The following is a 115343-nucleotide window of genomic DNA, read 5'->3' on the forward strand; positions in this document are numbered from 1 at the left end:
GTACTTATCGTTCGCCTGTGCTAATTCTTCTTTAAATTTATCTTCGGCCGAAGGTGCCTCCTCGGTGGTTTCTGTTTGAGGATCTATTTCCTGCTCGTCAGTTTGTCCGCTATCGTTTGCCATTTCCACTGTATTTTCAGGTGTTTCTGAATTTTCCTTCTTTTTTTTCTTCAACATGTCGTTAAAATTCATGAATAGTGCTAATCAAGTATCCTGCCATCAGCGTAAAACCGACAAGCTGACAGGGTTAGTAATTTGGGTTGTAAATAATGACAGATAGTAAGTGGCAGTTTTGCGTAGCAATGGCAGTAGCTGCTTAGAGTAGCAGCGAAAATTTAGAATAGCAACGACAGCGGCAGCAGTGGCAACAGTTTGGAGCAACTTCATGCAACTATTCACTGGCAAAGCAACTTCTTTCTGCTAATGCAACTTTAACCTATCTGTACATCCTCCAGCACCTTGCCATTTTCGCACTTAATGATGCGCGAAGGGAAAGTACGGATGATATGATAATCGTGCGTAGCAATGACCACAGCAGTGCCCATCTGGCTGATCTGTTTCAGCAGGAGCACAATCTCTTCAGATGTGTCCGGGTCGAGGTTACCTGTGGGCTCATCTGCCAGGATGATCTCCGGGTTATTTAATAGCGCACGTGCAATAACTACCCGCTGCTGCTCGCCGCCTGATAGTTCATGCGGCATTTTTTTAAGCTTAGACCGAAGTCCCACTTTCTCCAAAACATCCAAAATGCGATCTGATATGAGTTTTTTGTCTGTCCAGCCGGTAGCTTTTAAAACAAAAAGCAAGTTTTGCTCTACAGATCTGTCGGTTAATAACTGGAAATCCTGAAATACGATCCCCAGCTTGCGCCGAAGAAACGGGATATCCTTGGTAGCAAGTTTACTTAGTTCGTACCCGCAGGCGTGGCCTGTCCCGCTGGCAAGATTAAGATCGCCATAAATAACTTTTAGCAAACTGCTCTTTCCGGATCCTGTTTGGCCAATGAGCCAAACAAAGTCGCCCTTGTCTATATGTAAATTAACGTTTGATAGTACCAGATGTTTCTGCTGGAAAATATCGATGTTATTTAATTTTATAATAGAGTTGCCTATCATTTTTTATACCTCTAATTTTAATATTTTACCAAAAGGCAAATCCTTAACTATGCCCATAATGTAATCGTGCTTATCGCCAAGGCCAATCTTATCCAGTGATTTCTCGGGCCTGTCTACCCTGAAATAAGCCAGCAAGGTAAACTTATCGTCGCGCAGCTGCACATAATCCGGTATTTTGGCAACGCCCTTTACTTTTATAATGTACATTTTGTTAGCGTGAAGCTGAAAGACCAAAGCTTAAAGCTTTCTTTGGCAAATTTATCTTTTTTACCCGACATTGCCCTTATAAGCTTTCAGCTTTCTGCTTTTCGCTTTCAGTTCAACTTAACAAGGAATTTCATCGTATCAATACCATCCGCGTAATCCCACAATTGCGGATACTGGCTTTGGCCAAAAGGTACTACCTGGTTTTTGGTTTGCAGCGGGGCAGTGGTAACTATACATTGCAGGTTATCACTGGTTTCTTCCAGCTGTTTTTGTACCGAGGGCAGGTCTGTATAGGTTTCGTAAAACAATACGGCCAGGGGAGAAGTAAGGCGTTCGTCCTGCTTTAGCAGCAAAAAGCCGTTATCTAAATGCTCGTCACGGTTTACCAGGTAAATAGATTTATTGTAATCGTAATTGTTGTTGTATTTGTGATGGTTGATGATGGGGCTAAAATCCTCTATCGATTCAAAAAACTTATTGAAAATATACCCCTCCGGAACAAAAACCTTAGCTACGTTGCGGCAACCCAAGCCATAATAATCAAATATATCGTTCCCAAGGGCGTGGAGTTCTTCGGCGCTTTCATCGCCGGTTAGTAAAGCTATGCTATTACGATTCTTGCGAATGATATTGGGCACTTTACCAAAGTAATATTCAAAATAACGTGAAGTATTGTTGCTGCCTGTTGCGATGATCGCATCAAAATCTGCGAGGCGGTCTACAAAGCTGAATTTGCCTGCATAGGCACCGTCAATCTCTACCAATAATTTTAATACATATTTTATCAGCCGTGCGTCCTGTGAGGATGCTTTGATCAGCGCATGATTACCGGTAACTAAAACGCATAAAACATCATGAAAGCCTACCAACGGAAGGTTGCCCGCCAATACCAGGCCCACTTTTTTATCGTCGCTTCCGGTAATGGTATAATTGGCAAGCCAGGTGCTAAGATCCTGCCGGTTAAGCATTTTACCATTGGCTTTTACCGCTGCTAACACACTCTCCGGTGTAAACCACGCGTTGTACTGGCGCTCGGTTTCAATAACATCCATGAAAGCCTCATCGGGTGCCGAAAGGCGTTTTCCTAGTTCAGCAAATGCATTTATGGTTGTACTAATATCTAATTTTGACATATATATGTTAAGGTGCGAAACCCTTAAAGTGTTTTTTTGTTATATTTGCGTGTCTGTAAAACACGGGCAAAGTTAATTGAGAATATAAGATTATTTTAAAAATATGGCGATTATAATCACCGATGAATGCATAAACTGCGGGGCCTGCGAACCAGAGTGCCCAAATAATGCTATTTATGACGCTGGCGCTTCCTGGCGCTTTTCCGACGGTACTGCTTTAAAAGGAGTAATTGATTTTGGCGATGGCAATACTTTAAATGCCGAAGAAGCACAGGCTGCTTTATCTGATGATATCTATTACATTGTGCCCGATAAGTGTACCGAATGTGTTGGTTTTCATGATGAGCCACAATGCGCTGCGGTTTGCCCGGTTGATTGCTGCGTAGACGATGAGGATGTGCGCGAAACTGAAGATGAACTTCATGCAAAAAAGGACTGGCTGCACATGAGCTAATATTTACTAAAAGTTAAAATTATGGAAGGGGTGGCAGAACAAGCTTCCCCTTTTTTTGTTATCTTGAAACCATTTATCAAACTGTTTTATCTTTAACCCCTTCTAAATAATTTATGGAATACGGCATCTGTAATCTTGCTGTTGTGCCTATGCGCAGCGAACCCAGCGACCGAAGTGAAATGGTAACGCAGTTACTGTTTGGTGAGGCCTTTGAGATTATAGAGTGGAATAACAAATGGGCTAAAATAGTAACCAGTTTGGACGTTTACACCGGTTGGATAGACCGGCTTCAGTTTGTAATGCTGGGCCACATGGCGTACCAAAGCTTGCAGCATAAACCGGCTCAATTAACGCTCAGGCCGGTTACTCAAGCCTGGAAAATTGCCGATAACTCTATTATATACCTGTCGGCAGGCAGTTCGTTGGCTTTCATGTCTGGCACCACTTGCCAAATTGGTAACGAAAAGTTTGAGGTAATTGGTGAGATAGGCGAAACTGATAATTTAGCTAATATTGCCCGTTCTTATGTAAACGCGCCTTATCTATGGGGCGGCAGAACCCATTTTGGTATCGACTGCTCGGGCTTTACCCAGGTTGTTTTCCGCTTATGCGGGATAAATCTAAAGCGAGATGCATCCATGCAGGCCGAACAAGGAATATCAGTAGAAACACTTGCGGAGACGAAATTGGGAGACCTTGCCTTCTTTAAAAACGCCGAGGGTAAAATAACTCACGTTGGCATTATTTTAAACAAAGGGCAAATAATTCATGCATCAGGCAAAGTAAAGATTGACAGTTTGGATAATGAAGGGATTTATTCTGAGCAACTTAAGCGTTATACGCATAAACTACATAGCATCAGGAGGTACTCCAAGTCTTAGTTTAGTAGCTGTCGGAATCTTTATTTACCTGGATCATTGCAACGTTTGCAAACAATAGCCCGCAAATGATCAGGGTAGATAGCCAGGCAGTGAGTGGGGTTTGGGGCCCGGCTTTACTTCTGTAGCCGGCTATGCCATGCGGCGTATTGATTTTTCGGGCTTTGACTGTATTTGACGGGCTCAGCAATAACAGCAGCAGAAAAATATACAACTTCCCGAAATATTTAAATTGTAGTATTCCCTTCATCTTCTTATCGTAACACTTTTACAATTTACGAAGAATGCAGATGAATGTTACCGGTAACTCGATATTGAATAGATTGAATAGAAAGCTGCTAAATGAATGGCGTAAAAGCCACAGTCCAGCGCATGATGTTTTTGTCATCGCTTACCGATAGCAGATCATCGCCATTCCAGGCTAGTTTATTGATGGATAGCGCATGGCAGGGGTATCCCTTTTCCCGGCTGATAATCTTGCGCAACTTAAAATTTGCTGCGTCCCAAATTTTAATGCTTTTATCCATGCTGGCGGTAGCAAAATAGGCCCGGGTAGGATGAAAGGCGATATGATTCACTGCAAACAAATGTGCAGGAATGTTTTGGATAAGCGTATACGTTTTGTGGTCCCAAATTTTTACCTGGGCATCGCGCGCGCCGGATACCAGGTACTCACCATTGGGGGAGTATTGCAACGAGAACACCGCCATGGTATGGCCAACAAGGGCTTTTATCGCGCTGTAATCTTCGGTATCGTAAATCACCACACGATTATCGCGGCATCCAAAAGCAACACGGCTTTGGTCCGGATTCACAGCAATACACCGGATGGTATCATGGGATACCTTAATAATATGCAGCAATTCCATCGTATTCAAACTCCAAACAGATACGGTTCCGTCTTCTGAAGCTATTAGCAATTCGTCTTTTTTGGAGATGGATTTAATGTCGAATACTGCTTTAACATGATGCCTTAACCGATGGGTGATCTTTTGCTCGATAAAATTAAAAACCAGTACCTCGCCGCTGCGCAAACCGGCCAGCATAATCGGGTAGCCTTCCGGGCAGTGGATTGCATAAATAGTTGTGGGTACCGGGAACATCACTTTGATAAAAGTATCGTCGGCCAGGTTCCATTCCACCAGGCCTTTATCGTTGCCGCCGGTGAATAAGATACCCGGCTTTTGCGATAGCTCCAATGTGAAGATAGGGTTGCTATGGCCGGTTAAATCTGCTGTTTTTTGTACAGTAATCATAAGTTGCAGTTGCGGTAGCAGTTGCAGTTCCCTTTTGTAGTGTGCTCACCTGCCACTGCAACGCAGAACTGCCGCTTATTTGTGTCGTTCCTCTAAATTTTTTGCAATGCGTTCGAGGTTCAGGTTTTTTTCGCGAAGCAGTACCAACAGGTGAAATACCAGGTCGGACGCTTCGTTGATCAGGTCTGTTTCCGTTTCTGCCAAGGCGGCTATAACCGTCTCTACACCTTCTTCTCCAACTTTCTGGGCTATCTTGTTCAAACCTTTATTGCGAAGTTTGTTTACGTAGGAGCCTTCCTGCGGATTAGCGTACCTGTCGGCAATAATGCCTTCCAGTTGCATAATAAAGTTCTGGTTATACTCCGTTTGGAAGCAGCTACGCGATCCGGTGTGGCAGGTAGGGCCATCGGCGGTTACCTTTATCAGTAGGGTGTCGTTATCGCAATCTATGTGCATAGCTTTTACATGCAGGTAATTCTTGCTGGTTTCGCCCTTGGTCCACAAACGGTTTTTGGAGCGGGAGAAAAAGGTCACAATGTTTTCGGCAACCGTTTTATCATATGCCTCCTGGTTCATATAACCCAGCATCAAAACCTCAAGAGTGTGTTCGTCCTGTATAATTACCGGTACAAGCCCGTCTGTTTTATTAAAATCGATATTCATTGTTTTATCAGTTACATCCGCAATGCCGAATTTGTTTCGGCATTTATGCGGACAGTTGGCCTGCAAGTACTAAAAATGCAGGTAAGTTGCCGAAGCAAGTTTGGCAGAACGTGTAAATAGCTTATAACCTCACCTCAATATCATTCCTTTTCAACACTTCCTTTAAATCGGGGATCAGGATCTCTCCGTAGTGAAATACGGAAGCAGCTAAAGCCGCATCAACATTGGTTTGCTGAAACACATCCACAAAATGCTGCAGCGAACCTGCGCCACCTGAAGCAATTACAGGGATATTTACAGCATTGTTCACCTGTTTTAGTAAACCGTTATCAAAGCCGGCTTTTGTGCCATCATGATCCATGGAGGTAAGCAGGATCTCGCCTGCGCCGCGGCTTTCTGCCTCCAGGATCCAATTTAACGTTTGTTTATCGGTTGGTAGTCTGCCGCCGTTCAGGTGTACAATGTTTTGGCCGTTCATAACCCTTGTATCTACAGCTACGATAACAAACTGTACGCCGAATGCTTTGGCCAGTTCATCTATCAGCCCCGGATTACGTACCGCGGCAGAGTTAATGGAGATCTTATCTGCACCGGCACTTAACAGGGCATCTGCATCGGCTATTTCCATTATTCCGCCGCCTATAGTAAAAGGGATATTAATTTGCCTGGCGACTGACTTAACCAGTTCCACCAGTGTTTTGCGTTTTTCTACAGTAGCGGTAATATCCAAAAATACCAGTTCATCGGCACCCTGCTGCGAATAGTTCCAGGCCAGTTCTACCGGGTCGCCCGCATCGCGCAGGTCTACAAAGTTAACGCCTTTCACGGTGCGGCCGTCTTTAACGTCTAAACAAGGTATTATTCTTTTAGTGAGCATGGGTTTTTAAACATATTAGAGCGTCATTGCGAGAAACTCAGCAATCTCCCGATTAGCAATGCAGTTAAACAAAATCTAAAGATCGCGCCTGTTCCTCGCAATGAAGGGCTGAACAAAGCGCTTCGCGCTTTTGGGATTAAATCGACATCAAACTTTCCAAATTCCAGTTTTTAACATCCTCAATGCTGATGCGGTTTTCGTAAATGGCTTTGCCCACAACGCAGGATTCAACTTTGATCTTGCTTAATTGTTCTATATCAGCCATAGAGCTTACCCCGCCAGACGCTATCAGTTTGATAAAAGGAGAATGATCCAACAGTTTTTCATAAAGATCAACCCCGGCGCCACCCAGTTTACCGTCTTTATCGATATCGGTGCACAAGAAACGGAAAAAGCCTAATGACAGGCACTTATCCACATAGTCCATTAATTTAATCGGTGAACTTTCCATCCATCCGGAGTATTTGATCACTTCGTCTAAAACGTCGATAGCAATTACTACCTGATCGCTGCATTTATCCCGGCCGCAAATGGCTTTACTTAATTCATCTAAAAAGCTAGGATTGGTGATGGCCTGGGTACCAACTATCACGCGATGTACACCGGAGTCAATCAGTTCTTTCACTTTATCTATACTGCGGATCCCGCCGCCGTACTGTACCTGCATATCCGTCTTGCGGATCACATCAAAAAGATACTGCTGGTTGCTAAAATCATTTTTAGCGCCATTAAGGTCAATAATATGGATAAAGTTGGTACCGTTGCTTTGGTACCGCTCTATCATTTCTTCCAGGGTGACATCGTATTGGGTTACCTGCTGGTAATCACCTTCACGTAAACGCACTACCTTTTTGTCTAAAATGTCAATTGCGGGGATAATGTACATTGTGCTGATTAAATGTTTGAGAAGTTTCTTAATAGCGTTTCGCCATGTGTGCCGGATTTTTCAGGGTGAAATTGTACCCCGTAGAAATTGTCCCGCCAAATTGATGCCGAAAATTGAGTTATGTAAGCTGTTGATGATAAAGTATATAATGGGTTGTACTCAATAAAGTATGAATGTACAAAGTAAAAGTGTGATCCCGCCGGAATATTTTCAAAAAGTGGATTTTCCTTTTCGGCAAATACCTGGTTCCATCCGGTATGGGGTACTTTAAAACCATCAGTAGCCGGGAATTTCAGCGTTTTTACTGGGAAAAGGTTCAACAGGCTACTATCGCCTTCTTCGCTGTAAGCTGTAAGCAATTGCATCCCAACACAAATACCCAGGGTAGGTTTATTTAGTGCCTTTATGGCAGGCACCAGCCCGGTGCTTTCCAGCTTTTGCATAGCAGCGCCTGCATGGCCTACACCAGGAATAATATACCGATCGTATTTTTCAAAATCAGCCTCGGTATTGATCATACCATAGGGAATGCCCAGCCGCTCCAGTGTAGCAGTCAGCGAAAATATGTTTCCGGCGCCGTATCTAATTATACCTAGCCCCGAGCCCCCCCCGCCCCCTGAAGGGGGAGCTTTAGTTACCCCAACCCCCTCAAGGGGGGGGCTTTGACAAAATCTTTATTACTTGTGTTATCCATTTCTTATATTTTACTCCCCCTTTAGGGGACTGGGGGGCTAATTATGCTCCCCCTTCAGGGGGCTGGGGGGCTCTATAACAGACCCTTCGTACTTGGTAAAACCATTTTATTTACATCCCTTTTCACCGCCATTTTAATGGCTTTGGCAAAAGCTTTAAATATAGCTTCTATTTTGTGATGTTCGTTTTGCCCCTCTGCTTTTATATTGAGGTTGCATTTGGCAGCATCGCTAAATGATTTAAAGAAATGGTAAAACATCTCTGTTGGCATCTCACCAATTTTTTCGCGTTTGAAATCCGCCTCCCAAACAATCCAGTTGCGGCCGCCGAAATCAATAGCTGCCTGCGCCAGGCAGTCATCCATCGGCAGGCAAAAACCGTAACGTTCTATGCCCATTTTATTACCCAATGCGGCAGCAAATACCTCGCCTAAGGCAATGCCGGTATCTTCAATAGTATGATGCTCATCAATGTGCAAATCGCCCTGAGTAATTATCTCCAGGTCGATACCACCGTGGCGGGCAATCTGATCCAGCATGTGGTCAAAGAAATGCACCCCGGTAGATACTTTGGCTTCGCCGGTTCCGTCAAGATTAAGCTTAATGTATACGTCGGTTTCTTTGGTAGCGCGGCGGTGCACAATGGTGCGCTCGCCTAACTTTAAAAACTCATAGATCTCCTGCCAGCTGGTGGTTTGCAGGGCTATGATCCCGGCAAGATCTGTCTCTGTAGTAAATTCGTGATCACCCAGGCCGGATTTATTATTGATAAAAATCCCTTTGGCACCCAGGTTTTTGGCCAGCAGCACATCGTTCTTCCGGTCGCCAATGGTGAATGAGTTTTTCAGATCGTACTTTTCCGTGTCTAAATATTGCGTTAACAAACCCGTAGCCGGCTTGCGGGTAGGAGCATTAGCTGCCGGGAAAGTACGGTCGATAGCCTGGTAGGTAAAATGCACGCCCTCGTTCTCAAAGGTTTTGATAATGAAGTTATGCACCGGGTGAAAAGTATCTTCCGGGTAAACCGAAGTGCCCAATCCATCCTGGTTGGTCACCATCACCAGCTCGTAATCCAGTTCGGCAGCAATCTTTGGCAGGTACTGCAAAGCGCCGGGGTAAAAGGTGAGCTTCTCAAACGAATCGATCTGCTCATCCGGCGTCTCGTTGATCAGTGTGCCGTCGCGGTCTATAAAAAGTATTTTTTGCAGTTTGCTCATAGTTTAACTTGCTCTAATGCCGCTATCAGTGTTTTATTTTCTTCGGGTGTACCAATGGTGATGCGCAGGCAACCTTCACATAATTCTACATTGGTACGGTTACGCACAATGATGCCTTTATCTACCAGGTATTTGTAAATTCCCGTAGCATCAGTGGTTTTAACCAGTACAAAATTGGCGTCTGATGGATAAATATCTAGTACAAAATCAAGATCTTTAAGTATCAGTACCAATTTATCGCGCTGTATCAGGGTTTCTTTAATCCAGTCGTTTACTTGTTGCACGTTTTGCAACGCTTCCAGCGCCAGTTGCTGAGAGGATTCGTTTACATTGTATGGCGGTTTTACGCGGTTCATCACCTCAATGATTTCTTCGCTGGCATAAGCCATTCCTACACGCAGGCCTGCCAGGCCCCACGCTTTCGATAGCGTTTGCATCACCACCAGGTTAGCATACTCCGTTAGCTCCTGTATAAAGCTTTTCTGGCGACTAAAATTAATATACGCCTCATCTACCACCACAATTCCGCTGAAATTAGCCAGCAGGGTTTCAATATCCTCGCGGTTGATGGAGTTGCCGGTAGGGTTATTGGGTGAGCAGATGAAAATAAGTTTGGTATGCTGGTCTATCGCTTCGGCAATGCCTTCCAGGTTAAGCTGATACTCATCGGTAAGCAATACCTTTTTAGTTTCCACATCATTAATATTGGCAGATACCTGGTACATGCCGTAAGTAGGGGGTACGATGATGACGTTATCCACACCCGGGTTGCAGAAACTGCGGAACAGGATATCTATAGCCTCATCGCTGCCGTTACCCACAAAGATATTGCGGGCCGGTACGCCTTTGATCTCACTTAGCCGCATTTTTACGGCGTACTGCATCGGATCGGGGTAGCGGTTATATTGTTTTGCTAAAGGCGAACCGAAGGCATTTTCGTTCGCATCCAAAAACGCGCTGGCCTCTCCCTGGAACTCATCCCGTGCGGAAGAGTAGGGAGTGAGGTTTTTAATGTTTTGGCGTAGTATGTTATTTATATCAAACATGGTAATATTATTCTTTTTTACACCCGTTACTGCGAGGTATCCCACAATAACGCTTTGTTATATGCTACTCCCCCTTCAGAGCGCCGTGGGTTTTGTTGCCCTTATACTCACCGCATTCCTGTGCGCATGCAGGCCTTCCATATCCGCCAAAGTCTCTACGGCCGGACCTATATTTTTAATCCCCTCGTCCGTCAAAAACTGGAAGGTGATCTTCTTGACAAATGAATCTACTGATACGCCTGAATAAGCCCTTGAATAACTGCTGGTTGGAAGGGTGTGATTGGTGCCCGAGGCATAGTCGCCTACACTCTCCGGGGTTAAGTTGCCAAGAAATACAGAACCGGCATTAATTATCTTAGGCGTTATAGCCGGCCAGCTTTCTGTAGCCAGGATCAAATGCTCGGGGGCATATTCGTTGCTGAAATCCATCGCCTGATCAAGTGTATCAACAATGATGATGTACGAATTAGCTATCGCCTGCCTCGCAATTTCGGCACGGGGCAAAACAGCCAATTGTTTTTCTACTTCTGCACTAGTTTGCTCTGCGATACTTTGCGAGGTGCAAACCAGGATCGACTGGCTATCGATTCCGTGTTCGGCCTGTGCCAGCAGGTCGGCAGCCACATAGGCAGGTTTGGCTGTTTCATCTGCAATCACCAACACTTCAGACGGGCCCGCGGGCATATCAATGGCAGTGGTGGTGGTAGATTGAATTATGGTTTTGGCCTTGGTAACAAACTGGTTGCCTGGTCCGAAGATCTTATCCACTTTGGTTATCGTGTCCGTACCATAAGCCATAGCGGCAACTGCCTGTGAACCACCTGCCAGGTAAACCTTATCAATACCCAGCATTAAAGCTACGTAAGCGATGAAGGCGTTAACTTTGCCATTTTTTTGCGGGGGAGTGCACACCACAATTTCGCTGCATCCTGCTATCCTTGCCGGAATGCCCAGCATCAGGAAGGTAGAAGGCAAAACAGCAGTACCGCCGGGAATATAAAGCCCCACTTTTTCAATGGCCCTTAACTCCCGCCAACAGGTAACTCCGGGCATGGTTTCCACCTTGTCCTCGGTTTTAAGCTGCCCTTTGTGGAACTTGTAGATATTGGCATAAGCCATTTGCAAAGCTTCTTGCTGATCTGGTGCAACGGCAGCAGCAATATCTTCCAGCTCGGCTTTATCCAGGTAAAGCTTAGTTAGCTCAACCTTGTCGAATTTATGCGCATAATCCAGCAGGGCACGGTCGCCGTGTAGTTTCACGTTCTCAATTACCTCTTCTACCAACGCGCGGATCTCATTTGCCGGGTCAACATTGCGTTGAACAAGTCGGGAAATATCCGCAGCAGTTAAATCTGAATAACGAAACGTAGCGCTCCCCCCGCCCAGAGCCCCCCCCGCCCCCTGAAGGGGGAGCTTTTGAAGGTTATTTTTGTTGTCTTGTCTTTCCATTTTTCAAACTTCTGTTCCCCCTTCAGGGGGTTAGGGGGCTCGTGGCCTCGCTGCTTACAATATTATCTTTTCAATGGGCATTACAACAATGCCTTGTGCTCCTGCTTGTTTAAGCTGGCTGATGCGGTCCCAGAAATCACGCTCCGGGATAACGGTGTGTACCGCCACCCAGTCTGCCTCGGCCAAAGGCACAACAGATGGGCTTTTTACGCCGGGTAAAAGCGCAATCACTGCATCCAGATTGTCGCGTTTTACATTAAGTACCACGTATTTTGTTTCTTTGGCACGCAATACCGACTGGATCCGTTGGATCAGCTCCTGGATCAAGTCATTATTTTCACTGCCTTTGCTGCTGATCAGGATGGCTTCGCTGCTCATCACATCGGCAAATGGCTTTAAGCCATTGCTTTTTAAAGTGCCGCCGGTGGATACAAGATCGCAGATAGCGTCACTGAGACCAAGGCCCGGGGAGATCTCTACCGAACCGGAAATAGTGCGGATATCAGATGTGATGCCTTGCTCTTTTAAATATTTACCCAGTATAACCGGGTAAGTAGTAGCGATGGCTTTACCATTCAAATCGGCCAGGCTGGCGATGCTGTCGTTATTCGGCACGGCAATTTTGAGCGAACATTTGCCGAAACCAAGGCGTTGCAGGTAAGCAACTTCCACTTCAGTTTCCTCAATTACATTTTCGCCTACAATGCCCAGGTCGGCAATACCATCCTGAACGTATTCAGGGATATCGTCATCTCGCAAAAAGAGAATTTCAAGAGGGAAATTAGATACGGGGGAGATCAGCGAGCTTTTGTAATTTTCAAAATTTAAGCCGCAATTCTTCAATAATTCAACGGACTTTTCGTTGAGGCGACCCGATTTCTGGATCGCTATTTTTAGTGTTTTCACAAGATGAGTTTAAGGTACTATAATAAAAAGCTGGGGCTGTTATTTCACGTAGAAACATACATTATCTATTCATCACCGGGTGGTGATGGTGCAATTGCAGATGATGTTGTTTGTACAAGCCCATTCTTTATATAGTAAAACTATAGATTAGTGCTGCAAATATAGGGAGTAGAATTGGAAATCAAAATAAAAAGTTTGTCTGAATCAGAATTGAAAGAATTTGAGAATGGCCAGAGTTTAGTCTCCAACCCAAAGTATTCTGTTAATCCATTAATTCTGTAAATTCTGATTCAGACTATTATACTCGTAGATAGCCCCGGCCTCAAACTTTTTAATCAGTTTTAATTCATGTACCTTTTGAATATCTTGCAAGTTAACCAATTCTTTATTCTCCAAGTTATCGAACCAGATCAGATAATAGCGTTTGGTAGCGTAGAAACGCTTCATATCGTTTTTGAAAAACTTGTGCGGCACCAGATAGCTGGATAGGCCCGAAAAGAAATATACCGCCTCATGCGCATCGGTGTAGATCATTACATTCGGGTCAAATATTTTTTTATCGATGGTGCGCAGGTAATTTGCAAATTCTGATTCCTGCCAGCTGCTATCGGTATAACCGGGGGCACCATAATCATCGGCTACCTGGTCTTTATACCGTTTATAGTCTATATCTAATTCCTTGCCAATAAAACCCAGCATCAACACGGTTAAAACCCCGCCCAGGATCATTCTTGTCCGTTTGGCCTCAATGCTTTTCAGCCATAACAATACCCAGCTGGTATAGCCCCATAAAGCAGTTATATACAAAGGAGAGAGCAGACGGCTGTTAATGCGCTCGTATCGTGAAAATGTAGAGGACAAAATGATGAATAAACCGTAAACCAGCGAAAAGGTAATTGCCAGGTTTTCATAACTGTTGAGGTGCCTGCGCAAAAAATTATAGGCCAGCGCAATGATAAAGCCCAGTAAGATCACCGAGGCAATTGGTATTGCCAGGAAATATTGGGCCGGGGAAAAGCCCATCCAGTCGCACACTACGGTGCCGAAGTAGTAAAGGTTTTTAAGGAAAGGCGTAATAGATGGTTCCCGCGGGCCGGTAACGGTACCTGTTACGGTGGCATTAAAAACCAGGTTGGCTACCAGTAACGAGATGCAGATCAACCCGTATATTAATATATGTATGATCTTCTTTTTAATGGGTGGTGTGCGGTCAAGCAGTAAGATCAATCCGCCGGTGCCCACAATGGTAACAGCGGCATACCGTGTTACACAACTAATGGCCGCGATAATGGCTGCTATAATCAGCCATTTAATAGCATAGGTGTTTAAATACTGCCTGAAGGCAATGATGAAAAAGAGGACCTCCAGTATAAATAACGTTTCAGACCATAAATAGGAATAGATCTGCAGCAGACCCGGACTGAGCAAAATGGCTACCAGCAGTAGCCATTTGTATAATTGTGATGAAGGCACAAAGCGGTTCATGATCCAACCGCTGGTGTATAACAAAGAGGCAAAAAGCAGGCTGTTTAATGTAGCGCCAAAAATGGTAGGGTCTATCCGGGTGATGGCCGTAATGGTTCCCAAAAACAAGGGATAGAACATCGGGAAATCAACGATAGGAATATGGTTAAAGGTTTTGAGTGTACCTTCAGTAGCAAAGCTGCGCGCCGCACTGGTGTACATGATGGAATCTGGCGAAATGCCAATACCACTGTAACTGGTAAAAAGCGTTATGAGGAAATACGCAACAGCACAGGCAATTAAGGTGTCATAATCTTTTATGGATCTGGATAGGGTCATAATCGTCTAAAAGGTTAAAACGGGTGAATTGTTTTTGTTAGCTGTTTTTTGAACCGCAAAGTCCGCAGAGATTCCGCGGAGAGGCACTCAGATAATCATTTATATCATCACTGCACAATCTCAAAGAATCCAAATTTAACTTCAATAAATTATAAACAACGTTAAAGCTCAATAAATAAGCGGGAAGCTCTGTGTAACGCTGTGCCCTCTCTGCGCAATCTGTGTTAAAAAATTTAAGCTATCAACCCTAAAATGGTACTTATGGGCTGGTTGCTATCTATTAAAATGCCTGTTACACCAGCTGCTGTACCAGCTTCCACATCGCGCTCTCTATCGCCGATGAAGTAAGACTTGGAGGGGTCGATATTGTATTTTTCAATTCCCTGGAACAAAAGCCCTGGTTTTGGTTTGCGGCAATCACAATCGCCGGTAAAGTCGGGGTGATGCGGGCAGTAAAAAAAGTCGGTGATCGCTACACCTCTTTCCTCATATACCTGCTTTAAGTGGTTGTGCATTTTAGTGAGTTCGGGCACATCGTACCAGCCTTTCGCCAATCCGCCCTGGTTGGTGGCAACCAGCAGCATATATCCCCGATCCTGCAGTTCTTTTAGTGCATCAAAATTATCCAGCACATGAAAATCTTCCAGGCGGCATACGTAATCGCCCATCTCTCTGTTCAGTACTCCGTCTCTGTCTAAAAAAACTGCTTTAATCATATCAGTCATAAATATCCGGTATAATAGGTGTCCGGCAAAATTACTTTAATAAGCCAATTTACTATGTGTGCATATTAAACAATAAAGTAAAATTAAAATTTTCGTATATAAAGTATAAAATTTTTATAGACTTAATAATATTTTAACGTTAAGGGCACACTGTTTTGATAAAAATGAAAAAATCAGGAGGTTGTTTATATCAATATGATAATTCGTTAACTTCGTTATTACCCGAATTCAAAAAAATCGGGTGAAACTATGGATCAAACCGATGGCAACCAGCAAGGCCTTTACAGGCCGGAATTTGAACACGATTCTTGCGGAACTGGGTTTATAACCAATATAAACGGACATAAATCATACCATATTATTGATGATGCTTTAACCATGTTAGAGAACATGGAGCATCGCGGTGCTTGCGGGTGCGACCCGGAAACCGGCGATGGAGCAGGCATTTTAATTCAGCTCCCCCACGAATTATTCATGGAAGAATGTGCTAACCTCGAGATCAACCTGCCCGAGCCGGGCGAGTATGGTGTGGGGATGATATTCTTACCAAAAGAGCCTGCTTTGAAGAAAGCATGCCGTACCATTATTACCAACGCGATTGAGAAGCTTGGCTTGCATAAACTGGGTTACCGTAAACTAACGGTGGACTCCAGCGCTATTGGCGAAACTGCGCGCCAGGCCGAGCCGGATGCGGAACAGCTTTTTGTGGCCAGGCCGCACCATATTACCAATGCTGATGATTTTGAGCGCAAACTTTACATTCTGCGCCGGTACATCAACAAAACGGTAAGTGAAACTGTACCAGCTGCGAGCGAGTATTTTTACTTCACTTCGCTATCCTGCAAAACCATTGTTTACAAAGGGCAGGTAACCACTTATCAACTGCGTAAGTATTTTTCAGATCTGAACGATCCACGGATTGCATCGGGCTTTGCCATGATCCACTCTCGTTTCTCTACCAATACTTTCCCTTCATGGAAGCTGGCTCAGCCATTCCGCTTAATTGCGCATAACGGCGAGATCAACACCCTTACCGGAAACTTAAACTGGTTTTATGCCGGTTTAAAATCTTACATGTCTACCGCCTTCACTACCGAAGAAATGGAGATGTTGTTGCCGGTGATCGATAACAACCAATCGGATTCTGCCTGTTTGGATAATATTATTGAGATCCTGCTGCACAGCGGGCGTTCATTACCCCACGTAATGATGATGCTGGTGCCTGAAGCATGGGACGGTAATGAACAAATGGACCCCGTTAAAAAGGCTTTCTACGAGTATCATGCTACCCTGATGGAGCCATGGGACGGCCCTGCTGCCATCACCTTTACGGATGGTAAGCTGGTAGGTGCCCTGCTTGACAGGAATGGCCTGCGCCCTTTGCGTTACGTTATTACCAATGATGGCCGCGTTATTGCCGCATCAGAAGCCGGTACCTTAACAATAGATGAAAGTACTGTATTGCGTAAGGGCCGTTTACAGCCCGGCAAAATGCTGCTGATTGATACCGAAAAGGGTAAGATCATTACCGATGATGAAATAAAGAAACAGGTAAGCTCTCAGCAGCCATATGGCCGCTGGCTGGATAATTATAAAATTCGCCTGGGAGAACTGTCTGAGCCGCGTTTGGCTTTCGCCAGTTTATCGCCCGATTCTGTTTACCGTTACCAGCAGGTGTTTGGTTACAGCCGCGAGGATATCGATACCATCATTAAGCCAATGGCACTGGATGGTAAAGAGCCGATCGGATCTATGGGTACAGATGTGCCTTTGGCTATCCTGTCTGATAAGCCACAGCATTTATCAAGCTATTTCAAACAATTTTTTGCTCAGGTAACCAATCCGCCGATAGATCCTATCCGCGAGCGGTTGGTCATGAGTTTGGCTACCTTTATCGGTAACAACGGCAACCTGTTGGATGAAGATAAAATGCATTGCCATTGCGTGGTGCTTGATCACCCGATACTGAAAAACCACCAGCTGGAAAAGTTACGCAGTATAGATACCGGCTTGTTCCATGCCAAAACGCTGCAAACCTATTTTAATGCCGATGGCATGCCGGGCTCACTCGAAAAAGGTATTGCAAGGCTTTGCCGCTATGCGGAAGATGCCGTAGATGATGGCTTTGAAGTATTGATTCTGTCAGATCGTGCGGTGGATTCAGAACACGCACCTATCCCAATGCTGCTGGCCGTTTCTGCTGTGCATCATCACCTCATTAAAAAAGGACGCCGTGGCGCGGTAGGTTTGGTTGTAGAGACCGGAGACGTTTGGGAAGTACACCATTTTGCTACTTTGCTGGCATTCGGCGCTACTGCTATCAACCCGTACCTGGCACTTTCTACTATCGAAACGCTGAAAGAAAATGGTAGCCTGGAGACTGATTTAGATCTAAAGACACTTTATAAAAATTATGTTAAATCGGTAAATGATGGCTTGCTGAAGATCTTCTCTAAAATGGGAATTTCTACGCTGCAATCTTACCATGGTTCGCAGGTATTTGAAATCCTGGGCATCAACAAAGCCGTGGTAGACAAATATTTCTCTGGTGGGGTTACCCGTATCGGCGGTTTAGGTTTGGATGAGATAGCCCGCGAGGCGCTTTGCAAACACAAAATTGGTTTCGGCAGTTCTAAAACAGAGGGCCGTTTATTACCCGAGGGTGGTATTTACCAGTGGAAACGCAGGGGAGAAGCCCACTTGTTTAACCCGGATACCGTTCATTTACTACAACACGCAACCCGAAGCAACAGCTATTCGGTATATAAAAACTATGCTGCTAAAATAAACGAGCAAACTGAAAAGCATTACACCATCCGTGGTCTATTGGATTTTGCCCATCACCGCGAAGCCATCAGCATTGATGAGGTAGAGGCTGCAGAAAGCATCATGACGCGTTTTGCTACCGGTGCCATGTCCTTCGGTTCTATTTCGCACGAGGCGCACAGCACCATGGCTATCGCTATGAACCGCATTGGCGGTAAGAGCAACACCGGCGAAGGTGGCGAAGATGAGATGCGCTATGAGAAAATGCCAAACGGCGATTCTATGCGCTCTGCTATCAAGCAAGTGGCTTCGGCCCGTTTTGGGGTGACCTCCAATTATTTGACCAATGCCGATGAGCTGCAGATCAAAATGGCGCAGGGTGCAAAACCGGGCGAAGGCGGGCAGCTGCCGGGCCACAAGGTGGACGAATGGATCGCTAAAACGCGCCACTCTACACCTGGGGTAGGTTTGATCTCGCCGCCGCCTCACCATGATATTTACTCTATCGAGGATCTGGCGCAATTGATATTTGATTTAAAGAACGCAAACCGCGCCGCCCGTATCAACGTTAAGCTGGTATCTAAAGCAGGTGTTGGTACAATAGCTGCCGGGGTTGCAAAAGCACATGCAGACGTGATCCTGATTGCCGGTTATGATGGCGGTACCGGTGCATCACCAATCAGTTCGGTAAAACACGCCGGCCTGCCCTGGGAACTTGGCCTTTCCGAAGCACACCAGACACTGGTACGCAATAAACTGCGCAGCCGCGTGGTACTGCAAACCGATGGTCAGTTAAAAACCGGCCGGGATTTGGCCATCGCTGCGCTGTTAGGTGCAGAAGAGTGGGGAGTGGCTACCGCAGCTTTAGTTGCAGGCGGCTGTATCATGATGCGTAAATGCCATTTAAACACCTGCCCTGTAGGTGTTGCTACACAGGATCCCGAGTTAAGGAAGCTGTTTAGCGGCAAGGCAGATCACGTAGTGAACCTTTTCCGCTTTATGGCGGAGGAACTGCGCGAGATCATGGCTGAGCTGGGCTTCCGTACCATTAATGAAATGGTGGGCCGTGTACAGTTCCTTAAGGTTAGAGATAACATCCAGAGCTGGAAAGCTAAAAAGGTTGACCTGAGCGGCATATTGCACCCAACAACTAATACCAAAGGGATGACGCTGTACAACAGCGAAAAGCAGGATCATGGCATGGATGCCATCATCGACTGGAGATTGCTGGAGCAGGCGAAAGCTGCGTTGGAAGATAAAACGCCGGTTTTTGCAAATTTCGATCTGAAAAATGTTGACCGTACCGTGGGTACCCTGCTATCAAACGAGATCTCTAAGATCTACGGTTCTGCAGGGTTGCCGGATAATACCATCAATTACAAATTCAAAGGTTCGGCAGGGCAAAGCTTTGGTGCATTTACTACCAAAGGCATCTCTTTTGAGCTGGAGGGCGAGGCGAACGATTACGTAGGCAAGGGCTTGTCCGGTGCGCAACTGGCTATTTACCCGGCTTCCAACGCTACATTTACGCCAGAAAATAATATCATCATAGGCAACGTGGCCCTTTATGGCGCTACCAGCGGTGAGCTGTTTATCAGGGGCATGGCCGGCGAACGTTTCGCTGTGCGTAACTCTGGTGCCACCACTGTTGTAGAAGGTATTGGCGACCATGGTTGCGAGTACATGACCGGAGGCCGAGCGTTGATCCTGGGTGAAACAGGCAGAAACTTTGCAGCAGGTATGAGTGGTGGCTTAGCCTGGATATATAATCCTAACGGCACCTTTGCTGATAACTGCAATAAAGAGATGGTAGATCTGGATCCGCTTTCTGTGAAAGATGAGGAACAAATACTGGCCTTGCTTAAGAAGCATATCAACTTAACGGGCAGCAAACTGGCTCAGAACATACTCAAAAACTGGAGTACAGTTTCGGGTCAATTTGTGAAGGTGTATCCAAAAGAATTCAAACGAGTAATAGAGCAAAAAGAACTTCAAACGATCAGCTAAATAATGGGAAAAGCTACAGGATTTCAGGAATTTAACAGGGAACTTCCACAAAAAACGCCGGTTGCCGAAAGGTTAAAAAACTATAACGAATTTGTGGGTTTATACCCGGAAGAAAAATTAAACCAGCAAAGCGCACGCTGCATGAACTGCGGCATCCCGTTTTGCCATAACGGTTGCCCTTTGGGTAACGTGATACCGGAATTTAATGATGCCGTTTACCGCAAAAACTGGGGTGAGGCATACCAGATTTTATCGTCAACCAATAACTTCCCGGAGTTTACCGGCCGCATTTGCCCCGCACCGTGCGAATCTGCCTGTGTGCTGGGGATTAACAAACCGCCGGTTGCTATAGAAGAAATAGAAAAGCATATTATAGAGGTTGCCTACTCTAAAAACATGGTTAAACCGGTTGCCCCACTTATTAAAACGGGCAAAAAGGTGGCTGTAGTAGGTTCCGGGCCGGCTGGTTTGGCTGCTGCCGCGCAGTTAAGCAAAGCAGGGCACAAAGTCACCGTGTTTGAGCGCGATGATCACCCGGGTGGTTTGCTGCGTTACGGCATTCCTGATTTTAAGCTGGAAAAATGGGTGATAGACCGCCGTATCCAGATCATGGAAGAGGATGGTATAGAATTTAAATGCAATACCGAAATAGGTAAAGATCTGGCCGCCGATGAAATAGTGCGCACACATGATGCGGTAGTACTGGCCGGCGGATCAACTATTCCGCGTAATTTACCTATCCCCGGCAGGGAATTTAAAGGGGTTCATTTTGCAATGGATTTCCTGAAACAGCAGAACAAACGCGTAAGCAATACTGCTTTCGAAATGGAAGAGATATTGGCTACCGGTAAGGATGTTGTTGTAATTGGTGGTGGTGATACCGGCAGCGACTGCGTAGGTACATCCAACCGCCAGGGTGCCAAATCTGTGAAGCAATTTGAAGTAATGGTGCAGCCGCCAGAACAGCGAACCGCGCATATGCCCTGGCCAACTTATCCAATGGTGCTGAAAACGACCAGCTCTCACGAAGAAGGCGTTGAACGTTTCTGGGGTATCAATACAAAAGAATTTTTGGGTGATGAGAACGGCGAACTGAGAGCCATAAAGGTGAGCGATGTAAGCTGGGAGATCGATGTGATGGGCCGCCCTATCAAATTCAGCGAAGTAGAAGGTTCTGAACGCGAAATTGTGTGCCAAAGGGTATTTCTTGCCATGGGCTTTGTAAACCCGCAGTTTGAAGGTGCCTTGCAACAGCTCAACGTAGCACTTGACGAACGCAAGAACGTAAAAGCTAAAGAAGGCGCTTACCGTACCAATGTGAGCAAAGTATTTGCTGCGGGCGATATGCGCCGCGGACAGTCATTAGTCGTGTGGGCCATATCCGAGGGCCGCGAGGCTGCCCGAAAGGTTGATGAATTTTTAATGGGCCACAGTAACCTGGAAAGTAAAGATGGTGTAAACCAGTTTGAACAAGTATTTTATTAAGGTATTAAGCATATAACCCGGCCGTCCTCCGGCCGGGTATAAGTACTAACCAGCTATAAGCCTGAACTATTGAGATAAACGCTTTGAAACCGTTTATTTTAAATGTTATGGCAAAATATGTAATCACTTTAGGTTTTATACTGGTAATTACCGGTGCCCTAAAAGCACAAACTGTTGTGAGTACCGCTTACAGAAACAACCCCTTTATGGGGATGGTATTTGGCACCACTTATAAAGATACCGTAACTGTGAATGCCACCTATCTGGGTGAGGCAGGCAAGGCAAGTTCCGATAATCTCGTCACGCTATCTCAAATTGGAAAGTTACATGGTTTAAATATCAGCAAGCTGCAAAGATCAATAGCATTCCATATCGCTGGTTTCCCACAAAGATTTTATATGCCTTACCGGGCGGAGAATGCCCCGGCAATAGCCGCCGCCAAACCAAACACATTTTTAAAACTTAAATGCATCGTTTACCGGTTTTTTACTATCGATGGCACCACCAATTTCTTTTATATCGATAAAGTAGTTAGGTAGGGAGTGGCCGGGTAATCATCGGGTGGGTTAAAGATCGGCTTGGTTTGTAAGGGTTTGATGAGGAGCTTTATGGCATGCGGGGTTGGCTACGCATTATTATCCAGCCAGCTTTGCAAAGAAATCCCACAAAACAATTCCTGCGGATACTACAATGTTGAACGAGTGCTTTGTTCCAAACTGCGGGATCTCAATGCAGGTATCTATTAGCTCCATCGCTTCATCACTTACGCCGTTTACTTCATTGCCGAAAATGAGCGCGTATTTTTCATCGGGAGATGGGGTGAACTCATTGAGCATAGTGCTGTTTTCGGCTTGCTCGATGGCGATTATTTTGTAGCCGTTGTCGCGAAGTTTGGCTATGGCATCCAAAGTGCTGGCAAAATATTCCCAGTTAACCGATTGGGTGGCACCCAGCGCCGTTTTTTCAATCTCCCGGTGGGGGGGCTGCGCAGTAATTCCACAGAGATAAACTGCGTCGGCTGCAAAGCCATCAGAAGTGCGAAAGATGGAACCAATGTTGTGCATACTACGCACATTATCCAGCACCACCACTACCGGCAATTTATCCTGTTCCTTAAAATCCTCGATAGAGGCACGGTTGAGTTCGTCGAGCTTTAGTTTGCGCATGCAGGTGTATAATTTCTGCAAATATACACCTGCAAACCATTAAAGGGCAAAATTGCTGTATTTTAGGAAACCAGCTCCAATGATGGATCCGTGCTGAAGTTGATATCCCCGGTCAAAACGCCCACGCCATCTCCGATTAAAGAACTGTATACTGCCGGAGCGTATCCTATTTCTTTCGTATAATATTCTGTTACCGCTTCACTAAAATGATCATACTGATCTGCTTTAACCAGTGCTATGGCGCATCCTCCAAAGCCTGCACCGGTCATGCGGGCACCGGCAACGTAAGGCTGGGTTTTGCAAAAATCTACAACAGCATCCAGTTCCTTACCACTTACTTCGTAAAGCGTTCTTAATGATTGATGCGAAGCGTACATCAACTGACCGAATTCGGGGAGGTTATGTGAACTCAATGCTTTCGCAGCGAGTTTCACCCGGTCGTTTTCTTCGATAACATGGGTTGCCCGGTTGCGTACCACTTCATCTGTTATCAGGTGCTTGTAGCTGTTGAAAGTAGCCGAGTCGATATCGCACAGGTAGTTGATATCCAATGCTGTCTGCAAAGCCTTTAGGGCAGCCTGGCATTCGGTCACCCGCTCATTATATTTAGATTCGGCTAGTTTACGGGATTTGTTGGTGTTGATGATAGCCAGTACGTATTCGCCCAGCGAACTATCTACCGCCTGGTAATCCAGTGTATCACAGTTAAGCATCAGGGCTTTGTCCTTTTCGCCGAACGCTACAGCAAACTGATCCATAATACCGCTTTGCAGGCCGATATAAGTATTCTCCACCCACTTAGCCAGCTTTACCATTTCCAGTTTGGAATAGCCCGCGCCAAAAATATCGTTAAATGCGAAAGCTGAAACTACTTCGATAGATGCAGAAGATGATAGGCCCGATGCGATAGGGATATTGCCATAGTACAAAATATCCAAACCTTGCAAGGTTTTGCCATCCATTTTAAAGTGCTCTAATACACCTACCGGATAATTGTACCAAAACTCCTCTATCTTAACATTATTTGTATCAATGTTAATCGCTGCCTCCTCCTTAAAATTGAGGCTTTTAAATCTAAAAATGTTATCATCGTTTGGCGCCGCCAGCATGTAAGTACCCAGGGTTATCGCACATGGCATTACCAGGCCTCCGTTGTAATCGATATGCTCCCCAATAAGATTAACTCTTCCGGGTGCAAAATAAATTTTTGATGGTTCTTTGCTGTACAGCTTCGCAAACTCCTGCTGCAGTTTCTCGTTCATGATAGAATATTTCGCTTATAATTGGTTTTAATGTCAAACATACAGTTATTCTTTGGAAATAACCTTAATGTTGGAATATATTTTGTAAGCACAACATTACAACCGTATACTTGTTGCAAAAGAAACCAATTAGATATGAAACAATACCTGGTAACCGGTTACGATTATACGGACGATGGCGCTTTAGACCGCCGCATGGGCGTAAGGCCGCATCATTTAGACGGGGCAGTAGCTTTAAAGGCAAGCGGCAATTACATTTTAGGCGGAGCCGTATTGAACGATGATGGCAAAATGATAGGATCTGTAATGGTGCTGCAATTTGAAACCGACGAGGAACTGGAAGCCTGGCAAAAAAACGAACCTTACGTTACCCAGAAAATTTGGGAAACGGTGGATGTAAAACCGTTTAAAGTAGCGCAGGTAAGCTAGGCACTAGCTTTGCGAAAGCATTTGCAGCGCAAGGAGCGATTAGGTTGAGCAGGTGCTTAACGCAAAATTTGTAACATCAGCTAGTCAGTGTCCGGGCGGTAACCTGTAAAACTCCAATACCCCTGGACAGATCTTTCGTAGCGGACTGTATATTCCAGCCCATTCGTGCGAATGTTAAAAGAGAGTGAATTTTGGCCGGCATCATTTGGGATAAACTGTTCCAAAATGCTGTCGGCTATAAATTGAATAATTTCCCCTTCTTCCGGCTCCTGAGGAGTGGGGGCGAGTGAGGTGGTGCCGGCTTTATAATCGGCGAAAGTTTCATAGCTGTGCTTTCCCCCTATAATGTCGTCTTCGTAGGCGCGCGCAGCGTTAAATGCCGCTTCTTCGCCTTCCAAACGGTATTCTTCCATAGCTTTTAGCAAACCGTCTGCACTTATTTCGGGCATCCCATCTTCTCCCTGTGAGTAGTAGCTATTAAGTATTTCTTCCCTGGTTTTCATCACTAGCAAAAATACACTGTATATTTACAACCGGGCCATTTAAAAACCAATTATAACGCCTGATGACTTTTGTAAAATGCAGATTACTCCTGGTGGTATGGCTATGCAATTGCATTTGCTTTGTTGCCTATGGTCAAAAGCCTGTTATAATTCCAAAACAAGATCCTGTCCTGCCGCTGAACAGCCAGGGCTTTTATAAAATTGTCCCGCAGGATGTTGCCACCTATCTTAACAATACAGATTCTCCCACAGTTGTAAAAGTTATACCTGAAGCCGTTGATTGCAGCACATTGGGGAAGCAACAACTACAGATAAAGGCACTTACCAATGGTGGCGAAACCGGTCCGCCACCGCAATTTAACGTTGGTTTCCCCGGTGCCATTAGCGGGCTCGCTTACGATTTGAAAGGTAATTTATACGTAATTGAACTACGAAGTTATTCCGTGCGGAAAATAACGCCCGAGGGTGACGTAACGATCTTAGCCGGTGCGGGAGAAAGGGGAGGAAGTGATGGCCCCGGTGATAAAGCCCGGTTTGGAACTTTATTTGGCATTGTTTGCGATGATGCCGGCAATGTGTATGTATCCGATCAGGATAATCATTCTATCAGGAAAATAACACCCGACGGTATGGTATCCACTTTTGCCGGGACTGGCTTCGAGGGGGCGGTTAATGGCACGGGCAATAAGGCTTCATTTGGTTCGCCCTACGGCTTGGATATTGATGCAGCAGGCAATATTTACGTGGCTGATTTTGGTAATAAAATGATCAGGAAAATAACGCCAGCCGCAGTGGTAAGTACAATAGCTGCAACAGCTGTTTACACCTATGATGTAGCGGCAGGCCCAGACGGTTATATTTACTGGGGGTCGCAAAGCGGCTCAACCAGTGATCATTATGTTGCCGGTATTTACAGGATAAAAGAAGGTGGCAGTGTAGAACTATATGCAGGTGCCAGTGAGTATATGCCAATAGACGGGCCACGATTGCAAGCCCGTTTTGTTGGTGTGTTTGGGTTGCATTTTGGTGCAGGAGGTAATTTGTTTGCTACCGATTATAACAGCATCCGGCGGATAAGCCCTGATGGAGTGGTTAGTACATTTGTGCAATCGATTAAGAATCCTGCATTTCTTGCAGTTGACCTCTGCGGAAATTTAGCAGTAGCCAATGAGGAAACAATAACCAGGCTAACCATGGGTGCCCAGACATCCATCATTGCTTCGGGTAATTTCCCAAAACTAACCGGAAAAGTGCAGGCAAGCATCTGCCAGTTTGCAGAAGCTACCATACCGGTAACTGTTCAAAGTAAGCCAGCCCTGCCAGATATGGCTGATAAAAACGTTTCGGGCTGTGCTGCCCTGGCTGATTATACGTTGAATTTGTCGGCAACGGATAATTGCCCGGGAACAAGCATAACCTATCGCCAGTCGCCAGCGGCCGGTACCCCGTTTTCCGGTGCGGCCACGTTAGATGTTACCATTACGGCTACAGATGCCACCGGTGGTACCGATAGTAAAACGTTTAAGGTTACCAATACCGGCTTAGCTTCCGGCAATCCAACGGTATCTGTCGAAGCCGCCAATAATCCGATATGTTCCGGCGAGCCAGCAAACTTCCATGCAACCGTTGCGAATGCTGGTTCCGGACTGGTTTATCAATGGCAGGTAAACGGCATTAATGCAGGGGCTAACAGTCCTGATTTTGCAAGTATTACGCTGGTAGACGGCGATTGGGTTAATTGTTTAGTTACAACGGCTAACGACTGTGGAGTTCCGAACGGGGCGGGGGGGGTTACGGTAACCATTAAGCCAAAACCCGTTGTTACTGTTAGCACCACGGAACAGATCGTGGCCGGGAGCAGCGTGGTGCTTAAACCAACCGTTACCGGTGATGTTATTTCGTACCTATGGGAACCCGCCACCGGGTTAGATGATGCTGCTTCGCAGTTCCCGGTAGCCTCCCCGGCAACCACAACCACCTATAAACTTACCGTATTCTCTGCCGAAGGTTGCAATGAACACGCCGGGGTAACCGTAACTGTTGTAAATGATTTGGTTATCCCCAATACCTTTACACCAAATGCAGATGGCGTTAATGATCTGTGGATAATCCAACATCTTAACGCCCTCTCCAACTGTACGGTACAGGTGTATAATCGTCACGGTAATATCGTTTACAATTCCATAGGTTATGCCCTCGCCTGGAACGGTACGCTTAACGGGAAGGCCTTGCCGGCGGGAGTTTATTATTACCTTATCGATTTGAAAGATGGAAGCGGGCCATTAAGCGGTAGCGTTACGATCATCCGTTAATGCGATTATAAAAAAAGGATGCAGTTTTGGCCGCATCCTTAAATTAGATTCTTAATCGAATTATCCTACCGGTGGTGAAATGCCGTCCAATTCATCGATGTCTTCCGCATCCAACACCACGCTGGCTGTTTTCATATTCTCTTCCAGATGCGCAACACTGGATGTGCCCGGAATTAATAAAATATTAGATGAGTGGTTCAGCAACCAGCTTAAAGCCACCTGGTGAACTGTAGCACTGTGTTTGTCGGCCACCTTTTGCAGTTTTGCCTGGCCGGATACGTTACCCGCACTTAATGGATACCAGGGAATAAATGCAATATGCTGCTCCTGGCAATATTCCAGCACACCTTCCCACTTTCGGTTGTCTACGCTATACATATTCTGTACCGATACCACTTCGAAATAATCCTGCGCTTTTTTGATGTCATCAATACCTACTTCAGATAAGCCAATGTGCCTGATTTTGCCATCCTGCTGTGCCTGCTTCAAAAATTCAAAGGTCTTTTCTGCCGGAACATTCGGGTCTATGCGGTGCAGTTGATAAAGGTCTATCTGGTCGAGCTTTAAGCGTTTGAGGCTGCCGTCCAATGCCTCTTTTAAATGGGCGGGACTAGCATCTACGGGCCATTGATCCGGCCCGGTGCGCAGTAATCCACCTTTTGTGCCAATGATCAGATCTGCCGGGTACGGATACAGAGCTTCGGCTATCAGTTCTTCAGAAATATTAGGGCCATAACTATCAGCCGTATCTATAAAGGTTACGCCCAATTCCACGGCGCGTTTTAAAACCCGGATAGCTTGATCGTGATCTTTTGGTGGTCCCCAGATGCCTTTACCTGTGATGCGCATGGCTCCGTACCCAATGCGGTTAACGATAAGGTCGCCGCCTATGTTAAATGTTTTTGTTGTTTCGTTGCTCATGATATTATATTGTTGATATTCAGTTAGGAGATAACAGCGGGGTGTTGGCATTGTTCGGCAGTAGCGGCGCAAAAACTGTAAGATGACAAGGTGCTGAGGTATGGAGTATTTTATCAACCGATGAGCAGGTGCATAATGCATGGTGTTTTCGCCGTTATTGGTGTTTTCACCAACAACCCGCCATGCTTTCCGCCGTTGTTGGTGTTTTCACCAACAACCCGCCATGCTTGTCAGCGAGCGCTAATCTCCTTCATGATGTTTGAGAAATCCAAAAGCATCAATACCCGTTTCATAAAACCTTGCAGACGAATACTCATAATCCTCCGGAAATTCAGCTAAATGCCATTTTGGTTGCAAAGGGTTTCGATGTATATAATCTAGTTTTTGTATGAAAACCTGTGGTGTCCATAGATCGATGCTTAGCGGATTTCGTTTCCAGAATTGATATTGCCTGTCTCTGGAGTTTACCTCAAATGACGATAGCCGCGGATCCTTTGTCTCTAAGAGTCTGAATTTCATTAGCTGTGCCGTAAATTTCATAAACCTTAGTTGTATAGATTTTTGGGTATGCCCATCCTGCAACTGCCAAATTAAATGAATATGGTTAGGCATGATAACGAAGCCATAAACGACAATAATTTTTTCATCCGATAGAAATTGAAGGCTCTTTATGATTATATCTTTAAATGTGTCTTCCCGCAATAGCGGCATCCAGTCTAATATGGTAGCGGTAAAGAATTGTGGATGATTATCGAAGTTTAGGTGGGTCATCAAGGCTAATATCGGGAGTGTATTTTGAAATTGCAAACTGTTGGTAACCTTGCATGAGGGATTCATGTTGTTGACCGTCCTAAAGGCTGTTGGTGAAAACACCAACAGCGGCGGGAACGGCAGAAAAACACCATCGCGGCGGTAGCCTTGCATGAGGCCGGCATGTTGTTGACCGTCCTAAGGGCTGTTGGTAATAATGCCATCAGCGGCGGGAAATAATGCATGGCGTTTAATAGATCCTTCCTTCGTCAGGATGACAAGGTGCTGAGGTATGAAGCATTTTGCCGTTGTTGGTGTTTTCACTAACAACCCGCCATGCTTGTCGGCGAGCGCCATCTCCGTCACGATTTCTTCAATAGCCGCAGAAAAACACCATCGCGGCGGTAGCCTTGCACGAGGCCTGCATGTTGTTGGCCGTCCTAAGGGCTGTTGGTGAAAACACCAACAGCGGCGCGAAAAAATGCATGGCGTTTAATAGATCCTTCCTTCGTCAGGATGACAAGGTGCTGAGGTATGGAGCATTTCGCCGTTGTTGGTGTTTTCACCAACGACCCGCCATGCTTGTCAGCGAGCGGCATCTCCGTCATGATTTCTTCAACAGCCGCAGAAAAACACCATCGCGGCGGTAGCCTTGCATGAGTCCGGCATGTTGTTGACCGTCCTAAGGGCTGTTGGTAATAATGCCATCAGCGGCGGGAAATAATGCATGGCGTTTAATAGATCCTTCCTTCGTCAGGATGACAAGGTGCTGAGGTATGGAGCATTTCGCCGTTGTTGGTGTTTTCACCAACAACCCGCATGCTTGTCGGCGAGCGCCAATCACCTTCATGATGTGTTCAACAGCCGCAGAAAAACACTATTGCGGCGGTAGCCTTTCATAAGCCTGCATGTTGTTGACCGTCCTAAAGGCTGTTGGTGAAAACACCAACAGCGGCGGCAAAAACACCAACAGCGGCGGAAAATAATGCATGGCGTTTAATAGATCCTTCCTTCGTCAGGATGACAAGGTGCTGAGGTATGGAGCATTTCGCCGTTGTTGGTGTTTTCACCAACAACCCGCCATGCTTGTCAGCGAGCGCCATCTCCGTCATGATTTCTTCAATAGCCGCAGAAAAACACCATCGCGGCGGCAACCTTGCACGAGGCCTGCATGTTGTTGACCGTCCTAAAGGCTGTTGGTGAAAACACCAACAGCGGCGGGAAATAATGCATGGCGTTTAATAGATCCTTCCTTCGTCAGGATGACAAGGTGCTGAGGTATGAAGCATTTCGCCGTTGTTGGTGTTTTCACCAACAACTCGCCATGCTTGTCGGCGAGCGGCATCTCCGTCATGATTTCTTCAATAGCCGCAGAAAAACACCATCGCGGTGGTAGCCTTGCATGACGCCTGCATGTTGTTGACTGTCCTAAAGGCTGTTGGTGAACTAACCAACAGCGGCGGCAAACGTAATGCATGGCGTTTAGTAGATCCTTCCTTCGTCAGGATGACAAAGAGGGTAGGGTGACTAACGTGCCAGCACGCTAACAAGCCCAAATAGTAAGCGACAAACCTAATACTCTTGCTCCCAGCTTGCTCTTTCCAGCAGGAGGGCTTCATCTTGCGGGCTTAGCATTTCATCTTTCATTATTATTTTTTGTAGGGGAAAAGTGCGCGGCCAGTCAATGTTTTGATAGTCCTTGTTGCGTACCTCGCCGAGGCAAACAGCTTTGCCGTTGGGTAGCTTCATGAAGCGGGGAATGGGGTCATAGCGTTCCCGTCTTTTTTGTTCTTGCTCCACTTCCGTTAAGGTACGGTAAAGCGATTCTATCGGTATATCATCAAACTCGGTGCTTTTTCCTTTGGGCCAGGTTTCAGCGGGCCATTGATCAAATGCACCCGGCTCGTTAATTTTCGGGTTAATGCCGCTGAGATGCAAAAGCTTATTTACCGTACTGGGGCTGATGCGCATTTGGAGTGCGATTTGCCGCTGGGTTTGGCCCTGCCTGCTTAAATCTGCAACCTCATTAGCCATGCGGGAACGTTCCTGTTCGCCGGGGCGGCGCAGGTGCTGCCTTTCTGCCTCCTGCCCCTGAAACTCAAATTGCAGGATGCCGCCAATGCGAACGGAGTGCATCAGCACAACGTTTTGATCGTTGTAAATGATGGGCCCGCCGCTGCGTTTGATTTGTTTAAGATAGCGAAAGCCCTCTTTGGTATGGCTTTCGCCGATGGCAAAGGCACTATCAACCAGGTTGAGCAACCCATTATTTCCCTGCAGATCGGCACGGGTAACCGGGTTATAGGTATTGCGGCGTGGTGTTTGTACCAGTACCAGGATACTGATTTTACGGCTGATCTTTAGCAAACGCAGCATGCGCATCAGCGCGAAAGTGCTTGCTGGTTTGTCGGTGCCTAAACACATATTCCCCAGATTATTGATGATGATCACCGTGGCACCGGTAGCATCCAGCGCCAGCTCGATATTGTCAAAGATCTCCTCGTCGTAATGCTCTGACTTGTAAGGGACATCGATACAGGGGTCGAATTCTGCCCGGTGAAGGTGTTCACTAAAGGCATACATTTGTCCCTCTGGAGAGGTATAACGCGCTGCAAACTGTGCGGAATTTAGTTTGCAATCTATATAAAGCACGGTTTGCCCGGATGGGGCAGTAGCAAAATGAGCAATTGGTTCGGCCTTGCTGATGCTATCGGCCAGCTGCACGGCCAGCTGGCTTTTGCCCAGGTTGCAATCGGAAAATAGAACGCATAATTCATGTTGCTGCCAAAACTCACCGAATAGACTATAAGGCATAGGTTTACCAAATTCCTGTTTTACCCAGGAACCGGCGGGCTGAATGGTGAAGAAATTCATTTTTTGAGCTGAAAATTGATTGGTGGTGAAAACTATAAGGCGAAAGGTGGCTGCGGATGCGGCATTCGCCCGGGATACCTACAAATATCGGTGGTTTGTAAGATAATAATGGTGACAGTGTTTTGTCAGTCGAGGCGTCTTTTTAACCCTGTTATAGCGGGCATTATAATGCAGGCCTAACAAATATTTAAGCAGTTGTCATGGTAAGCCTGTCGAACCATCTTCGGGAGTTGCGCGTCATTTAAGTCTTCGCCAAGCTCAAACTAACATGATGATGGATTGTCTTTTGCAAATATCAACTTTTAAATTAAGTTAAAGCGAATTGACAGACAGTAGCGCATGCTGCGTATTGCAGTAGCTGCATGCTTTATGCTCATCAAAAACTCCCCCTTCAGGGGGCTGGGGGGCTCGCCGCGCGGTCTGTTCGGGCATGTTCGGGCCGTTTACGCATGGTTAGCGTTGTTTATTCTCCGGCCCGAACATGATTTGCAGATACGGCAATAGGGATTGAAGTGGATACCGGCCAATAGCGGGCAAGGCCTGCAGGCGTATGAACGTAAAGCCCGGGCCGAAGGCATTGCTATAGTACAGTGACACCAGCCACCCTTATTTTACTGTATACTTATATACATAACGGCCCAGGTTGCCCTCGGCATCCATTCCTTCAATAATTGCCCGGTAGGTGCCGCGGCCGTCAGCATTGTAAAAGTCTACAAAGGTAGCGCCCGTAGTTTTATCAGTAGTTACTTTGGGGCTCCAGTAAATGGTGCTGCGCAAATCGCCGCCTAAAGTGCCGGGCTTAGCTACATCATATTTTGGTGAGTAAAACTCGCGGGCTACCGCATAGCCCTGTGGTACAATGGTTAAAATACTCGGGGGGGGAATAAGTTCCTGCAGTTCGGCCAAACTTACTTTAGTGCCTTTTTCCTTCTTTTTCAAATTGATCTCTACAATGCCCGATGTGCCATAAAGATCATCTATACCGGTAAAGCCCGGTGTTTTAAATACTTCGATAGATTCTACTTCGGTAGGTACAACGCTGTTCAGGTACAGCACATCCACCGGCATGCCGTTTACAAAGATCTGCATTGGTTTTTTGTTGCTGCTGTTATAGCTTTTTACCAGGTAAAGCTTATCTTCTGACAGGGTAGCGCCTAAGATGTAACTTTGCAGGCACAAGAATAAGTTATTACAGCCCTTAAGTGTAGCCCCCGATATCATTTGATCGGCTTGCATGGGTAAGCCTGTAAATACTGAAAAATCGCTGTGGGTGTTTTTGGGTTTGATGAAGGTTGACTTTACTACTACTTCCTTTAAAATATGAAGGTTATCATATTGCTTTTTGCTATTGGTAAGAAAGGTTTTGAAGGTGCTATCAATATTGGTTACCTCGTCATAGGCCTGGTTATTTTTAGACGGATTCTGGTATGTTTCGGGGTTGGCGGTAACCGTTAAATTTTTGCTGTTAACATTACTGCGCGCATTGAGTACCACTTTGGATGAGTCGGGAAAGCTTAGTTTGGAGAACTTGTAGTTACCTACCATATCAGTAACGGTTTCGGCATAAAAGTTCCTGGCCGGAATCTGCAGGCGTACATTACCTTTCGAAATGCTCATACCTGTGTTATTACGCAACACGCCGGAGATCTCCAGTCCGTTCTGCTCCGGGAAAACGGCTATCCGCGGAACTTTATCGGCGATAATGTTTCGGTAAGAAATGCGGCGGTAGCCTTGTGTCAGCATCAAAATATCCAGGTTATCGGCGGCTGTGGCGTCCTTGCTAACGAAATAGTAGTTTGGCTTTTCGATATAACCTTTTAAATCCGATGTGAGCAGCGTATAAGAGAGGATAGTGGTTTCGGAGTTCTCATCAAAAGGCACTTTGGCATCATCCAAAACGGATACCGAAAATGTACCGGCAACCGGCAGTGCTTTATTTTTTGCTGTAATGTTTAGCCGTACCCTGGCCCTGGTAAGATAAGATTTGGCAGCGGAAGTAAGCGTTAAATTAAGGGCATCGTTATGCTGTATAAAAACCACCCGCTCGCTTAAGGCAACACCGCGGTCTGTTAGTAAAGTTAATTGTACAATACCTGTGGGGAATTTGCTTTTAGGAATGCTGGCCGTATAAACCGGGGCTTGCAATGTGGTTTGGCCTGCAAAATATACTGCTCCCCCGCTCTGGGCAATAATGTAATATGACTTACCCTGGTTGGCATCGAAGTAAGTATTGTTGGCGGAGATCTTAACACCCAGGTTTTCGGCTTCGTTATTGAATGCCGCAATGCTGATACCCGATCCGCGCATGCGGGGCAGGTCGTAAGCTGCCGTGGTACCGTCTGCAAAGGTGATGTTGGCTCTGTAGCTTTTACCATCTTCGGGTATTAACGCAAAAACACCCATGCCTAAATGCTGCGAAGCAAGGTTGGCTACCACAGCGCCGGTATTATCGGTGACGGTTCCTTTAACATCTATCCCGAGGCCGTTATTATTGAGGGCCTTAAAAGCTATTTTGGAGCGTACGCCGATGATGAGTTCGCCGCCCTCGGGGAAGAACTGCACATCTTTACCTGTAGATGCGGAGCGTAAAGAAAATGTGCTGGTAACCGATTTACGGTTGCCAACATCTATCACCGTAACGAGGGAGCCTGTTTTGAGCGTAGCCGGGTTGCCGCTGAATTCGATATTTAACCTGCCGCCGGCATCGGTATTGCCTTTGCCCTTGCTTACCTCGTCGCCGTTGACCAGCACGCTCCAGCTTACCTTTTTATTGGCAAGCAACGGACCGGTAGATTCTTTATATGCTACAGATGCACTGAACTTTGTGCCGCCTGCGGCTGTTGAGGTTGAAAAGGATATATTGGTATTAACGGTATTGTCAACCGCATTGCCAATTACCAGGTTCTTATTAAAAAAGTATTCTGTTTCGTAATTGCGCATGTAGGCGGTATAGGCACGCAGGTGGTAGTTACCCTGCCTGAAATCGGCCGGGGTAAGTGCTAGCTGCCCATTAGCCACTCCGTTAACCACGGGCAGTTTGATATACCTTACAATCGAATCCTGCTCATTAGCCACATCAACATACAATATCGAACTCAGGACGGTGGGAGCATGCTGATCAATGGTTACGTAAGCCTTGAACCATGCAGTGTCGCCAGCTGCGTAATAGGGTTTATCCATGTGCAGATAAACCTTTTCGAAGGGGTAGGAGCCGATGAGCTTTGACGTCTTGGCAACAATTGTATTCAAACTAATCGTATCTTTCTGAGCAAAAGCCGAAGCGAATATGGAGAGGAAGAGTATAAACAGAAGAGGTTTTTTATAATTCATTTCGATATAAAAATGTAGCCGGGCTAAGATAAACAATTAGCTTTAAGGCGTGTTGAAACCAGTGGTGTTTTAACATTTTATAACATTATTGTTAGATATATAGTATGGCTGTAGAAATAGAAAGAAAATTTTTGGTGGACATGATCCAATGGGAAGCACTAAACAAACCTGCCGGTACAGTCTTTAAACAAGGATACATTTATAGCGATGAAAAGCGCACGGTACGTATCAGGGTTACCGATAAGGCGGCGTATTTAACGCTCAAAGGCAGCACAACGGGGATAAGCCGCAGCGAATTTGAATACACTATACCTATTGAAGATGGTAACGAAATATTAAGCACACTTACTGTATCCGCAATTGAAAAAGTGCGGTATGAAATTAATTATGCCGGCAAATTATGGGAGGTGGATGTTTTTAGCGGCGATAATCAGGGTTTAATCATTGCCGAAATTGAATTAGAAAGTGAAGAAGAAAATTTCGACAAACCTGAGTGGGTACTGGCCGAAGTAAGTGACGATTCCAGGTATAGTAATGCCAGTCTTTCAGTAACACCTTATCAACACTGGGATAGCGCTGGTCTATAAAACAACAAAACCCGCCGATAGGGCAGGTTTTGTTGTTTTAATATATTGTTTATTCCCAGCCAGTGCCTTTTTTAGCATTACCGGCTTTAATATGCTCTTCTGCGGTAGCTTTACCCATAATAGCTGCCATTTTATTACCATCGGCATCTTTACCGGTAGCTATATAACGGCCAGACTTGATATCGATAACTGGATCGATCATTGGAACGTTTTTAGTTTTGGTTTTTACGGAATAGGCGGTTATGCCTCCTGATTGTGCTGCCATGTTAATTCTTTTAAGTTTTAAGTGTAACTGTAATTAATTGTTTTTGTTTTACTTCCTGCCTGCTAATTAGGTAAATGAAAGGCAATTGGTTTAAGCAGGCAAGTTATGTATTTATACTTAACTAACAAATTTTATGCTAAGTTGTTAGTTATTTCCTGTAATTAAAGAATATTTCGCCGATGGGTGGTTAGCCCTTGAAGAATGATTTACTTTATTAACATAGTATCGCTTAAAAGCATCCACTTAAGAGCGGAGTAACGGAAAGCCTATGTCGGGATATACTTTTGTTGCTACCGAACTGAAGTTACTTTGATTGAATGCTTATTTAGGTGCTTAATCAAATGTATAACGGAATTATCTATTAGGTAAGAATGTGGCAACTTTTAACTTATAATTGTACAACTATTTCAGATCAACAAAAAAGCATGAAATCATACATAATTGTAATAAGCATGATAGTTTTAGCCTCATGTTCAGGGAACGGCAACAAAGGGGTTGATACTTTGGCCACTGATACCGGCAAACCAGGTAACTCAAATGCCAGCAAACTGAATACCCCGGCTCAAAACATGGAGTATTGTTTTGTACATACTGATGGTGACAGTGCACAAGATACTACTGCAATTCATTTGGTAATTAATGGCAATACAGTAAGTGGTGATATGATCTGGTTGCCTATAGATAAAGACAGACGCAAAGGAACGTTAGCCGGAACTTTAAAAGGCAATATAATCAAAGCAGTGTGGAGTTTTATGCAAGAAGGTCAAACAGACACGCTGAGGGTTGAGTTTAAGCTTTCATCGCAGCGGTTGGCGCAAAAGCCATTTGTAATAAATTTGAAAAACGGTCGGCAGCAATCTGATGCGAGGGCTGATTATACTACGGTGTATAATATGGACAACTGCAACAAGCTTAAATCCAGATAGGGTTTCCAAAGCCCTTGTTTATGTCCCGCAACTTCAACCTGGGTAGCTATACCTTTACCTTTGGATTTGCTATTGCCTAAAAGAAGTAAACTTGAAAGGATGATTACAGATGGTTTTATACAAGAAACCTGCACTTCATTGCTCATCTGTTGTTGCACAGCAGGCTAATTAGTCAGCCTGACCGATATCTTTTTTAGTATCCGCTTGTCCGATGTCTTTTTTAGTATCAGCCTGACCGATGTCTTTTTTGGTGGTAGGTTGAGTAGTTGTAGTGTCCTTTTTAGCAGGAAGGATGGTAAATGCTGATAAAGCGCCGGTAGTCAAGATTAAAGCTGCTGCTATGATTGATTTTTTCATGATCGTTATATGTTGATGGGGGTGTATATGTGTAGTATGCGTTGATTGATAAATAGTAGCTAATTAGTCAGCCTGACCGATATCTTTTTTAGTATCCGCTTGTCCGATGTCTTTTTTAGTATCAGCCTGACCGATGTCTTTTTTGGTGGTAGGTTGAGTAGTTATAGTGTCCTTTTTAGCAGGAAGGATGGTAAATGCTGATAAAGCGCCGGTAGTCAAGATTAAAGCTGCTGCTATGATTGATTTTTTCATGATCGTTATATGTTGATGGGGGTGTATATGTGTAGTATGCGTTGATTGATAAATAGTAGCTAATTAGTCAGCCTGACCGATATCTTTTTTAGTATCTGCTTGTCCAATATCTTTTTTGGTATCTGCCTGACCGATATCTTTTTTGGTGGTAGGTTGAGTAGTTGTAGTGTCCTTTTTAGCAGGAAGGATGGTAAATGCTGATAAAGCGCCGGTAGTCAAGATTAAAGCTGCTGCTATGATTGATTTTTTCATGATCGTTATATGTTGATGGGGGTTGTATATGTGTAGTATGCGTTGATTGATAAATAGTAGCTAATTAGTCGGCCTGACCGATATCTTTTTTAGTATCTGCTTGTCCAATATCCTTTTTGGTATCAGCCTGACCGATATCTTTTTTGGTGGTAGGTTGAGTGGTTGTGGTGTCCTTTTTAGCAGGAAGGATGGTGAATGCTGATAAAGCGCCGGTAGTCAAGATTAAAGCTGCTGCTATGATTGATTTTTTCATGATCGTTATATGTTGATGGGGATGTATGTGTGTAGTATGCGTTGATTGATAAATATTAGCTAATTAGTCGGCTTGACCGATATCTTTTTTAGTATCTGCTTGTCCAATATCCTTTTTGGTATCTGCCTGACCGATATCTTTTTTGGTGGTAGGCTGAGTAGTTGTGGTGTCCTTTTTAGCAGGAAGGATGGTAAATGCTGATAAAGCGCCGGTAGTTAAGATTAAAGCTGCTGCTATGATTGATTTTTTCATGATCGTTATATGTTGATGGGGATGTATGTGTGTAGTATGCGTTGATTGATAAATAGAAGCTAATTAGTCAGCCTGACCTATATCTTTTTTAGTATCTGCTTGTCCGATGTCTTTTTTAGTATCAGCCTGACCGATATCTTTTTTGGTGGTAGGTTGAGTGGTTGTGGTGTCCTTTTTAGCAGGAAGGATGGTGAATGCTGATAAAGCGCCGGTAGTCAAGATTAAAGCTGCTGCTATTAATGTTTTTTTCATGTTTGTATGTTAGTGTTTTGTGTTTTTAAAAGTGTATCTGATTATTAAATATTAGTCGGCTGTGCCAATATCTTTTCTAAAGGGAGTGGTACTATGTTCGAAAGTTAAAACAGGCTGTGGCTTTAATTCCTGCGTACATGAGATTAAGATTCCTGTGACTATGATAAGTGTCGCCGCAACAAAGATTTTTTTCATTTTTCTTAATTTCAATGGGTGTGTATTAATCTGCAATGCCAATGTCTTTCCTAATGCCCACCGATGGTTTGAGGATTACGTTTATCGCTGTAATGTTGGTTTTTTTTACACACGATGTTAAAATCCCCGAAAGCAGGATAAGGGCCGCATAGCAAATTTTTTTCATATTATTTTTGTAGCTAATTTTCGTCTGTCAATTACAATTTCTAAATTGAAAATCCTCATTAATCAAAAGCACTATACTGTGTCTGTAAGTAATGGCTTATAATTTAAAAATTGTTAGATTATATATATATTATTGCACAACATTATCGCACGGAAATTCATATAAAACCTTGTATGTCAATTATTTAACAATGCAAATATAGATATGTTTTTTAATTTTCAATAAAAAACATAAAATTTATTTTTTTTATTTTTTTCTAAATTTAATATAATCATTTATACCGCCTATTTATTTTATAACTTTCGCCAAATTTATACGTATAGAGCCCTGATGACCAAATTTTACACGCTGTTATTGCTATTGATAGTTAGTTGTTCTGTTGGTGTTAATTCTGTATTTGCGGACGTTAACCCAAGGGACACTGCTGAAGTGGTAAAGCTAAATAAACAGGCGTATGATAACCGTTATACTAATCCCGAGCAAACGGTAGCGGATGCCGGCAAAGCGCTATCATTAGCAGAAAAATTGAACTATGGCCGCGGAATAGGTGAGGCTTACCGGATTTTGGGAATTGGTAACTATTATCTTAACCAGGCTGGTAAGGCCATCGACAATTATTTAAAAGCACTTGATGTTTTCAAAGGCACACAGGATATCAGAAATCAGGCTAAGGTTCTTAATAATATAGGCAATCTTTATCTTGACAATAATAATGATAAAGCGCTCGATTACCTCAAGGAAGCGCTAAGTATAGCGCAGCGCGTGCCAGACCAAAGCTTAAAGGCCACCCTTTACATGAACATAGGTAATGTTTATTATCGTAAAAAAAGTTATACGCAGGCTCTGTCCTTTTACGATAAAAGTAACGGAATGTTTTCGGCTCTTGGCGATTCGATAAATCTGGTGCAAGTTTTACAGAATAGAGGGGTGATTTATTATAACCTGCACCAGTATGGCATGGCCGAAAAGTTACTGCTAGCAGCCAATAAAGCAGGTAAAGAGCGCGATTTAAACAAACCGGTAGCCAGTACTAATCTTACGTTAGCTGCGCTATATATTGCCGAGGGTAAGTTTGATGCCGCCAGTCAAATTGTTACTGAAGGGCAAGCGTATGCAAAGGTTTTGAAAGATGATAAATTAACTACGGACTACAATTACATTATTTACCAATTGGAGTCCAAACGTAATAATTATAAAGAGGCTTTGTATTATTTGCAACTTATTTTTAAGCAGGATAGCACAATACACATGTCCAATGAGTCTACGCAGATTACAATGTTGCAAGAGCAATTTAAACAGGCTGCCATGCAACGGGATAAAGACCTGATCATTCAACGGCAACAAAGCGACAGGATAAAATTTTGGGCGGTAACAGTAGTTGCAGGCCTTTTACTGGTTGTTATAGCTTTGCTGGTGACTAATGTAAAACGCAAGGCGAATACCAATGCTAAGCTAACTGAACTAAATGGGGAGGTATCTAAACAGAAAGATAACCTGGATAGGGTAAATCATCACCTGGAAGAAATAATAGATGAACGAACTAAGGATCTGCAGATTAAGAATAAAAAACTCTCGGAATACTCGTCTTACCTTTCGCACCAAATCCGGGGACCTATTGCGACCCTGCGAGGATTGATGAATTTGCAAAAAGAAGGTTTGGTAGATGAAAAAGAATGCATCAACATGATGGATAAATGCGTATCGGACATTGACCAAAAGATAATTGAGACGAGCGAAATGCTAAACGACACAGGTAAAACACTGTTTTAAACAGCAATTCTAATTTATAGCGGGCCAGGTGCTATGAATCTGCGCTTCGATCAGCCCCAAATACATACAGTATCGTGATATCATCTGCAAAATCAACAACTGCCGGTGACGCTGATACCCCTCTGTTTCAAACGCCAGTTTATCGTTGCCGGCTGTGACAAAAAATTGTACTTCTCCCTTACGAGGCTTAAAACGGGAACTCAACAAATCAAATGCCTTTATCTTGAGCTTGCTTTTCGGGTCGTGTATTGTTCCGTGTCTTCGGGCTTCAGCGTTGGAGATAGATATCATGTAGTTTGACATATGGCAAGTATTGATCTACTCTCCCAACACAATTATGTAACCAAATATGCTGGTTTTTTAAAATAGCATAGTGTCCAAATTAATACGAAATAAAAAGCCCTGTAATTTCACTTTGTTTAATTATGTTAATTTTTGATTAACGACATTAAACGGAGGGAAACAATAGGGCTGTCTATAAAAAAGCAACTGTTGTTTTTACCGAACAGTATTCTCTTATTGGTTATATCGAGGCTTGGTTCTTACTAAGAAGTTCTTCATAAAGCAAGATTACCTTCCGCTGCAAGTTGGTGATCTCAGTCTCACGATCCAATAATTTTTTCTGAACATTAGTTAAGCTGACATCCTGTACGCTCGGTTCTTCTACATATTCCAGCGATAGCAGATTTACAACGCTCACCTCAAAAATGTTTGCGATCTGCTCCAACCTCGAAAGATTAATGTCGGTGACACCTGTTTCTATTTTCGAAAATGCCGGAATAGAAATACCTAATCGGCTAGCTACATCCTCCTGACTCCAACCGCGTTCGTGGCGAAGTGTACGAATGTTTTTACCTGCCGACTTGTTTGTTTTCTTTTTTATAGTTTCACTCATCATGTACATAATAAATTAATTTTAGGGAAAGGGTATTGTAACTCTTAACCAAACCCAATGCCACTAATTAAAATGTGCCTTCATTGCGTTATATTAACACATAGTTAAGCGGGCGTAAAAATAAGTGTGGAATTCCTTCTACAATAAACGGGATTATTTTAATCTGTCCCATTGATTATACTCAATTTAGCAAATTTCAAAAGCAATTGTTTCTGCCCTATTTCCTTAAAGAAAATGGTTGCCTTGATATCCGGCTTGTTTCCCTCCAGGTTTATCACTTTACCGAAGCCAAAACGTTCGTGCTCAACCTGCATGCCAACTTGCAGGCCCGATGTATCTGATGGCTTAAAACCAGGGCTTGGCACATGCGCTTTTGCCAGTATAGAAGTTGTTTTGACTGGAGGCGGGGTGGTTGCCGGCTTAGGCTTGGAAAACGTATCGCCTTTGTTGGTGTCTTTACGGGTCCAGGCATTGCGTTCATCATCAAAAAAAGAACTTGAAGCTGCTGGTTTCGCAGAAAAGTCCAACTCCAGGTATTTGGCATCTATCTCGTCTAAAAACCGGCTTGGCTCACAACTAATTAGCGTACCAAATTTAAAGCGGGATGTAGCATAGCTAATGGTAAGTTTGCTTTCAGCCCGCGTTACAGCAACGTAAAACAGGCGGCGTTCTTCTTCCAGATCGCTGCGCGCATTAAGCGACATCTGCGATGGGAAAAGATTTTCTTCAAGCCCCACTACATGCACCTGCGGAAACTCCAGGCCCTTTGAGGAGTGGATGGTCATTAGCGAAACGGTGTCGGCATTCTTGTCTTTATCTTTGTCGTCATTCGTTAAAAGAGCAACGTCCTGCATGAAAATTTCAAGACCTTTTTCTTCGATATCCTCACGTTCCGAAAACTCTTTGATACCATTAAGCAGTTCCTGAATATTTTCGTAACGGTTAAGCCCTTCTACAGATTTATCTTCATAGAGGTCTTTTAGTAGACCCGAGTGCTGCGCGATATACAAAGCCGCTTCGTAAGCGCTTTGGTTTTTTGCAAGCACCTGGAAGCTTTGGATCATGGCTGCAAACGCCGCCAAAGAGGCCGGCGCTTTTTCAATATAGCGTGTTGGCTGCAGGATGATATCGAAAGGGGTAAGGTTATTTTTGTCTGCAGCTACGATAACACGGTCAACGGTGGTGTCTCCAATACCGCGCTTAGGATAATTGATAACCCGTTTTAAGGCTTCCTCATCGTTAGGGTTAAAGGTGAGTCTGAAATAGGCAATCAGGTCCTTAATCTCTTTGCGCTGGTAAAAGGATAATCCTCCATATATCTTGTAAGGAATATTAAGCTTGCGTAAAGCCTCCTCCATTGACCTTGACTGGGCGTTTGTGCGGTATAAAATGGCGAAATCGTGCCACTTCATGCCTTTGCTGCTGCGGTTTTCCATAATGGCCTCAGCCACCATTTTACCTTCTTCATTATCGCTGAAGGCGCGCATAACCTTTATTTTGTCGCCGGTTTCTTTTTCCGAGAAGACGTTTTTCTTCAGCTGCTCTTTATTATTGGCAATAATACTGTTAGCAACATTTACAATATTTTGGGTAGAGCGATAGTTCTGCTCCAGTTTAAACACTTTGAGGTCAGGATAATCCTTTTCAAAATTGAGGATATTTTGGATATTGGCCCCGCGAAAGGCGTAGATACTCTGCGCATCATCACCTACCACACAAATATTCTCGTTTACAGCAGCCAGGCGTTTTACAATTAAATATTGCGAAAAGTTGGTATCCTGGTACTCATCTACCATCAGGTATTTAAACTTATGCTGGTATTTATTCAGCACTTCGGGGTGCAGTTTAAGTAGCTCATTGGTTTTAAAAAGCAAATCATCAAAGTCCATAGCGCCTGCGCGATAGCAACGTTGGGCATAGGTTTCATAGATTTTCCCCAGCATTCCGCGTCCGCCGGAATGATCGTCTGCCTGGATCTGATCATTATTTTGATATTCCTGCCATCCCACTAAATTATTCTTAGCAGCCGAAATGCGATTATAAACAAAATTCTGACTGTACAGCTTGTCATCCAGGTTCATTTCCTTCAATATGGCACGGATAACACTTTTACTGTCGTCGGTATCATAAATGGTAAAATTATTTGGATAGCCAATTTTATCGGCCTCAACCCTCAGCAATTTGGCAAACACCGAGTGGAAAGTACCCATCCAGATATTCTTGGCTTCGGGGCCGCAAATGTGGTTAATCCGCTCGCGCATTTCGCGGGCGGCCTTGTTGGTAAACGTTAGTACCAGTATATTAAATGAATCTACCCCGCTGCGGATGAGGTGGGCAACCCGATAAGTAATAACACGTGTTTTGCCGGAACCGGCACCGGCAATAATCATCACCGGGCCCTGTATTTGTAGTACGGCCGCCTTTTGTTCGGGGTTTAACCCTTGTAAATAATCCAAATCCTTGTCCTCTTTTCTTAGAACTGCGAAATTAACGTTTTAGGCTGAAAGGGAAAGATTAAGAAAGGTAAAAAAATGTCGACAGCAGAAAGGTAGTTTCAGCATTTCTTATTTCATGGCAGATTGCCGGGCCAATGGCCTAAATTGCGCAAAAGCTGTTCGCTCAACAAATATAAACAACACCGAGCATGCGTAAACAGCCCGAACAGACCCGAACAAGCATTGCGATGAGCCCCCGACTCCCCTTGAGCGAACTTTTGATCTCCAAATTAAAAGGCAACAAGACGTTTTTACTCCTAATTACGATATACCCTATCTACACTATCATGAATATTTATGGAGCTGCGGATGACGCCATCAACGTGTACTTGTTAGTAGCCACTGTTAGTTAATGTAGTACGTTGCAACCTATTGCTCACCGCCAGATATATTACCCAGCCGAAAGGGTAGAGCCATATGATATCATTAAGTACATTCACCCAGAAGAAATCAGGGTTTAGCTTACCTATCAAAATATAATAAACCGAACCGAAAGGGCCCAGCATTTTGCCAATCCATCCCACTAAAATTAACGGCCAATACAAAACCGGGTTATGCGAAGCAAAGTAGTAGGCAATACCGTAAACACCAACCAGCATCCCAACACAGCGGAGAATAATAAGCAGGAAATCTGTAGGCAGGTTGCCAAACAGCAGGATCTGTGGATAAAGAGATATTAGCCCACCCCAAATAATATTGTATAGTGCGGCCAGCAACATGATCGTTTTGGCCAATTTTAATTTGTGGATAGTTGTCATGGCAGAAAGAGTGATATACGTTCAATCCAAAAATAAATCAAAATATTGAATTTTCAAAAATAAATGAAAGTATATCGACAAGTGTTTATATGTTCAAGCGATGAGGCTGGCTGTAGCAATTTGCAATAATTACAACTATACTTGCCTGTATTTGTACTATAACAAATATCAACACAATGAATCGTCTCGCTAACTCTACGTCCCCATATTTACTTCAACATGCCAATAACCCTGTAAACTGGTACCCATGGGGCCCGGAAGCCTTGCATAAAGCTAAAGAGGAAAATAAATTGATCCTGGTGAGTATAGGTTACTCTGCCTGCCATTGGTGCCATGTAATGGAGCATGAAAGCTTTGAGGATGAAGCTGTGGCTGCGGTGATGAATGAATATTTCGTTTGCATAAAAGTTGACCGGGAGGAACGCCCGGATGTTGACCAAATTTATATGAGCGCAGTGCAACTCATGAGCGGCCGGGGCGGCTGGCCGCTCAACTGTATCTGCCTGCCCGATCAGCGGCCGATCTATGGTGGTACTTACTTTCGCAAAAATGACTGGACAAGCCTGCTGTTTAACCTCGCGGATTTTTTTAAAACCAAACCAGAAGAAGCCGAAGACTATGCTGTGCGCTTAACCGACGGTATTAAGCAATATGAATCTGTAGCCTTTGTTCATGAGCAGCCCGAATACAGTAAAGCAGACCTCGTACCGATCATGAAAACCTGGAAACGTTATTTTGACGAGCAGGAAGGTGGTTTTGGCGGTGCACCTAAGTTCCCTATGCCGGCCAACTGGTTGTTTTTAATGCGCTATGCCCACCTGATGCAGGACGAAAGCGTGGCAGAGGTGCTGAAGCTCACCCTAAATAAAATGGCGTTCGGTGGTATTTATGATCACATTGGCGGGGGCTTTGCCCGGTACGCGGTAGATGGTGTTTGGCATGTGCCGCACTTTGAAAAAATGCTTTATGATAACGGGCAGTTACTGAGTTTGTATGCCGAAGCCTATACCTGGAATCACGATCCGCTTTATAAAACGATTGCAGATGAGATCATTGGCTTTGTGAAGCGGGAACTGACCTCACCCGAAAATGGCTTTTACTCCGCACTCGATGCAGATAGCGAGGGCAAAGAGGGTAAATTTTATATTTTTACTAAACCCGAGATAGAGGAGATCCTGGGCGATGAAGCGCAGCTTTTCTGCATTTACTATCATGTAACCGCTGCCGGTAACTGGGAAGAGGAGCACTCCAATGTGTTTTTCCGTCGGGAAAGTGACGAGGAGATGGCCGCAATCCTTGGCTTGCAGGTTAATGATTTGGTTAGCCGGATCAATGCCGCACGAGACAAGGTTTTTGAAGCCCGTAGCGCACGCGTTCATCCGGGTCTTGATAATAAAATCTTGGCATCATGGAACGGTTTGATGTTGAAAGGCCTTTGCGATGCTTACCGGGCTTTTAACGAGCCTGATTACCTGCAGTTGGCATTAAATAATGCAGATTTCCTTATCAATAACATGGTCTCTGGTGATAAGCTCCTAAGGATTTTTAAAGAACCAGTATTGCTGCCTAACGGCGATCATGAGCCGATTGCTACGTTTTTAGATGATTATGCTAATATTATCGACGCCCTGGTGGCGCTTTACGAGGTTACGTTTGATGAAAGCTGGATAACCCGGGCAAAGGGGATAGCCGATTACGCCATTCTGCATTATTATGATCAGCACATCGGGCTGTTCTACTACACGGCTGATGATGAGCAGCATCTGATAGCCCGCAAATCTGAAATTATGGATGGCGTAATTCCGGCATCCAATTCGGTAATGGCGCGGAATCTGAAAAAGTTGGGTTTGTTTTTTGATCAGGAGGAATATCAAAATATTTCTGCGCAGTTGCTGCGTAATATTGTGCCGCATTTGGCTAAATACAGCACAGCTTACCCTAACTGGACCTCGCTGTTGCTGGATGAGATCTTTGGGGTTTCCGAGGTAGCCATTACCGGCGATAACTGTGAAACGCTGCGTAAGGAGATGGAACAAAGTTACATCCCAAATAAAATAATATTGGGCGGTACAAAAGGAACATTACCTTTGCTGGCAGACAAGTTTGAAAAAAAGACGCTTATTTACATCTGTAAAAACAGAACCTGCAGCCTGCCTGTTGATAATACCTCAGATGCTTTAAAACAAATAAATAACTAAGTACTTTATATAAAATAAGCGAAACCATTGCTCATAAACTAAACAGCAATGAATTTCCGTTAATTAAATTGTTAACGAATAATCATAATAATGAAAATTGAACCCCAACATGTAGTGTCATTAACATACGATCTGTATGTGAAACAAGAAGATGGCAACGAAGGACTGGCAGAAAGTGCAACCCAGGAGCAGCCTTTAACCTTTTTGTTTGGTGCAGGCCAAATGATACCAAAATTTGAAGAACATTTAAGCACGTTATCAACCGGTGATACTTATGATTTCCGTATCGCAGCAGCAGAAGGATACGGCGAATTTGATGAAGAAGCGGTAGCTAACCTGCCTAAGGAAATGTTTAATGGTGCAGAAGTACCACAAATTGGCGAAGTATTGCCGTTACAGGATAATAATGGCAACCGTTTTCAAGGCCAGGTAGTTTCTGTTACCGAAGATTCGGTTATTGTAGATCTTAACCACCCGATGGCAGGGCAGGAGTTACACTTTAAGGGTGAGATTTTGAATGTTCGCCCGGCAAGTCCGGAAGAGCTTTCCCATGGCCACGCTCACGGGCCTGATGGTCATCACGAACACTAATAAAAAAAGATCCGCTGTGATGAACGCAGCGGATCTTTTTTTTAAAAGAAATCCAGATGCCGGTTTGGCGTGATATAAACCCTGATCAGGATCCGAGATGCTATTGCCTCGCCATTTAGCGTAGCGGGAATAAAGGTCTTATCTTCTTCGTCCGGGAAATTAATATTCATCCTGATGATATTATCCTGTACGCCATTATTAATGTGAACTTTTAAATCAGCAAGCCGCCCACCCGGACTAATCAGCATTTCTACACTGGTGGTAACTAAATTATTCATCACCTCTTCGTGCCATGCATATGCATCTGGCAAGGTAAATAGCCTTAAATAATTAAGATATCCATAATATCGTCCCCCAGTTTTTATCGGCTTGGTTACTACATCTGTAGGCTTCAATTCTTTATCAACAAAATACCGCAGATCTGAAGTGGTGTCCTCTGGTGCTTCATAGATCAATTTTTTGGCAGTGTAGTTGTAAATTTGCGTAGCACGACCTTTCGAATCAAAAAAACGCCAAATGCCTGCTTTTACATTCTTTTCGAACATGCCGGTTGCAACCACCATCTTCTTTTGATATAATGCCTGGTAAAGGCCCTCTTTTACATATTTATTGCCTTTTGGTACATGGTAAACCTCGTAAACGGAATCGGTAAGGCGGTTTTTCTTTTGCTCGGTTTCCTGTGCATAGGTAACAGTAAAAGCAAATGTGCCTATGAAAAATAGCAGGTAAGTTTTTAACACGGGTAGCTTTGGTTTATAGGTTACGTTAGTATGAATAGCTTATGGCTGGGTTTATTTTTTTTAGTGCGGCAATAAAATCGGCCTTATGCTTTGGTGAGACAATTATCGTGTCGAATTTGTTGTAAAAAATTTCAAGCCTGTCTAATGATAGTGCCGGTGAACTAATCACCGTACGAGTATCAACGATCTTTTTAATATTGGCAATCTCTATTTTTGTATCGATAAATAAACCGCACTTCACCTGTAGCAAACCATTGTCATTTACAGTGTAATAAGTGTTAAATAAAATCGGAAAATACAGCACCAACATCATTCCCAAACAAATCATCGCACCAACATAGCTACCTTTCCATAGGTATGGGCCAGCAACAGCAAGCAAAATAATCAGGGGGATATAGATTAAAATTCCTTTTTTAGACGGAAAGATTTGCTGCTGGTTTAACATGTTGTAAAAATAAAAAAAATCTTTACTCAGCCGGCCAAACCCCAGTCCGGTAACACTTATTATTGCCACCACCAACGATACTTGGCTTAATTGACGAAACATATGACCTTTGTAGTCAATTTACTTTTTAAACGCTAATGACCCAGCGCGATCAAATAAAGTGCAGCTTATCGGTTGTATAGGCAATTGTGCAAATACATTTATTAGCCATAATAAATAACCAGGATGGATGCAATTCGCGGTTGCAATTGGTAAATAATTGTGGTACAAGTCTTTGGAATTTAGGTTAGTTTAATAATCTACCCCGTGTACTGCAAATGTTGCAATAGATAAGCCGGTTAACTATAAATTTAATTACGCATTAATTTTATTAACCGATTTTTTAGGAAATATGAAAACCGATCCTTATCTTTAGTCCGTCCCCAAACAGTTGATTATAAACTCTGATTAATAAACTAACCTCCCGATACTAATGGCATTTATCCATGATGTGCTTGAACGTCCTTCCTATGGCTGGAAGGATCAAAACGGTGATCTTTCCAAACCAACCCAGGGTCAGATCTTTAAAGAATTCTTTTCCAGATTAAATATTGTTAAAACCAAAAAAAACTGGCTTTCTTTTATGAGTTGGGCTATGGTTGTAACGCTGGCCGGTTTTCTGCTACTATTCGTTTTTGCATATTTTTCTATTCAGGGCCTTGTTATCGCTTTTGTATACAGCATGATTGTTATGGGTACCCACGGTACCATATGGTATCATCGCTATTGCACCCATGGCGCTTACAAATTCAGTAATAACTTCTGGCGTTTCTTTACCCAGAATCTTACCCTAAAAATTATCCCTGAGGAGATCTATGCCATATCGCACCATGTTCACCACGCATTATCAGACCAACCCGGCGATCCTTATAACGCACAGGGCGGCTTCTTATATTGTTTTTTGGCCGATGTTAATCATCAGCCCATCAACCGTAACCTGGATGAGAAAGATTACAACCGTTGCGTTACTTTGATGAAGCATACCGGCGTTACAACCAATACTTATGCGCAATATCAAAAATGGGGTTCGGTAGCCAACCCGTTCCATACCATTTTGGGCGTTATTGCTAATTGGGCATTTTGGTTTACCGTGTTTTTTCTTATTGGCGGTCCGGGTTTAGCTTGTGCTATTTTTGGCGCAGCTGGTTTTTGGGCAGTGGGTGTTCGTACCTTTAATTACGAAGGGCATGGTAAAGGTGAAGACAAGCGCCGCGAAGGGGTTGACCACAACCGTAAGGATATGTCGGTTAATCAGCTTTGGCCAGGCTATGTAGCCGGCGAATGGCATAACAATCACCACTTGTTCCCTAAAAGCGCTCGCTCCGGCTTTAAGCCACACCAGGTTGATACCGCTTTTTATTATATTAAATTTATGAGCATGATAGGTGCTGTAAGCCACTATAAAGATTCCAAAGCGCAGTTTTTAAAAGATTATGTAAAACCGGCGTTGAAGTTAGAACCGGTTTACTGCCCGCTTACGGGTAAGCAGATTTTGGTAACAGAATAAACTGATCAATAAAAGAATAGGTGAAAGGGGCATTATTGCCCCTTTTTTATTTTGCAATTTTTCGGCTGTTAGTCTGATGCGTGAACATATGTTGTATATATCGTGCAATTATTATCCAGGCTGGCTTCAACACCTGCAAAAAATATTAGTCTTTAATTTTGGCGATCAACTTTTTGCAGGGTTGCTCATCTGTTCATATTTCTTTTACGAATTAAAACGAAAGCGATTTAGCTTTCACGGTTGCTCACCTAAAGTTGAAGAATAAGGTATCCATGCCCGTTTTTAATAAAATATGATATTAATTTAGCAACTGCTGGCTAAAGGAACGCTAAAACGTTTCTTTTTTATTCTAAACCAATTTAAGGTTTTCATTTTTCAAATGAATCGTTAACTTAGTGAGCCAATTATCTCCTAACCTATAAGTTTTATGTTTAATAAATTAGCCTGTCTTTACTCCGGGGTGCTTATAGTTATGCTGTTTGCAGGGCAGGGGTATGCCCAGGCGCAAACACTGGGTATTTTTGAAGCGAATACTGATGTAGGTCCGGTTAAGCAAAAGGGCAGCGTGAGCTACGATCCGGAAAAACAACAGTATGAGATCAGCGGATCAGGTACCAATATTTGGGCTACTGCCGATGAGTTTCATTTCGTGTGGAAAAAGGTAAAAGGAGACTTTATTTTGCGTACCAATGCAGCTTTCATAGGGAAGGGTACCGAACTGCACCGCAAATTTGGTTGGATGGTGCGCAAATCATTAGATGGTAACTCAACGCAGGTAAATGCCGTGGTACATGGCGACGGACTTACCTCACTGCAATATCGCAAAACAGCAGGCGCCGCTACCTTGGAGCAGAAATCAACGCTGACATTTGCCAACGTTATCCAGCTGGAACGCAAGGGCAATAGTTTTATGATGTCGGTTGCACGAAAAGGCGATGTTTTTGGTCCGGAAGAAAAGATTGATCTGGATTTAGGAGATGAAGTTTATGTTGGTTTGTTTGTATGCGCTCACAATGCCGATGTTACCGAAAAAGCTACTTTCAATAATGTGCGGATAATTAAGCCTGCACCATTGGATCTGTTACCGTACAAGCAATACCTCGGTAGTGCCATTGAATTACTTGATCTGGGCACACAGCATAGCCGGATTGTTTATCAATCAAAAAAATCCCTGCAGGCACCTAATTGGATGAAGAACGGCAAATCGCTTATCTATAACAGCGATGGAATGCTCTATAAATTCGATCTTGCTACGGCTACTCCCGAAGCGCTGAATACCGGCGCTGCGAAAAATAATAACAATGATCACGTGATCTCTTTTGATGGTAAAATGCTTGCAATTAGCAGCGGCGATGGCGGCCCTTCAATTGGTTATACCGTACCGGTAAATGGAGGCGAAGCTAAAATGGTTACTGCAAAAGGGGTGGGCGCATCCTACATGCATGGCTGGTCACCAGATGGTAGATTTTTAGTTTTTTGTGGTGAACGGGGGCGCGAATATGATGTTTACCGCATCCCTCAAAATGGCGGAAAAGAAGTAAGACTCACCAATAGCAAGGGGTTGGATGATGGGCCCGAATACACGCCGGATGGTAAGTATATTTACTTTAATTCGGTACGCAGCGGCCTGATGCAGGTATGGCGCATGAATGCCGATGGCACCGGCCAAACCCAAATAACCAATGATGATTACAATAACTGGTTTCCGCATATTTCACCCGATGGCAAGTGGATAGTTTACATCACATTTTTGAAAAACGAAGTTGCCCCCGGTGATCATCCGTTTTATAAACATGTTTATATCCGCGTAATGCCTGCAGGTGGTGGCCCCTCTAAAGTGATCGCTTATTTATATGGCGGGCAGGGTACTATCAACACACCTTCTTGGTCGCCAGATAGCAAACAAATTGCTTTTGTAAGTAATTCAGACCTTTTATTTCCTCAATTTCCAATAGCAAACAACTAAATCTCAAATAAACATGAATTCATCCCGCAGAAGTTTCCTTAAAAATAGTGCCATGGCAGTTACTGCTGCGGCGCTATTGCCCGATGCCCTTATGGCGGCAGTCCCCAAGATACAGCGTGTAGGCTTACAACTGTACTCCGTTCGCGATCATATGAAGACTGACCCGGCGGGTACGCTTAAAAAGCTGGCAGATATGGGCTACGTAAATGTAGAGCATGCAAATTATATAGACAGGAAGTTTTATGGCTACACCGCCAAAGATTTTAAAAAGTATCTGGATGATCTGGGCCTTAAAATGCCGAGCGGACACACCGTGATGACCACCGCCGACTGGGATGCCTCCAAAAACGATTTTACCGATAAATGGAAATACACTGTAGATGATGCCGCCACGATGGGTCAAAAATATGTGATCAGTCCGTGGATGGAAACAGAGATCCGCTCTAACCAGGAAGCCTTGAAGAAATTTATGGATCAGTTTAATAAAAGCGGTGAGCTGTGCGCCAAATCGGGCATGAAATTCGGCTACCACACCCATGAGTTTGAATTTGTGACCAAGGTTGGCGACAAAAACCTGTATGAGTATATATTGGATAATACCGATCCTAAACTGGTGATGCAGCAGCTTGATATTGGTAACATGTACAACCAGGGGCCAATAAGTGCGCTGGATTACTTGAAAAAGTATCCGGGCCGATTCGAATCTTTGCACGTTAAGGATGAGATTAAAAGCACAGCTACCGGTGAAGTAGGTACCGGATATGAAAGCACTTATCTTGGTACCGGTTTGGTGCCAGTTAAAGAGATTCTGGCACTATCTAAAAAGCAGGGCATTGGCTCGCTGGTGATCGAACATGAATCTTATCAGGGTGCAGACTCGATAGACTGTGTAAAAAAAGACTTACAAACCATGAAAAAGTGGGGTTATTAAGGGATAAAGCCTATCTTTCGTCATCCATATAAACTTACGGGATATTGCAAAAGCGATAGCCCGTAATATTTAAAAAACTAAATTATCTATAATTTGAACCATCAAATGAACCGGCGTATCGCCATCAGGAACATGGCTTTGATCTTGGGCAGCGTAGCTGTTTTACCTTCATGCTTGAATGATAAAGGCAAGCCTGTGGTGGCTTTAAAGCACCTGAAGCTGGATGCCGACCAGGAGAACGTAGTAAACAATCTCACTGAAACGATACTGCCCAAAACAAGTACCCCCGGTGCAAAGGATCTTGGCATTAATCTGTTTGTCTTTAAAATGATAGATGACTGTTTTGATCAAAAACAGCAGGACGAATTTATGGATGGCCTGAAAGAATTCAGTGCAGCGGTAGATGAAAAATATGGTAAATCTTTTAACGAATTAACGCCGCAGGAACGGGCAGCCTTTGTTACCGGGATGGAAAAACAGGCAAAGGAAAACAGGGTGAAGACCCAGGCAGCAGATTCGGCCAAGAAACCGGCGGAGCCAAACAAGGCCGAAAATTTCTACAATACTGTAAAAGGTCAAACCGTATTTGGTTACACTACATCCCAGTACTTTATGACCAAAGAGGTAGTTTACGAATTAGTGCCGGGCAGGTATAATGCCATGTTCCCGGTAAAAAAGAAGGCAACAGCATAAAATGGCTAATTTAAATATAGATAGTATAAAGGACCGTAAGTTTGATGCCATCGTTATCGGATCGGGTATGAGCGGCGGCTGGGCGGCAAAGGAGTTGGGCGACAAAGGCCTTAAAACTTTAATATTAGAGCGCGGCCGGGATGTAAAGCATCTGAAGGATTATCCTACCACCAATTTATACCCATGGGAGTTTCCGCACCACGGGGAGGTTACCGCAGAAATTCGCGAAGCCAACCCTATCGTAAACCGTTGCTATGCCTTTGGCGAAGATGCTATGCATTTTTTTGTAAAGGATAAGGAACATCCTTATGTACAGGAAAAACCGTTCGACTGGATCCGCGGGTACCAGGTGGGTGGGAAATCGTTGCTATGGGCGCGCCAAACCCAGCGGTGGAGTGATTTTGATTTTGATGGCCCGGCGCGTGATGGTTTTGCGGTTGACTGGCCTATCCGCTATGCAGACATCGCACCGTGGTACAGCTACGTGGAAAAATTTGCCGGCATCTCCGGTAATAAAGATGGACTTGCTGAATTACCTGATGGGGAATTTTTACCAGCTTTTCCGCTTAATGCAGTAGAGACATACTTCAGTAAACACGTAAAATCAAAATATCAAAACAGACATGTGATCAGCGCCCGTTGCGCGCATTTGTCAAAACCCAACCAGATCCATTTAGATCAGGGCAGGGGACAATGCCAGGAGCGTACACTGTGCCATCGGGGCTGCCCGTTTGGCGGGTACTTTAGTGCCAATTCATCAACTATTCCCTGGGCGTTAAAATCAGGGCATGTTACTTTAAGGCCGTTTTCTGTAGTAGAATCCATATTTTATGACGAACAGAAAGGAAAAGCAACAGGCGTGCGCGTTATCGACACCAATACTAAAGAAGCGATAGAATATTATGCAGACGTGATCTTCCTGAACGCAGCTGCTTTAAACAGCAACCTGGTTTTGCTTAATTCAACCTCTCACCGTTTCCCTAATGGTTTGGGTAACGATAGCGGTACCTTAGGCAAATACGTGGCTTTTCATAACTATTCGGCGCATATCAATGCCGAATACGACGGCGCAAAAGAATGGACAACCGATGGCCGTAACCCGGCTGGTGGAGGTTACATCCCGCGTTTCCGTAACGTGTATAAACAGGAAACTAATTTTTTACGCGGATATGCGGCTGGCTTTAGTGCTTACCGTTATAACCAAACAACATCAGAAGGCATTGGCGATGAGCTGAAAAACAACCTGAAAAATGATGACCTGAGCGGCTGGAAAGTAGGATCGCACATGATGGGCGAAACAATTCCAAAGGAAAGTAACTACGTAGCTTTAGATAAATCTCAGAAAGATCCCTGGGGAATCCCAAAATTAAAGATCTCGGTAGATTATGACGATAACGATGCTAAAATGAAAAAAGACTACGTAGAGCAAATGACAGAAATGTTCACTTCGGCAGGCTTTACCAATATCAAAGCATCAGTTGATAGCCGCGCTCCGGGATTGGATATCCACGAAATGGGCGGCGTCCGTATGGGAAAAGATCCGAAAACATCGATGCTTGATAAATGGCACCGATTACACGCCTGCCAAAATGTATATGTAACCGACGGAGCCAGTATGACATCAACCTCTTGCCAGAACCCGTCACTTACCTACATGGCATTTGCAGCGCGGGCGGTAGATCATTGGGTAACAAACAAGGGTAAAGCTTAAGCTCCCTAACCCCCTGAAGGGGGAACCGAGGTTGAAATGCTTCGTGCAATCAAAAAGCTCCCCCTTCAGGGGGCAGGGGGGCACTTAATGTGTATTAAAAACGCATTGAAAAAATATTTGAAAAATAATTATTATGCCTACATTAGGCGAGGTAACCAATACTAAACAAATTTATTTTAACGCAATACTATTATGTCTACAAACACTTATGACGCCATAGTCATTGGTTCGGGAATTTCTGGCGGCTGGGCTGCAAAAGAACTGAGCGAGAAGGGCTTAAAAACCATTATGCTGGAGCGCGGTAAGAATATCGAGCACATCAAAGACTATGTGAACGCGAACAAGGCGCCCTGGGAATTCCCTCACCGTGGTGGCCGTACGCAAAAGATGATTGAGGATTATCCTGTTTTAAAGCGCGACTATCCGCTTAACGAAACAAACCTGGACTATTGGGTTGATGAAAAAGAAAGCCCATATACCGAGATCAAGCGTTTTGATTGGTTTAGAGGTTACCATGTAGGTGGCCGCTCACTCATGTGGGGCCGTCAGTCATACCGTTGGCACGAAACTGATTTTGAGGCGAACGCCAAAGACGGTATCGCTGTTGACTGGCCAATCCGTTATAAAGACCTGGAAAAATGGTATGGCTACGCGGAAAAGTTTGCCGGTATCTCCGGTAACCGCGATGGTGTTCCAATTCTTCCGGATGGTGATTTTATGCCACCCATGGATATGAACGTGGTAGAAAAAGATGTTCAGAAACGATTTAAAGATTTTTACAAGGAGTCGCGCCACTTTATCATTGGCCGTACTGCAAATATCACCGTACCGCATAACAACCGTACTAACTGCCAGTATCGTAATAAATGCTGGTTAGGTTGTCCGTTTGGTGCGTACTTCAGCACACAATCTGCTACTTTGCCTGCTGCTATGGCAACCGGTAACTTAACAGTTCGTCCGTGGTCAATCGTTACCAGGATCCTTTACGATAAAGATACCAAGAAAGCTAAAGGCGTTGAGGTATTGGATGCAGAAACCAACAAAACCTACGAATTCTATGCAAAGATCGTGTTCGTTAACGCGTCAGCATTAAACAGTGCCTGGGTGTTAATGAATTCTGCAACAGATGTTTGGGAAGGCGGCTTAGGCAGCAGCAGCGGTGAACTGGGTCATAACGTAATGGATCACCACTTAGGTGTTGGTGCAGGCGGAAGAATTGAAGGATTTGAAGATAAATACTATTTCGGCCGCAGGGCAAACGGAATTTATATTCCGCGTTACCGCAACTTAGATGGCGAAAAACGCGATTACATCCGCGGCTTTGGCTACCAGGGGGGCGGAAGCCGTTCGGGATGGAGCAGGGATATTGCTGAAATGAATATCGGTGGCGACTTCAAAGATGCACTGGCAGAACCGGGTTCTTGGAGCATGGGTATGGGCGGCTTCGGCGAAACCCTGCCTTACCACGAGAATAAGATCACGCTTGACAAAACCAAGAAGGACAAGTGGGGCTTGCCAATCCTGGCGTTTGACGTTGAAGTGAAAGACAACGAGAAAAAAATGCGCGTTGACATGATGAACGATGCGGTAGAGATGCTGACAAACGCTGGTGTTAAAGATGTAAAAGGCTATACTACCGATGCGGTTTTAGGCCGCGGGATTCACGAAATGGGTACCGCCCGTATGGGTCGCGATCCAAAAACATCGGTATTGAACGAGTGGAACCAGGTTTGGGATGCCAAAAACGTGTTTGTTACGGATGGTGCAGCAATGACTTCGGCAGCTTGCCAAAATCCATCGCTTACTTATATGGCCATGACTGCGCGTGCAGCCGACTATGCTGTATCTGAATTAAAAAAAGGTAACGTTTAAATCTATTTATCCAGAAAAAACACTAATAATATGAGTGAGAAGAAAGAAGAAACTTCTGCAACTGGCACATCCAGGCGGGATTTTATAAAAAGTACTTCCTTAGCGGCGGCAGGATTTATGATCGTTCCGCGCTTTGTTTTAGGCGGTAAAGGCTACACGGCACCAAGCGATATGCTGAACGTTGCAGGTGTAGGAGCCGGCGGTAAAGGCGAAAGCGATATCGCAAATTTTGCAAAAAGTGGTAAAGCCAATATTGCTTATCTATGCGATGTAGACGACCGCCAGGCGGCAAATTCTGTAAAGCGTTTCCCAAAAGCCAAATATTATAAGGATTGGCGCGAGATGCTGGAAAAAGAAGGCAAGCACATCGATGCGGTTTCTGTTTCTACACCAGATCATACCCACGCTATTGTAGCCTTGGCTGCGATGGAGCTAGGTAAACACGTATATGTACAAAAACCTTTAACCCACGATATTTGGGAAGCACGTGAATTGACAAATGCTGCCAAAAAATATAAGGTGGTAACCCAAATGGGTAACCAGGGTGCGTCAAATGATGGTACCCGCCAAATGGCGGAATGGTTTGATGCAGGCCTTATTGGCGATGTACACACCGTTTACTGCTGGACAAACCGCCCGGTATGGCCGCAGGGAATCCAATGGCCAACTACCAAAGCCGAAATTCCAAAAGAATTAGACTGGAACCTTTGGTTAGGTACTGCCCCCCACAAAGATTATGTAGATAAATTGGTGCCCTTTAACTGGCGCGGATGGTGGGATTACGGAACCGGAGCATTAGGCGATATGGGCTGCCACCTGGTGGAAGCACCTTTCCGTGCCCTTGGGTTACAATATGTAAAAGATGTACAGGCAAGCGTAGGTACCGTTTATGTAGATTCGTTTAAACGTGGTAGTTTCCCTGAAAGCTGTCCTCCATCAAGCCATATTACCCTTACATTCCCTAAGACTAACAAAACTAAAGGTGATGTAACACTTCACTGGATGGACGGCGGAATTCAGCCGGAAAGACCTGAAGAATTAGGTGCAGACGAAAAATGGGGTGGTGAAGAAGGTAACGGAACGTTATTCATAGGCACCAAAGGTAAAATGTATGCCAGCACTTATTCTGATGCAGCTACTTTACTGCCAAGAGGACGTAACCAGGGTGCTAATGTACCGAAGAAATATGCCCGTGTACCTGATGGTGCAAATGGCCATTACAAACAATGGGTTGAGGCTTGTTTAGCTGGCTATGGTAAAATGGAAGTAAGCTCTCCTTTTGAAATAGCTGGCCCGCTTACCGAAGCGCTGCTGATGGCTAACCTTGCGGTTCGTGGTCATGATATCGTGCCTAAGGGACGCCCTGAAGGTGTTAAGTTACTTTGGGATAACAACGCGATGAAAGTAACCAACTTTGACGAAGTTAACCGCTTTGTTAAACGTGATTACGCTAAGTTTTAATTCAGTAGTTCATTAATTCAATAATTAATAAAATGAATAGAAGAGACGCATTAGGCAGGGTTGGTTTAATCCTGGGCGGAACCATAATCGGTGCCGAATTTTTTCTATCGGGCTGTAAACCCGGCAGTTCCATCAATACAGATGACCTTTCCACGCCGGAAACCACTGCATTTTTAGATGAGGTGGGGGAAACCATCTTACCGGAAACTAAAACACCGGGTGCTAAAGCTGCCAAAATAGGCGCCTTTATGGCCTTGATGGTTAAAGATTGCTACGCAGCCGATGACCAGAAGGTGTTTAAAGAAGGTATATCTAAATTAGATGAAGCCAGCAGTAAAAAATTCAGTAAGAAATTTATGGAGGCTACGCCTGCGCAGCGCACCGAACTTTTAACTGAGTTAGACAAAGAAGCTAAGGAGTACGCAACCAAAAAAGGCAAGGACGCAGAGGAAGATAAGGCTAAGCATAAAGACGATAAGGACTACAAAGCTCCAAATGTGCCAAATCACTACTTTACCATGTTGAAACAATTAACCATTTTGGGTTATTTTACGTCAGAAGTTGGTGCGACTAAAGCGCTGCGTTATGTGCCGGTACCAGGCAAGTACGTGGGTGATTTCCCGTACAAAAAAGGCGACCACGCCTGGGCTTTGTCATAAAGAACAGCCAGTTTAAAAGCCTCTTCGCCAACCAGCGAAAAGGCTTTTAATTTTTAATTTAACACTATATTTTAAGTAACCGGCTTTAAAGGCGGTTGCTTAATCTTGTAATATCCAGCATAAAATAATGAGTAAGAGAAAATTGCGCATGGGCATGATCGGCGGCGGTAGAGATGCCTTTATTGGCGCTATTCACCGCATTGCCGCTAACATGGATGGCCAGATAGAACTGGTTTGTGGTGCACTGAGTGTAAATCCGGAAGTTGCCAAAGAGAGTGGCCGGATGCTTTTCCTGGAAGAAGACCGTATCTATACCTCTTTTGATGCACTTTTTAAGGCCGAGGCACAAATGCCTGAAGATAAACGGATGGATTTTGTAACCATCGTAACGCCAAATTTTGCCCACTTTGCCCCGGCAATGCAAGCTTTGGAAAACGGCTTTAACGTAGTGGTTGAAAAACCAGTAACCTTTACGCTGGAAGAAGCACAGCAGTTGAAAGCCAAGGTGGAGGAAACCGGCCTGATGCTTTTATTGACCCATACCTACGCGGGCTACCCGATGGTAAAAGAAGCCAAAGCAATTGTGAATAGCGGCAAGCTGGGTAAAGTGCGTAAAATTTATGTTGAATATATCCAGGGCTGGCTGAGCCGCTTATCCGAGCGTGAAGGCAATGCACAGGCCTCATGGCGTACCGACCCTTCAAAATCAGGTAAAAGTGGTTGCATGGGCGATATTGGTACCCATGCGGCGCACCTGGCAGAATATATTTCCGGGTTGAAGATCACCCAACTCAATGCGTCTTTAAACATCGTTGTTGAAGGCCGCATGCTGGATGACGATGGTGCTGTTCTGCTTCGTTTTGAAGAAGGTGCTACCGGTGTTCTAACCGCATCACAGGTTGCTGCCGGTGAAGAAAACGCATTGAAGATTCGTGTTTATGGCGAAAATGGCAGCCTGGAATGGGCCCAGATGGAACCTAATACGCTAACCGTTAAATGGTTGGATAAGCCGGCTGAGACTTTGCGCGCAGGCAGCGGGTATACCGACAGATTATCACCTTATGCTACGCATAATTGCCGCACACCAGGAGGCCACCCTGAGGGTTACCTGGAAGCATTTGCAAATTTGTACCGCAACTTTGCTTTAACGCTGAGCGCTAAAATTGAAGGAGTAGAACCGAAGGCAGAATGGCTTGATTTCCCGGGAATAGAAGAAGGGATCCGTGGCATGGCCTTTATCAACAATGTTGTCGCTTCCAACGCGAGCGATCAAAAGTGGACCGATTACGTTATCTAATAAATATGAATACCATAAAAGGACCGGCAATATTTTTAGCACAATTTATAGGCAACGACGCGCCGTTTAATGATCTCAGCTCCATATGCAAATGGGCTGCAGGCTTAGGTTACAAAGGCGTACAGCTTCCTACAAACGATGCCCGATTTATTGATCTGCAGAAAGCTGCCGAAAGTAAAACCTATGCCGACGAAATAAAAGGGATAGTAAATGAAGCAGGGTTAGAGATAACCGAATTATCTACGCATTTACAGGGGCAGTTGGTCGCTGTAAACCCGGCTTACGATTCTTTGTTCGACGCATTTGCGCCGGATGCATATAAGAATAACCCGGCTGAAAGGCAAAAGTGGGCGGTACAGCAATTGAAATATGCTGCACAAGCCTCACAAAATTTAGGATTGAACGCACACGTAACCTTTAGCGGTGCACTGATCTGGCAAACGGTTTATCCATGGCCACAGCGCCCCGCCGGTTTGGTGGATACTGCTTTTACTGAACTGGCTAAACGCTGGGAACCGATTTTAAATGTTTTCGATGAGAACGGTGTCGATCTGTGCTATGAGATCCACCCGGGTGAGGATCTGCATGATGGCATCACGTATGAAATGTTTCTTGAAAAAGTGAATAATCATAAGCGTGCCTGCTTGCTTTATGATCCATCGCACTTTGTATTGCAGGCACTTGATTACCTGGAATACATTGATATTTACCACGAGCGTATAAAAATGTTCCACGTTAAAGATGCCGAATTTAACCCAACCGGCAGGCAGGGTGTTTACGGCGGTTACCAGGATTGGATCAACCGCGCGGGCCGTTTCCGTTCTTTGGGCGATGGGCAGGTTGATTTTAAAAGTATCTTTAGTAAATTAACACAATACGATTACAAAGGCTGGGCAGTATTGGAATGGGAATGTGCATTAAAACATCCGGAAGACGGCGCAAGAGAAGGTGCGCAGTTCATCAAGGATCACATCATCCGCGTTACCGACCGTACCTTTGATGATTTTGCCGCTTCGGGCGCAGATGATGCCTGGAACCGCAAGCTCCTCGGTATTGATTAATTAGCAATGCAACCAAACAACCTAATTATAAAATGCAAACTATTAATCGTACGCAACTATTCCGGGCAAGCTGCCTGGCATTATTAGTAACTTCCCTGTCATTTGGTATCCGTGCGGGTATCCTAAACGATCTGGGTGTTCAGTTTCAGCTGGATAAGGCACAGTTAGCTACTATTACCGCCACCGCTTTTTACGGTTTTCCTATTGCCGTGGTAATTGGCGGTTTCATAGTGGATGTTATCGGCCTGAAACGGTTGCTGGTAATTGCTTTTCTCTTCCACCTGGCTGGCATTCTGCTTACTATTTTTGCCTCCGGTTACTGGACTTTGTTTATCTCCACCTTCCTAATCGGCATTGCCAACGGTACAGTAGAAGCGGCTTGCAATCCGTTAGTAACTTCGCTTTACACCGAAGAAAAAACAACCAAGCTGAGTCACTTTCACCTGTGGTTCCCTGGCGGGATAGTAATTGGTACTTTATTAGTTACATTTTTAAAAGAGGTTGGCCTGGGCTGGCAAATCCAGGTAGGGCTCATGCTTATTCCTACCTTAATATACGGCTATCTGTTCTCCAAGCTTGATTTTCCGGTAACGGAGCGTGTGGCATCAGGTGTAAGTACGGCAGGCATGTACAAAGCGCTTTTAAATCCGCTGTTCATCTTTATGATGATTTGCATGCTGGGTACCGGTATTACAGAGTTGTTCACCGGTCAGTGGATAGATGTGCTGTTGAAAAACGTTAGCAGCAACGCCCTGTTATTGCTCACACTGGAAACCGGGGTGATGGTAGTAGGCCGGGCATTTGCCAAGCCAATTTTAAAGCAGTTCTCGCCGCAGGCGGTGTTGCTGATGTCTACCATTTTGGCGGCTACAGGTTTATATTTGTTGAGCACAGCTACCGGCAATGTAATATTCTTTGCGGCAATTATTTTTGGCATGGGGGTTTGCTTCTTTTGGCCAATGATGCTGGGTTTTGTGAATACAAATCTACCAAAAACCGGGGCATTGGGTTTGAATCTGATGGGTGGTGCCGGCATGTTCGCTGTATCCATATTCACCATATTTATGGGCTCGTACTACGATAATATCGTGAAAGAAGCTGGCGGCAATAATACGCTTGCCGGCGTTAAAGTACTGCAGGCCACGCTTGTTATACCAATAGTTTTGATCGTTGCCTTTACCGGACTTGTTATCTACATGAGATCCAGACATAAAACCCAAAATGCTGCACAGATAGCAGTTTAAATTAAAACACTTGTTATACGCTTAAAAATTGTATTTTTCGGAAGTTTAATTCCATAATAATATCACCAATGAAAAAAGTATTTATCGTTTTAGGTATCAGTTTAGTTATTGCAGCATGCGGCGGCCCAAAACCGGGCGAAAGTGAAGGAGGTGCAGACAGTGTAAGCGCTAACAACAAAGCTGCTGTAGCTACAAATTCAAATGCAGCACAAGATACCGCAGTTAATAAAATAGGCACTGATGCGCCTGCTACAGGTGCAAGCACCAAAGGCAAAGAATTGATGGCTTCCCTGGATTGTATGACCTGCCACAATGAAAAAACAAAAATTATAGGCCCTGCATTTGCAGATATAGCTAAAAAATACACCGAATCGGATGTAGAAACATTGGCTAAAAAAGTAATATCAGGCGGTAGCGGCAACTGGGGATCAGTTCCAATGACGGCTCACCCTGATTTGAAATTAGATGACGCTAAGGAAATGGTAGAGTATATCCTTACCGTGAAGTAAAAATCGGCCAACCACCGTAAACCAATTCTTGAACCAAACTAAATTATGAACTTAACTACACGCGTTAAGTTATCAATCATGATGTTTCTCCAGTTTTTTATCTGGGGCTCATGGTTTGTAACGCTCGGCCCGTTTTTGGGCACTACCTTGCACGCAACCGGCGCGCAAACGGGAGAGGTATTTTCCACACAGTCATGGGGTGCTATCATTGCGCCTTTTATTATCGGGTTAATTGCCGACAGATATTTTAATGCGGAGCGCATCCTGGGTATTTTGCACATTATAGGTGCTATACTAATGTACCAGATGTACAAAGCGGCAGATATATCTGTTTTTTACCCGTACGTATTAGGTTATATGGTTATCTACATGCCTACCTTAGCGCTTGTAAATTCAGTTTCATTTAACCAGATGAACGACCCTGAAAAGGAATTTTCATCTATCCGTATTTTTGGTACAATTGGTTGGATCATTGCAGGGTTAGCCATCAGCTACCTGTTCCATTGGGATTCTCCGGAAGGTATTACAGCCGGCCTGCTCCAAAAAACATTTTTCATGGCAGGTGTAGCATCATTGCTTTTAGGCTTGTTTAGCTTTACACTGCCCGCCACGCCGCCTAAGGCAAGCAGCGGGAAAGTGAGTATAGCCAGCATGCTTGGTCTTGATGCATTAAAACTGCTGAAGGACAAAAATTTCCTGGTGTTTTTCGTATCATCTATTCTGATCTGTATTCCATTGGCGTTTTATTACCAAAACGCGAGTGCATTTTTAACAGATATCAAGGTTGATAACCCTACCGGTAAAATGACTATCGGGCAAATATCTGAAGTTTTATTCCTTTTGGCATTGCCTGTTTTCTTCAAGAAGTTTGGCTTTAAGTGGACGATACTGGTAGGTATGGCTGCATGGGCAATCCGTTATGCGCTATTTGCTTACGGCAACGCAGGCGATCTGAGCTTTATGCTGATCATCGGTATTGCATTACATGGTGTTTGCTACGATTTCTTCTTTGTATCCGGGCAGATCTATACCGACTCGAAAGCCGGTGAGCAATACAAAAGCGCCGCACAGGGTATGATCACCCTGGCTACTTATGGCATTGGTATGCTGATAGGCTTCTTTGTTGCAGGTAAAATTTCGGATAGCTACAACTCTCCAGCCGGCCATGATTGGAAAATGATCTGGCTGATACCAGCAGGTATTGCTGCCGTTGTATTTTTACTGTTCATCGTATTTTTTAATGAAAAAAGCAGAGTGCAGGTAACTGCTGCTGAACCTAAAGGCCGCTTAGAAGTATAATTATGGCAAATCACAATCGCAGAACCGCTATCAAAGGGATGCTTGCCGGTACCGCAGCTATTGGCGCGGGTGGCGTATTATCCTCTTTTACATCCGAAGGAAAACAAGAACCTATGGCTGAAAAATTAAAAGGAAACATTAACCATGCCGTATGCCGCTGGTGCTATGGCGATATTAGCGTAGAGAACCTGTGTGCTGCAGCTAAGGATATTGGTATAAAAGGTATCGATTTGGTTGGACCTGCAGACTGGCCTACTTTAAAGAAGTATGGCTTATTCTCTTCCATGTGCAACGGCGCTGAAATAAACCTGACCGATGGCTTTGGCGATAAACAATTCCATGCTGAATTGTACAAACGTTATAGTGAGATGATCCCTGTTGTTGCCGCTGCCGGGTATAAAAACCTGATCTGCTTTAGCGGCAGCCGGAGGGGTAAGGACAACGAAACCGGTTGGAACAACTGTGTGGAAGGCCTGAAGCCGCTGATGCCTTTAGCTGAGAAACATGGTGTGGTATTAGTGATGGAATTGCTGAATAGCAAGATTGATCACAAAGATTACCAGGCCGACAGGGTAGAATGGGGTGCTGAACTTTGCAAACGCCTGGGATCAGAAAATTTTAAGCTGTTATTTGATATCTATCACATGCAGATTGACGAGGGTGACGTGATTCGTAACATCCGCCAATATCACCAGTATATTAACCATTACCATACGGGCGGTGTACCGGGCCGTAACGAGATTGACGAAACACAGGAACTGTTTTATCCGGCTATTATGAAGGCCATTGTTGAAGTGGGCCATAAAGGATTTGTAGCACAGGAATTTATACCGAAACAAAAAGACAAACTGGCCTCCCTTAAGAAGGCCGTGCAGATCTGCGACGTTTAAACCTTTACGGATACATAACGTCCTAGTTCGAATTATAAACTATCTATCTATGACAACCAGAAGAAAATTTCTAACACAGGCGGGTCTTATGTCCGCAGGGATAATGCTTGCGCCGCAGCTATTATCGGCAAAAAGCAAAAATGGCGTCGGGCTGCAATTGTATAGCCTGCGCGATCAGTTACCTAAAGATGTAAAGGGCACCATTGCTCAGATAGCAAAAGCAGGATACAGCGAAGTAGAAGTTTTTGGCTATTCCAGTCAAGGCGGTTTCTGGGGCTTAAATGCCAAAGAATTCAGCGCGTTATTAAAAGCTAACGGATTGACCACGCCAAGCGGTCACTATGGTCTGGACGAATACTTCGGTACCGGAAAAACAGATCAGCTTAATAGCTATATCGAAGCTGCACATGCTACCGGCCAAACGTATATTATTATTCCGGGTATCAATCACGAATTTATAAAAACAGCTGCCGACTTTAAAGGGGTTGCTGCCAAGATGAACAAGATTGCTGAGATCCTGAAGCCGGAGGGTTTGAAGTTAGGCTATCACAACCACAATTTCGAATGGGCGCCTGTAGAAGGTACAACCTTTTACGACACTATTTTAAACGATACCGATCCTAAACTGGTAAATATGGAAATGGATTTATATTGGGTAGTTCGCGCAGGTTATGATCCTATCGAATTATTCAAAAAACATCCCGGCCGTTTTACATTTGTGCATGTTAAGGATATGGACAAAAACGATAAAGGCTTGAATACCGAGATCGGTAACGGCAGTATCGATTTTAAAACCATATTGGGGGAAGCTAAATTAGCCGGCATTCAACATTATATTGTTGAGCAGGAAAACTTTACCAATATTGATCCTTTCAAGAGTATTGCTCAAAGTGCCAGTTATCTGAAAAATACCCTGCACGTATAATTAAATCTACAAGTTATGAAAAAACAATTGATAATTACTGCATTGCTATCGGGCTGCTTTATTGCCGCCAATGCACAAACCGGCGCAAAACCGGAAGATACCGAAAAATGGGAACCAGTGCCAAAAGTGGTTACTGCCGGTAAAACTTTAGGCGAGGCACCATCAGATGCGATCATTCTTTTTGATGGCAAAAATGGCCTTGATCAGTGGGTGGATGTAGCCAGTGGCGATGCTGCCAAATGGAACGTAGCCGGTGATGTTTTAACGGTGAACAAAGCTAGTGGTAATATTGAAACCAAAAAGAAATTTGGTAACTACCAATTGCATATTGAATGGAAGGTACCCGCTAATATTTCCGGAACCGGCCAGGCCCGTGGTAATAGCGGTATTTTCTTAGCCTCCATAGGCAAAGGTGATGACGGTTACGAATTACAGGTGCTGGATTCCTACAATAACAAAACTTATGTAAACGGCATGGCCGGAAGTATCTACAAACAATTTATCCCTTTGGCTAACCCTACCAAGCCACCGGGTGTTTGGAATACTTACGATGTAATCTGGACTGCCCCAACTTTTGATGGCGATAAATTAAAAACGCCTGCCCGTGTAACCGTTTTATTTAACGGGGTACTGGTAGAAAACAACATTGAATTGATGGGCCCAACCCAGTACATTGGCGCACCAGGCTACCGCAAAGCACACGGCGCAAGCCCAATTAAACTACAGGCCCACGGCGACAAAAGCGAACCGCTTAGCTACCGTAACATCTGGGTAAGAGAGTTGTAATAAAAATTAGTGCAAGTGTAAAAGCCGGTATTTGAGATGAATACCGGCTTTTGTATTTATACCTGGCACGTAAGAATAGGTGGGAGATAAAACTAGCTACCAATTTGCGGCAATGCTAAAAGCGAATTTAAAACTCATAAAGTATGCAGCCAGCCTCACAGTCGGTCAGGATAATCAGAGATCAATCCATCAACCCCTAACTTTTTAAGCCGGTCTATATCCGCCTGCTCATTAACCGTCCAGGGGATTACGCGCATTTTTTTGGCGTGGCAGCTTTCAAGCAGTTGCGCATCCACCAGTTTGAAAACCGGGCTATAAATGTCAGGGGTAAAACTCAGCAGTTGCAGGTTAGCCTCCAACGTGTTTTTATACACCAGGTACGATATCGGAATAGCCGGATACTTACGGTGAACGATCTCCAGCGTACGGGGATCGAAGGATTGGATGATCACCCGCTTTTCAATATGCTTTTTTAGGATCACCGCCATCAGGCGCTCAACAAACTCCTCAGGTCCGGGGTGTAACACACCGTCGCCATCAGGAGAGGTCTTAGTTTCAATATTATATACAGGCGGGTTTTCATGCAGTTTTTTGGCGTAGGCTTCTGAGGAATCAATTACTTCGCTTAGTTTCGGGATGTAGGTGGCCAGCTTTTGCTGATCCGGAAACAAGGGATAATATTTTTTACCGTAAACATAGCTCTTGATCTCTTCATAAGGCATTTGGTAAAGCTTCAGTTGCTCCTGCTCTGTTTTACTGATCGTATCCCCGTTAGGTTTTAACGCCAATACGGAGAGAATATATTGATCATGCGCTACCAGCACTTCTTTATCTTTGCTGAAGGAAATATCCATCTCCAGTGTTACGCCAAGATCCACGGCTTTTTTCATGGAGAGGATGCTGTTTTCGGGCATCAAACCCCTGCCACCGCGGTGTCCTTCTTTATCGAAAGGTATTTGCCCGAACACATGATTAGTCATAAAAAGGGTTGCAAACAGCAAGATCTTATTTTTCATATTGTATAAAATAGAACATGCCGAAAGTAAGCACACAGCATTAACTCTGTGTTAACCTTGCCTAACCAATTAACTTAAACTTCGTTGATCAACCAACAGATCGTTATTATAATAGGCAACTACTTTACCCGTTCATCAGGAGCCTCGATCATATTGATATCTACGGCGCCGTAATTACGCAAAACGTCAACAGCTTCCTGGGCTATTTGGGAGGTATCGGTGTAGATATTGAGGATTATACGTTTATCGTCATCTGTAGCCGCAAAGGGTTTTATTTCAAAGTCCTCTTCTTCAAACTCATAAGCAAGGAGGTACTGGCGGGCATCTTCCGCATGATCTAAATCTTCAAATGTGCCGGTAGCGATGTGTGGGGTCATGTAATTAGTTTTGATCTAGCTTAACATACGCTAAGTCATTTGGTTTGCGTGTTTCCCGCCCATAATGCGCTGCCCTTGATGGTGAACATTGAATTTTTGCTGCTCGTTAATTGGGTAAACCAACACCGTTAGTCTATACATTCTAGTTAAATAAATCACACTGCCCGACTAAATTAAAGCACAGCGGAACACAATTGTTGTTGTTGTATTTTAATACCTTTACCGTAAACCCATTATATTCTTATTATGAAAATCTACGCAAAAATGCGCTCCGTTTTATTGCTCTTATTTGTGCTGTTAACAGTTAGTTCAATGGCTTCGGCCGCAAGCGGATATTACTATCAGATAAAAATTTACCACTTTAAGAATGATGTACAGGAGCAAGCGGTAGATAGCTACCTAAAGGATTCATACCTACCGGTGCTGCACAAGTTAGGTGTTAAGAATGTTGGGGTATTTAAACCAATGGCTACCGATACTGCCAAGCGCACCTATGTATTCATCCCATTTAAATCATGGAAGGACCTGCAGGATTTTGATAGCAAGGTTGTAGATGCAGAAGATGGCGCAGGTAAAGCCTATTTGGATGCGGCATATAACCAGGCCCCTTATACCCGAATGGAAACCATCGTTTTATCGGCATTCGCTACCCGCACTTCCCCGGTAGTTCCTAAACTCGCTGCACCAAAAGCCGACCGCGTTTATGAACTGCGCAGCTATGAAAGCCCTACCGAAAAATTACACTACAATAAAGTGAAAATGTTCAATAGCGGCGAAACGGATCTGTTCGACAGGATCAATTCCAACCCGGTATTTTACGGCAGCGTTGTAGCCGGCAGCCACATGCCCAACCTAATGTATATGACCGCGTATAATAGTATGGCCGATAGGGATAAACATTGGGATGCTTTTGGCTCAGCACCTGAGTGGAAAGCATTGATTGCGCAGGATCAATATAAGAACAATGTATCCCGCAATGATATTGTGTTTTTGCACCCAACCGATTATTCCGACTTTTAATTTTACCGGATGAAGCGCGAACCACGCGATTATGATGCTGTGATCGTCGGCTCCGGGCCAAATGGCCTGGCGGCGGCAATCCTGATGCAACAAAACGGCCTGAACGTGTTGCTGCTTGAAGGCAAGGACACTATAGGCGGAGGCCTCCGCACGGCAGAACTTACCCTGCCGGGCTTTAAGCATGATATCTGTTCGGCCATACACCCGCTGGCAGCTGCTTCTCCTTACTTTAAAACATTGCCGCTGCAGGATTATGGCCTCCGGTACATTTACCCGGAAATAGATGCCGCACATCCTTTAGATAACGGCACTGCTGCAATTTTAAAAGGCGGGGTAGCTGATACCGCTAAACTGCTGGGCGCTGATGAGGCAATTTACCGCCGTATATTAGGGTCGGTTGCAAAAGCGTGGCCATTGATCGACAGCGACGTTTTAGGTCCGCTGCATTTTCCAAAACATCCGCTGGCACTTGCAAGCTTTGGGTTAAAAGCCTTACCGCCGTCTACATGGCTGGCGGGGCAATTTAAAACCGAGGCGGGGAAAGCATTGATAGCCGGAATGGCGGCACATAGTATGCAGCCGCTTAGCAATGCAGCAACATCCGCCATTGCGCTGGTGCTGATGACGGCCGGCAACCTGGGCGGCTGGCCAATTCCTAAGGGTGGATCGGAAAGTATTGCAAATGCCCTTGCAGCGCATTTTAAGGCCCTGGGCGGCAAGATTGAGACTGGAGTATACATTACTTCGCTCAGTCAACTGCCTTCTGCTCATGCCGTGTTATTTGATGTTTCACCAAAGCAATTGCTACAGATAGCAGGGCATAAGTTTTCATCCCTTTATAGATGGCAGTTGGAACGGTACCGTTATGGAATGGGTGTGTATAAAGTAGACTGGGCGCTTGATGATGCGATTCCATTTACTTCTGCAGCCTGCCGGCAAGCCGGAACCGTGCACTTGGGGAACACTTTCAGTGAGATCAGACTGGCCGAACAGCAAACCTGGAATGGCGGCCACCCCGACAAACCTTACGTACTATTGGCACAGCAAAGCCTTTTTGACCATACCCGCGCGCCAGCCGGTAAGCATACGGTTTGGGCCTACTGCCATGTGCCCAATGGCTCCACCATAAACATGACGGAAACCATCGAGAAACAGGTGGAACGTTTCGCGCCCGGTTTTCGTGAACGCATCCTGGCTAAACACACCATGGATACCGCACAGGTAGAAGCATATAACCCTAATTATATCGGTGGTGATATCAATGGCGGGGTGATCGATATAAGGCAATTGTTTACCCGGCCGGCTCTGCGGTATTCGCCCTATAAGACCTCTGAAAAAGGCATTTACCTTTGCTCTGCTTCTACGCCACCGGGTGGGGGCGTGCATGGCATGTGCGGGTACTGGTCGGCCAAACGGGCCCTAAATGAGGTGTTTAATATTACGGTTAACGGTTTGAAATAAACATATAGTGATGAGATTAAAAAGTATCCAATCGGTAGTTGTTTGCCTGCTGATGATTGGCACAGCATTCGCGCAGCAAAAAAATGCGCTGGTGCCAAAAAGAGAGATGCTGGCGGTGATCAAGAGAAATATGTCGTTTGCCGGTGCGCAGTATAAATATATGGCTGCCGGATTGAAGCCGGGCGAGTTTCCCAAAACCTATCATCCGGATATAAAAAAATTCGAAACAAGCAATTCGGGCTGGTGGTGCAGTGGTTTTTACCCGGGCACGCTTCTTAATATTTATGAAGAGACTAAAGATCCCGCACTTAAAGCGGAGGCCGGCCACATGCTGGATAGCCTGACCAAAGAACAATTTAACACCCACACGCACGATTTGGGTTTTATGATGTATTGCAGTTTTGGTACAGCCAACAGATTGCAACCGTCGGATACCTATAAACAGATCCTGCTCAATAGCGCCAAATCATTAAGCACCCGTTTTAACCCCAAAGTAGGCTGTATCAAATCCTGGGATTCAAAGCCATCAGATTTTTTGGTGATCATCGATAATATGATGAACCTGGAACTGCTGTTTTGGGCAACCCGAACCTCCGGCGATTCCAGCTACTACAAAATTGCAGTAACGCATGCCAATACCACCATGGTGAACCATTACCGGCCGGATTACAGTTCCTACCACCTGGTCAATTACAACGCAATAACCGGTGCAGTGCAGGAAAGGAAGACTGCGCAAGGTTTTGGCAACGAGTCGGCATGGGCCAGGGGACAAGCCTGGGGACTTTATGGTTTCACGGTGATGTACCGGGAAACGAAAGATAAAAAGTATCTCGACCAGGCCAACCAGATTGCAAACTTCCTGCTCAATAATCCAAATTTGCCTGCCGACAAGATCCCATACTGGGATTTTAATGCGACCAATATTCCTAATGCTTTGCGCGATGCTTCGGCCGCTGCTATTACAGCTTCGGCCTTGCTGGAACTATGCCGCTATACCGGCGAGGCTGATGCAAAAAACTATTTCGGCGTTGCCGAAACCATCCTTAGGAATTTATCTAGCCCGAAGTATATGGCCAGGCCAAGATCAAATGGCGGCTTTTTGCTGATGCACAGCGTAGGCCATTTCCCGGCAGGTACAGAAATTGATGTACCACTTACCTACGCCGACTATTATTTTGTGGAAGCGATGAAACGGTATGAGGGCTTTGGTGGCAAATAACTGCTAGTTTATAAATGCAATTTTAATCACCATCTTTTTCACCCTGTCCGTTTTATTTACGCCAATATTAGCCTGGTGAATTTCGCCCGGGAAAAACAGGAAGAACTCGGTTGGCTTAGCGAGGGCGTAGTGGCCTATCGTATAGTAATTTTCAACGTCTTTGGTGGGGTCATACGGTTTGGTGACAATAACGGTGTCCGTTTTACCCCGTTCGTAGATCCTTTCCCGCCCTCTAATCACATAGTGCAGGTCGATAAAACGCTTATGACTCTCAAATGCGGCGGTATCTAAAGGTTTCGGTTCGCCTTCGCTGATGGTGGCATAAGCCTGGTCCCCGTCAATAGGGTATTTGCCCGGCGCCATCAATTCCAGGTTCCTGTCGCGCAGAAAGTCGACCACTTTATCCCAGGTAACTTTATTGGTTTGGTACTGGCGGGCAAATTCAACTACATTAAAGGGTTCGTGCACGTTTAGCGTTAGGCGGTTAGCCCATACTTTTTCTTTGTACCACACCCGGGCAGTCTTTTCAGTCCAGTTGGCGCCGGCTGTCTGCGCTTTGCAGATACAGGTGATCAGTAAAAACGCAATAAAAAGGCAGAGGCGCTTGCCTGGTGGTAAATGTTTCATAGCTTAGGTTGGTTTTAGCAGGTTGGTTGGCTAAAGCTAAAAATTTACAAGCTAATAATTTAAACAAAATGGGTAAAGGGCGCTTAGAAGCATTCAGCGACGGGGTTATTGCCATCATCATTACCATTATGGTGCTGGAGCTTAAGGTGCCGCATGATGCCAGCTTGGCGGGGCTGCTACATTTATTGCCAGTGTTTATCAGCTATGTGCTTAGTTTCGTTTACGTAGGAATTTATTGGAACAACCATCACCACATGTTTCATGCTGTGAAATCAATAACAGGGGGTATCTTGTGGGCAAACCTGCATTTGCTGTTCTGGCTGTCGCTCGTCCCATTTGTTACTGCTTGGATGGGCGAAAATCACTTTGCCAAATGGCCCGTGATCTGGTACGGCGCAGTGCTTATTATGACCGCTTTGGCTTACATCATTCTTGCCAGAAAGCTAATTAAACACCACGGTGAACATTCTTTGCTGGCCGATGCCATAGGCAGCGATACCAAGGGGAAGTTTTCACTTGCCATCTATGTCACTGCAGTAGGCGTCTCATTCATTTACTCGTGGATTGGATTTGCACTTTACATCGTGGTAGCTTGCATTTGGTTTATTCCCGATAGGCGAATTGAACGAAAATTGAGAGAGACCGATTGATACAGTAGCTATCAGTTTAAGTCAACTCCTTCATCAGCTTGTCGAACGCTTCTTTTAATTCAGCCAGTTCAGTTTCTACTTTGCTTAAGCGGGCTTCCATGTCGGCGGAAGATCGTCGTACCGGTTGCTCATCAAGGCCATCATCTTCCGGCACCGTGCCGCCTAACAGGTGGCGGTAGCGCACTTCTTTTTGTCCGGCGCGTTTTGGCAACTGCAGCAGGTAAGGCATATCGCCATCGGCCAATTTTTCTAAGATGGTTTGCACCTCTTCCAGATCGTCAAATTCATACATCCGGCCTGAGTTGGAATTGATTTCGCCGGGGGTAAGTGGTCCGCGCAAAATCAGCAGGCAAAGAACGGTAACCTCTGCAGGCACCACCGGGAAAACAATCCCGAAGTTGTGTTTATACTTAATTGCCCTGCTGCTGCCTCCTGTTGCAGTTGAGGTGAGGCCTTTGCGTTTTAAAGTATCTAAAGCCTGCATTACTTCGTTCTCACTGTAATCGACTACCGGCTTGCGTGATGATTTCTGGTTGCAGGCCAATGTGAGGCCGTTCAGGGTCATCGGGTAATAATCGGGCGTAGTTTTGCTTTTTTCCATCAGCGAGCCCAGCACGCGTAGTTCAGTATCGGTTAAAACGGGTAAAGTTTGCGGAGTATCCATACGCAAATATAATATTGTTTAGGAGTTTGCAGTAGCCGTTTAAAACGGGTTGCCCGGTGGCGAGTTACCGGAATCCGAAATCACAATACAGGGTTAACCCAACTGAACCTTTTTTGAATGGTAGTCTTTTTAAATAATTGTATATCAGTCAATTTTAAAATTTTTAGTTAGGCGATGTTAACCTTGTGCTGTTCTCATGTTAGTTTAATTCTACCACATTTTAATCTCAATGATTTGACATATTTTAAAAATCTGACAAATCTGTTTACCCGGCTGAGTAACTTCGCTGTTAAATGACAGTAAGTATTTTAGGTTGCGGATGGTATGGACTGGCGCTGGCAAAGGCCCTGGTTGCGGATGGTATAACGGTTAAAGGTTCCACCACTTCGGGTGAGAAGCTGCCTTTATTGGAAGCAGAAAATATCAGGCCCTTCCTGGTCGATTTATCTGCCGAACAGCCATCTCTCAATCCCGATTTTTTCAATTGCGATTTACTGATTATTGCTATCCCGCCAGGGGCGCGTTCAGGGCGGGGTGGGGAGTATGTGCCTAAGTTGAAACGAGCTTTAACTGCTATTATTGAATCTGGTATAAAAAAGGTGATCCTGATTAGTTCAACAGGTGTTTATGCTGATCTGAATAAAGAGGTTAACGAATTAACCGATCCCCAGCCCAATACCCAGGCAGGGAATATATTATTAGATGCTGAACAACTGTTTAGTAATCAAGCCGGTTTTAAAACCACCATTATTCGCTTTGGCGGACTGGTTGGCCCGGCTCGTGATCCGGGTAGGTTTTTCGGCGGAAAAAAAGATTTGCCAAATGGCCTTGCACCGGTCAATTTGATTCACCTGACCGATTGTATCGGTATTACAAAAGCCGTTATTGCGCAGGATATATTTGGGTTTGTTATCAACGCCTGCTCGCCGGATCACCCTGAAAAGCAGGTATTTTATACGAAGGCTGCAGCTAAAGCCGGATTGGATCTGCCTGAGTTTCTACCCGAATTAACGGACTGGAAAACAGTCAACAGCGTTATTGTGGGCAACAAATTGAATTACCGGTTTCAAATTGATAACTGGGCGAATTGGTTGAATACTGAGGCATGATGGCTTTGCCGCTTTGTCATCCTTCAGCCCTTTGTCATCCTGACGAAGGAAGGATCTATTAAACGCCATGCATGATATGCCTATCGGTTAACAGATGCTTCGTGCCTCAGCAGGACAACGTTGTTCTTTTCCCAATTGTCATTCTGACGAAGGAAGGATCTGCTAAACGCCCTGCATTGTGCGTGATGCCTATCGGTTAACAGATGCTTCGTTCCTCAGCACGACAACGTTGTTTTTTCCCAATTGCCATCCTGACGAAGGAAGAATCTGCTAAAGGCCCTGCATTGTGCGCGATGCCTATCGGTTAACAGATGCTTCATTCCTCAGCGGGACAACGTTGTTCTTTTCCCAATTGTCATCCTTACGATGGAAGGATTTGTTAAACGCCCTGCATTGTGCGTGATGCCTATCGGTTAACAAATGCTTCGTGCCTCAGCGCGACAACGTTGTTCTTTTCCCAATTGTCATCCTGACGAAGGAAGGATCTACTAAACGCCCTGCATTGTGCGCGATGCCTATCGGTTAACAAATGCTTCGTGCCTCAGCATGACAACGTTGTTCTTTTCCCAATTGTCATCCTGACGAAGGAAGGATCTGCTAAACGCCCGGCATTGTGCGCGATGCCTGTCGGTTTATCTAACCTCAAATTTGTAACTACCTGCGTTAACATTGTACATACCCTTAACCGGAACTAATTTACCGGCCAGGTAAACCTTTTTCCCTTGCGGAAATATAATGGCGGCCGTTGTGTTTGCAGGTACAGTAACATCATAAACCACAGCAGTACCATTCTTTTTCCATGAGGAAACGATCTTTCCGTATGGGCCGGTATGCGCCGAGTTGAATTCATTTAGTCCAGCTACAAAATTGGGCTTCAGTATCACGTTTTTAAAGCCGGGGTGCAGCTCATCCGGCTGAATGCCGCCAATGCCACGGTAAAGCCATGCGCCAATACCGCCAAACATAATGTGGTTTAAGGATATATCGTGCTTGGCATCAATGGCCCAGTTCTCGTAAAGTGTTGTTGCACCATTTACCATCCACCAGCCCCATGAAGGGTAGGTTTCCTGCGCAGCTATTTTGTAGGCCACATCGGCGTAGCCGTTATCGCTTAGAGCATTCATAATCGCTTTGCCACCAAGAATCCCTACATCTAAATGGAAGTTGTCGGCTTCCACCCGTTTTGCCAGGTTAGCAGCAACGCGGGCTTTATAATTATCGGGTACCAGGCCCCAATACAGCGGCACGCTTAGTTCCGTTTGCAGGCCTTTGTTATAACTGCCGGTTTGCTCGTTCAGGTACTTTGCATTAAATGCCTTTTTTATTTTCGACTGTAAGGCGCTGTATTTGTTGTAGTCGCCCGTTTTACCCAATAATTTTGCTGCCTTCGCCAGTATGGTCACATCAGCATAGTAATAGCAGGTAGAAGTCATCTCTACCGGCGATACCGATTTAACCGGCACCCAGTCGCCAAGGCCCCAGCTGGTGAGTCCGGTAGGGTACAGGTCGTTAATATGGTCAACGTACCTGCGGATGTTATCATAATTGGCCGATAATACTTTGGTGTCGCCGTAAAAAAGGTATATATCCCAAGGGATCATGGCAATGGTGCTGGTCCAATCCGGTCCGTTGCCCCATTCATATCCCCAGCCCGCCGTTGGGATAATAGAGGGCAGCACGCCGTTGGGTTGCTGTTCATCGCGGTGGTCCGCCATCCATTTTTCGTAAACGGTTATCCCGTCGAAGTTATATAAGCCGGTTTCGGCTGCGATAATGGCGTCACCCGTCCAGCCATTCTTTTCGCGCTGCGGGCAATCTGTAGGATAACCGAACAGGTTGCTGAGGTAAGAGTTATTGGTAGCATACCATATTTTGTTGATGGTAGGGTTGGATGTGCTCACGTTGCCAATTGCAGGCACGTCGCTGTGCATAAAGTAGCCGGTAAGGCTTTCCCTGGTCAGTTGGATCGGCTCGCTGCTGCTTACCTCTACATATTGAAAACCCTTATAATTAAACTTCGGCATAAAGGTTTCTTCACCTTTACCGCTCAGAGTAAATATATCAACCTGGAAAGGGTCCTTATCATCGGTAGGGCGGTAGTGCAGGTCGATATTTGAAAGATCCACCTTGCCGTCTTTGTAAAGCCTTTCGCCATGTTTTAAGCGGATCACTGTACCGGCTTTTCCGCCAACGGTTATTTTGCTTACGCCGGAGATGTTCCTGCCAAGATCGAATACATAAATTCCGCCGTCCATTTTATTTATGGATTTCGCCGGGATCTCCTCCACCGCACGGATGGGAACTACTTGCTGCGATACAATATTTTGAGAAGGAGTAGGGCGTGCAAAAGCAGATTTCCACTTGGTATCGTCAAAGTTTACGGTGTTCCATCCGGATTGATCCAGGCGGGCATCGTAGTGCTCGGCGGTATAGATGCTGTTTAGTGTTACCGGGCTTAAATTAGTTTTCCAGCGTTCGCTGGAAGTTATGGTTTCGACGGTGCCATCCTCGTAGGTAATGCGCAGATCCATACAAAAAGTTGGCCTTGCGCGCCATGCTGCCAGGTGGAAATCCCACACAGCGGTACTTTGATGGTTATACCAGCCGTTGCCTAAGAGTACGCCAATGGCATTTTTGCCGGCGGCAATTTGTGAGGTTACATCGTAGGTAACGTATAAGGTCCGCCTGTCGAACCGGGTGTACATGGGGTCAAGGCGGTGGTTGCCTATTTTTTGCCCGTTGATGTACAATTCATATAATCCGGCTACGGCAATATAGGCCCTTGCCGACTTTACCTTTTTACCGGTGCTAAATGTGGTGCGGAAATACGGTGCAGGTTTTACGTTGAAGCCATTCTGATCGCTGATCCAGGTGCCTTTCCAATTGGTCATTTGCTGCATACCGGTTTCAAAGCTGTTCACAGCAGATGGGGTTGTCTTTAAACCGTCCTTATCCCACAAGATAACGCGCCAAAAATACCTGGTATAAGGCTGCAAGGCTTTTCCGTTGTAGCTGATCAGCGCGGTTTGCGACGCAACTTTGGCGGTCGACCAGCTGCTACCGTCTCCTTTTAGCACCCCTAAAGAATCCGTGCCTACAAATAACTGGTAGGCGGTTTGTTTAGCGGCAAAGCGGTCATCATTCAGCATCCAGGTTAAGCGGGGATGCAAAACATCCACACCCAGCGGGTTAACCAGGTATTCGCAGCGCAGGTTAACAGGTTGGGCAGCGAAAGAGTTGAGCGATAAAAGTGAAAGAATGGCAAAAAGCAGACGTGGTAGTTTCATGTCCGGCTAATATCAGCATTCATTGGTGAGCTGGCAAGGTAAATTTAAAATGGGTATGCGGCCATTTATCCCCAGAGTTAACGGAGTAGGCACAGCGTTTACCGAATCGAAATAGTTATTAATAATTAATAGCTCCGTGAGCGCTGTGCTAGCTAATGCAATAATTTCCGTACCCTCTGTGTTTAATTCTTCAATTTAAAATCCGGATTATGGCTTTTAACAGGAACATCACCAAACAAAATATTGGGGCATTACCTGGGTTATTGATGGCTAAAACAAGCTTACAACATTCCTTTTTTTATCTCATTAACAGCATAAGTTGCGGCTCTTGCCGTAAGGGCCATATACAATATCGACGGACTTTGATTACCGGTGCTAGCCATGCAGGCACCATCGGTAACAAAAACGTTTTTGCAATGGTGCAGCTGGTTCCATTCATTTAGTAGCGATGTTTTAGGGTCTTTGCCCATTCTTACGCCACCCATCTCATGGATATCTAAGCCCGGAGCTTGCTTATTATTATAAGTCCTGATGTTTTTACATCCGGCTTTCTCCAGCATTTCGCTGGTTTGGGTATGGAAGTCTTTGATCATCCGCTCGTCGTTTTCATCATAGCTTACAGATGTAACCAGCAAAGGGATGCCCCATTGGTCCTTTTTATCTTCACTTAGCCGCACATGATTACTCTCCTTCGGCACGGTTTCTCCCTGCAGGTAAGCAAAAACATGCCAGGGGCCGGGTTCGCAAAGCTGATCTTTATAGTCGCCGCCCACTTGTTCTTTTTCGGCATCCGGCGAGTGCTGGTCGCGGTAGGCGTTCATAAAAGTGGTGTATCCGCCATGGAAATCAGTTTCCTGTTTGTGCAGGTTACGAAAGTTCACCAGGATCAGGTCTGTAGGGTTACGGCCAAAGTAATATTTATCCAGGAAGCCATCTATATCTGCAGATACCGATGCCCGGTAATTGTGGAAGGCAATATATTTACCAAGCAAACCGCTATCGTTACCCAAGCCATTAGGGAACCTTTTGGATTTGGAATTGAGCAGCACCAGGTTACTATTCAAAGCAGATGCGTTGAGGAAGATGATGCGCGCTTTAAATTCAATCACTTCTTTGGTGTTGGCATCTATCACCCGCACACCACTTGCCTTGCCTGATTTTTCATCGTAAATAATGGAGTGCACTACCGAATGCGGCCGGATAGTTAAGTTGCCGGTTTTTTTGGCCCAGGGAAGGGTGGAGCTTACCGAGCTAAAATAGCCGCCAAACGGACAGCCGCGCATGCACATATTACGAGCCTGGCATTTACCGCGGCCCTGGTCAAGGTGTATCTGAGATGGGTCTGTTAAATGTGCCCAGCGGGCGTGCACCAGGTGACGGTCGGTGTAGTTTTCTTTAAGTTTTTCTTTGATATGTACCAGCGGGGCGTTCATATCAAATGGCTTCATAAATTCGCCGTCGGGCATCGCTTCCAGGCCATCCTTGCTGCCGCAGATGCCGATGAACTTTTCCACGTGGCTGTACCAGGGCGCTACATCTTTATAGCCGATTGGCCAGCCTATACCATAGCCAAAACGTTCGGGCGCTGTAAATTCGAATTCACTCCAGCGCTGGGTGGCCCGGCCCCAGGTAAGGGATTTACCGCCCACCTGGTATCCGCGGACCCAATCGAACGGTTTTTCCTGTACGTAGGGATGATCAGCATCTTTCACAAAAAAGTGGTCGCAGTCGTCACCGTATCCCGCGGCTTTGCTAATCAGCGGGTTTTGTTCCTGCTGTTCCCGATTGATACGGCCGCGATACCGGAATTCCCATGGTGGTGTGGTAGCGGTAGGGTAATCTTTGATATGCTCCACGTTACGGCCACGTTCCAGTACCAGCGTTTTTAAACCTTGTTCGCAAAGCTCTTTTGCAGCCCAGCCGCCGCTGATCCCCGAACCGATAACGATAGCATCAAAAGTGCGCACATCTGCACCATTGGAGTTAGAATTTCCTGACATGAAAAATTTATAATTGGTACTATAAAGATGCGGAAATTAATTCGGAAACATAATGTTCCAGTAAATTTAGAGAGGGGCTATGGCCGGTTTGGATGTAACAATTGGAGGTGCTGTTGGCCAGCATGAGCGATTGTTCGGTATTCATCCCCATTAATTGGGCTATACAAAAACCGGCGTTAAAATTATCGCCCGCACCGGTGGAGATGGTTGGATTTGCTACGAAAACCGGCTGATTGCTGTAACTTCCCCCTGCATCCCAAGCCAGGGAAATTTTGGAAGTATGGATGATTAAAATCGTAATGCCAAGTACAGAAAATAGCTGATCACCAATCGTTTGCAGGTCGTCAGGTAGTTGGTCTGCCACCAGGATTTTGTACAGTATACCCGCCTCGTTGCGGTTAAGGCTAAGTACTGCACTGCCATATTTGCCAAATGACCTGATCAGATCCATTGCCATTTTTATCACATCTGCAGTCCGTTTGGAACAATCAGACAGATCAAAGAAGAACTGCCTAGCGGGGGTGTATTCGCTGCGGTCGAAAACATCCGCAAGCAGGCCCTGCCAAATATTATTTGACTGATCCAACTCACTCCAGTTTACAAGGCACACCAGGTTTGCCTGGGCAAATACCGCATTAAGCGTAGCCAAGCCTAGTGCGTTTTTAATGATGTCCCAATCGGCGTGGTTCAGCTCTTTCATCTGGGCCAGCATGATCTTACCGTCGGTAAATTCCATGGCCGTTGTAAAGCCCGGATTGGTGAAGCTGTGAAGTGTGCAATCTTGATGCATCCCGCTAAAAGCAGTATGAACCGGTAATCCAAAGGCGCCAACGCAAGCAACCGGCAGGCCCATTTGCGCCATTGCATTTGCCATGATAGGCATGTTCCCGCCGAGTTTTTGAATAAGCTCTTCGCTTTCCAAACTAAAACCAGATCCGCTTTTGCCGGAAATATAATCACCAAAATCTTTTATGGTGTCGAAATAGGCTACAGCGCCGGCCTCGGTTTTATTATTTACTACCCGTACAATTGAATCCACAAAACCATCGAACCCGGCCGCAACTTTTTTACCGGCCAGGATGCCGGGTGCGGATTGCAAAAGCGCCCGGATATGTAACAACTGTTCCTTCATGTTTTTACGAGGCGTGTTCCAGTTCTGAAGCCGCATCCTGGTCTAAGAGAACCCGCGCGTGCGGAATTCTTTGCAGGATAGAAGCCGGGCACTCCACACTTACCAATCCCTGCAAGGCTTCGTGAATTATAGGGGCTTTTTTAGCACCCGATGCAATAAGAATGGCTTTTTTGGCTTCCTGTAAATGCTGCAAACCAAGTGTAATGCCGTGGGTAAGGGGTGTGGCCTTGCTAAAATATTTCTGACCAACTTCCACCGTAACGGGATCGAGAACCGAAGTATGCGCATACAGATCGAACGGTGTACCGGGCTCGTTTAAACCCAGGTGGCCATTCATACCGATGCCTACCATCATGATATCCAGCCCGCCATGGCTGCTGATGAAGCTGTTTATGCGTTCACATTCGGCATCCAGATCATCTGCCTTGGCATCAAACATGGTGATGCGCTCCGGGTCGAGATCCAGGTGACTGAAAAAGTTGGTATACAGGTAATGTTTGCAGCTGCCTTCGTCGGTTTCATCCATACCCACCCACTCGTCCAGTCCAATAATGTGGCATTGCGTAAGGTCGATCGTTCCGTCTTTGGCATATTGCACCAGGTACTTCAGCATCCCGGTGGGGGATTCGCCGGACGGGAAACAGATCAAAGAATCCGGCTTTTTTTCCAGTTGTTTGACAACCATTTCGGCAGCTGCTTTGGACATTTCGTCCGTATCAGCGTATATTTTTATTTTCATATTATTTTGCAGTTGATAATTGCTGTCATTTAAAAGAGCATACTTATTTATGATTAAGCCACAGATCAACAGGCTTACTTACAGTTGCTGTAAATGGTAGGTTAATCTTTCGTCCCTGCCCGGCAGAGGCATAAGCTGCATAGATCATCTCCATTACCGCCCTGCCGTCATCGCCGGTTACCAGCGGTGTTTTGTTTTCGCGAACGCACTCAATAAAGTGTTTCAACTCGTGCGGGTAGCCCTGGTTAAATACTTCTTCAAAAACAGTAAAACTCCACCCGGCCGTTGTGTCAGCCTTTTCCATGGCGTAGCCGTAACCTTCGCGGCTGTAGGTGATAGCGGCGTTGCCCATGAACAAGTCGGCATAAATAACACCACCCGTACCATAGATTTCGCATTTATCGTCCATACCGCCATGTTTGGCCCAGCTGCTTTCAGCAATGCAGGTAACGCCGTTGTCAAATTCAACTATCACTACGGCGTTGTCTTCGCCTTTGGTGCGGCCCTTATGAAAAACGGTATCCATTGTAGCGTACACGCTTTTTACTTTAGCGTGGTTGGTCATCCAACGGAACCAGCCCAGCGCATGGCAGCCCATATCCATCAGCACGCCGCCACCTGCCAGGTTAATATCATAAAACCAATCGGTGTGCGGGCCGGAGTGCTTTTCAGACTGTTTCAGCATATAAACTTCACCAACTGCGCCTTCATTTACCAAATGCCTGGCCCGCTCGTATTTTGGTGCAAAGCATAGCTCTTCGGCATACATGAGTTTTACGTTGTTGGCCTTGCAGGTGGCAATCATTTCATCGGCTTCTTCCAATGTAACGGCCAGCGGCTTTTCTATGATGGTGTGCTTGCCTGCACGTGCGGCTTTAATACAGCATTCGGCATGCAGGTAGTTGGGTACGCAAATATCTACCACCTCGCAATCGGTGCTGGCCAGCAGTTCATCTACGTCGCTAAACCACTGCGCTATTGCGAATTTTTCGGCAAAAGCTTTGGCTTTAGTAGGGTTGCGGGCGTATACGGCCACCACATCGGCTTCGGGGATAAAACGATGATACGATTCCAGGTGGATCTCGGAGATAAAGCCTGCGCCCAATATGGCAACTTTAGTTCTGTTCATATTTACAGGTATTTCATTTTTTTAAGGTAATCTACCCACATCACATACGCCTCGGGTTTTAAGTGCAGGCCCTCGATAGTTAATTCGGTTTTTAAACGGCCGGCTTTATCTGAAAAGAGCGGGGTAAGGGCGATGTAGGTGTAATTCAACGCTGATGACTGAGCTTTCAGCATAGCATTTACGATTGGAATATGTTCTGCCTTGTTGTAGTGCTGCGGAAAATTAGCGTGTATGGTATTTAAGGGGAGGATACTCTGTACAAAGATTTTGGTAGCGGGGCTTTGATCATGTACCTGTTTAATGATCTTAAAACAATTATAAGCGATCACCGAATCGGGGATGTCTTTGCCGATATCGTTGATGCCTATTAAAAGAAATAGTTTTTTTGGTTGTCGGATGGTAACATCGTCAAGGCGTTTTAGCAAACCGAAAGTTATATCACCACCGATGCCGCGGTTCACCACGGTTGTATCGTTAAGCAGTTTGCCCCAGTTGCCCATTTCGGTAATGCTGTTGCCCAAAAAGATGATGCCGCCGGTTTTTACCGGTTCTTTTTTAAACTGCTCTAATCGTTGCACAGTGTGCTCCGGTATAAAGGGAATGGTATCAAACAAGTTTTGATTGGTAGGCTTTTTTTGCGCATACGCAAAAGCAGGGAAAAGCAGAATAAAGAAAAAGTATTTCATAATAGTTTATGTCGGCAGATAAAAATAATAAAATGTACCGGGATGGAGCAGCTTTTTAGGATTTATTGGATTTTTGCGGTAGGTAGCCAGTAAATTGAACATTAGCTAAATACTAAAATGACCGGACGAATTTAACGGTGATCGTTTTCTTATCTGGATTGCAACAGGCAGCTAATAACCACTATTCGGACAAAAGTTTAAAACGAGGTTTATTTTGACTACTTTATAAGTAGAGATTAGTTTAAAGTCTTATTTTTAGCGCCGCAAATACAGGTGCATTTATGCCGGTATTTAATACACGGGAAATAGCGAATGAAAGTTTTAAAATTTGGCGGTACATCGGTGGGCAGTCCTGCCCGGATGAAAAACCTGCTGGATATCATCAACCCTGCCGAGCAGCAAATTGTAGTGCTTTCGGCCGTATCCGGTACAACAAACAGTTTGGTAGAAATTGGCCGGGCTTACCTTAACGGCGATAAGCAGAAGGCAGCTCAACTGATCAGCAGCGTTAAAGATAAATATGAACTTTTCATAAAGGAATTATTAGAAAAGCCTGAATTTTACGCGCAGGGCAAAGAGGTGATTGATTACCACTTTGGTTTACTGAGCGGAATGGCTAACGACCTGTTTACTGCTATAGAAGATAAAATTATTTTGGCGCAGGGTGAGTTGCTGTCAACAACGCTGTACCATATCTATTTAAAGGAGATTGGTGTACCCTCGGTATTGCTGCCTGCACTGGATTTTATGAAAACCGATGAAGACAGCGAGCCAGTTGTTGAATATATCACGGGGGCTTTAACCCCGTTGTTAGCCAAGCACAAAGGGGTGAACCTTTTTATTACCCAGGGCTATATTTGCCGCAATGTGTTCGGTGAGATTGATAACCTGCGCCGCGGCGGCAGCGATTACACGGCATCATTGATAGGGGCGGGCATCCGCAGCGAAGAGGTGCAGATCTGGACGGATATTGACGGCATGCACAATAACGACCCGAGGATTGTAAAAGGTACCTCTCCCATTGCACAGCTATCGTTTGATGAAGCTGCAGAGCTGGCCTATTTTGGCGCAAAGATCCTGCATCCGCAAAGCGTTTTTCCCGCGCAAAAGTACAAGATCCCGGTACGGCTTTTAAACACAATGGACCCGCAGGCGGCGGGCACACTCATTACTAATGATAGCGAGCGAGATAAGATAAAGTCAATTGCGGCTAAGGATGATATAACCGCTATCAAGATCCAAAGCAGCCGGATGCTGCTGGCACATGGCTTTTTACGCCGCGTGTTTGAAGTTTTTGAGCGTTACCGTACCAGTATTGATATGATCACCACCTCGGAAGTTGCCGTATCGCTAACTATTGATGATACCACTTACCTTGGCGAGATCACAAAAGAACTGGCTATCTATGGTTCTGTAGATATCGATGTTAACCAGACTATAATTTGTGTGGTGGGCGATTTCGGCGCAGAGAAACATGGTTATGCAGCCCGCGTGCTGGAAGCGCTGAAACATATTCCTATCCGGATGATCTCCTACGGTGGCAGCGATCATAATATGTCGGTATTGGTGAAAACGGAAGATAAGGTGGAGGCACTGAGAAGCTTACATAACAGGCTGTTTTAATTTAACATGCTATTAAGCAGACCGTCATTGCGAGGAACGAAGCAATCTCTAGCTGTATGACCGGTTTGCAAATCACTTAAGCCCATTTTAAAGATTGCTTCGTGCCTCGCAATAACGGGGTTATTAAAAGAATACTACAATGTTTAAAAAAGATACCATAGAACGCTTTAAGGGGATTGAAACCCCGTTTTATTACTACAACATGGATGTGCTGCGGCAAACGCTTGATGCCTGCCGCGATGCTTCCTCCGCCTACGGGTTTCATGTGCATTATGCCATGAAAGCTAACTTTAATCCCAAGGTGGTTGAAAATATTCAAACCTACGGTTTTGGAGCCGACTGTGTGAGCGGTAATGAAGTTAAAGCCGCCCTTGCGCATGGTTTTGATAAAAGTAAAGTAGTTTTCGCCGGCGTAGGTAAATCTGATAAAGAGATCAACCTGGCGCTGGATGAGGATATTTTTTGCTTCAATGTGGAATCGGTGCAGGAGCTGGAGATCATCAACCACCTGGCCAGGGCAAAAGGTAAGGTGGCCGGCATTGCTATTCGCATTAACCCAAATGTTGATGCCCATACCCACCACTATATAACCACGGGATTGGATGAAAATAAATTCGGCATCAACACCTGGCAGCTGAATGATGTGGTGGAGATGCTGCGCAAATGCAGCAACCTGAAGTTTTTAGGTATTCACTTCCATATAGGTTCGCAAATAACGGACATGGAGGTGTACAAAAGCCTCTGCATCCGTATTAACGAAATGCAGGACTGGTTTGAGAACCATGGTTTTGCCATCAGGATCTTAAACGCAGGCGGTGGCTTGGGGGTAGATTACTATAACCCGGATACGAACAATATCCCTGATTTTAAAAACTACTTTGAAGTGTTTAAGAAATTCCTGAACGTAAAACCCGGCCAGGAAGTGCACTTTGAACTGGGCCGCGCGCTGGTTGCGCAGTCTGCATCGCTGATATCGCGTGTACTGTATGTTAAAATAGGGCAGAAGAAAAATTTCCTGATCCTGGATGCCGGGATGACGGAGCTTATGCGCCCCATGTTGTACCAGGCGTACCACTCCATCGAAAATTTAAGCAGGGAAGGCGGAAAGGCGGAAAGTATGGAAGACGGTAAGGACGAAAGTGTGGCAGCTGAATCGTCTCAGATCTCAAATCTAAATTCTCACATCCTCAAATATGATGTTGTTGGCCCTATCTGCGAAAGCACGGATTGTTTCAGAAAAGATGTCGACCTGCCGGAATCTTTCCGGGGCGACCTGATAGCGGTACGTACCGCCGGCGCTTACGGAGAAGTAATGGCCTCCCACTATAACCTTCGCGATCAGGTGCAATCTGTGTATTCGGCTTAAAAACTATAGCCGGCGCCTAGCTGGAAGCCGGCACCCAATGCATAGTTGGTAAAGCTGGAGACAAAAGTGCAGTGTAAGTTAATATGGTGGAATTCGGCAAACAGGGAGCCGCCAACCGTATTAAAGCCGGTACCGTAATCATTCAGGTCCCGGTTGATCTGGCCAGTAACTTTGTTGGCGAAAATTTTAAAGCCAAAACTAGGGTCTTTTCTTTGATGAAAAACATATTCCGTGAAGAAACCATAGGTCAGCATTGCACCTCTGGGCGAGCTCAGTACATCAGGCTGGCCATAAACCGACTTGCGGAAGGCGAGATAATCACCACTTTCATTGGTATAGATGAGGTCTGCTCCAAGGATCCGGAAATCACACACTTCGTTACTGAAATAATAGGATACTGAGCCGTTAAGACCATAACCGTTAAAACTCTTGGAAATATGGATGTCTGTATTGTTGCTGTTGGTGCCGCTGTTGTCATCGCTATTGGTTATGGTTCGGGAGTAGTTGCCCGTATAGGCCAGCGCGCCATAGCTTAGATTAAAGTGTTTAAAGGTGTGCGATTGGTATACATTAAGCATACCGCTATTTGAGCTGCCCTGGCCCGAGGCGCCGCTTTGTTCCACCAGCGCACCGGAGAGATATATTTTTCGCTTTACCGAATCCTGCGATTGTGGTTTCATCATCAGCTGCACATCGTTTTGATACAGCCCGGGCGCATAATATTGCTTCGAACATGACGAAAGAAAAAAGGCGACTGAAATCGCAGCATAAAATGACAGGCCAGGTTTTTTCAATTAGTTTAGGATTTTAATGCAAGTTAAACTAATCCTGCAAAATAATCATCATTATAATCAGTATTAAAATGTATTATATTATCAAGCGCATGAAAGTCTTCCACTGGGTGTGTCGTAGTCAATATAATTGCTTTCATGCCCGCATTCTTTGCTGCTTCGGCACCTTTAGGAACATCTTCAAAAACGATACAGTTTTCTGGCTTAACACCTAGTAACTGCGCAGGTTTCAGAAACGACTCTGGATCAGGCTTGCTGTGGGTAACATCATCAGCGCTAACAATGGCTTTAAAATAATGGCGAATGTTGAGATTATCCAGCACGAAATCGATATTTGACGTAATCGCAGCTGAGCCGATGGCCATTGGAATGCCTGCCTGGTAGGCTTTGTCGAGGAAATTTTGCAATCCTGGCAGCAGTTGCAGTTCGTTGATGTATTCGCGGCGGTATTGTTCCTCTTTATCCTGGGATAGTCTATCCATTTCCGCATCGGTAAACCGGTCTTTCCCAAATAAGCGTACCAGCACCTCTGCGTTTTTACCGTACATATTTTGTTTAATCTCGGCATCGGTAAAGGTGCCCCCCAGTACTTCGTTGGCAACGCGTTTCCATGCAGTGGCATGATAGGGCATATCATTTACCATCGTTCCGTTCAAGTCAAATATAAAAGCTTTCATAGGCCGGCAAAAATAAAGTAATAGCCGCAAAATCCGGGATAAAAATTGAAACGGCTATCCACTCCAGTTTCTGCCCTTTGGAGGAGGATGAGCAAACGGATGAGCAGATTTGTGGTACGGCGAAGGGTTTTGAGGGTGTTTTGCAAAGGTAGATTTTAAGCATTGTGGCTTAATCCTGACAGGATAAAGCGATCTTTAGCGATAATCCCAATTATTATCTTTAGATTTGCACTTTAATAAATAAAATAATGCAAAAAGAAGGAACAGTAAAATTTTTCAATGAGACAAAAGGTTTTGGCTTTATTACACCAGCAGGTGGCGGCGCAGACGTATTTGTTCATTCAACAGGTCTGATCGACGAAATCCGTGAAAACGATAAAGTTGAGTTCGAAGTAGAGAACGGCAGAAAAGGCCTTAACGCAGTAAATGTAAAAGTTGTTTAATTATATATTAATCATCAAGCGTACAAAAAACGCCCCGAATTTCGGGGCGTTTTTTTTATGATTAAATTTGACTAAACTTTTAAATTTGCACCTGTTTGCACCTGTTTGCACCTGTTTGCACCTGTTCGGGCTTGTTCGGGCTGTTCAAGTTTGTTGGGACTGCCACATCGTAAACAAAAACGCAGTTTAGGATTCTATCAACATGCCCACTTATGGCAAAAAAAAGCACTAAAATTGTTATTGTATTGATTGCAGTACGGTTCGGTCAATTCTAATTTGCAAGCTGTAAAAAATTGGCAGCGAGAAATTACGCGGGTTTGAAACAATTTTTACCGTATAAATTTTACATATTTTGAATGCAGCATAAAGAAATAACGATTTTCTTGGTATTTTTAAATTGTTTAAACACAACGGCACAGCGTTTGTTAACTTAGTACAAATCATCTACTAAAAAGTAAACAATTATGAAAGATCAAGCAAAAATTATAGCAGCACTTTTAGTGGGTGCTGCCGCAGGTGCCGCATTAGGCTTATTATTAGCTCCTGAAAAAGGTGAAGAACTAAGAGGTGACATTGCGGATTACGTAAACGACCTTTTGGATACTGCTAAAGCTAAAGCGCAGGACACTGCTTCTGCAGTAAAAGATTACAGCGCAAATGCGGCTGAGTCGGTTAAATCAAAATACAATGATTTAGTTGGCGATGCAAATGAAGCAGTTGACAATGCAAAAAGCAAAGCTGAAGGTGCAGTTAAAGAAGCTAAAAATTATGGCCAAAACGGCGTTGACGAAGCAAAATCAAAAGCAAAATCTACAGCCAACGATTGGAATAATTCTATACAGAACGCATAATCCTGATAGATTATATCATATAACAAAGAAACCCGGCTTTTGCCGGGTTTCTTTGTTATATGATATTTGGAAGCAGCCTTACAGCGTCCAAATATTATCCTGAGGGGTTGCATCAACAAAAATGCCGCCTGCCAGGATTACCGATTTGAGGCTTTTACCAATAGCGGCCTTGAAAGTAACGTAGATCTCCTTTTGATTTGTTTCCCACACGGCAGGGGTTTTGTGGATGGTTTGAGTGGTTCCGTCAGCAAAAGTTAACAGTACATCAAACGGTATAGCAAAGCCGCCCACATTCTTAACGGTAATAGTATATCCGTCTTTACCTTTAACCGGGTTGATGATCGCCAAATCGTTATATCCGTTAGTGAAGAACCAGTTGTTGAAGAACCAGGTTAGATCTTTTCCAGATACATTGCTCATCGAATTAAAATAATCCCATGGAATAGGATGTTTTCCGTGCCATCTGTCCATGTACCCGTGAAGGGATTTTTTAAACAGGTCATCGCCTAACATATCTTTTAAAGCGAGGTAGCTTAATGATGGTTTTCCGTACGCGTTGTTTCCATAACCACCTTTTTGCTCGCTCGACATCGTAATGATGGGTTGGTCTTCGGCAGTTGATTTATCACCTATCCAGCTGTCGATCCGAAATTGCTTGTAAAAAGCGGCCGCTTTTTCGGGGCCGTTCTCAGCTATGCCAATCAGGTACTCAAAAGTTGTAGCCCAACCTTCATCCATAAAAGCGTACTTGCACTCGTTAATGCCCATATAAAAAGGGAACCAGGTATGGGCGATCTCGTGGTCCTGCACCAATTGTGCAAAGGTAGGGTCGCCAAACTGGCTATCATTCACCATCATGGGGTATTCCATATCGGCAAACCCTTTAAACGCAGTCATCTTAGGGAAAGGGTAGGGCACACCCGGCCAGTTATGGCTAAACCAGCCTAGAGCGTTACGGCCATACTGAACCGATTTTTTGAAATCGAAGGCGGCCTCGGGGTAGGCAGCCTGCATACTTGACCTTCTCCCAGCAGCTTTGTCAACAATTACACTTGCTGCATCCCAAATATAATGATCACTAATACCCACAGCCACATCGGTAATGTGTTCTGATTTCCAGACCCAAGTATTTGTTTCGTTCTGACTGGTGACTTTATTACCTGCTAACTCGGCAAGCGTTGCTACATGAATAGTAGAATCGCTGGTCATGGATTTTTGGAGGCGCTTAGCATACTCTTTCTGCAAAACCTCACTTGGGTTTTGTAAGGTGCCTGTTGCCCAAACAATATAGTTTTTGGGTACAGTTACGCTGAGGGTATAGTCGTTAAAATCGTTGTAAAACTCTTTAGAGTCTACAAATTCAACGCGGTCCCAGCCGGCATAATCATCATAAACAGCTACGCGCGGGTAGAAGTAGGCCAGGTAGAAAGATGTGGTATCAATCCTGCCTTCGCGTCCGCTTTCTTTACTCAAGTCAAAATGCCAGTCGATATTTAATTGTACAGAATCATGCGGCATTAAGGGTTTAGTAAGTGAAACCGACTGGTTGGTGGTCGCTGCTGTTTTATTGTTCCATTGTTTCGTTTCGCCGGCTACCAAAAACTTGTCTATTTGTATGCCTTCTGTTAAATAGTCTAAACCGGTGTTGCCATCGCGTGCTGCACCGGGGCGGTGGATGTTCAGGATCAGTTTCATGTTCAGCCTCTTTAAAGTGTCGGGGCTGTTGTTCACATAAATGATCTGCTCTGTGCCTTTAACAGTTCGGCCCGGCGGCGTAAGCATTACGCTGATATTATACCGCCCAAAATTTTGCCAGTATTTGCTGCCGGGCTTACCATCAGAAGAACGGCTGCCTTTTGTGTATGCCTGCTGAATATCGCGTGGCATATAAAGCTTTTGCTGGGCCTGGGCCTGGATAATAAACAGGCCGCAGAGTAGGGAAAATGCAATAGGTTTAAGCATGATTTATATTTGAGTTTAAATTTTTATGTTAATCGGATATTTTGACAAATTTAGAATTAATCGGCTGATACTATACCCCATTTAAGGTAAACGAATTGTTACAATGTGACCACTAGATAAATTTGCTTACCGCGATTTATTTGTATTCTTTTGTTCAAAGTTATTTTAGTAGGGGTATTAAATAACTGTGCAGAGCCGGACAGTTTTTGTCCGGCTTTTGTCTTTTAATTGTTTTAAAATGAGCTTTGTACGCAGTGGACAAAAAACGCCAAATGTAAAGTAGCAAAGACCAATAAATAACTTTCTTAATTTTCGCTACAGTTTAATATGCCTTATCAACGGCCGGCATAGTTCCTGGCAGAATTGGCTTTAAGTCAAATGCATATAATTAAGGCTTATCCGTTTGCGATATGTTCCCCAGTCATCCTGGCAATCAAAATAATTAGTTTCCTGAGCTCCGTCGCCATATTGCCGGTTCAGTTATTTCGTGTGATCATGAGTCAGTAGTTGGCTTAGATTTTCAGTTGCGTTGGTTCATTGTCAAAACGCGATGCGTTACACTTAATAATTTATAAATTAAAAACTGTTTGGCTACCTAAATGTAAGTTTAATTAACCGGCTTGTGGTATATTGATACCTTTGCCATTAAGAAGTAGACTATGAAATATCAATTAGGTGATTTTGTGAGGTTTGTTGATGAGAAAATGGAAGGTTATGTAACCAGGATCATTAGCGATGAGATGATTGGCGTTACCGGCGAAGACGATTTCGAGATCCCCGTATTGGCTACCAAAGTAACATCGGTACACGGGCACAGCAAGTTGGTTGGCGATGAAGAATCGACAGCCGAGGTTACACTGCCAATCGGAGAATTTAAAAGCAAAGGCATTCATATCGCTGTAGTTGCCGATGCCAAAGCAGGATCCATTGTGCATTTACACCTTTTAAACGAGACCTCTTACCAATTGCTGGCATCGGTAAGTACCGAACAGAATAAGCAGTATAAAGGCGAGTACGCCGGTATTATTGAACCAGGTACAACGGCAAAAATATACTCCGCAAAACTGGCCGATTTGCAATTATGGCCTAAATTGGTCTTCCAGGTTTTGTATCATACCAAACAAAATCAGCCGGTGCCCAACCCGCTCAATATAGCTGAGCAATTTAAAGCGAAAGATTTTTCAGGAGCTAAAAAATTGGTCCCTGTTATTAAGCAGCAGGGATGGATGATACAGCTGGATGAACCTGAATTGGTGATCGATGCCCAAAAACTTAAAGAAAGCTTTTTTAAACCAGCTGAGGAAAAGCAGGTGGTTGCCAAACCGCAGCAGGAAGTTGACCTCCATATAGAAAAATTGCGCGACGACTACCAGTTCCTGGCCAGCAGCGAGATCCTGGCCATTCAGTTAACAAACTTTAAGCATGCGCTGGATGCTGCCATTGTTCATCAGATGGCCGAGATTACCTTTATTCATGGCGCTGGCAACGGAATTTTAAAACACGAACTGCACAAATTGCTCAGCAAAAATAATAAGGTGCAAACGTTTTTAGATGCAAGGAAAGAGAAATTCGGCTACGGCGCTACGAAGGTGATGCTGAAGTAGGGTTTGTTGATATTGATAACCGCGAAGTTTATGCATTAGCCGTAGACAATCATAGCGCCTGGAAGATTATTGCAGTAGCCATTTTACGCTGCACGGCTATCTCCAACACCTCTTAGGTTAAAAACGCGCGGTTAATTAACAAATGTGTTATAAATATGTACAAATAGTACAGGAGCGCCGGTGTGGATTGCCTTATTTTTAAAAACTCAATTATCATTCATAAATTTATGTTTCGGTTAAAATCTGTTTTTAAAAAATTCGCATTACTAATTGCTTTTTCGGCTTTCATAAGTACGGCCAGTGCAACTATTGTATCGTTCACAAAATCTCCTAAAAGCGTTACCTTCAAACTCGATAAGGGCTTAATGCAGCTCAATATCTGCATGGCAGATATTATCGAAGTGAGGTACACTATCCTCGATGCATTCAGTAATAAAGAGTCGCTGGTGGTTAACAATAAATGGCCACTGGCGGTGCCTTACATGGTAGCAGATGCTAAAACGGTGGTTACTATTACCACGGCTAAACTGAAGATCAAGGTTGACAAATTAACCAATGCCATTTCCTATTACGATCTAATTGGTAACGTGATCACCGCCGAGGATAGCAGCAATAAATCCATGTCGGCAGCTACCATTGCAGGTATCAATACTTATAACTGCACAACATCTTTCAACTCACCTGCCAACGAAGCCTTATACGGCATGGGTTGCCACCCGCTGGATTCGCTCTCTATCAACTATAAGGGCCGCAACCAGGATATGGCCATTAAGTATCTTACTGGTGCAATCCCTGTTATGCTGTCAACCAAAGGTTATGGTTTGATGTGGGATAATTATTCGGCCTCTAACTTTTATGGGGGAGAAGATGGTAACACCAAATTTAAATATGTATCGGAAAGCGGCAAACAGGTAGATTATTACTTTTTCTACGGTCCGGATTTTGATCAGATCATCAATTTGTACCGCACTGCTACCGGCCGTGCGCCGATGTTTGGCAAATGGGCCTACGGGTTATTCCAATCACAGGACCGTTACCTGAGCGAAGCCGAGATCCTGACGGTGAAAGATAATTACCGCAATAATCATATCCCTGTTGATGTGTTGGTACAGGATTGGTATTACTGGGATCCTTTGCCTATCGGTTCGCACATTATGAAGCCGGAACGTTACCCGCACCCTAAGCAAATGATTGATTCCCTGCACAAAGCCAACCTGCACGCCATGATCTCTATTTGGCCGGTTTTTGGCAAGGGTACACCCAACTACGATGCGCTCGACAAGATGGGCGGGCTTACCAGCATTACCTGGGATAACGTAGTAACCCATACTTTTGATACCTATTATGATGCCCATAATCCTAAGGCGCGCGGACTGTACTGGCAGCAAGCACGTGATAGCCTGGTAAAGCGCTACGATTGGGATGCCTGGTGGATAGATCAGTGCGAACCTGATAACGGCGCATTGCTGGACGAACGCCGCAAAGCAAATTTTTCGATAGGGAAGGGGATCGATTATTTTAATACCTACTCATTACAGCATACCAAAGGGGTTTACGAAGGCTGGCGCAGGGATATCCCGGGTAAACGGGCCTTTTTTTTGGTGAGGCAGTCGTTTGCAGGTGAGCAGAGAAACGCATCAACGCTATGGTCGTCTGATATTGAGTGTACCTTTGCTAACTTTAAAAACCAGGTGCCACAAGGCATAAATGCTTGTGCCTCGGGCGTTCCCTACTGGACATCAGATATCGGCGGTTATCACTACAAGTGGACCGCCCCTGATTGGTCAAAACCCGAATTTCGCGAACTGTTTACCCGCTGGTTTCAGTTTGGTGCATTTTCACCGATCTTCAGAATCCACGGGAAAGGGGAGCGGGCCATCTTCTCCAAAAACTGGGATGAAGACACCCGCGCTACCTTGCTTAAATACGATAAGCTCCGCTACCGTCTGCTGCCTTACATTTATTCGCTGGCCGGGCGCGTAAATCAAGATAATTATACAATGATGCGTGCGCTTACCTTTGATTTCCGGAACGACCCCAAGGTGTACGGCATTCCAGATCAATACATGTTTGGCCCTGCGTTTTTGGTAAACCCGGTTACTGCACAATTATACACTGGCGCCGGAGCCAGTGTTAAAAATAAAACCCGTGAGGTTTATTTGCCAGCCTCAACCAAATGGTACAATTTCTGGACCGGTGAAGTAAGCAATGGCGGGCAAAAGCTTACCGTTGATGTACCAATGGATATGATGCCGCTATATGTTAAAGCCGGCTCAATTATCCCGATGGGCCCGGTAATGGAATATGCTACCGAAAAGGCTGCGGATAAAATAGAACTGCGGATCTATCGGGGTGCGGATGGTGCGTTTAAATATTACGAAGACGAGAACGATAATTACAATTATGAAAGAGGCGCGAAAGCAACTTTCAGTCTTTCATGGAATGATAAACTCAGTCAGCTAACGATTTCTGAAACTAAGGGCAGCTTTAAGGGCATGCTGAAACAGCACACTTTTAACATTGTGATGGTAAGCGGTATGCATGGTTCAAATACTGGCACTGCTGATAAATTTGACAAGACTATTGTGTATAAAGGCCAAAAATTGGTAGAAAAAATATAAGCTGTAACATGCCGCCGTTACCTAAACTTTTGGCTTTAAGTGATGTTTATTAACTATGGATTTGAAACAAACAGCAATAATGCATGCAGCCCGTATCGGTGAAATACCGGTACTTAAAGAGTTAGCTGCCGAACATACTAATTTTGACTTTCAGGATGAAAAGGGTTACACCCCTTTGATCATTGCCTGCTACAACAATCAATACGAAGCCGCCAGGATATTACTGGACGGCGGTGCCAATATCAACGCAGGCGATTTTGGCGGTAATACCGCATTGATGGGCGTTTGCTTTAAAGGCTACCCGGATATTGCCGACTTGCTGATTGAAAAGGGTGCAAACCTAAACCAGCAGCATGGCAACGGCGGTACAGCACTAATGTTTGCGGCCATGTTCGGCCGTAACGATATGGTGAAAAAGTTGCTGGATAGCGGTGCTGACAAAACCATCCTGGATTCAAGGGGCTTGTCGGTTTTGGATTTGGCCGCACAGCAGGGCAATGAAGAAGCATTTAAAATAATAGAACAAGCATAAAAAAACAATGCCTCCCGATTTGGGAGGCATTGTTTTTTACATAAATCTTAGGCCGGAATCTTTCTCGGCTTTTCTCTTTCCCAAAAACGGTGCTGTTTGATAGCAGCAATAAACTCATCTGCTAATTGGGTTGGGTCTTCCCCAATAATAACACCCTCGTCAGATTCGATCTTTTTGCTGAAATAAGTTGCCTCCAGTACTTGTATAGCACCTGCATCCGCAGCGATCGCTTTGCAATGCTTAAAGGCCTCATTTAAAAAGTGGATGGCATCCGGTTCAGCTTCGATAGCAGCTACACTGTTAACGCCGCCCGGTACATATACCGCATCAAATAAAACGGAGGCTGCTCCAAGGAAACTTTCGTCCGCCTGGATTTGCTCATCATGTTGAGAGATAATAAAGCCGAGTTTCGGAGCAATAACATTAACCGCGCCGCCTGCTGCTTCAATGGCATTTTTTATAGTGGATAATGCTTTTTCATCTACTCCATCAGCGGCAAGTATCGCAACTTTACGGGTTTTAATACTGTCCTTAATGGTGTTGGCCATACTCAATGCATCTGATTTTTTGAGCGAACTTTCAAACTGAACAGATTCATAATCTGACTGATCTGCATCTGCGGGCACACTGTGGTTAATTGGCGACTCTGGTGTTGGTACGTGCAAACCTAAAGCATAAGCCACTTCTGCAGAGAGGCCTTTATCTATTAATGATAAAATGCCCAGCATCCGCTCGCGGATGGCAACGGTTTTTACTTTGCCCAGTTCGAAACTTAAAGCGTCAACAATATGGTTTTTCTCCGGGTCAGACTGGCTGTTGAAGAATAAGCGTGCCTGGCTAAAGTGATCAAGGAAGCTTTTGCTTCTCGCCCTGATTTTGCGGGCATCGATGCGTTCGTTATAACTTACATATCCACCTTCCGCAGCTTTTGCCTGCGCTGGTGAATTGCCCCCAAGGGTATTTGGGTTGTAGCTCACCTTGCCGGTATTGATTGCCTGGCGCATGTGGCCGCCACGCTGATTATTGTAAACCGGAACTACCGGGCGGTTAATTGGAATCTCCTGGAAGTTTGGTCCGCCTAAACGGGTTAACTGCGTATCAGTATAGGAAAACAACCGACCTTGTAAAAGTGGATCGTTAGTGAAGTCTATCCCTGGTACTACATGCCCTAAATGGAAAGCTACCTGCTCTGTCTCTGCAAAGAAATTATCAGGGTTACGGTTCAGTGTCATTTTACCAATGCGCTGTACCGGAACTAATTCTTCTGGAACCAATTTAGTTGAATCCAGCAGATCGAATTCAAACTTAAACTCATCCTCTTCGGGAATTATCTGTACGCCTAATTCCCATTCCGGGAAATTGCCGCTTTCAATAGCCTCCCAAAGGTCCCGACGGTGAAAATCCGGATCTTTACCAGATATAGCTTGTGCTTCGCTCCATGCTACCGAATGGACGCCCAAAAGTGGTTTCCAATGGAATTTTACAAAGCTGGCTACGCCTTCTGCATTTACAAAACGGAAGGTATGAACTCCGAATCCTTCCATCATACGCAAGCTGCGCGGCAAGGCACGATCACTCATTGCCCACATGACCATGTGCGAAGATTCCGGCATCAAAGAAATGAAATCCCAAAAAGTATCATGTGCAGAAGCTGCCTGTGGAATTTCGCTGTCCGGTTCCGGCTTAACAGCGTGGATCAGATCAGGGAATTTAATTGCATCCTGGATAAAGAATACCGGCATGTTATTACCCACCAAATCGAAGTTGCCTTCCTGGGTGTAAAATCTTACGGCAAAGCCGCGCACATCTCTTGCCAGGTCGCTAGACCCCTTGGAACCCGCTACTGTAGAAAAACGAACAAACACGGGTGTTTCTAAGCTTACGTCATTTAAAAATCCCGCCTTAGTCACCGCCGACTGATCTTCGTACAGTTTGAAGACACCATGAGCACCTGAACCCCGGGCATGAACCACGCGCTCAGGAATTCGCTCATGATCAAAATGAGTAATCTTTTCCCTTAGGATAAAATCTTCCAGTAAGGATGGACCGCGATCACCCGCTTTCAGTGAATTCTGATCGTCGTTGATCTTTAGTCCCGTATTGGTGGTCATCATGTGACCGGTTGCGTCGTCCCGGAATTCGCCCAGTTTATCAACTTTGACATTACCGGGGATTGCTGCAGGATTATCTGCTGGTTTATTGTTTGCCATTTCTTATAATTCTTATTATGCTTCTTCCGATGCCTGGTAATTGATATCGTTTTCTGCTACTTCAGTAAGTAATTCGTCTGCTGTTTTTTCTTCGGTTAGGGTTTGGTACAGCAACTCGGCTACGTCATCCAGTCCTAATGTTTTAGCTAGCTGAGTCAGGCCGCCGTAGGTTGCAATTTCGTAGTGTTCTACTTTCTGCGAGGCCAGTATAATACCCACATCACGGGTTGCTGTGCCTTGCTCTGTACTTTCTACTATACCACTGCCTTCTTTAGTGAGACCTTCCATAGCATCGCACTTTTTGGCTAAGGGTTCTTCGCCAAGGAGTGAAAATACTTTCTCCAAGCGTTCAACATGGCCTTTGGTTTGCTCCAGGTGATCTGTTATTGTTGTTTTTAATTTCGATGAAGTAGCTGCTGCTATCATCTTTGGAAGTGTTTTTACCAGGTGGTTTTCTGCCCAGTAAATGTCCATTATTCCATCTTTAAACAATTCTAATAAGGCGGGTTCCGCCGAAGGAGACGTTTTAGTGGAAAACTTTGGTTCAGAGTCAGTTGCTTTTTTCATGTTTATTATTGATTGATTTTGCGGAAATAGTATTTAAAACTATTAGTTGTAAAACCGATATTTGATTGAATTGTTTAATTAAATAGAAAATTATTTACCAATAAGTACAATTAAAATAACAGACAAGATTTCATTTAGCCGGATTTCATCCGCTTCTGAAACAGTAATGACAAACAAAATCTTTTGCTATGGCATTATCTAAATAAAAATGGAACTATGAGTAAAGTATGGTTTATAACAGGCTGCTCCACCGGATTCGGGCGCGAGCTGGCCAAAGAAGTATTATCAGCCGGTTACCGGGCTGCGGTGGCATCGCGAAATACAGATGATGTTAAAGATATAGTAGATAAATACCCCGATACAGCGATTGCAGTTAAATTAGATGTAACTAATGCAGATGAGATAGCAGGCGCAGTTACGCAGATCAATCAGCGATTTGGACAGATCGATGTCTTGGTGAACAACGCAGGTATTGGATATTTCGGTGCGATTGAAGAAAGTGAGGAGGATGAGGTGCGCCAGATGTTCGAGATCAACTTTTGGGGATTGGCCAATGTTACCAAAGCGGTATTGCCAACCCTGAGAGCGCAGCGCAGCGGCCATATTGTAAATATTGCTTCTATTGGCGGTCTGGTTGGGTTTCCTGGTGTTGGGTATTACAATGCTACGAAATTTGCGGTAGACGGTTTTTCTGATGCACTGGCAAAAGAAACTGCACCCTTAGGTATCAAAATAACTGTGGTATGCCCGAGTGGTTTCCGTACCGACTGGGCCGGCAGATCAGCAAATGATGCCAAAGTAGTGATAGCAGATTATAAAACTACTGCCGGTGCCAATAAGGACAATATCCGCGGCTACAGCGGCAAACAACCCGGCGATCCGGTGCTTGCAGTAAAAGCCATTGTGAAAGCTGTTGAGCAGGAGAACCCGCCGCTGCATTTATTGCTTGGCGCTGGCGCCCTGAAAGGCGGCCGTAACAAACTGGAAGTGCTGAAAAAAGACTTTGACGCATGGGAAGAAACCACGCTAGGCGCAGATTCTCCTTCAAAATAAACTAAACTTTTAAGCCGGCTGAAAAGCCGGCTTTATATTTTCTATAAAAGCTTAAATAACAGGCAATGTGTGAGATGATTGTTTTTTGGCATGATATTTATTCTATAGTTAACAATATAAACCATTAAATAAATATACCATGAAAAAGATCTTTTTAGCATCCGCCATAGTATTCACATTTGCTGCCGTTGCTGCAAATGCTCAAACTACCCCGGTAGTAAAACCAAGACAACCGGTTAAAACCAAGACTACCCCTACTACTCCAATTGTGCCGAACAATCCAACTATACCAACTTCGCCCACAACTCCAACAACACCAACTATGCCAACGGTGCCTACCACACCAACTGTACCGAATACGCCGACTAATCCGACTAACCCGTCGTATCCAACAACGCCGACTAACCCTGCGGTACCTGCTAACCCGGCAAATCCCACTAGTCCGACAAGTCCTACTAACCCTGGAAATCCTACTGTACCAGCTACACCAGGAGTTCCTGCTACACCAACAAGCCCTGTTCCACCAGCAACATCGCCGGTTTCAACACCTGCTACCAGACCTGGTAAGTAATAAGTTTTTTATAAATAGAAAAAAGACCAGCGACAATAACATCGCTGGTCTTTTTTATTTATTAAATAATTTAATTGTCGCGGATAGTTGGTGTAGCTACACTCCTAGAGCATTGAAAATCTCTTTCATTGAAAACCGGGCTCCGCAAACATGTTCATCTGCCGCCCCGTAGTAGACGGTGATCGTATCGCCATCATCTTCTACAATATGTCCATTCGTAAAAACTACATGGCCAAAAAATCCTGTCAGCTCATACGGTTCACTAGGTACCATAATGGGTTCTTCGGTTCGGGCTATAACCTTGTACGGATCATTGAGGTCCAATAGGAATGCCCCCAGGCAATATTGATGCTCGAAATTTGCACCATGATATATTTCCAGCCAGCCTTTTTCTGTTTTAATAGGGGAGCAGCCAGCGCCAACGCGTGCCCGATCCCAACTGTTTGGTCGGGTTTTTATAATGCACTGGTGGTTTCCCCAATGCTCACCGTCTGGTGATTGCGCCAGCCAGATATAATTACCGCCTATATCCACACTGCTTGGGCGGTGCAGCGCATAGAACATCCCGTTTATCTTTTCTTCAAATATGGCGCAATCTTTATTATGCGGCGGCAGAATCAACCCGTGATCCTCAAAAGTTTTCCAGTCGGTGGTAGTTCGCATACCTACGCCTACCCCGCTATCGCTTACTGCGGTAAAAGTGAGGTAGAATTTATCTTCTAAATGGGTAACGCGGCAATCTTCAATACCAAAAGTTTGCAAAGGGCCTCTGCCCACCAAATATTGGTAGCCTTCGGGCTGATAAAATTTAATACCATCGTCGCTGCAAAGCAGGCGCAGGTGCGATAGGGTGGTTAAGTAATCCACGCCTTTATAACGCACAACCCTGGCGTCAGTCGCAATCAGGTCGGCATCGTTCAAGGCAATTTCCATAATCTGCGTTTCGCCGGTTGCGGTTAATATGGGGAACGACACCACCACTTCGCTTTGCTGAGGGCGTTCGGCTACGCGCACCAGCAGCCAGGTTTTGCCCTCGTATTTAAACACACCTGGGTTTAACAGACAGGCAATGTGCAGCCCATCAAGACTTGCTTTAAGATGCGAAGGGGACAGCAAAGGGTTTTCCGGAAATCGTTTTGCAATATCTGCCATTTGAATTGTTATTAAATTTCAAAAGTAACAGGAAAATGATCTGATTGGTTCTTAGCAATTTAATTTAGGTCTTTGGCATCGCCGATTGCGTTGAACTATGCAGGTAAAATTACAAATGATATTTTATATTGGTTAGGCAGTTACATCTTGTGATGAACTGCCTTCAGTTTTATTTTATGCTGATAATCAACTGTATATATTAATTCGCGGCTGTTATTCATTGCTTGGAAATGTTCCGACTCTACCTGAATTTTTAAAATAGTAAACCAAGTTGACTTATTTTACTTCATGACATTTAAATTATACGGTGGTTAATATATCGCTGTACATTTGCTTAACGCTGTTAAATGATTTATAGCGGTTAACATATGGCAAGTAAAGACAGGATATTACGATTGAAAGAGGAGACCAGGGTCAACATCCTGGATGCTGCTCTTGATATTGTTAAAGAAGACGGATGGGCTGCCTTAAGCATGCGCAAAATTGCCGATAAGATTGAATACACTGCTCCAATCATTTATGAATACTTTGCCAATAAAGAAGCGATCTTGTTGGAACTTACCCGTAAAGGTTACCTGCTTTTAGCCGGGAAACTAAATGAGGTTAAGGCAAAATATAAATCCCCGGCAGATCAGTTGGAGGCGATGTGGCTGGAGTATTGGAACTTTGCCTTTGCAAACAAGGAGTTGTACCAGGGAATGTTTGGTATTACTACCAGCTGTGCCTGCGAAATGGTTAATAATTTACCGGAAGCCGAACTGCCATGGGATATTATCTCTGCATCCATTGGTGACCTTATGAAAATTGCCGATATGGATTCAGAGATCATTTGTACTAAGTATTATACATTTTGGTCGATAGTGCATGGTTTGGTTTCTATTAATTTGCTTAATCGCGGTAACACCGATGAAATCAACAAGCAGGTACTGAGAGATGCCATCACCGGAATAATTAAATCGATAACCCCTTAATTTTTTTAATTAATAAGATACAGTGTTAGATAATTTAACACTGTTAAAAATATAAAACATCTCCTTTATCAACTTTTAATATTATCAAATGAAACGAAAACTCAACCAAGATTCTAACCAGATGGTTAACACTGTTAAGTTTTTTAATGATGTTATAATGCCGGGTTTATTAAAAAATCGTTAGCAACGCTTCCCTTTAAGTAGCAATATCACAATAAGAACCTTACATTTTTCAATGCCATGCACACCATCAACTCAAACGAAACCATATACATTAACAGCCTTAGGGCTGCACTCCATCCTTTAAACTCACGCTCAAAATTAATCATTATGAAAAGTATCTTAATTGCAATCATAGCGATAGCTTTATTCAGCTGTTCGCCAAAGCCGCAGGCGGCACAGGCACCGCCACCGCCTGCATTACCGGTAGCCAGTGTAACATCCGGATCACAAACCACTTACCAGGAATACCCAGCTTCTATAGAAGGCACGGTTAACGTGGAAGTTCGCCCTCAGGTAGCTGGCGCCTTAGATAAGGTTTTTGTTGACGAAGGAGCATTTGTGTCTGCCGGTCAGCCGATCTTCAAAATAAACGAACAGCCTTACCGCGCTGCGTTAAACAACGCACTAGCAAGTTTACACGCAGCAGAAGCAGCTGGAGGCAACGCCCAATTGGAAGTTGATAAATTAACGCCACTGGTTGCCAACAAGGTAGTATCAGATTACCAATTAAAAACTGCCAAATCATCTTTCCAGGTTGCCAAAGCGAATATCGAATCCGCTAAAGCTAATGTAGCAACTGCGCAGATCAACGTGGGTTATACCCTGATCAAAGCACCGGTAAGCGGGTACATTGGTCGCCTGTTGAAGAAACAGGGCAGCTTGGTGTCTCCGCAGGATGTTGATGCTTTAACCCAGCTGTCTGATGTGCACGATGTACACGTTTATTTCTCCTTGGGCGAAAAAGACTTTGTCGCCTTTAAAGCCCAATACCCGGGTGCTACCCTTGGCGATAAGCTTAAAAACCTGCCGGCAGTAGCTTTACTTTTATCTGATAACAGCGAATATGCCAAACAGGGCCATATTGATATGATCGACGGGCAGTTTGATAAAACTACAGGTGCCATAACGTTGAGAGCAAGCTTCAGCAATCCACAAGGGTTGTTGCGCAGTGGCAACACCGGTAAAGTAAGGTTAAGCCTCCAGCATGCCGATGCCCTTATCGTTCCTGAATCTGCTACCATAGAGATGCAGGATAAGGTATTTGTATTCGCATTAGCGGATAGCAACAAAGTGAAAAAACTACCAATCACTATTGTGGGTAAAAGCGGCAGCAATTACCTGGTTACCGATGGCATTAAAGCCGGCGATCAGATCGTGTTGAGTGGTATAGATCACTTGCAGGAAGGCACCGTGATCGCCCCGCAAAAAGCAGTTGCCGATAAAGCAGTTGCCGCTTTAAAAAACTAATCACCAGACCAAGGAGGTCCAAGATTTAATAATAGAGAATCCGGGAGTCAAGATAAAGGTATGCAATAACGGGTCGAAATTTGTCTCCCTGCATCTTAAATTTTGCCTCCTACAACAACAAAAGTAATGTTTCAAAAATTTATAGAACGGCCGGTACTTTCCACGGTAATCTCCATATTATTGGTGATATTAGGTGTGCTTGGCTTAACAAAATTGCCCTTACAACAGTTTCCTGATATTGCACCGCCCGCGGTGCTGGTAGCCGCTGTTTATCCCGGCGCCAATGCCGAAACCGTATTGCGTTCCGTAGCACCATCGTTAGAAGAGTCTATTAATGGTGTGGAGGGGATGAGCTATATGAGTTCAACCGCCAGCAACGATGGCTCCCTGGCCATTACCGTTTACTTTAAACAGGGTACCAATCCGGATCAGGCCGCGGTTAACGTACAAAACCGGGTAACACAGGCAACCAGCCAGTTACCGGCGGAAGTTGTACAGCAGGGTATCACTACCACCAAGCAACAGAACAGCTTAATTGGGGCTATCGGCATTTACACCGAGGATCCCAAAAAATACGATCAGACCTTTGTTGCCAACTATGCTGCCATCAATATCATCCCCGAAATTAAAAGGATCCAGGGGATTGGTTCGGCTGTAATATTTGGGGGCGTAAAAGATTACTCTATGCGGGTGTGGCTCAATCCCGGCCAAATGGCTTCTTACAAAATAACACCGGCCGAGGTAATGGCTGCTATACAGGATAAAAACCTGGAGGCGGCGCCGGGTAAACTTGGCGAGCGCAGCAACGAGACCTTTGAATATGTAATAAAATACAAAGGCAAGCTCACCAAGCCCGAAGAATATCAAAATATCGCTATCCGCGCAAACGCAGATGGTTCAGTATTACATTTAAAAGACGTTGCCCGTGTGGAACTGGGTGCTTACTCATACACCAGTGCTACCCACTTAAATGGTAAAGATGGTATCGGGATCGGGTTAATTCAGTTAGCCGGATCAAACGCCAACGAAATACAACTGGCCGTTGATAAAGTAATGGAAAAGGCTGCCAAAGATTTTCCGGCGGGTATCAAATTCAACCAGTTTTACCGTACAAAAACAGCGCTTGATGAATCTATAACCCAGGTACAGCATACTTTAATAGAGGCCTTTATATTAGTGTTCCTGGTTGTGTACCTGTTCTTACAGGATTTTAGGTCGACATTGATCCCGGCTATTGCAGTACCGGTTGCCATTTTAGGTACATTCTTCTTCATGAGTCTGTTTGGGTTCAGCATTAACCTGCTTACCTTGTTTGCCCTCGTGCTCGCCATCGGTATTGTGGTGGATGATGCCATTGTGGTTGTTGAGGCGGTACATGCCAAGATGGAGCATGAGCATCTTGCCCCAAAAGCAGCTACAACTAAAGCCATGCACGAAATTACCGGTGCTATCATTTCCATCACACTGGTAATGGCCGCGGTATTTCTACCGGTAGGTTTTATGGAAGGATCCACCGGGATCTTTTACAGGCAGTTTGCCTTTACCATGTCAATAGCTATCCTGATCTCTGCGGTTAATGCGTTAACCTTGAGTCCGGCCCTGTCAGCTTTATTTTTAAAAGATACGCATGCCGTAAAAGCCGACGGAACACTTACGGTGAAGAGGAGCTATAAACAAAAATTCTTCGATGGTTTTAACAGCAGTTTCAGTTCGATAACAGATCGTTACGTAGGCGGTATTAAGTTTCTGATCCGGAATAAATGGGTGAGCATGGGTGGCCTGGCGCTAATTACGGTGTTTACAGTTTACCTGGTATCCACTACCAAATCAGGCTTTATTCCTACAGAAGATCAGGGATTCGTAGCCATCTCGGTGTCCACGCCGTCCGGTACTTCGCTGGATGCTACCACCAAAATGCTCAGCAAAGCCGAGAAGGAATTGCGCGCATTACCCGCCGCAAGGTTTGTTACTGCAATATCTGGCTTCAATTTATTAACCAACTCCAACAGCCCGTCGGCGGCGGTAGTATTCGTATTGCTTAAACCGAATGAGGACAGGGGAGAAGTGAAGGATATTAATGAAATTCAAAACATCATCAGGGGGAAATTAGGAGCAATTACCCAGGGTACTTTCTTTGTTTTTAGTTTTCCTACTGTTCCTGGTTTTAGTAACGTAGAGGCACTGGATGTAGTATTACAGGATAAAACAGGTGGCAAGCTGGATAAGTTTAGTGGTGTTGCCAACAATTTTATCGGCAAGCTGATGGCGAAACCAGCGATAGCTTACGCCTTTACCAGCTTCAAGGCGGATTATCCGCAATTGCAATTGGAAGTTGACGATGAAAAAGCCAACCAGTTGGGTGTTAATGTTAAAGATATTTTGCAAACCATGCAAGCCTACTTCGGCAGTGCGCAGGCATCAGATTTCAACCGATTCGGTAAATACTACCGCGTGGTGGTACAGGCTGATATTGCCGACAGAACCGATGCTGCCGCTATCGACCGGGTATTTGTAAAAAATAAAACGGGCGAAATGGTGCCGATCAATACACTGGTAAAATTAACCCGGGTGTATGGTTCAGAAACTGCCTCCCGGTATAACCTCTTTAATTCTATCCAGGTAAATGCTATTCCTAAGCCTGGTTATAGTTCTGGTGATGCCATCAAGGCTATCCAGGAGACCGCCAAAGAAGAACTGCCATCAGGATTTGATTACCAGTTCTCGGGCCAAACCCGCGAGGAGATCTCATCGGGCGGGCAATCAGCCATCGTATTTATGCTGTGTTTGGTATTCGTATACTTCCTGTTATCGGCACAATACGAAAGCTACATATTGCCGCTGGCGGTTATCCTTTCCATCCCTACCGGTATTTTCGGGGTATTTGCGGTGCTGGGATTAACCGGTATCGAAAACAATATCTACGTACAGGTAGCGCTGATCATGCTTATTGGCCTGTTGGCCAAGAACGCCATCCTGATCGTAGAGTTTGCTGTACAACGCCGTAAAGAGGGCAATAGCCTGGTAAATTCGGCTATTGAAGCTGCAAGGCTAAGGTTAAGGCCGATCATTATGACTTCGCTGGCCTTCGTATTTGGTTTGTTCCCGATGAGTATCGCAACCGGCCCATCTGCTCAGGGTAACCACTCTATCAGTATCGGCGCAGCCGGCGGGATGGTATCCGGCGTATTGCTGGGCTTGTTCATTATTCCGGTTCTGTTTGTGATCTTCCAGCATCTGCAGGAAAAAATAAGCGGCGCACCGGTAGCAAAGCACTTAGATAAAAAAGCGAATAACAACGGCGAGCACGCTGAACTACATACCGAATTGAGGTAAACAGAAACTTGCATCAGCCCGGCATCGCTGTCGCTTGTCACCCCTCTCTACAAAGTAGAGAGGGGAAGGCAAAGCCAATAAGATTAATTCACCCTCTTTGCGAAGCAGAGAGGGTTGGGCAGCGGAGCGAACCCGGGGTGAGTTCTTACCAAGCCACTTACAAATTTTTAAATTAATACAATGAAAAATATATTAAGCAAACTGGCCTTTACACTGGTTGTACTAACCGGTTGTTCAGTTTCAAAAGACATTTCTACACCTAAGCCGGCGCTGCCTGCCGAGTTCAGGAATGCGGCAGCAACAGCTGATACAGCCAGTGTTGCGGATATTCCCTGGAAGAATTTCTTTGCGGATGCTACCCTGCAAAAGCTGATCGACAGCGCCATCGTAAAAAACTACGATATGCAAATAGCGGTTAAAAACATCGAGGCATCGCAGCTGGAGTTTAAGCGGGTGAAGTGGGACTATGTACCCTCTGCTACTTTAAACGTTGCAGCCAGCACTAACCGCCCAAGTGATAACAGCCTAAATGGCTTGAGTCTGAACCAGTTTATCGGCACCAAACATATTGAAGATTATTCTGCCAACCTTGCGCTGTCATGGGAAGCAGATATTTGGGGGAAGATCAAAAACCGCCAGCGCAGTGCGTTGGCCCAGTACCTGCAAACCGCAGAAGCAAAAAAACTGGTGCAAACAAATATTGTAGCCAGTGTATCGCAAGGTTATTATAACCTGCTGATGCTGGACGAACAACTCAACATCGCGCAGCGAAATGTAAAGCTGAATGATAGCACCTTGCGCATTATCCGTTTACAATATGATGCCGGGCAGGTAACCTTGCTGGGCGTTCAGCAGGCAGAGGCGCAGCGGCAAGCTGCAGAGCAATTGGTGCCACAGTTTGAACAGAATATCGCGATACAGGAAAACGCCCTGCGCATTTTAACTGGTGAATTGCCTGATAAAATTGCAAGGAGCACGAAACTGGACGACCTGGTAGTTCCCGAAACATTAGCTGCGGGCGTACCATCTGAAATGGTGAGCCGCAGGCCGGATGTGAAAACATCTGAATTAGCCTTGACTATTGCAAACGCAAATGTAGGTATGACCAAGGCAGAAATGTACCCTGCGTTGCGGATCACCGCACAAGGGGGTGTAAACTCCTTTAGGGCAAGTAACTGGTTCAATATCCCTGCCTCGCTGTTTGGCGTGGTAATGGGTAGCGTGGTGCAGCCTTTGCTTGATCATAAGCAGCTGAGCACAACCTACAAAGTGGCGCAGGTAGAAAGAGAAAAAAATGTGTTACAGTTCCGCCAAACCGTTTTGAACGCCGTTGGCGAAGTGAGCGATGCTTTAGTAAGAATAGAAAAGCTGAAACAACAGCAGGCTATCGCTGCCAATCGTGTTAAAACCCTGCAACAGGCAACTACCAACGCTAACCTGTTGTTTAAAAACGGTATGGCTACTTACCTGGAAGTGATTACAGCCCAGGGCAATGTGCTGCAAAGCGAGCTGGAATTAGCATCGGTAAAGCGCACCCAACTGGATGCCGTATCAGAACTTTACCGCTCCTTAGGCGGCGGCTGGAGATAATAAACGGCCCTTTATTTATCTATGAAATGGATGCCCCGATGATAATTCGCCGGGGCATTTTTTTTTTGAGAAATCTCGGGTATATAATTTCTAATGAATTATAGATTTTTTGGACATATCTATTTAGTAAGATTTTATAACTTAAAATCCGGTAAAGTGTAAAATCCCCTGCAGTCGCAATTGTCTTCAATTGTGGTTTGTTTTTAATGTGCCGGGATGCTATAAGTATAAAATTGCGTTTGTAAATACGGCTGTTCTTTAAACTTCAACCAACCAAATCATTTGTTCGGGCTTGTTCGGGCTTGTTCGGGCTGTTTACGCTAGTTTTTAGCGTTTGCGTAACGAGCGCGAACAGCCTTTGTAGTCCTGTAGCTCACGCGTTAAGGATGGGCGCGGATACCGGCCCGTGGCTAATGCCTGTGCAGTATGAGCAGACAGCCTGGGCCGAAGGCAACGCCCCAAAGAGTGTAAATGTCCAAGCAACACCCAAAGCTCTGATTGGTAATTAGCAATAATCTATATTGGAAAAATTAAGCAGGTGAAATTTCCTAAGCAGGAGCGCATGCTGGCTAGTGGAACTTATCCGGCTATGCAGGTTCCGGGTATGCCCCAATATGCTGGGCGGTGGCTGGTTAATTAATAAGCGTTAAGCGGTTTAGGTAAAGTATGCCGCGGTGATCATTCGCTGGTGCATTGTTTGTTAAAAAAAAAAGCCCCCCTGCTTTTACAAACAGGAGGACTTTACCTATCAACCCTAACAAAAATTATTTACTTGCCAAAATATCTACCTTTTCAATACTCGGCGCTAATGCTAATAAATGCGGTGCATTTTCCATTAATGCGGCGGCAATTTTGCCGGCTAAGTGCGCGTTGCGGCCATCTTCACCTGCAAAGGTATCCATGATGCCGAAGGTGCTTTCGCTTATACGGAAAGCATACCAATTAATGGTTTCCGGTTCTTCAGATAAAAGTGGCAAGGCGCTTTTTAAAAATGCTGCAACTTCATCTTCTTTTCCGGGCTTGGCAACAAGCTTTACTAATAGTCCTTTAGTGATCATGATGTTTTTTATAGGTAGATGTATGAGGAATTACGAAAATAAAAAGCGGTTGGTTTTTCAAAATCAATTAAATTCAAATACAACACCTTACAAGCAAAGCGCCCCGGCTTTATCAGTCGGGGCGCTTTGCTTTGTAACGCTGAACCTGCAGATCACGCGTTGGTTTTATAGGATCGCTCATCGGTCTAAATGCTCACCATAGTCAGCCACCTATTAGAAATTCTTGCGCAAAGTAACCCCGTACATTCTTGAGTTGCCCAGGTGCGATGCCCCAAAATCGTAGGCTTAATCTATATAGCGTTTGTTGCTTAAATTAGTGCCCCATACAAACACATCAAATTGTTTGGTAGCTACGCCTAAACGGGCATTAAAGGTACTGTAAGCTTTTTGCTGGTTCTGGTTAGCCAGGTCGAAGTACTGGTCGCCAATGTAGCGCCATTCTCCGCGGGTAATCAGTGTGATAGCTTTGCTAATGCTATAAAGCAGCTAATTTTTTCATAAAATAAAAAGCGGATATGATGTTTAATCATATCCGCCGCAAAGAAAAGGTTTTATTATTTGAGTGAATAGATCCAGTTGACGATCTTCCTGGTATCGGCAGGTTTCAGCGCCGGGTGGGCAGGCATATCCACATCGCCCCAAACACCGTGGCCACCCGTAACGATCTTCTTCATTAGGTGAGCCGTAGATGCTGCGTTGTTTGGATATTTCTTAGCCACTTCTGTAAAAGCAGGGCCTACTGATTTCTCAGCAATTTTATGACAGGCTGAGCAATCTAATGAGATCATTAGCGATTTACCTGCAGCATTTGCCTTCATATTAGCCACTTTAAATTTCATGTCCGGTGAATCTTGCCCGGCAAGTACGGTGGTTGTTTTGGCTTCACTAAATGCGCCTTCTTCATCCTTGGCCTGTACAGATACGGTATAGTTACCTTTTTTGGTATAGATATAACTAAGTTTTGGAATGATGGTAGTTTTAGTTACGCCATTGCCCAGTTTCCAAACGTAGGTCATTTTGTTTTTCTCCGGATCAGTTGCCTTTACGGTCAATACAGTAGTTAACGGAATAGCTCCGTAACCTTTACTGGATGTTACGGAAGAAACTTCTGGTGCGCGGTTCCCGCTGTTATAATCTAAACGGGCAATACCGGCATCCTTATTTTTGGCAAACCAGCCCGAACCATATTCCAGCACGTAAATTTTACCATCGGGGCCGGTTTCCATGTCTATTGGGTTATTGAATTTGGTGCCGGCCATAAATGGTTCCATTTTATCCAGGTCGCCATTTGGCTGCAGGGTAAGCAGTTTAATCCATCCGCGGATCCAGTCGTAAAAGATCACCTTTTTGTCAAAATAATCGGGCATGCGGGTTGCTTTAGGGTACATGTCGGTATAATAAGCTGGACCGGCCATAGCGTTACGGCCACCTGTACCAACCTGCGGGAAATCAGGCGATGCTGCGTAAGGGTACCAGATAAAGGCAGGCTGTGCCGGCGGTAATTCTCTTAAACCAGTGTTATTTTTCGAATCATTCACCGGGTGCATAGGGTCAAAAGCAGGGCCCGATTTGCCGGTTGCATAATCGTAAGGATGGTATGCGTAGTTATTGCCTACAAAGAATGGCCAGCCAAAAAAGCCTGCTTTGCGGGCCTGGTTAAACTCATCGTAACCACGCGGTCCGCGGGTTTCCAAACTATCGTTCTGCGCATCAGGGCCAACTTCACCCCAGTACAGGAATCCGTTCTTCTGATCTACCTGGATACGGTAAGGGTTCCTGTCACCCATAACGTAAATTTCAGGGCGGGTCTTCTCTGTACCCGGTTTAAATAAATTGCCTTCCGGGATGCTGTAAGTGGCATCGTCATTCAGTTTAATCCTAAGGATTTTGCCGCGCAGGTCATTACTGTTACCTGCCGAACGCCTTGCATCGTGATTAAGGAATTCCGCACGGTCATCTAGGGGAGCAAATGCACGGGTGTTAAAAGGTTTTTTACCCGGCTCGTCAAACGGTGTAGAGTTATCTCCAGCAGAGACAAACAACGTACGATTTGGGCCTAAGGCAATTGAGCCGCCGGTGTGGCAGCAGATTTCGCGCTGAGAATAAAATTGTAAAATTACTTTCTCGGTTTTGTTATCGATTGTATCACCGGTCATGGTGAATCGCGACAAGCGGTTAACCGAAGTATCAGAAGGGCTGTAGAAAATGTAAACCCAATGATTTTTTGCAAAGTCCTGATCTGCATGCATGCCTAATAAACCTTCCTCGGCATTTACGCCTTTGGTATGCGTTTTCCAATACACATTCAGGAAACCTGCCTGTTTAACGGTTTTGGTTGCGCTTTTGTACAGCATGATTTCGCCGCGGCGTTGCGCTACCAAAATATCCAGGTTTGGCAATACGCTCATTTCTGTCGGCTCAAATAAAGTATTTTCGTTCAATTGTGTTTTAACGAAACGGTTCTCTTCCGGCACGCGCAGGGTGGTGGCTTTGCTGTAATCCAGTTTTTTATTATCACCAATGGCCCATTGTATTCCGCCTAAAAGGTGATTCAGGTAAACAGGGTCGCTATAAGACTCATCGGTATGCCCCATTTCGGTATAAAACGAACGACCATTCTCGAAATTTTGATACCACGCCATCGGGTGGTCACCATTATTTGTACCGCCTTTGTAGCTGGTCTCGTCAATCTTAATCAGTACATGAATTTTTTTGCTGATCATTTTAAAGTTGTACCACTCGTCTTTCCTGCGCCAAACATCGGGCAGGTTTTTTGTAGACGGGTGACCCTTGTCAACTACGTTTAAGTTAGCTTCCTGTTGCTGAGGGTGACTGCTGAAATAGGCACCTACCAGTCGGCCATAGTATTTCCAGTCGTATTCAGCGTCAGCGGCAGCATGTACGCCAACAAAATTACCGCCTGCCTGCATATAGCGCTCCAGGTCGGCCTGCTGATAGTTGTTCAGCATATAGCCTGTAGTATGCAAAAATACAACCGCCGAATATTTGCTCAAATTAGCTTCGGTGATCTTTGTAGCATCAGAGGTACTATCAACCAGGAAGTTGTTCTCCCGGCCCAGTTTCATAATAGCAGGTACCCCTACGGCAATGCTTTCGTGGTGATAGCCCGATGTTTTAGTGAACACCAGGATTCGTGGTTTTACAGGAATTTTACTGAAACTGAATAGCATCACGCATAGCGCCAGCAAACAAGTAATTTTCAATCGCATAATTTATAAGTTGGATGGTTTTATAATCAGCACAATAATACACAAATTATCATTGTGTATTATTTACGCATTAAATATAATATTTTAAGGCTTAAGTATATATGCGTATCTTAAATATTACATATCAGCCCATGTTAGTTTAAATATCGCGACACTTCTTTATAATTTTGATCTTTAACTATAATTTATGCAAATTCAGTAATTCTTAAGCTATACAACTATCATGGATTTATTTAAAACCGTTACCGAATCGCAAACCACCCTTACCGAACTGATGATACCCTCATACGCCAACTTTGGTGGTAAAATTCATGGTGGTATTATCATGAGCCTGATGGATAAGGTGGCTTATGTTTGTTCGGCCAAGCATGCCGGCGCATATTGCGTTACTGCCTCGGTAGAGGATATTGACTTTCTGGCGCCGGTTGAGGTAGGGGAGTTGGTGTCCTTAATGGCATCGGTAAATTATGTAGGGAAAACATCATTGGTTGTAGGCATTAAAGTTATTTCGGAGAATGTAAAAACCCACCATGTAAAGCATACCAATACCAGTTACTTTACCATGGTAGCGATGGATGATAACCATATACCCTTGCAGGTGCCCGGATTGATATTGCATACTGATGTAGAGATCCGCCGTTTTTACCAGGGGCTTTACCGCAAGCAGTTAAAGAAAGACTACCGCAGAGAAGAAGCCCGTGTAAAGACGGATTTTGAGATGGACCAAACAATTGAAGTTTTGAAAGCGGAAAGGTGCAGGATTGAAAGAGCGAAATGAAAGAAATTGCGGAGATGGCATGAATTATTTCAGCCTCGTTGCGTAAGAGAAGGTCAGCCAGCGTTGTGAAAATGAAGGTATATTTTGCTGCAAGCGATAATTAGTCGCATTGCAGCTTTTACAAACGCTCGTTTTCTATTCCGGCGCTAAGGCATTAGTTCAC

At 44.7% G+C, this 115343-nt stretch carries 104 protein-coding genes (2 of these 104 cut by a window edge); 46 read left to right on the top strand and 58 right to left on the bottom strand.

Annotated elements, in window-relative coordinates:
- The 4 genes from A0256_12330 to A0256_12345 all read right to left on the bottom strand — a co-directional run.
- Positions 1-177 carry the 5' portion of a nucleotide exchange factor GrpE gene (locus A0256_12330; protein ID AMR34527.1) on the bottom strand. Its footprint begins 399 nt before the window's first position, so 177 of the gene's 576 nt are visible here — the first part of the coding sequence; the start codon lies at positions 175-177; the stop codon falls past the left edge of the window.
- 254 nt (positions 178-431) lie between these two features.
- The gene (locus tag A0256_12335) at positions 432-1115 is read right to left on the bottom strand and encodes a phosphonate ABC transporter ATP-binding protein (protein AMR32154.1); all 684 of its coding nucleotides are present in this window, start codon (positions 1113-1115) and stop codon (positions 432-434) included.
- Between the two features lie 3 nt (positions 1116-1118).
- The gene (locus A0256_12340; GenBank protein ID AMR32155.1) at positions 1119-1322 is read right to left on the bottom strand and encodes a fructose-6-phosphate aldolase; all 204 of its coding nucleotides are present in this window, start codon (positions 1320-1322) and stop codon (positions 1119-1121) included.
- Between the two features lie 107 nt (positions 1323-1429).
- Complete coding sequence (locus tag A0256_12345; protein ID AMR32156.1) at positions 1430-2455, bottom strand: acyl-CoA reductase; 1026 nt, start codon at positions 2453-2455, stop codon at positions 1430-1432.
- A gap of 103 nt (positions 2456-2558) precedes the next feature.
- On the opposite strand from A0256_12345, the gene A0256_12350 reads away from it, so the two are divergent.
- Positions 2559-2909, top strand: coding sequence for a ferredoxin (locus A0256_12350; GenBank protein ID AMR32157.1), 351 nt, complete (start codon positions 2559-2561; stop codon positions 2907-2909).
- 113 nt (positions 2910-3022) lie between these two features.
- Positions 3023-3790 (top strand): hypothetical protein, encoded by a 768-nt coding sequence (locus tag A0256_12355; protein ID AMR32158.1) that lies wholly within the window; start codon positions 3023-3025, stop codon positions 3788-3790.
- 1 nt (position 3791) lies between these two features.
- Here A0256_12355 and A0256_12360 read toward each other — a convergent pair whose 3' ends face one another.
- The 12 genes from A0256_12360 to A0256_12415 form a co-directional block, all read right to left on the bottom strand.
- Complete coding sequence (locus A0256_12360; protein ID AMR32159.1) at positions 3792-4037, bottom strand: hypothetical protein; 246 nt, start codon at positions 4035-4037, stop codon at positions 3792-3794.
- An 88-nt stretch (positions 4038-4125) separates the two neighbouring features.
- The gene (locus tag A0256_12365; GenBank protein ID AMR32160.1) at positions 4126-5043 is read right to left on the bottom strand and encodes a hypothetical protein; all 918 of its coding nucleotides are present in this window, start codon (positions 5041-5043) and stop codon (positions 4126-4128) included.
- A 75-nt stretch (positions 5044-5118) separates the two neighbouring features.
- Entirely contained in the window at positions 5119-5706 is a 588-nt protein-coding gene (locus A0256_12370) for a bifunctional phosphoribosyl-AMP cyclohydrolase/phosphoribosyl-ATP diphosphatase (protein ID AMR34528.1), read from the bottom strand.
- Positions 5707-5827: 121 nt separating this feature from the next.
- Positions 5828-6583 (bottom strand): imidazole glycerol phosphate synthase cyclase subunit, encoded by a 756-nt coding sequence (locus tag A0256_12375; GenBank protein AMR32161.1) that lies wholly within the window; start codon positions 6581-6583, stop codon positions 5828-5830.
- A 136-nt stretch (positions 6584-6719) separates the two neighbouring features.
- The gene (locus tag A0256_12380) at positions 6720-7469 is read right to left on the bottom strand and encodes a 1-(5-phosphoribosyl)-5-((5-phosphoribosylamino)methylideneamino)imidazole-4-carboxamide isomerase (GenBank protein ID AMR32162.1); all 750 of its coding nucleotides are present in this window, start codon (positions 7467-7469) and stop codon (positions 6720-6722) included.
- Between the two features lie 8 nt (positions 7470-7477).
- The gene (locus A0256_12385; protein AMR32163.1) at positions 7478-8059 is read right to left on the bottom strand and encodes an imidazole glycerol phosphate synthase subunit HisH; all 582 of its coding nucleotides are present in this window, start codon (positions 8057-8059) and stop codon (positions 7478-7480) included.
- Positions 8060-8235: 176 nt separating this feature from the next.
- Positions 8236-9369 carry a bifunctional imidazole glycerol-phosphate dehydratase/histidinol phosphatase gene (locus A0256_12390; protein ID AMR34529.1) on the bottom strand — a complete coding sequence of 378 codons (1134 nt, stop codon included), beginning with the start codon at positions 9367-9369 and terminating at the stop codon, positions 8236-8238.
- A gap of 5 nt (positions 9370-9374) precedes the next feature.
- Positions 9375-10424: a histidinol-phosphate transaminase gene (locus A0256_12395; protein ID AMR32164.1), complete on the bottom strand. Its 1050-nt coding sequence runs from the start codon at positions 10422-10424 to the stop codon at positions 9375-9377.
- 75 nt (positions 10425-10499) lie between these two features.
- The gene (locus tag A0256_12400) at positions 10500-11810 is read right to left on the bottom strand and encodes a histidinol dehydrogenase (GenBank protein AMR34530.1); all 1311 of its coding nucleotides are present in this window, start codon (positions 11808-11810) and stop codon (positions 10500-10502) included.
- Positions 11811-11927: 117 nt separating this feature from the next.
- A complete protein-coding gene (locus tag A0256_12405) occupies positions 11928-12779 on the bottom strand; it encodes an ATP phosphoribosyltransferase (protein ID AMR32165.1) in 852 nt (283 codons plus the stop codon).
- 270 nt (positions 12780-13049) lie between these two features.
- Positions 13050-14582, bottom strand: a complete 1533-nt coding sequence (locus tag A0256_12410) for a hypothetical protein (GenBank protein ID AMR32166.1) — start codon at positions 14580-14582, stop codon at positions 13050-13052.
- A 233-nt stretch (positions 14583-14815) separates the two neighbouring features.
- The gene (locus A0256_12415) at positions 14816-15307 is read right to left on the bottom strand and encodes a histidinol phosphate phosphatase (protein AMR32167.1); all 492 of its coding nucleotides are present in this window, start codon (positions 15305-15307) and stop codon (positions 14816-14818) included.
- 249 nt (positions 15308-15556) lie between these two features.
- Here A0256_12415 and A0256_12420 point away from each other — a divergent pair, with 249 nt between their 5' ends.
- From A0256_12420 to A0256_12430, 3 genes are all read left to right on the top strand, one after another.
- Positions 15557-20080 (top strand): glutamate synthase subunit alpha, encoded by a 4524-nt coding sequence (locus tag A0256_12420; GenBank protein ID AMR32168.1) that lies wholly within the window; start codon positions 15557-15559, stop codon positions 20078-20080.
- Between the two features lie 3 nt (positions 20081-20083).
- Positions 20084-21565, top strand: a complete 1482-nt coding sequence (gene gltD / locus A0256_12425; protein ID AMR32169.1) for a glutamate synthase — start codon at positions 20084-20086, stop codon at positions 21563-21565.
- A gap of 107 nt (positions 21566-21672) precedes the next feature.
- Positions 21673-22104: a hypothetical protein gene (locus A0256_12430; GenBank protein AMR32170.1), complete on the top strand. Its 432-nt coding sequence runs from the start codon at positions 21673-21675 to the stop codon at positions 22102-22104.
- Between the two features lie 96 nt (positions 22105-22200).
- Here A0256_12430 and A0256_12435 read toward each other — a convergent pair whose 3' ends face one another.
- Both A0256_12435 and A0256_12440 read right to left on the bottom strand, forming a co-directional pair.
- Positions 22201-22731, bottom strand: a complete 531-nt coding sequence (locus A0256_12435; protein ID AMR32171.1) for an RNA methyltransferase — start codon at positions 22729-22731, stop codon at positions 22201-22203.
- Positions 22732-22793: 62 nt separating this feature from the next.
- Positions 22794-23993: a galactokinase gene (locus A0256_12440; GenBank protein ID AMR32172.1), complete on the bottom strand. Its 1200-nt coding sequence runs from the start codon at positions 23991-23993 to the stop codon at positions 22794-22796.
- A 135-nt stretch (positions 23994-24128) separates the two neighbouring features.
- Here A0256_12440 and A0256_12445 point away from each other — a divergent pair, with 135 nt between their 5' ends.
- Entirely contained in the window at positions 24129-24422 is a 294-nt protein-coding gene (locus tag A0256_12445; protein ID AMR32173.1) for a hypothetical protein, read from the top strand.
- 80 nt (positions 24423-24502) lie between these two features.
- Here the strand turns inward: A0256_12445 and A0256_12450 are convergent, their stop codons facing one another.
- Entirely contained in the window at positions 24503-24925 is a 423-nt protein-coding gene (locus A0256_12450; GenBank protein AMR32174.1) for a hypothetical protein, read from the bottom strand.
- A 62-nt stretch (positions 24926-24987) separates the two neighbouring features.
- Here A0256_12450 and A0256_12455 point away from each other — a divergent pair, with 62 nt between their 5' ends.
- The gene (locus A0256_12455) at positions 24988-27237 is read left to right on the top strand and encodes a hypothetical protein (protein AMR32175.1); all 2250 of its coding nucleotides are present in this window, start codon (positions 24988-24990) and stop codon (positions 27235-27237) included.
- A gap of 60 nt (positions 27238-27297) precedes the next feature.
- Here the strand turns inward: A0256_12455 and A0256_12460 are convergent, their stop codons facing one another.
- The 5 genes from A0256_12460 to A0256_12480 all read right to left on the bottom strand — a co-directional run bounded on the left by A0256_12460 (position 27298) and on the right by A0256_12480 (position 35112).
- Entirely contained in the window at positions 27298-28158 is an 861-nt protein-coding gene (locus A0256_12460; GenBank protein ID AMR34531.1) for an oxidoreductase, read from the bottom strand.
- A 240-nt stretch (positions 28159-28398) separates the two neighbouring features.
- Positions 28399-28929 carry a transposase gene (locus tag A0256_12465; protein AMR32176.1) on the bottom strand — a complete coding sequence of 177 codons (531 nt, stop codon included), beginning with the start codon at positions 28927-28929 and terminating at the stop codon, positions 28399-28401.
- Positions 28930-29831: 902 nt separating this feature from the next.
- Entirely contained in the window at positions 29832-30020 is a 189-nt protein-coding gene (locus tag A0256_12470; protein AMR32177.1) for a hypothetical protein, read from the bottom strand.
- A gap of 460 nt (positions 30021-30480) precedes the next feature.
- Entirely contained in the window at positions 30481-31782 is a 1302-nt protein-coding gene (locus A0256_12475) for a hypothetical protein (protein AMR32178.1), read from the bottom strand.
- 606 nt (positions 31783-32388) lie between these two features.
- Positions 32389-35112: a hypothetical protein gene (locus A0256_12480; protein ID AMR32179.1), complete on the bottom strand. Its 2724-nt coding sequence runs from the start codon at positions 35110-35112 to the stop codon at positions 32389-32391.
- Positions 35113-35216: 104 nt separating this feature from the next.
- Between A0256_12480 and A0256_12485 the strand changes: the two genes are divergently transcribed.
- The gene (locus tag A0256_12485) at positions 35217-35699 is read left to right on the top strand and encodes an adenylate cyclase (protein ID AMR32180.1); all 483 of its coding nucleotides are present in this window, start codon (positions 35217-35219) and stop codon (positions 35697-35699) included.
- 49 nt (positions 35700-35748) lie between these two features.
- On the opposite strand, the gene A0256_12490 is transcribed toward A0256_12485, so the two are convergent.
- Entirely contained in the window at positions 35749-35964 is a 216-nt protein-coding gene (locus A0256_12490; GenBank protein ID AMR32181.1) for a hypothetical protein, read from the bottom strand.
- Positions 35965-36335: 371 nt separating this feature from the next.
- Here A0256_12490 and A0256_12495 point away from each other — a divergent pair, with 371 nt between their 5' ends.
- On the top strand, positions 36336-36890 hold the full coding sequence (locus A0256_12495; protein AMR32182.1) for a hypothetical protein: 555 nt from the start codon (positions 36336-36338) through the stop codon (positions 36888-36890).
- Positions 36891-37058: 168 nt separating this feature from the next.
- Here A0256_12495 and A0256_12500 read toward each other — a convergent pair whose 3' ends face one another.
- The 6 genes from A0256_12500 to A0256_12525 form a co-directional block, all read right to left on the bottom strand.
- Positions 37059-37247, bottom strand: a complete 189-nt coding sequence (locus A0256_12500; protein ID AMR32183.1) for a hypothetical protein — start codon at positions 37245-37247, stop codon at positions 37059-37061.
- Positions 37248-37310: 63 nt separating this feature from the next.
- Entirely contained in the window at positions 37311-37499 is a 189-nt protein-coding gene (locus A0256_12505; GenBank protein ID AMR32184.1) for a hypothetical protein, read from the bottom strand.
- Positions 37500-37562: 63 nt separating this feature from the next.
- Positions 37563-37751 carry a hypothetical protein gene (locus A0256_12510; protein ID AMR32185.1) on the bottom strand — a complete coding sequence of 63 codons (189 nt, stop codon included), beginning with the start codon at positions 37749-37751 and terminating at the stop codon, positions 37563-37565.
- Positions 37752-37815: 64 nt separating this feature from the next.
- The gene (locus tag A0256_12515; protein AMR32186.1) at positions 37816-38004 is read right to left on the bottom strand and encodes a hypothetical protein; all 189 of its coding nucleotides are present in this window, start codon (positions 38002-38004) and stop codon (positions 37816-37818) included.
- Positions 38005-38067: 63 nt separating this feature from the next.
- A complete protein-coding gene (locus A0256_12520; protein AMR32187.1) occupies positions 38068-38256 on the bottom strand; it encodes a hypothetical protein in 189 nt (62 codons plus the stop codon).
- A 63-nt stretch (positions 38257-38319) separates the two neighbouring features.
- Entirely contained in the window at positions 38320-38508 is a 189-nt protein-coding gene (locus A0256_12525) for a hypothetical protein (protein ID AMR32188.1), read from the bottom strand.
- A 691-nt stretch (positions 38509-39199) separates the two neighbouring features.
- Here A0256_12525 and A0256_12530 point away from each other — a divergent pair.
- Entirely contained in the window at positions 39200-40639 is a 1440-nt protein-coding gene (locus A0256_12530; protein AMR32189.1) for a hypothetical protein, read from the top strand.
- A 9-nt stretch (positions 40640-40648) separates the two neighbouring features.
- Here the strand turns inward: A0256_12530 and A0256_12535 are convergent, their stop codons facing one another.
- The 4 genes from A0256_12535 to A0256_12550 all read right to left on the bottom strand — a co-directional run bounded on the left by A0256_12535 (position 40649) and on the right by A0256_12550 (position 44748).
- The gene (locus tag A0256_12535; GenBank protein ID AMR32190.1) at positions 40649-40930 is read right to left on the bottom strand and encodes a hypothetical protein; all 282 of its coding nucleotides are present in this window, start codon (positions 40928-40930) and stop codon (positions 40649-40651) included.
- A gap of 232 nt (positions 40931-41162) precedes the next feature.
- On the bottom strand, positions 41163-41534 hold the full coding sequence (locus A0256_12540; protein AMR34532.1) for a transcriptional regulator: 372 nt from the start codon (positions 41532-41534) through the stop codon (positions 41163-41165).
- A gap of 158 nt (positions 41535-41692) precedes the next feature.
- Positions 41693-43990, bottom strand: coding sequence for an ATP-dependent DNA helicase (locus A0256_12545; GenBank protein ID AMR32191.1), 2298 nt, complete (start codon positions 43988-43990; stop codon positions 41693-41695).
- Positions 43991-44361: 371 nt separating this feature from the next.
- On the bottom strand, positions 44362-44748 hold the full coding sequence (locus tag A0256_12550) for a hypothetical protein (GenBank protein ID AMR34533.1): 387 nt from the start codon (positions 44746-44748) through the stop codon (positions 44362-44364).
- A 215-nt stretch (positions 44749-44963) separates the two neighbouring features.
- On the opposite strand from A0256_12550, the gene A0256_12555 reads away from it, so the two are divergent.
- Positions 44964-46985, top strand: a complete 2022-nt coding sequence (locus A0256_12555; GenBank protein ID AMR32192.1) for a thioredoxin — start codon at positions 44964-44966, stop codon at positions 46983-46985.
- Between the two features lie 90 nt (positions 46986-47075).
- The gene (locus tag A0256_12560) at positions 47076-47576 is read left to right on the top strand and encodes a peptidylprolyl isomerase (protein AMR32193.1); all 501 of its coding nucleotides are present in this window, start codon (positions 47076-47078) and stop codon (positions 47574-47576) included.
- Positions 47577-47617: 41 nt separating this feature from the next.
- On the opposite strand, the gene A0256_12565 is transcribed toward A0256_12560, so the two are convergent.
- Positions 47618-48316 (bottom strand): hypothetical protein, encoded by a 699-nt coding sequence (locus A0256_12565; GenBank protein AMR32194.1) that lies wholly within the window; start codon positions 48314-48316, stop codon positions 47618-47620.
- 25 nt (positions 48317-48341) lie between these two features.
- On the bottom strand, positions 48342-48863 hold the full coding sequence (locus tag A0256_12570) for a hypothetical protein (GenBank protein AMR32195.1): 522 nt from the start codon (positions 48861-48863) through the stop codon (positions 48342-48344).
- 370 nt (positions 48864-49233) lie between these two features.
- Between A0256_12570 and A0256_12575 the strand changes: the two genes are divergently transcribed.
- From A0256_12575 to A0256_12650, 16 genes are all read left to right on the top strand, one after another.
- Positions 49234-50307, top strand: coding sequence for a fatty acid desaturase (locus tag A0256_12575; GenBank protein ID AMR32196.1), 1074 nt, complete (start codon positions 49234-49236; stop codon positions 50305-50307).
- A 472-nt stretch (positions 50308-50779) separates the two neighbouring features.
- Positions 50780-52273: a biopolymer transporter TolR gene (locus A0256_12580; GenBank protein ID AMR32197.1), complete on the top strand. Its 1494-nt coding sequence runs from the start codon at positions 50780-50782 to the stop codon at positions 52271-52273.
- A gap of 13 nt (positions 52274-52286) precedes the next feature.
- Positions 52287-53204, top strand: a complete 918-nt coding sequence (locus tag A0256_12585; protein ID AMR32198.1) for a xylose isomerase — start codon at positions 52287-52289, stop codon at positions 53202-53204.
- A gap of 105 nt (positions 53205-53309) precedes the next feature.
- A complete protein-coding gene (locus tag A0256_12590) occupies positions 53310-53897 on the top strand; it encodes a hypothetical protein (GenBank protein ID AMR32199.1) in 588 nt (195 codons plus the stop codon).
- A 1-nt stretch (position 53898) separates the two neighbouring features.
- Entirely contained in the window at positions 53899-55608 is a 1710-nt protein-coding gene (locus A0256_12595) for a GMC family oxidoreductase (GenBank protein AMR32200.1), read from the top strand.
- A 192-nt stretch (positions 55609-55800) separates the two neighbouring features.
- On the top strand, positions 55801-57480 hold the full coding sequence (locus tag A0256_12600; protein AMR32201.1) for a GMC family oxidoreductase: 1680 nt from the start codon (positions 55801-55803) through the stop codon (positions 57478-57480).
- Between the two features lie 30 nt (positions 57481-57510).
- Entirely contained in the window at positions 57511-58941 is a 1431-nt protein-coding gene (locus tag A0256_12605) for an oxidoreductase (protein ID AMR32202.1), read from the top strand.
- A 32-nt stretch (positions 58942-58973) separates the two neighbouring features.
- Positions 58974-59600: a twin-arginine translocation pathway signal protein gene (locus tag A0256_12610; protein ID AMR32203.1), complete on the top strand. Its 627-nt coding sequence runs from the start codon at positions 58974-58976 to the stop codon at positions 59598-59600.
- Between the two features lie 127 nt (positions 59601-59727).
- Positions 59728-60897 (top strand): oxidoreductase, encoded by a 1170-nt coding sequence (locus A0256_12615; protein ID AMR32204.1) that lies wholly within the window; start codon positions 59728-59730, stop codon positions 60895-60897.
- 5 nt (positions 60898-60902) lie between these two features.
- Complete coding sequence (locus A0256_12620) at positions 60903-61958, top strand: AP endonuclease (protein AMR32205.1); 1056 nt, start codon at positions 60903-60905, stop codon at positions 61956-61958.
- 32 nt (positions 61959-61990) lie between these two features.
- A complete protein-coding gene (locus tag A0256_12625) occupies positions 61991-63202 on the top strand; it encodes a hypothetical protein (GenBank protein ID AMR32206.1) in 1212 nt (403 codons plus the stop codon).
- Between the two features lie 230 nt (positions 63203-63432).
- Complete coding sequence (locus A0256_12630; protein AMR34534.1) at positions 63433-63711, top strand: hypothetical protein; 279 nt, start codon at positions 63433-63435, stop codon at positions 63709-63711.
- 45 nt (positions 63712-63756) lie between these two features.
- Entirely contained in the window at positions 63757-65010 is a 1254-nt protein-coding gene (locus tag A0256_12635; protein AMR32207.1) for an MFS transporter, read from the top strand.
- Positions 65011-65012: 2 nt separating this feature from the next.
- Positions 65013-65900: a hydroxypyruvate isomerase gene (locus A0256_12640; GenBank protein ID AMR32208.1), complete on the top strand. Its 888-nt coding sequence runs from the start codon at positions 65013-65015 to the stop codon at positions 65898-65900.
- A 49-nt stretch (positions 65901-65949) separates the two neighbouring features.
- On the top strand, positions 65950-66825 hold the full coding sequence (locus A0256_12645) for a xylose isomerase (GenBank protein AMR32209.1): 876 nt from the start codon (positions 65950-65952) through the stop codon (positions 66823-66825).
- Positions 66826-66840: 15 nt separating this feature from the next.
- Positions 66841-67611 carry a hypothetical protein gene (locus tag A0256_12650; protein ID AMR32210.1) on the top strand — a complete coding sequence of 257 codons (771 nt, stop codon included), beginning with the start codon at positions 66841-66843 and terminating at the stop codon, positions 67609-67611.
- 155 nt (positions 67612-67766) lie between these two features.
- On the opposite strand, the gene A0256_12655 is transcribed toward A0256_12650, so the two are convergent.
- Positions 67767-68627, bottom strand: coding sequence for a glycerophosphodiester phosphodiesterase (locus A0256_12655; GenBank protein AMR32211.1), 861 nt, complete (start codon positions 68625-68627; stop codon positions 67767-67769).
- 119 nt (positions 68628-68746) lie between these two features.
- Positions 68747-69004, bottom strand: coding sequence for a hypothetical protein (locus A0256_12660; GenBank protein ID AMR32212.1), 258 nt, complete (start codon positions 69002-69004; stop codon positions 68747-68749).
- 246 nt (positions 69005-69250) lie between these two features.
- Here A0256_12660 and A0256_12665 point away from each other — a divergent pair, with 246 nt between their 5' ends.
- The 3 genes from A0256_12665 to A0256_12675 are packed head-to-tail and all read left to right on the top strand — an operon-like array spanning position 69251 to position 72704.
- Positions 69251-70024 carry an NIPSNAP family containing protein gene (locus tag A0256_12665; GenBank protein AMR32213.1) on the top strand — a complete coding sequence of 258 codons (774 nt, stop codon included), beginning with the start codon at positions 69251-69253 and terminating at the stop codon, positions 70022-70024.
- Between the two features lie 9 nt (positions 70025-70033).
- Positions 70034-71485 (top strand): FAD-dependent oxidoreductase, encoded by a 1452-nt coding sequence (locus A0256_12670; GenBank protein AMR32214.1) that lies wholly within the window; start codon positions 70034-70036, stop codon positions 71483-71485.
- 10 nt (positions 71486-71495) lie between these two features.
- The gene (locus A0256_12675) at positions 71496-72704 is read left to right on the top strand and encodes a glucuronyl hydrolase (GenBank protein AMR32215.1); all 1209 of its coding nucleotides are present in this window, start codon (positions 71496-71498) and stop codon (positions 72702-72704) included.
- 3 nt (positions 72705-72707) lie between these two features.
- On the opposite strand, the gene A0256_12680 is transcribed toward A0256_12675, so the two are convergent.
- Complete coding sequence (locus A0256_12680; GenBank protein ID AMR32216.1) at positions 72708-73331, bottom strand: hypothetical protein; 624 nt, start codon at positions 73329-73331, stop codon at positions 72708-72710.
- Positions 73332-73399: 68 nt separating this feature from the next.
- Here A0256_12680 and A0256_12685 point away from each other — a divergent pair, with 68 nt between their 5' ends.
- Complete coding sequence (locus tag A0256_12685) at positions 73400-73981, top strand: hypothetical protein (GenBank protein AMR34535.1); 582 nt, start codon at positions 73400-73402, stop codon at positions 73979-73981.
- A 16-nt stretch (positions 73982-73997) separates the two neighbouring features.
- Here A0256_12685 and A0256_12690 read toward each other — a convergent pair whose 3' ends face one another.
- Complete coding sequence (locus A0256_12690; protein ID AMR32217.1) at positions 73998-74645, bottom strand: hypothetical protein; 648 nt, start codon at positions 74643-74645, stop codon at positions 73998-74000.
- Between the two features lie 293 nt (positions 74646-74938).
- On the opposite strand from A0256_12690, the gene A0256_12695 reads away from it, so the two are divergent.
- Positions 74939-75754 (top strand): hypothetical protein, encoded by an 816-nt coding sequence (locus A0256_12695; protein AMR32218.1) that lies wholly within the window; start codon positions 74939-74941, stop codon positions 75752-75754.
- 632 nt (positions 75755-76386) lie between these two features.
- Here the strand turns inward: A0256_12695 and A0256_12700 are convergent.
- From A0256_12700 to A0256_12725, 6 genes are all read right to left on the bottom strand, one after another.
- Positions 76387-79041: an alpha-rhamnosidase gene (locus A0256_12700; protein ID AMR32219.1), complete on the bottom strand. Its 2655-nt coding sequence runs from the start codon at positions 79039-79041 to the stop codon at positions 76387-76389.
- A 281-nt stretch (positions 79042-79322) separates the two neighbouring features.
- The gene (locus A0256_12705; GenBank protein ID AMR32220.1) at positions 79323-81041 is read right to left on the bottom strand and encodes a GMC family oxidoreductase; all 1719 of its coding nucleotides are present in this window, start codon (positions 81039-81041) and stop codon (positions 79323-79325) included.
- Positions 81042-81060: 19 nt separating this feature from the next.
- Positions 81061-82173 carry a hypothetical protein gene (locus tag A0256_12710; GenBank protein ID AMR32221.1) on the bottom strand — a complete coding sequence of 371 codons (1113 nt, stop codon included), beginning with the start codon at positions 82171-82173 and terminating at the stop codon, positions 81061-81063.
- A gap of 4 nt (positions 82174-82177) precedes the next feature.
- The gene (locus A0256_12715) at positions 82178-82912 is read right to left on the bottom strand and encodes a glucosamine-6-phosphate deaminase (GenBank protein AMR34536.1); all 735 of its coding nucleotides are present in this window, start codon (positions 82910-82912) and stop codon (positions 82178-82180) included.
- 43 nt (positions 82913-82955) lie between these two features.
- Positions 82956-84041, bottom strand: a complete 1086-nt coding sequence (locus A0256_12720; GenBank protein AMR32222.1) for an oxidoreductase — start codon at positions 84039-84041, stop codon at positions 82956-82958.
- Between the two features lie 2 nt (positions 84042-84043).
- A complete protein-coding gene (locus A0256_12725; GenBank protein AMR32223.1) occupies positions 84044-84727 on the bottom strand; it encodes a hypothetical protein in 684 nt (227 codons plus the stop codon).
- A 312-nt stretch (positions 84728-85039) separates the two neighbouring features.
- Here A0256_12725 and A0256_12730 point away from each other — a divergent pair, with 312 nt between their 5' ends.
- Together A0256_12730 and A0256_12735 are read left to right on the top strand one after the other, a co-directional pair.
- The gene (locus tag A0256_12730) at positions 85040-86350 is read left to right on the top strand and encodes an aspartate kinase (GenBank protein AMR32224.1); all 1311 of its coding nucleotides are present in this window, start codon (positions 85040-85042) and stop codon (positions 86348-86350) included.
- 139 nt (positions 86351-86489) lie between these two features.
- Positions 86490-87716, top strand: coding sequence for a diaminopimelate decarboxylase (locus A0256_12735; GenBank protein AMR32225.1), 1227 nt, complete (start codon positions 86490-86492; stop codon positions 87714-87716).
- Here the strand turns inward: A0256_12735 and A0256_12740 are convergent.
- From A0256_12740 to A0256_12750, 3 genes are read right to left on the bottom strand one after another with little or no spacing between them, the layout of a single operon-like run.
- Complete coding sequence (locus tag A0256_12740; GenBank protein AMR32226.1) at positions 87713-88510, bottom strand: hypothetical protein; 798 nt, start codon at positions 88508-88510, stop codon at positions 87713-87715. The genes A0256_12735 and A0256_12740 overlap by 4 nt on opposite strands.
- Before the next feature lie 23 nt (positions 88511-88533).
- Complete coding sequence (locus A0256_12745; protein ID AMR32227.1) at positions 88534-89184, bottom strand: haloacid dehalogenase; 651 nt, start codon at positions 89182-89184, stop codon at positions 88534-88536.
- The gene (locus A0256_12750) at positions 89165-89347 is read right to left on the bottom strand and encodes a hypothetical protein (protein ID AMR32228.1); all 183 of its coding nucleotides are present in this window, start codon (positions 89345-89347) and stop codon (positions 89165-89167) included. Before A0256_12750 ends, A0256_12745 begins: the two co-directional genes overlap by 20 nt.
- Positions 89348-89432: 85 nt before the next feature.
- On the opposite strand from A0256_12750, the gene A0256_12755 reads away from it, so the two are divergent.
- Complete coding sequence (locus A0256_12755; protein AMR32229.1) at positions 89433-89627, top strand: cold-shock protein; 195 nt, start codon at positions 89433-89435, stop codon at positions 89625-89627.
- A 464-nt stretch (positions 89628-90091) separates the two neighbouring features.
- Positions 90092-90478, top strand: a complete 387-nt coding sequence (locus A0256_12760; protein ID AMR32230.1) for a hypothetical protein — start codon at positions 90092-90094, stop codon at positions 90476-90478.
- A gap of 78 nt (positions 90479-90556) precedes the next feature.
- Here the strand turns inward: A0256_12760 and A0256_12765 are convergent, their stop codons facing one another.
- Positions 90557-92440: an aminopeptidase gene (locus tag A0256_12765; GenBank protein AMR32231.1), complete on the bottom strand. Its 1884-nt coding sequence runs from the start codon at positions 92438-92440 to the stop codon at positions 90557-90559.
- Between the two features lie 659 nt (positions 92441-93099).
- On the opposite strand from A0256_12765, the gene A0256_12770 reads away from it, so the two are divergent.
- The 3 genes from A0256_12770 to A0256_12780 all read left to right on the top strand — a co-directional run bounded on the left by A0256_12770 (position 93100) and on the right by A0256_12780 (position 97197).
- A complete protein-coding gene (locus A0256_12770) occupies positions 93100-94044 on the top strand; it encodes a DNA mismatch repair protein MutS (GenBank protein AMR32232.1) in 945 nt (314 codons plus the stop codon).
- A 227-nt stretch (positions 94045-94271) separates the two neighbouring features.
- A complete protein-coding gene (locus A0256_12775; protein AMR32233.1) occupies positions 94272-96665 on the top strand; it encodes a hypothetical protein in 2394 nt (797 codons plus the stop codon).
- A gap of 55 nt (positions 96666-96720) precedes the next feature.
- A complete protein-coding gene (locus tag A0256_12780; protein AMR32234.1) occupies positions 96721-97197 on the top strand; it encodes a hypothetical protein in 477 nt (158 codons plus the stop codon).
- 47 nt (positions 97198-97244) lie between these two features.
- On the opposite strand, the gene katE is transcribed toward A0256_12780, so the two are convergent.
- Entirely contained in the window at positions 97245-99407 is a 2163-nt protein-coding gene (gene katE, locus A0256_12785; protein ID AMR32235.1) for a catalase HPII, read from the bottom strand.
- A 15-nt stretch (positions 99408-99422) separates the two neighbouring features.
- Positions 99423-99974: a rubrerythrin family protein gene (locus A0256_12790; protein AMR32236.1), complete on the bottom strand. Its 552-nt coding sequence runs from the start codon at positions 99972-99974 to the stop codon at positions 99423-99425.
- Between the two features lie 216 nt (positions 99975-100190).
- On the opposite strand from A0256_12790, the gene A0256_12795 reads away from it, so the two are divergent.
- On the top strand, positions 100191-101027 hold the full coding sequence (locus A0256_12795) for a short-chain dehydrogenase/reductase (protein ID AMR32237.1): 837 nt from the start codon (positions 100191-100193) through the stop codon (positions 101025-101027).
- 201 nt (positions 101028-101228) lie between these two features.
- Here A0256_12795 and A0256_12800 read toward each other — a convergent pair whose 3' ends face one another.
- Both A0256_12800 and A0256_12805 read right to left on the bottom strand, forming a co-directional pair.
- Positions 101229-101465: a hypothetical protein gene (locus A0256_12800; GenBank protein AMR32238.1), complete on the bottom strand. Its 237-nt coding sequence runs from the start codon at positions 101463-101465 to the stop codon at positions 101229-101231.
- 229 nt (positions 101466-101694) lie between these two features.
- Positions 101695-102750 carry a glycosidase gene (locus A0256_12805; protein AMR32239.1) on the bottom strand — a complete coding sequence of 352 codons (1056 nt, stop codon included), beginning with the start codon at positions 102748-102750 and terminating at the stop codon, positions 101695-101697.
- A gap of 368 nt (positions 102751-103118) precedes the next feature.
- On the opposite strand from A0256_12805, the gene A0256_12810 reads away from it, so the two are divergent.
- The 4 genes from A0256_12810 to A0256_12825 all read left to right on the top strand — a co-directional run bounded on the left by A0256_12810 (position 103119) and on the right by A0256_12825 (position 110114).
- Positions 103119-103721 (top strand): TetR family transcriptional regulator, encoded by a 603-nt coding sequence (locus A0256_12810; GenBank protein ID AMR32240.1) that lies wholly within the window; start codon positions 103119-103121, stop codon positions 103719-103721.
- Between the two features lie 330 nt (positions 103722-104051).
- Positions 104052-105191 (top strand): efflux transporter periplasmic adaptor subunit, encoded by a 1140-nt coding sequence (locus tag A0256_12815; protein AMR32241.1) that lies wholly within the window; start codon positions 104052-104054, stop codon positions 105189-105191.
- A 126-nt stretch (positions 105192-105317) separates the two neighbouring features.
- Positions 105318-108524 (top strand): multidrug transporter AcrB, encoded by a 3207-nt coding sequence (locus tag A0256_12820; GenBank protein AMR32242.1) that lies wholly within the window; start codon positions 105318-105320, stop codon positions 108522-108524.
- A gap of 180 nt (positions 108525-108704) precedes the next feature.
- A complete protein-coding gene (locus tag A0256_12825) occupies positions 108705-110114 on the top strand; it encodes an RND transporter (protein ID AMR32243.1) in 1410 nt (469 codons plus the stop codon).
- Positions 110115-110878: 764 nt separating this feature from the next.
- Here A0256_12825 and A0256_12830 read toward each other — a convergent pair.
- Both A0256_12830 and A0256_12835 read right to left on the bottom strand, forming a co-directional pair.
- Positions 110879-111172 (bottom strand): antibiotic biosynthesis monooxygenase, encoded by a 294-nt coding sequence (locus A0256_12830; protein ID AMR32244.1) that lies wholly within the window; start codon positions 111170-111172, stop codon positions 110879-110881.
- A 554-nt stretch (positions 111173-111726) separates the two neighbouring features.
- Positions 111727-114402, bottom strand: a complete 2676-nt coding sequence (locus A0256_12835; GenBank protein ID AMR32245.1) for a Crp/Fnr family transcriptional regulator — start codon at positions 114400-114402, stop codon at positions 111727-111729.
- A gap of 223 nt (positions 114403-114625) precedes the next feature.
- Between A0256_12835 and A0256_12840 the strand changes: the two genes are divergently transcribed.
- Complete coding sequence (locus A0256_12840) at positions 114626-115180, top strand: acyl-CoA thioesterase (protein AMR32246.1); 555 nt, start codon at positions 114626-114628, stop codon at positions 115178-115180.
- 154 nt (positions 115181-115334) lie between these two features.
- On the opposite strand, the gene A0256_12845 is transcribed toward A0256_12840, so the two are convergent.
- Positions 115335-115343, bottom strand: partial view of a luciferase gene (locus tag A0256_12845; protein AMR32247.1) — the 3' portion only. It continues 1053 nt past the right edge of the window; only the last 9 of its 1062 coding nucleotides appear in the window; its start codon lies beyond the right edge, outside the window; it ends in the stop codon at positions 115335-115337.

This window comes from Mucilaginibacter sp. PAMC 26640 (assembly GCA_001596135.1).
GTDB lineage: Bacteria > Bacteroidota > Bacteroidia > Sphingobacteriales > Sphingobacteriaceae > Mucilaginibacter.

Bases quoted from the DNA above. Each gene is read 5' to 3' on its own strand.
- A0256_12335 (AMR32154.1), bottom strand. From the start codon at position 1,115: ATGATAGGCAACTCTATTATAAAATTAAATAACATCGATATTTTCCAG.
- A0256_12340 (AMR32155.1), bottom strand. From the start codon at position 1,322: ATGTACATTATAAAAGTAAAGGGCGTTGCCAAAATACCGGATTATGTG.
- A0256_12345 (AMR32156.1), bottom strand. From the start codon at position 2,455: ATGTCAAAATTAGATATTAGTACAACCATAAATGCATTTGCTGAACTA.
- A0256_12350 (AMR32157.1), top strand. From the start codon at position 2,559: ATGGCGATTATAATCACCGATGAATGCATAAACTGCGGGGCCTGCGAA.
- A0256_12355 (AMR32158.1), top strand. From the start codon at position 3,023: ATGGAATACGGCATCTGTAATCTTGCTGTTGTGCCTATGCGCAGCGAA.
- A0256_12360 (AMR32159.1), bottom strand. From the start codon at position 4,037: ATGAAGGGAATACTACAATTTAAATATTTCGGGAAGTTGTATATTTTT.
- A0256_12365 (AMR32160.1), bottom strand. From the start codon at position 5,043: ATGATTACTGTACAAAAAACAGCAGATTTAACCGGCCATAGCAACCCT.
- A0256_12370 (AMR34528.1), bottom strand. From the start codon at position 5,706: ATGAATATCGATTTTAATAAAACAGACGGGCTTGTACCGGTAATTATA.
- A0256_12375 (AMR32161.1), bottom strand. From the start codon at position 6,583: ATGCTCACTAAAAGAATAATACCTTGTTTAGACGTTAAAGACGGCCGC.
- A0256_12380 (AMR32162.1), bottom strand. From the start codon at position 7,469: ATGTACATTATCCCCGCAATTGACATTTTAGACAAAAAGGTAGTGCGT.
- A0256_12395 (AMR32164.1), bottom strand. From the start codon at position 10,424: ATGTTTGATATAAATAACATACTACGCCAAAACATTAAAAACCTCACT.
- A0256_12410 (AMR32166.1), bottom strand. From the start codon at position 14,582: ATGACCCTATCCAGATCCATAAAAGATTATGACACCTTAATTGCCTGT.
- A0256_12415 (AMR32167.1), bottom strand. From the start codon at position 15,307: ATGACTGATATGATTAAAGCAGTTTTTTTAGACAGAGACGGAGTACTG.
- A0256_12420 (AMR32168.1), top strand. From the start codon at position 15,557: ATGGATCAAACCGATGGCAACCAGCAAGGCCTTTACAGGCCGGAATTT.
- gltD (AMR32169.1), top strand. From the start codon at position 20,084: ATGGGAAAAGCTACAGGATTTCAGGAATTTAACAGGGAACTTCCACAA.
- A0256_12430 (AMR32170.1), top strand. From the start codon at position 21,673: ATGGCAAAATATGTAATCACTTTAGGTTTTATACTGGTAATTACCGGT.
- A0256_12435 (AMR32171.1), bottom strand. From the start codon at position 22,731: ATGCGCAAACTAAAGCTCGACGAACTCAACCGTGCCTCTATCGAGGAT.
- A0256_12440 (AMR32172.1), bottom strand. From the start codon at position 23,993: ATGAACGAGAAACTGCAGCAGGAGTTTGCGAAGCTGTACAGCAAAGAA.
- A0256_12445 (AMR32173.1), top strand. From the start codon at position 24,129: ATGAAACAATACCTGGTAACCGGTTACGATTATACGGACGATGGCGCT.
- A0256_12450 (AMR32174.1), bottom strand. From the start codon at position 24,925: ATGAAAACCAGGGAAGAAATACTTAATAGCTACTACTCACAGGGAGAA.
- A0256_12455 (AMR32175.1), top strand. From the start codon at position 24,988: ATGACTTTTGTAAAATGCAGATTACTCCTGGTGGTATGGCTATGCAAT.
- A0256_12460 (AMR34531.1), bottom strand. From the start codon at position 28,158: ATGAGCAACGAAACAACAAAAACATTTAACATAGGCGGCGACCTTATC.
- A0256_12465 (AMR32176.1), bottom strand. From the start codon at position 28,929: ATGACCCACCTAAACTTCGATAATCATCCACAATTCTTTACCGCTACC.
- A0256_12470 (AMR32177.1), bottom strand. From the start codon at position 30,020: ATGACGGAGATGGCGCTCGCTGACAAGCATGGCGGGTTGTTGGTGAAA.
- A0256_12475 (AMR32178.1), bottom strand. From the start codon at position 31,782: ATGAATTTCTTCACCATTCAGCCCGCCGGTTCCTGGGTAAAACAGGAA.
- A0256_12480 (AMR32179.1), bottom strand. From the start codon at position 35,112: ATGAATTATAAAAAACCTCTTCTGTTTATACTCTTCCTCTCCATATTC.
- A0256_12485 (AMR32180.1), top strand. From the start codon at position 35,217: ATGGCTGTAGAAATAGAAAGAAAATTTTTGGTGGACATGATCCAATGG.
- A0256_12490 (AMR32181.1), bottom strand. From the start codon at position 35,964: ATGGCAGCACAATCAGGAGGCATAACCGCCTATTCCGTAAAAACCAAA.
- A0256_12495 (AMR32182.1), top strand. From the start codon at position 36,336: ATGTGGCAACTTTTAACTTATAATTGTACAACTATTTCAGATCAACAA.
- A0256_12500 (AMR32183.1), bottom strand. From the start codon at position 37,247: ATGAAAAAATCAATCATAGCAGCAGCTTTAATCTTGACTACCGGCGCT.
- A0256_12505 (AMR32184.1), bottom strand. From the start codon at position 37,499: ATGAAAAAATCAATCATAGCAGCAGCTTTAATCTTGACTACCGGCGCT.
- A0256_12510 (AMR32185.1), bottom strand. From the start codon at position 37,751: ATGAAAAAATCAATCATAGCAGCAGCTTTAATCTTGACTACCGGCGCT.
- A0256_12515 (AMR32186.1), bottom strand. From the start codon at position 38,004: ATGAAAAAATCAATCATAGCAGCAGCTTTAATCTTGACTACCGGCGCT.
- A0256_12520 (AMR32187.1), bottom strand. From the start codon at position 38,256: ATGAAAAAATCAATCATAGCAGCAGCTTTAATCTTAACTACCGGCGCT.
- A0256_12525 (AMR32188.1), bottom strand. From the start codon at position 38,508: ATGAAAAAAACATTAATAGCAGCAGCTTTAATCTTGACTACCGGCGCT.
- A0256_12530 (AMR32189.1), top strand. From the start codon at position 39,200: ATGACCAAATTTTACACGCTGTTATTGCTATTGATAGTTAGTTGTTCT.
- A0256_12535 (AMR32190.1), bottom strand. From the start codon at position 40,930: ATGATATCTATCTCCAACGCTGAAGCCCGAAGACACGGAACAATACAC.
- A0256_12540 (AMR34532.1), bottom strand. From the start codon at position 41,534: ATGAGTGAAACTATAAAAAAGAAAACAAACAAGTCGGCAGGTAAAAAC.
- A0256_12550 (AMR34533.1), bottom strand. From the start codon at position 44,748: ATGTTGCTGGCCGCACTATACAATATTATTTGGGGTGGGCTAATATCT.
- A0256_12555 (AMR32192.1), top strand. From the start codon at position 44,964: ATGAATCGTCTCGCTAACTCTACGTCCCCATATTTACTTCAACATGCC.
- A0256_12560 (AMR32193.1), top strand. From the start codon at position 47,076: ATGAAAATTGAACCCCAACATGTAGTGTCATTAACATACGATCTGTAT.
- A0256_12570 (AMR32195.1), bottom strand. From the start codon at position 48,863: ATGTTTCGTCAATTAAGCCAAGTATCGTTGGTGGTGGCAATAATAAGT.
- A0256_12575 (AMR32196.1), top strand. From the start codon at position 49,234: ATGGCATTTATCCATGATGTGCTTGAACGTCCTTCCTATGGCTGGAAG.
- A0256_12580 (AMR32197.1), top strand. From the start codon at position 50,780: ATGCTGTTTGCAGGGCAGGGGTATGCCCAGGCGCAAACACTGGGTATT.
- A0256_12585 (AMR32198.1), top strand. From the start codon at position 52,287: ATGAATTCATCCCGCAGAAGTTTCCTTAAAAATAGTGCCATGGCAGTT.
- A0256_12590 (AMR32199.1), top strand. From the start codon at position 53,310: ATGAACCGGCGTATCGCCATCAGGAACATGGCTTTGATCTTGGGCAGC.
- A0256_12595 (AMR32200.1), top strand. From the start codon at position 53,899: ATGGCTAATTTAAATATAGATAGTATAAAGGACCGTAAGTTTGATGCC.
- A0256_12600 (AMR32201.1), top strand. From the start codon at position 55,801: ATGTCTACAAACACTTATGACGCCATAGTCATTGGTTCGGGAATTTCT.
- A0256_12605 (AMR32202.1), top strand. From the start codon at position 57,511: ATGAGTGAGAAGAAAGAAGAAACTTCTGCAACTGGCACATCCAGGCGG.
- A0256_12610 (AMR32203.1), top strand. From the start codon at position 58,974: ATGAATAGAAGAGACGCATTAGGCAGGGTTGGTTTAATCCTGGGCGGA.
- A0256_12615 (AMR32204.1), top strand. From the start codon at position 59,728: ATGAGTAAGAGAAAATTGCGCATGGGCATGATCGGCGGCGGTAGAGAT.
- A0256_12620 (AMR32205.1), top strand. From the start codon at position 60,903: ATGAATACCATAAAAGGACCGGCAATATTTTTAGCACAATTTATAGGC.
- A0256_12625 (AMR32206.1), top strand. From the start codon at position 61,991: ATGCAAACTATTAATCGTACGCAACTATTCCGGGCAAGCTGCCTGGCA.
- A0256_12635 (AMR32207.1), top strand. From the start codon at position 63,757: ATGAACTTAACTACACGCGTTAAGTTATCAATCATGATGTTTCTCCAG.
- A0256_12640 (AMR32208.1), top strand. From the start codon at position 65,013: ATGGCAAATCACAATCGCAGAACCGCTATCAAAGGGATGCTTGCCGGT.
- A0256_12645 (AMR32209.1), top strand. From the start codon at position 65,950: ATGACAACCAGAAGAAAATTTCTAACACAGGCGGGTCTTATGTCCGCA.
- A0256_12650 (AMR32210.1), top strand. From the start codon at position 66,841: ATGAAAAAACAATTGATAATTACTGCATTGCTATCGGGCTGCTTTATT.
- A0256_12655 (AMR32211.1), bottom strand. From the start codon at position 68,627: ATGAAAAATAAGATCTTGCTGTTTGCAACCCTTTTTATGACTAATCAT.
- A0256_12660 (AMR32212.1), bottom strand. From the start codon at position 69,004: ATGACCCCACACATCGCTACCGGCACATTTGAAGATTTAGATCATGCG.
- A0256_12665 (AMR32213.1), top strand. From the start codon at position 69,251: ATGAAAATCTACGCAAAAATGCGCTCCGTTTTATTGCTCTTATTTGTG.
- A0256_12670 (AMR32214.1), top strand. From the start codon at position 70,034: ATGAAGCGCGAACCACGCGATTATGATGCTGTGATCGTCGGCTCCGGG.
- A0256_12675 (AMR32215.1), top strand. From the start codon at position 71,496: ATGAGATTAAAAAGTATCCAATCGGTAGTTGTTTGCCTGCTGATGATT.
- A0256_12680 (AMR32216.1), bottom strand. From the start codon at position 73,331: ATGAAACATTTACCACCAGGCAAGCGCCTCTGCCTTTTTATTGCGTTT.
- A0256_12685 (AMR34535.1), top strand. From the start codon at position 73,400: ATGGGTAAAGGGCGCTTAGAAGCATTCAGCGACGGGGTTATTGCCATC.
- A0256_12690 (AMR32217.1), bottom strand. From the start codon at position 74,645: ATGGATACTCCGCAAACTTTACCCGTTTTAACCGATACTGAACTACGC.
- A0256_12695 (AMR32218.1), top strand. From the start codon at position 74,939: ATGACAGTAAGTATTTTAGGTTGCGGATGGTATGGACTGGCGCTGGCA.
- A0256_12700 (AMR32219.1), bottom strand. From the start codon at position 79,041: ATGAAACTACCACGTCTGCTTTTTGCCATTCTTTCACTTTTATCGCTC.
- A0256_12705 (AMR32220.1), bottom strand. From the start codon at position 81,041: ATGTCAGGAAATTCTAACTCCAATGGTGCAGATGTGCGCACTTTTGAT.
- A0256_12710 (AMR32221.1), bottom strand. From the start codon at position 82,173: ATGAAGGAACAGTTGTTACATATCCGGGCGCTTTTGCAATCCGCACCC.
- A0256_12715 (AMR34536.1), bottom strand. From the start codon at position 82,912: ATGAAAATAAAAATATACGCTGATACGGACGAAATGTCCAAAGCAGCT.
- A0256_12720 (AMR32222.1), bottom strand. From the start codon at position 84,041: ATGAACAGAACTAAAGTTGCCATATTGGGCGCAGGCTTTATCTCCGAG.
- A0256_12725 (AMR32223.1), bottom strand. From the start codon at position 84,727: ATGAAATACTTTTTCTTTATTCTGCTTTTCCCTGCTTTTGCGTATGCG.
- A0256_12730 (AMR32224.1), top strand. From the start codon at position 85,040: ATGAAAGTTTTAAAATTTGGCGGTACATCGGTGGGCAGTCCTGCCCGG.
- A0256_12735 (AMR32225.1), top strand. From the start codon at position 86,490: ATGTTTAAAAAAGATACCATAGAACGCTTTAAGGGGATTGAAACCCCG.
- A0256_12745 (AMR32227.1), bottom strand. From the start codon at position 89,184: ATGAAAGCTTTTATATTTGACTTGAACGGAACGATGGTAAATGATATG.
- A0256_12750 (AMR32228.1), bottom strand. From the start codon at position 89,347: ATGCTTAAAATCTACCTTTGCAAAACACCCTCAAAACCCTTCGCCGTA.
- A0256_12755 (AMR32229.1), top strand. From the start codon at position 89,433: ATGCAAAAAGAAGGAACAGTAAAATTTTTCAATGAGACAAAAGGTTTT.
- A0256_12760 (AMR32230.1), top strand. From the start codon at position 90,092: ATGAAAGATCAAGCAAAAATTATAGCAGCACTTTTAGTGGGTGCTGCC.
- A0256_12765 (AMR32231.1), bottom strand. From the start codon at position 92,440: ATGCTTAAACCTATTGCATTTTCCCTACTCTGCGGCCTGTTTATTATC.
- A0256_12770 (AMR32232.1), top strand. From the start codon at position 93,100: ATGAAATATCAATTAGGTGATTTTGTGAGGTTTGTTGATGAGAAAATG.
- A0256_12775 (AMR32233.1), top strand. From the start codon at position 94,272: ATGTTTCGGTTAAAATCTGTTTTTAAAAAATTCGCATTACTAATTGCT.
- A0256_12780 (AMR32234.1), top strand. From the start codon at position 96,721: ATGGATTTGAAACAAACAGCAATAATGCATGCAGCCCGTATCGGTGAA.
- katE (AMR32235.1), bottom strand. From the start codon at position 99,407: ATGGCAAACAATAAACCAGCAGATAATCCTGCAGCAATCCCCGGTAAT.
- A0256_12790 (AMR32236.1), bottom strand. From the start codon at position 99,974: ATGAAAAAAGCAACTGACTCTGAACCAAAGTTTTCCACTAAAACGTCT.
- A0256_12795 (AMR32237.1), top strand. From the start codon at position 100,191: ATGAGTAAAGTATGGTTTATAACAGGCTGCTCCACCGGATTCGGGCGC.
- A0256_12805 (AMR32239.1), bottom strand. From the start codon at position 102,750: ATGGCAGATATTGCAAAACGATTTCCGGAAAACCCTTTGCTGTCCCCT.
- A0256_12810 (AMR32240.1), top strand. From the start codon at position 103,119: ATGGCAAGTAAAGACAGGATATTACGATTGAAAGAGGAGACCAGGGTC.
- A0256_12815 (AMR32241.1), top strand. From the start codon at position 104,052: ATGAAAAGTATCTTAATTGCAATCATAGCGATAGCTTTATTCAGCTGT.
- A0256_12820 (AMR32242.1), top strand. From the start codon at position 105,318: ATGTTTCAAAAATTTATAGAACGGCCGGTACTTTCCACGGTAATCTCC.
- A0256_12825 (AMR32243.1), top strand. From the start codon at position 108,705: ATGAAAAATATATTAAGCAAACTGGCCTTTACACTGGTTGTACTAACC.
- A0256_12830 (AMR32244.1), bottom strand. From the start codon at position 111,172: ATGATCACTAAAGGACTATTAGTAAAGCTTGTTGCCAAGCCCGGAAAA.
- A0256_12835 (AMR32245.1), bottom strand. From the start codon at position 114,402: ATGCGATTGAAAATTACTTGTTTGCTGGCGCTATGCGTGATGCTATTC.
- A0256_12840 (AMR32246.1), top strand. From the start codon at position 114,626: ATGGATTTATTTAAAACCGTTACCGAATCGCAAACCACCCTTACCGAA.